Annotated in this window: 106 protein-coding genes and 1 riboswitch (2 of these 107 running past the window's edge); of the genes, 52 read left to right on the forward strand and 54 right to left on the reverse strand. The window is 53.3% G+C overall.

Annotated elements, in window-relative coordinates; genetic code table 11:
- Positions 1–637, forward strand: the 3' portion of a protein-coding gene (gene proC / locus IXC47_RS07205; RefSeq protein WP_195875147.1) for a pyrroline-5-carboxylate reductase. Its footprint begins 188 nt before the window's first position; the window shows 637 of its 825 coding nt (coding positions 189–825); its start codon lies off the left edge, out of view; the stop codon is at positions 635–637.
- Positions 638–738: 101 nt separating this feature from the next.
- On the opposite strand, the gene IXC47_RS07210 is transcribed toward proC, so the two are convergent.
- The 7 genes from IXC47_RS07210 to recG all read right to left on the reverse strand — a co-directional run bounded on the left by IXC47_RS07210 (position 739) and on the right by recG (position 7,974).
- Positions 739–1,161, reverse strand: a complete 423-nt coding sequence (locus tag IXC47_RS07210) for an RcnB family protein (RefSeq protein WP_175626956.1) — start codon at positions 1,159–1,161, stop codon at positions 739–741.
- Between the two features lie 148 nt (positions 1,162–1,309).
- On the reverse strand, positions 1,310–1,810 hold the full coding sequence (locus IXC47_RS07215) for a GNAT family N-acetyltransferase (protein WP_175626957.1): 501 nt from the start codon (positions 1,808–1,810) through the stop codon (positions 1,310–1,312).
- Positions 1,811–1,816: 6 nt separating this feature from the next.
- Positions 1,817–2,455, reverse strand: a complete 639-nt coding sequence (locus tag IXC47_RS07220; protein ID WP_175626958.1) for a DJ-1/PfpI family protein — start codon at positions 2,453–2,455, stop codon at positions 1,817–1,819.
- Between the two features lie 37 nt (positions 2,456–2,492).
- Positions 2,493–3,929, reverse strand: a complete 1,437-nt coding sequence (locus tag IXC47_RS07225) for a DHA2 family efflux MFS transporter permease subunit (protein ID WP_195875148.1) — start codon at positions 3,927–3,929, stop codon at positions 2,493–2,495.
- A 14-nt stretch (positions 3,930–3,943) separates the two neighbouring features.
- On the reverse strand, positions 3,944–4,798 hold the full coding sequence (gene ubiA / locus IXC47_RS07230) for a 4-hydroxybenzoate octaprenyltransferase (protein ID WP_195875149.1): 855 nt from the start codon (positions 4,796–4,798) through the stop codon (positions 3,944–3,946).
- Positions 4,799–4,848: 50 nt separating this feature from the next.
- Complete coding sequence (locus tag IXC47_RS07235; RefSeq protein ID WP_195875150.1) at positions 4,849–5,796, reverse strand: LysR substrate-binding domain-containing protein; 948 nt, start codon at positions 5,794–5,796, stop codon at positions 4,849–4,851.
- A 57-nt stretch (positions 5,797–5,853) separates the two neighbouring features.
- The gene (gene recG, locus IXC47_RS07240) at positions 5,854–7,974 is read right to left on the reverse strand and encodes an ATP-dependent DNA helicase RecG (protein ID WP_195875151.1); all 2,121 of its coding nucleotides are present in this window, start codon (positions 7,972–7,974) and stop codon (positions 5,854–5,856) included.
- Between the two features lie 232 nt (positions 7,975–8,206).
- Here recG and queA point away from each other — a divergent pair, with 232 nt between their 5' ends.
- From queA to secF, 5 genes are all read left to right on the forward strand, one after another.
- The gene (gene queA, locus IXC47_RS07245) at positions 8,207–9,232 is read left to right on the forward strand and encodes a tRNA preQ1(34) S-adenosylmethionine ribosyltransferase-isomerase QueA (RefSeq protein ID WP_195875152.1); all 1,026 of its coding nucleotides are present in this window, start codon (positions 8,207–8,209) and stop codon (positions 9,230–9,232) included.
- Entirely contained in the window at positions 9,226–10,353 is a 1,128-nt protein-coding gene (gene tgt, locus IXC47_RS07250) for a tRNA guanosine(34) transglycosylase Tgt (protein WP_175626964.1), read from the forward strand. The genes queA and tgt overlap by 7 nt, the downstream gene beginning before the upstream one ends.
- A gap of 147 nt (positions 10,354–10,500) precedes the next feature.
- The gene (gene yajC / locus IXC47_RS07255) at positions 10,501–10,779 is read left to right on the forward strand and encodes a preprotein translocase subunit YajC (protein ID WP_230089454.1); all 279 of its coding nucleotides are present in this window, start codon (positions 10,501–10,503) and stop codon (positions 10,777–10,779) included.
- A 79-nt stretch (positions 10,780–10,858) separates the two neighbouring features.
- Positions 10,859–12,718 carry a protein translocase subunit SecD gene (secD, locus tag IXC47_RS07260; RefSeq protein ID WP_195875153.1) on the forward strand — a complete coding sequence of 620 codons (1,860 nt, stop codon included), beginning with the start codon at positions 10,859–10,861 and terminating at the stop codon, positions 12,716–12,718.
- A gap of 110 nt (positions 12,719–12,828) precedes the next feature.
- Complete coding sequence (gene secF, locus IXC47_RS07265; RefSeq protein ID WP_175627113.1) at positions 12,829–13,773, forward strand: protein translocase subunit SecF; 945 nt, start codon at positions 12,829–12,831, stop codon at positions 13,771–13,773.
- Between the two features lie 63 nt (positions 13,774–13,836).
- On the opposite strand, the gene IXC47_RS07270 is transcribed toward secF, so the two are convergent.
- The 5 genes from IXC47_RS07270 to purB form a co-directional block, all read right to left on the reverse strand.
- Positions 13,837–14,286, reverse strand: coding sequence for a MarR family winged helix-turn-helix transcriptional regulator (locus tag IXC47_RS07270; RefSeq protein WP_175626967.1), 450 nt, complete (start codon positions 14,284–14,286; stop codon positions 13,837–13,839).
- An 82-nt stretch (positions 14,287–14,368) separates the two neighbouring features.
- Entirely contained in the window at positions 14,369–14,938 is a 570-nt protein-coding gene (locus IXC47_RS07275; protein ID WP_175626968.1) for a YceI family protein, read from the reverse strand.
- A 48-nt stretch (positions 14,939–14,986) separates the two neighbouring features.
- Positions 14,987–15,562, reverse strand: coding sequence for a YceI family protein (locus tag IXC47_RS07280; RefSeq protein WP_195875154.1), 576 nt, complete (start codon positions 15,560–15,562; stop codon positions 14,987–14,989).
- 26 nt (positions 15,563–15,588) lie between these two features.
- Entirely contained in the window at positions 15,589–16,113 is a 525-nt protein-coding gene (locus IXC47_RS07285) for a cytochrome b (RefSeq protein WP_175626970.1), read from the reverse strand.
- A 102-nt stretch (positions 16,114–16,215) separates the two neighbouring features.
- Positions 16,216–17,583, reverse strand: a complete 1,368-nt coding sequence (gene purB / locus IXC47_RS07290; RefSeq protein ID WP_195875155.1) for an adenylosuccinate lyase — start codon at positions 17,581–17,583, stop codon at positions 16,216–16,218.
- Between the two features lie 199 nt (positions 17,584–17,782).
- Between purB and IXC47_RS07295 the strand changes: the two genes are divergently transcribed.
- Positions 17,783–18,394, forward strand: a complete 612-nt coding sequence (locus IXC47_RS07295) for a glutathione S-transferase N-terminal domain-containing protein (protein ID WP_175626972.1) — start codon at positions 17,783–17,785, stop codon at positions 18,392–18,394.
- A gap of 70 nt (positions 18,395–18,464) precedes the next feature.
- Here the strand turns inward: IXC47_RS07295 and bfr (IXC47_RS07300) are convergent, their stop codons facing one another.
- The 9 genes from bfr (IXC47_RS07300) to IXC47_RS07340 form a co-directional block, all read right to left on the reverse strand.
- Positions 18,465–18,938 carry a bacterioferritin gene (bfr, locus tag IXC47_RS07300; RefSeq protein WP_175626973.1) on the reverse strand — a complete coding sequence of 158 codons (474 nt, stop codon included), beginning with the start codon at positions 18,936–18,938 and terminating at the stop codon, positions 18,465–18,467.
- A 187-nt stretch (positions 18,939–19,125) separates the two neighbouring features.
- Positions 19,126–19,599, reverse strand: coding sequence for a bacterioferritin (gene bfr, locus IXC47_RS07305; RefSeq protein WP_175626974.1), 474 nt, complete (start codon positions 19,597–19,599; stop codon positions 19,126–19,128).
- A gap of 312 nt (positions 19,600–19,911) precedes the next feature.
- Positions 19,912–20,322 carry an ExbD/TolR family protein gene (locus IXC47_RS07310; RefSeq protein WP_175626975.1) on the reverse strand — a complete coding sequence of 137 codons (411 nt, stop codon included), beginning with the start codon at positions 20,320–20,322 and terminating at the stop codon, positions 19,912–19,914.
- Positions 20,322–21,050 (reverse strand): MotA/TolQ/ExbB proton channel family protein, encoded by a 729-nt coding sequence (locus tag IXC47_RS07315; RefSeq protein WP_124575614.1) that lies wholly within the window; start codon positions 21,048–21,050, stop codon positions 20,322–20,324. Before IXC47_RS07315 ends, IXC47_RS07310 begins: the two co-directional genes overlap by 1 nt.
- A gap of 12 nt (positions 21,051–21,062) precedes the next feature.
- Positions 21,063–21,749: an energy transducer TonB gene (locus tag IXC47_RS07320; RefSeq protein WP_175626976.1), complete on the reverse strand. Its 687-nt coding sequence runs from the start codon at positions 21,747–21,749 to the stop codon at positions 21,063–21,065.
- Between the two features lie 11 nt (positions 21,750–21,760).
- Entirely contained in the window at positions 21,761–21,976 is a 216-nt protein-coding gene (locus IXC47_RS07325; protein ID WP_124575612.1) for a (2Fe-2S)-binding protein, read from the reverse strand.
- Positions 21,977–22,067: 91 nt separating this feature from the next.
- Positions 22,068–22,388 (reverse strand): hypothetical protein, encoded by a 321-nt coding sequence (locus IXC47_RS07330; RefSeq protein ID WP_124575611.1) that lies wholly within the window; start codon positions 22,386–22,388, stop codon positions 22,068–22,070.
- An 81-nt stretch (positions 22,389–22,469) separates the two neighbouring features.
- Entirely contained in the window at positions 22,470–22,664 is a 195-nt protein-coding gene (hemP, locus tag IXC47_RS07335) for a hemin uptake protein HemP (protein WP_175626977.1), read from the reverse strand.
- Positions 22,665–22,899: 235 nt separating this feature from the next.
- The gene (locus IXC47_RS07340; protein WP_195875156.1) at positions 22,900–24,528 is read right to left on the reverse strand and encodes an FMN-binding glutamate synthase family protein; all 1,629 of its coding nucleotides are present in this window, start codon (positions 24,526–24,528) and stop codon (positions 22,900–22,902) included.
- A 411-nt stretch (positions 24,529–24,939) separates the two neighbouring features.
- Here IXC47_RS07340 and IXC47_RS07345 point away from each other — a divergent pair, with 411 nt between their 5' ends.
- Genes IXC47_RS07345 through IXC47_RS07360 form a run of 4 tightly spaced genes read left to right on the forward strand, consistent with a single transcriptional unit; the run spans position 24,940 to position 27,208 of the window.
- Positions 24,940–25,845, forward strand: a complete 906-nt coding sequence (locus tag IXC47_RS07345) for a CsgG/HfaB family protein (RefSeq protein WP_326838389.1) — start codon at positions 24,940–24,942, stop codon at positions 25,843–25,845.
- A gap of 5 nt (positions 25,846–25,850) precedes the next feature.
- Positions 25,851–26,162: a hypothetical protein gene (locus tag IXC47_RS07350; protein ID WP_175626980.1), complete on the forward strand. Its 312-nt coding sequence runs from the start codon at positions 25,851–25,853 to the stop codon at positions 26,160–26,162.
- 14 nt (positions 26,163–26,176) lie between these two features.
- Positions 26,177–26,533 carry a DUF4810 domain-containing protein gene (locus IXC47_RS07355; RefSeq protein ID WP_195875158.1) on the forward strand — a complete coding sequence of 119 codons (357 nt, stop codon included), beginning with the start codon at positions 26,177–26,179 and terminating at the stop codon, positions 26,531–26,533.
- 6 nt (positions 26,534–26,539) lie between these two features.
- Positions 26,540–27,208 carry a DUF799 domain-containing protein gene (locus IXC47_RS07360; RefSeq protein WP_175626982.1) on the forward strand — a complete coding sequence of 223 codons (669 nt, stop codon included), beginning with the start codon at positions 26,540–26,542 and terminating at the stop codon, positions 27,206–27,208.
- A gap of 50 nt (positions 27,209–27,258) precedes the next feature.
- Here IXC47_RS07360 and mnmA read toward each other — a convergent pair whose 3' ends face one another.
- Both mnmA and IXC47_RS07370 read right to left on the reverse strand, forming a co-directional pair.
- Positions 27,259–28,377 (reverse strand): tRNA 2-thiouridine(34) synthase MnmA, encoded by a 1,119-nt coding sequence (mnmA, locus tag IXC47_RS07365; RefSeq protein ID WP_175626983.1) that lies wholly within the window; start codon positions 28,375–28,377, stop codon positions 27,259–27,261.
- Positions 28,370–28,858, reverse strand: coding sequence for an NUDIX hydrolase (locus IXC47_RS07370; protein ID WP_175626984.1), 489 nt, complete (start codon positions 28,856–28,858; stop codon positions 28,370–28,372). The genes mnmA and IXC47_RS07370 overlap by 8 nt, the downstream gene beginning before the upstream one ends.
- Before the next feature lie 367 nt (positions 28,859–29,225).
- On the opposite strand from IXC47_RS07370, the gene panD reads away from it, so the two are divergent.
- From panD to pntB, 3 genes are all read left to right on the forward strand, one after another.
- A complete protein-coding gene (gene panD / locus IXC47_RS07375; protein ID WP_012078240.1) occupies positions 29,226–29,585 on the forward strand; it encodes an aspartate 1-decarboxylase in 360 nt (119 codons plus the stop codon).
- Positions 29,586–29,706: 121 nt separating this feature from the next.
- Positions 29,707–31,305 (forward strand): Re/Si-specific NAD(P)(+) transhydrogenase subunit alpha, encoded by a 1,599-nt coding sequence (locus IXC47_RS07380; RefSeq protein WP_175626985.1) that lies wholly within the window; start codon positions 29,707–29,709, stop codon positions 31,303–31,305.
- Positions 31,306–31,315: 10 nt separating this feature from the next.
- Positions 31,316–32,728 (forward strand): Re/Si-specific NAD(P)(+) transhydrogenase subunit beta, encoded by a 1,413-nt coding sequence (gene pntB / locus IXC47_RS07385; RefSeq protein ID WP_175626986.1) that lies wholly within the window; start codon positions 31,316–31,318, stop codon positions 32,726–32,728.
- A gap of 97 nt (positions 32,729–32,825) precedes the next feature.
- On the opposite strand, the gene IXC47_RS07390 is transcribed toward pntB, so the two are convergent.
- The gene (locus IXC47_RS07390; protein ID WP_175626987.1) at positions 32,826–33,731 is read right to left on the reverse strand and encodes a LysR family transcriptional regulator; all 906 of its coding nucleotides are present in this window, start codon (positions 33,729–33,731) and stop codon (positions 32,826–32,828) included.
- 107 nt (positions 33,732–33,838) lie between these two features.
- On the opposite strand from IXC47_RS07390, the gene gcl reads away from it, so the two are divergent.
- The 9 genes from gcl to IXC47_RS07435 all read left to right on the forward strand — a co-directional run bounded on the left by gcl (position 33,839) and on the right by IXC47_RS07435 (position 44,672).
- Complete coding sequence (gcl, locus tag IXC47_RS07395; RefSeq protein ID WP_175626988.1) at positions 33,839–35,587, forward strand: glyoxylate carboligase; 1,749 nt, start codon at positions 33,839–33,841, stop codon at positions 35,585–35,587.
- A 1-nt stretch (position 35,588) separates the two neighbouring features.
- Complete coding sequence (gene hyi, locus IXC47_RS07400; RefSeq protein ID WP_076592433.1) at positions 35,589–36,368, forward strand: hydroxypyruvate isomerase; 780 nt, start codon at positions 35,589–35,591, stop codon at positions 36,366–36,368.
- Positions 36,369–36,465: 97 nt separating this feature from the next.
- Positions 36,466–37,353 (forward strand): 2-hydroxy-3-oxopropionate reductase, encoded by an 888-nt coding sequence (gene glxR / locus IXC47_RS07405; protein ID WP_175626989.1) that lies wholly within the window; start codon positions 36,466–36,468, stop codon positions 37,351–37,353.
- A gap of 88 nt (positions 37,354–37,441) precedes the next feature.
- Complete coding sequence (locus tag IXC47_RS07410; RefSeq protein ID WP_175626990.1) at positions 37,442–38,707, forward strand: glycerate kinase type-2 family protein; 1,266 nt, start codon at positions 37,442–37,444, stop codon at positions 38,705–38,707.
- A gap of 77 nt (positions 38,708–38,784) precedes the next feature.
- Positions 38,785–40,203, forward strand: a complete 1,419-nt coding sequence (gene pyk / locus IXC47_RS07415; protein WP_175626991.1) for a pyruvate kinase — start codon at positions 38,785–38,787, stop codon at positions 40,201–40,203.
- A 185-nt stretch (positions 40,204–40,388) separates the two neighbouring features.
- A riboswitch (TPP riboswitch) is annotated at positions 40,389–40,497 on the forward strand.
- A 118-nt stretch (positions 40,498–40,615) separates the two neighbouring features.
- Positions 40,616–42,529 carry a phosphomethylpyrimidine synthase ThiC gene (gene thiC / locus IXC47_RS07420; protein WP_195875159.1) on the forward strand — a complete coding sequence of 638 codons (1,914 nt, stop codon included), beginning with the start codon at positions 40,616–40,618 and terminating at the stop codon, positions 42,527–42,529.
- Positions 42,529–42,732 carry a sulfur carrier protein ThiS gene (thiS, locus tag IXC47_RS07425; protein ID WP_195875216.1) on the forward strand — a complete coding sequence of 68 codons (204 nt, stop codon included), beginning with the start codon at positions 42,529–42,531 and terminating at the stop codon, positions 42,730–42,732. The genes thiC and thiS overlap by 1 nt, the downstream gene beginning before the upstream one ends.
- A 62-nt stretch (positions 42,733–42,794) precedes the next feature.
- Positions 42,795–43,592: a thiazole synthase gene (locus IXC47_RS07430; protein ID WP_195875160.1), complete on the forward strand. Its 798-nt coding sequence runs from the start codon at positions 42,795–42,797 to the stop codon at positions 43,590–43,592.
- Between the two features lie 102 nt (positions 43,593–43,694).
- Positions 43,695–44,672, forward strand: coding sequence for an NAD(P)H-quinone oxidoreductase (locus IXC47_RS07435; RefSeq protein ID WP_124575586.1), 978 nt, complete (start codon positions 43,695–43,697; stop codon positions 44,670–44,672).
- Between the two features lie 74 nt (positions 44,673–44,746).
- Here the strand turns inward: IXC47_RS07435 and IXC47_RS07440 are convergent, their stop codons facing one another.
- Positions 44,747–45,727 carry a LysR family transcriptional regulator gene (locus tag IXC47_RS07440; protein WP_195875161.1) on the reverse strand — a complete coding sequence of 327 codons (981 nt, stop codon included), beginning with the start codon at positions 45,725–45,727 and terminating at the stop codon, positions 44,747–44,749.
- A gap of 144 nt (positions 45,728–45,871) precedes the next feature.
- Here IXC47_RS07440 and IXC47_RS07445 point away from each other — a divergent pair, with 144 nt between their 5' ends.
- From IXC47_RS07445 to IXC47_RS07485, 9 genes are all read left to right on the forward strand, one after another.
- Positions 45,872–46,207 (forward strand): HAD family hydrolase, encoded by a 336-nt coding sequence (locus tag IXC47_RS07445; RefSeq protein WP_124575584.1) that lies wholly within the window; start codon positions 45,872–45,874, stop codon positions 46,205–46,207.
- 410 nt (positions 46,208–46,617) lie between these two features.
- Positions 46,618–47,784 carry an ADP-forming succinate--CoA ligase subunit beta gene (gene sucC / locus IXC47_RS07450; protein ID WP_124575583.1) on the forward strand — a complete coding sequence of 389 codons (1,167 nt, stop codon included), beginning with the start codon at positions 46,618–46,620 and terminating at the stop codon, positions 47,782–47,784.
- Between the two features lie 2 nt (positions 47,785–47,786).
- Entirely contained in the window at positions 47,787–48,662 is an 876-nt protein-coding gene (sucD, locus tag IXC47_RS07455) for a succinate--CoA ligase subunit alpha (protein WP_012078256.1), read from the forward strand.
- Positions 48,663–48,879: 217 nt separating this feature from the next.
- Positions 48,880–49,647, forward strand: a complete 768-nt coding sequence (locus IXC47_RS07460) for a fumarylacetoacetate hydrolase family protein (protein WP_012078257.1) — start codon at positions 48,880–48,882, stop codon at positions 49,645–49,647.
- 19 nt (positions 49,648–49,666) lie between these two features.
- Entirely contained in the window at positions 49,667–50,677 is a 1,011-nt protein-coding gene (locus IXC47_RS07465; RefSeq protein WP_175626996.1) for a 2-dehydropantoate 2-reductase, read from the forward strand.
- A 671-nt stretch (positions 50,678–51,348) separates the two neighbouring features.
- Positions 51,349–52,377: a Bug family tripartite tricarboxylate transporter substrate binding protein gene (locus IXC47_RS07470; protein ID WP_124575581.1), complete on the forward strand. Its 1,029-nt coding sequence runs from the start codon at positions 51,349–51,351 to the stop codon at positions 52,375–52,377.
- A 105-nt stretch (positions 52,378–52,482) separates the two neighbouring features.
- Entirely contained in the window at positions 52,483–53,004 is a 522-nt protein-coding gene (locus IXC47_RS07475; protein WP_175626997.1) for a tripartite tricarboxylate transporter TctB family protein, read from the forward strand.
- Between the two features lie 72 nt (positions 53,005–53,076).
- On the forward strand, positions 53,077–54,606 hold the full coding sequence (locus IXC47_RS07480; RefSeq protein ID WP_175626998.1) for a tripartite tricarboxylate transporter permease: 1,530 nt from the start codon (positions 53,077–53,079) through the stop codon (positions 54,604–54,606).
- Positions 54,607–54,836: 230 nt separating this feature from the next.
- Positions 54,837–55,670, forward strand: a complete 834-nt coding sequence (locus IXC47_RS07485; RefSeq protein ID WP_175626999.1) for a cytidylate kinase family protein — start codon at positions 54,837–54,839, stop codon at positions 55,668–55,670.
- A 56-nt stretch (positions 55,671–55,726) separates the two neighbouring features.
- Here the strand turns inward: IXC47_RS07485 and IXC47_RS07490 are convergent, their stop codons facing one another.
- Positions 55,727–56,335, reverse strand: coding sequence for a Crp/Fnr family transcriptional regulator (locus IXC47_RS07490; protein WP_012078263.1), 609 nt, complete (start codon positions 56,333–56,335; stop codon positions 55,727–55,729).
- A gap of 286 nt (positions 56,336–56,621) precedes the next feature.
- Between IXC47_RS07490 and oxc the strand changes: the two genes are divergently transcribed.
- The 6 genes from oxc to fdhF all read left to right on the forward strand — a co-directional run bounded on the left by oxc (position 56,622) and on the right by fdhF (position 67,376).
- Positions 56,622–58,334 (forward strand): oxalyl-CoA decarboxylase, encoded by a 1,713-nt coding sequence (gene oxc / locus IXC47_RS07495; protein ID WP_175627000.1) that lies wholly within the window; start codon positions 56,622–56,624, stop codon positions 58,332–58,334.
- Positions 58,335–58,584: 250 nt separating this feature from the next.
- The gene (gene frc / locus IXC47_RS07500; RefSeq protein WP_175627001.1) at positions 58,585–59,844 is read left to right on the forward strand and encodes a formyl-CoA transferase; all 1,260 of its coding nucleotides are present in this window, start codon (positions 58,585–58,587) and stop codon (positions 59,842–59,844) included.
- 691 nt (positions 59,845–60,535) lie between these two features.
- Positions 60,536–60,760: a hypothetical protein gene (locus tag IXC47_RS07505; RefSeq protein WP_195875223.1), complete on the forward strand. Its 225-nt coding sequence runs from the start codon at positions 60,536–60,538 to the stop codon at positions 60,758–60,760.
- 124 nt (positions 60,761–60,884) lie between these two features.
- Positions 60,885–62,135: a formyl-CoA transferase gene (gene frc / locus IXC47_RS07510; RefSeq protein WP_175627002.1), complete on the forward strand. Its 1,251-nt coding sequence runs from the start codon at positions 60,885–60,887 to the stop codon at positions 62,133–62,135.
- A gap of 665 nt (positions 62,136–62,800) precedes the next feature.
- The gene (locus IXC47_RS07515) at positions 62,801–64,504 is read left to right on the forward strand and encodes an NADH-ubiquinone oxidoreductase-F iron-sulfur binding region domain-containing protein (protein WP_195875162.1); all 1,704 of its coding nucleotides are present in this window, start codon (positions 62,801–62,803) and stop codon (positions 64,502–64,504) included.
- Between the two features lie 31 nt (positions 64,505–64,535).
- Positions 64,536–67,376, forward strand: a complete 2,841-nt coding sequence (gene fdhF, locus IXC47_RS07520) for a formate dehydrogenase subunit alpha (protein WP_175627004.1) — start codon at positions 64,536–64,538, stop codon at positions 67,374–67,376.
- A gap of 104 nt (positions 67,377–67,480) precedes the next feature.
- Here the strand turns inward: fdhF and IXC47_RS07525 are convergent, their stop codons facing one another.
- Complete coding sequence (locus tag IXC47_RS07525) at positions 67,481–68,317, reverse strand: DMT family transporter (protein ID WP_195875163.1); 837 nt, start codon at positions 68,315–68,317, stop codon at positions 67,481–67,483.
- A gap of 223 nt (positions 68,318–68,540) precedes the next feature.
- On the opposite strand from IXC47_RS07525, the gene IXC47_RS07530 reads away from it, so the two are divergent.
- Entirely contained in the window at positions 68,541–69,377 is an 837-nt protein-coding gene (locus IXC47_RS07530) for a formate dehydrogenase accessory sulfurtransferase FdhD (RefSeq protein WP_175627006.1), read from the forward strand.
- A 33-nt stretch (positions 69,378–69,410) separates the two neighbouring features.
- Here the strand turns inward: IXC47_RS07530 and IXC47_RS07535 are convergent, their stop codons facing one another.
- Positions 69,411–70,727, reverse strand: coding sequence for a D-amino acid dehydrogenase (locus IXC47_RS07535; RefSeq protein WP_195875217.1), 1,317 nt, complete (start codon positions 70,725–70,727; stop codon positions 69,411–69,413).
- A 317-nt stretch (positions 70,728–71,044) separates the two neighbouring features.
- Here IXC47_RS07535 and IXC47_RS07540 point away from each other — a divergent pair, with 317 nt between their 5' ends.
- Complete coding sequence (locus tag IXC47_RS07540; protein WP_175627007.1) at positions 71,045–71,380, forward strand: HAD family hydrolase; 336 nt, start codon at positions 71,045–71,047, stop codon at positions 71,378–71,380.
- Positions 71,381–71,453: 73 nt separating this feature from the next.
- Here IXC47_RS07540 and IXC47_RS07545 read toward each other — a convergent pair whose 3' ends face one another.
- The 9 genes from IXC47_RS07545 to IXC47_RS07585 all read right to left on the reverse strand — a co-directional run bounded on the left by IXC47_RS07545 (position 71,454) and on the right by IXC47_RS07585 (position 82,522).
- Positions 71,454–71,777, reverse strand: coding sequence for a P-II family nitrogen regulator (locus tag IXC47_RS07545; protein WP_175627008.1), 324 nt, complete (start codon positions 71,775–71,777; stop codon positions 71,454–71,456).
- Between the two features lie 73 nt (positions 71,778–71,850).
- Positions 71,851–74,952, reverse strand: coding sequence for an efflux RND transporter permease subunit (locus IXC47_RS07550; RefSeq protein ID WP_175627009.1), 3,102 nt, complete (start codon positions 74,950–74,952; stop codon positions 71,851–71,853).
- 4 nt (positions 74,953–74,956) lie between these two features.
- On the reverse strand, positions 74,957–76,108 hold the full coding sequence (locus IXC47_RS07555) for an efflux RND transporter periplasmic adaptor subunit (protein WP_195875164.1): 1,152 nt from the start codon (positions 76,106–76,108) through the stop codon (positions 74,957–74,959).
- Positions 76,105–77,349, reverse strand: coding sequence for a TolC family protein (locus IXC47_RS07560; RefSeq protein WP_195875165.1), 1,245 nt, complete (start codon positions 77,347–77,349; stop codon positions 76,105–76,107). The genes IXC47_RS07555 and IXC47_RS07560 overlap by 4 nt, the downstream gene beginning before the upstream one ends.
- Positions 77,350–77,435: 86 nt before the next feature.
- The gene (locus IXC47_RS07565) at positions 77,436–77,987 is read right to left on the reverse strand and encodes a hypothetical protein (protein ID WP_175627012.1); all 552 of its coding nucleotides are present in this window, start codon (positions 77,985–77,987) and stop codon (positions 77,436–77,438) included.
- A 204-nt stretch (positions 77,988–78,191) separates the two neighbouring features.
- A complete protein-coding gene (locus tag IXC47_RS07570) occupies positions 78,192–79,331 on the reverse strand; it encodes a UbiH/UbiF/VisC/COQ6 family ubiquinone biosynthesis hydroxylase (RefSeq protein ID WP_195875166.1) in 1,140 nt (379 codons plus the stop codon).
- A gap of 10 nt (positions 79,332–79,341) precedes the next feature.
- Complete coding sequence (locus IXC47_RS07575) at positions 79,342–80,673, reverse strand: aminopeptidase P N-terminal domain-containing protein (RefSeq protein WP_175627014.1); 1,332 nt, start codon at positions 80,671–80,673, stop codon at positions 79,342–79,344.
- Positions 80,670–81,386, reverse strand: a complete 717-nt coding sequence (gene murU, locus IXC47_RS07580) for an N-acetylmuramate alpha-1-phosphate uridylyltransferase MurU (protein WP_175627015.1) — start codon at positions 81,384–81,386, stop codon at positions 80,670–80,672. Before murU ends, IXC47_RS07575 begins: the two co-directional genes overlap by 4 nt.
- Positions 81,387–81,484: 98 nt before the next feature.
- Positions 81,485–82,522: an aminoglycoside phosphotransferase family protein gene (locus IXC47_RS07585; RefSeq protein WP_195875167.1), complete on the reverse strand. Its 1,038-nt coding sequence runs from the start codon at positions 82,520–82,522 to the stop codon at positions 81,485–81,487.
- Positions 82,523–82,623: 101 nt separating this feature from the next.
- On the opposite strand from IXC47_RS07585, the gene IXC47_RS07590 reads away from it, so the two are divergent.
- The 5 genes from IXC47_RS07590 to gloA all read left to right on the forward strand — a co-directional run bounded on the left by IXC47_RS07590 (position 82,624) and on the right by gloA (position 88,691).
- The gene (locus tag IXC47_RS07590; protein WP_195875168.1) at positions 82,624–84,882 is read left to right on the forward strand and encodes an LPS-assembly protein LptD; all 2,259 of its coding nucleotides are present in this window, start codon (positions 82,624–82,626) and stop codon (positions 84,880–84,882) included.
- Positions 84,883–84,920: 38 nt separating this feature from the next.
- Positions 84,921–86,312 carry a peptidylprolyl isomerase gene (locus IXC47_RS07595; protein WP_230089444.1) on the forward strand — a complete coding sequence of 464 codons (1,392 nt, stop codon included), beginning with the start codon at positions 84,921–84,923 and terminating at the stop codon, positions 86,310–86,312.
- 35 nt (positions 86,313–86,347) lie between these two features.
- A complete protein-coding gene (gene pdxA, locus IXC47_RS07600; protein WP_175627019.1) occupies positions 86,348–87,382 on the forward strand; it encodes a 4-hydroxythreonine-4-phosphate dehydrogenase PdxA in 1,035 nt (344 codons plus the stop codon).
- A 44-nt stretch (positions 87,383–87,426) separates the two neighbouring features.
- Positions 87,427–88,194, forward strand: a complete 768-nt coding sequence (rsmA, locus tag IXC47_RS07605) for a 16S rRNA (adenine(1518)-N(6)/adenine(1519)-N(6))-dimethyltransferase RsmA (protein WP_195875170.1) — start codon at positions 87,427–87,429, stop codon at positions 88,192–88,194.
- An 89-nt stretch (positions 88,195–88,283) separates the two neighbouring features.
- Positions 88,284–88,691, forward strand: a complete 408-nt coding sequence (gene gloA / locus IXC47_RS07610) for a lactoylglutathione lyase (RefSeq protein WP_175627021.1) — start codon at positions 88,284–88,286, stop codon at positions 88,689–88,691.
- A 40-nt stretch (positions 88,692–88,731) separates the two neighbouring features.
- On the opposite strand, the gene IXC47_RS07615 is transcribed toward gloA, so the two are convergent.
- The 14 genes from IXC47_RS07615 to IXC47_RS07680 all read right to left on the reverse strand — a co-directional run bounded on the left by IXC47_RS07615 (position 88,732) and on the right by IXC47_RS07680 (position 105,436).
- On the reverse strand, positions 88,732–89,634 hold the full coding sequence (locus IXC47_RS07615; RefSeq protein ID WP_175627022.1) for a M48 family metallopeptidase: 903 nt from the start codon (positions 89,632–89,634) through the stop codon (positions 88,732–88,734).
- Between the two features lie 14 nt (positions 89,635–89,648).
- Positions 89,649–90,410, reverse strand: a complete 762-nt coding sequence (locus IXC47_RS07620) for a lysophospholipid acyltransferase family protein (RefSeq protein WP_175627023.1) — start codon at positions 90,408–90,410, stop codon at positions 89,649–89,651.
- A 31-nt stretch (positions 90,411–90,441) separates the two neighbouring features.
- Positions 90,442–90,999, reverse strand: coding sequence for a D-glycero-beta-D-manno-heptose 1,7-bisphosphate 7-phosphatase (gene gmhB / locus IXC47_RS07625; RefSeq protein ID WP_195875218.1), 558 nt, complete (start codon positions 90,997–90,999; stop codon positions 90,442–90,444).
- Positions 91,000–91,079: 80 nt separating this feature from the next.
- Positions 91,080–93,182 carry a glycine--tRNA ligase subunit beta gene (glyS, locus tag IXC47_RS07630; protein ID WP_195875171.1) on the reverse strand — a complete coding sequence of 701 codons (2,103 nt, stop codon included), beginning with the start codon at positions 93,180–93,182 and terminating at the stop codon, positions 91,080–91,082.
- A 2-nt stretch (positions 93,183–93,184) separates the two neighbouring features.
- A complete protein-coding gene (gene glyQ, locus IXC47_RS07635; protein WP_175627025.1) occupies positions 93,185–94,102 on the reverse strand; it encodes a glycine--tRNA ligase subunit alpha in 918 nt (305 codons plus the stop codon).
- Between the two features lie 71 nt (positions 94,103–94,173).
- Positions 94,174–95,724 carry an apolipoprotein N-acyltransferase gene (lnt, locus tag IXC47_RS07640; RefSeq protein WP_195875172.1) on the reverse strand — a complete coding sequence of 517 codons (1,551 nt, stop codon included), beginning with the start codon at positions 95,722–95,724 and terminating at the stop codon, positions 94,174–94,176.
- Positions 95,725–95,769: 45 nt separating this feature from the next.
- Positions 95,770–96,660 carry an HlyC/CorC family transporter gene (locus IXC47_RS07645; protein ID WP_175627027.1) on the reverse strand — a complete coding sequence of 297 codons (891 nt, stop codon included), beginning with the start codon at positions 96,658–96,660 and terminating at the stop codon, positions 95,770–95,772.
- Positions 96,661–96,786: 126 nt separating this feature from the next.
- On the reverse strand, positions 96,787–97,245 hold the full coding sequence (ybeY, locus tag IXC47_RS07650) for an rRNA maturation RNase YbeY (RefSeq protein ID WP_175627028.1): 459 nt from the start codon (positions 97,243–97,245) through the stop codon (positions 96,787–96,789).
- Positions 97,229–98,302, reverse strand: a complete 1,074-nt coding sequence (locus IXC47_RS07655) for a PhoH family protein (protein ID WP_195875173.1) — start codon at positions 98,300–98,302, stop codon at positions 97,229–97,231. Before IXC47_RS07655 ends, ybeY begins: the two co-directional genes overlap by 17 nt.
- A gap of 55 nt (positions 98,303–98,357) precedes the next feature.
- Positions 98,358–99,698 carry a tRNA (N6-isopentenyl adenosine(37)-C2)-methylthiotransferase MiaB gene (gene miaB, locus IXC47_RS07660; protein WP_195875174.1) on the reverse strand — a complete coding sequence of 447 codons (1,341 nt, stop codon included), beginning with the start codon at positions 99,696–99,698 and terminating at the stop codon, positions 98,358–98,360.
- Positions 99,699–99,721: 23 nt separating this feature from the next.
- Positions 99,722–100,096 carry a hypothetical protein gene (locus IXC47_RS07665; RefSeq protein ID WP_175627031.1) on the reverse strand — a complete coding sequence of 125 codons (375 nt, stop codon included), beginning with the start codon at positions 100,094–100,096 and terminating at the stop codon, positions 99,722–99,724.
- Positions 100,097–100,316: 220 nt separating this feature from the next.
- Positions 100,317–100,760, reverse strand: a complete 444-nt coding sequence (locus tag IXC47_RS07670) for a universal stress protein (RefSeq protein ID WP_175627032.1) — start codon at positions 100,758–100,760, stop codon at positions 100,317–100,319.
- Between the two features lie 238 nt (positions 100,761–100,998).
- Positions 100,999–104,001: an FAD-binding and (Fe-S)-binding domain-containing protein gene (locus IXC47_RS07675; RefSeq protein WP_195875175.1), complete on the reverse strand. Its 3,003-nt coding sequence runs from the start codon at positions 103,999–104,001 to the stop codon at positions 100,999–101,001.
- A gap of 217 nt (positions 104,002–104,218) precedes the next feature.
- Positions 104,219–105,436, reverse strand: a complete 1,218-nt coding sequence (locus IXC47_RS07680) for a pyridoxal-phosphate-dependent aminotransferase family protein (protein ID WP_195875176.1) — start codon at positions 105,434–105,436, stop codon at positions 104,219–104,221.
- A 296-nt stretch (positions 105,437–105,732) separates the two neighbouring features.
- Here IXC47_RS07680 and IXC47_RS07685 point away from each other — a divergent pair, with 296 nt between their 5' ends.
- Positions 105,733–106,449 (forward strand): GntR family transcriptional regulator, encoded by a 717-nt coding sequence (locus IXC47_RS07685; protein WP_195875177.1) that lies wholly within the window; start codon positions 105,733–105,735, stop codon positions 106,447–106,449.
- Between the two features lie 132 nt (positions 106,450–106,581).
- Here IXC47_RS07685 and IXC47_RS07690 read toward each other — a convergent pair whose 3' ends face one another.
- The 3 genes from IXC47_RS07690 to IXC47_RS07700 form a co-directional block, all read right to left on the reverse strand.
- On the reverse strand, positions 106,582–108,090 hold the full coding sequence (locus IXC47_RS07690) for a tripartite tricarboxylate transporter permease (protein WP_175627036.1): 1,509 nt from the start codon (positions 108,088–108,090) through the stop codon (positions 106,582–106,584).
- A gap of 9 nt (positions 108,091–108,099) precedes the next feature.
- The gene (locus IXC47_RS07695) at positions 108,100–108,621 is read right to left on the reverse strand and encodes a tripartite tricarboxylate transporter TctB family protein (RefSeq protein WP_175627037.1); all 522 of its coding nucleotides are present in this window, start codon (positions 108,619–108,621) and stop codon (positions 108,100–108,102) included.
- Between the two features lie 76 nt (positions 108,622–108,697).
- Positions 108,698–109,702: a Bug family tripartite tricarboxylate transporter substrate binding protein gene (locus tag IXC47_RS07700; RefSeq protein ID WP_175627038.1), complete on the reverse strand. Its 1,005-nt coding sequence runs from the start codon at positions 109,700–109,702 to the stop codon at positions 108,698–108,700.
- Positions 109,703–110,076: 374 nt separating this feature from the next.
- Here IXC47_RS07700 and IXC47_RS07705 point away from each other — a divergent pair, with 374 nt between their 5' ends.
- The 6 genes from IXC47_RS07705 to soxC all read left to right on the forward strand — a co-directional run.
- Positions 110,077–111,219, forward strand: coding sequence for a DSD1 family PLP-dependent enzyme (locus IXC47_RS07705; protein ID WP_195875178.1), 1,143 nt, complete (start codon positions 110,077–110,079; stop codon positions 111,217–111,219).
- A 126-nt stretch (positions 111,220–111,345) separates the two neighbouring features.
- The gene (locus tag IXC47_RS07710) at positions 111,346–111,918 is read left to right on the forward strand and encodes a DUF302 domain-containing protein (RefSeq protein ID WP_175627040.1); all 573 of its coding nucleotides are present in this window, start codon (positions 111,346–111,348) and stop codon (positions 111,916–111,918) included.
- Positions 111,919–111,999: 81 nt separating this feature from the next.
- Entirely contained in the window at positions 112,000–113,004 is a 1,005-nt protein-coding gene (locus tag IXC47_RS07715; protein ID WP_230089445.1) for an MBL fold metallo-hydrolase, read from the forward strand.
- A gap of 39 nt (positions 113,005–113,043) precedes the next feature.
- Entirely contained in the window at positions 113,044–113,475 is a 432-nt protein-coding gene (locus IXC47_RS07720; RefSeq protein WP_175627041.1) for a DsrE family protein, read from the forward strand.
- Between the two features lie 90 nt (positions 113,476–113,565).
- A complete protein-coding gene (locus IXC47_RS07725; RefSeq protein ID WP_124575538.1) occupies positions 113,566–113,913 on the forward strand; it encodes an ArsR/SmtB family transcription factor in 348 nt (115 codons plus the stop codon).
- A gap of 94 nt (positions 113,914–114,007) precedes the next feature.
- On the forward strand, positions 114,008–115,343 hold the 5' portion of the coding sequence (soxC, locus tag IXC47_RS07730) for a sulfite dehydrogenase (RefSeq protein WP_175627042.1). The gene runs 23 nt beyond the window's last position; only the first 1,336 of its 1,359 coding nucleotides appear in the window; the start codon lies at positions 114,008–114,010; the stop codon falls past the right edge of the window.

A 115,343-nucleotide genomic window follows, 5' to 3' on the forward strand; every position in this document is an offset into this window, starting at 1 on the left:
TGGCAGTGATGTCATCGTGCTCGCAGTCAAGCCGCAGCAGATGAAGGGCGTGGTCGCACAACTGGTGCCGCACATTAACGGGCAGTTGGTGTTGTCGATTGCAGCGGGCATACGCGCGGTAGATTTGTCGCGCTGGCTGAAGGGGCACAATGCCATCGTCCGTACCATGCCGAATACCCCGGCATTGATAGGCAAGGGCATCACCGGCATGGTGGCGACCGACGGTGTCAGCACCGAGCAGCGCGCCGCAGCGGATGCCATCATGCGGGCAGTCGGTGAGACCGTATGGCTGGATGATGAAAAACTGATCGATCCGGTGACAGCTGTATCCGGTAGCGGGCCAGCCTATGTGTTTTACTTCATCGAAGCGATGCAACAGGCGGCACAGGAGATGGGATTGACGGCAGAGCAGGGCAACGCGCTCGCGATTTCTACTTTTGTTGGCGCGGCGCACCTGGCAGCACAATCCAGTGATCCGGTTGGTGTATTGCGTGAACGAGTTACTTCCAAAGGTGGTACCACCTATGCTGCATTGACCAGCATGGAAGCCAGCGGCGTCAAACAATCCATCATCACTGCGATGAAAGCAGCTGCCGCACGCGGTCAGGCACTGGGCGAAGAATTCGGTCAGGACTAGGATTTAGCCGCAGTTGATAATTGCTGCGTAGATGTTAAAAAGGCCGGATGTCCAACAGACATCCGGCCTTTTGTTTTTATGCTGCCTTCAGGCTGGTTTGATTAATTGCCGAGGATGATTTGTGCGATCACACCGGTTGCAATGGCGATCAGGACATAGTCGCCTCCGGTTTGCACCCAGTTATAGCCACGTGGCGGCGGCGTCAAATGATGTCCGCGCCAGTCGTTGACAACATATTGGTGGCCACGGTATTCGCGTGGGATGTAACCACCTTTGTAGAAGTTATGGTTAGGCCCGGCGCCACGCCCCGCATGTCGGTTGTCATGCCTGTCATCATGTTTGTTGGCGTGCTTGTTCCCATGCTTGTCACCGTGCTTGTTACCGTGTTTGTCGCCGTACTTATTGCTGTGCGGGTTGCCTTGCGGGCCGCGATCACCACCGCGGTCATAGCCTTGCGCAAATGCTGCGCTGCTGGCCAACAGAGCTACCGTCATAATCGACGAAATAATTATTTTGCTCTTCATCTCTGCTCCTTGTCATGGCGAAAATGCCTCCGCATTGCATACATGTGTAAACATGTTGATACGGAGTTTTCATTAAACAGGAAAAGGACTACTGTGTGCATGCCTTTTTGGTAAGGCCTGTTACCAAATGTTTCTGCATGTCACCCTGCTATGCTGGCGCGGAAAATGCCGGGTGGTAACGCACGATTCCATGCGCAGAATTCGTCTGTAAAGGCAGGGCGAGGAAGTACTCGGCTGGTAGCTCAGGATAAGCCAGGGTATCGCTGTGTCGGAAGCCGAAGCGCTGGTAATAGGCAGCGTCGCCAGCCACCACGCAACCTTGCGCCTGATCTGCGCGTAGCAAGTCCAGCCCGGTTTCGATCAGGCGGGTGCCTATCCCTAGTTTCTGCTTGCCGGGCAATACGGATATTGGTCCCAGGCCATACCATCCGGTGCTACCGTCCGAGATGGTAACCGGAGAAAATGCAATATGGCCGACTACCTGTCCGTCCACTTCGGCAAGCAGCGATAGCGCAAGTGCGTCTGTTGCACGCAGGGCGGCAATGATGAGGTGTTCGGTCTGATCGCTATGCGGATGATCCTGGAACGCGGCGCGCGTTACCGCAGTTATCGCATCTGTATCGTCAGCGCGTTCCGGGCGTATGTGCATCTGCGCTTACTCCTTTGCAGCCAGCGGCACGCGCCTGACTGTGGATTCAGGATATGGGTATTCCATATGACGTGCGGTAGCGCGTGCGACATCTTCACCCCAATATTTTTTTACCACCATGAATGCCATATCGATACCGGCGGATATGCCGGCAGAGGTCAGCACATAGCCTTGCTCAACTACCTGCGATACCGAGTCCACCGTGACATTCGGGAAGAGCTCCTGCATCCAGTCCAGTGAGCGCCAGTGCGTAGTCGCACGCAAGCCGTCCAGCAAGCCGGCATTGCCCAGCACCAGTGCGCCGGTACAAACTGAAGTCAGGGTTTCCACTTGCGCCGCCTGTGCGTTGACGAAGTGTAGCAAGGCCGGATTGTGCATTTCCTTGCGTGTGCCCCAGCCGCCAGGAACCAGCAATATGTCCAGCGGCGGGCAGGTTGCATAAGTGGTGTCCGGCAAGACGCGCATGCCGCCGGTAGTCACAATGGGCTGATCTTGTTCAGCCACCAGTATGACTTCGAATGGCGACGGCTCTTCACGTCGCTTTTCGCTATTGATACGCGTGACGGAAAAGACTTCATACGGACCACAAAAATCCAGTACTTCGACGTCATCAAAAATGACTATGCCTACACGTTTGCGATTCATCATCGACTCCCTCGGTTGTCGGATAGGAACAGACTGCTTAGTTTGCTGCATGAGCTTTGCTGACGCTCTCGCCATCGTTCGGTCGCAAGGTCCAGAACGACAAGGAGGAAAGTATGGTTAATCCGCCTAGAGTAAGGAAGGCATGGTGCAAGGCATTGCCGACTGCGGCGCGATCAGATTGTGGCAAGTCACCCAGATACCACGCTGCGATAATGGAGCCAAACGCGAGACCGAAGCTCATCGACATTTGCTGCATGGAGCTGGCGATAGTGCTGGCCATGCTGGAGTCTTCCGGATTGATATCCGAATAAGCCATCGAATTCATGCTGGAAAACTGCAGCGAATTAAAGAAACCCTGCGCCAGTCCGAGCAGGAGGATCACTGCAATGGGTGTACCAGGCGTGATGATGGAGAACAGCGAGATCGTGATGCCTATCATCACCGTATTCACGATCAGGACTTTGCGATAACCGAAGTGACCGAGTACGCGTACCGAGATCAGTTTCATCAGCATCGCTGCGGCAGCAGTCGGCATCATCAGCAAGCCGGATTGCCAGGCGGGCAGACCCAGCCCGAGCTGGTACAGCAACGGTAGCAGGAAGGGCAGGCCGCCGACGCCTAGGCGTGTGATAAAACCGCCGACCACCGAAACGCGGAAGGTACGGGTTTTAAACAGCGCCAGTTGCAACAGCGGATGCAGGGTGCGCCGTGCATGCAAGACATAGGCACACAACAATGCGATAGCGATCACAAACAAGATAGTGGTCGAGGTCGCATCCAGATAATGTTCACCAAATATTTCCAGTATCCACGACATGAGTGCCACGCCGGAACCGAACAGGATGAGTCCGATGACGTCCAGCGGTCGCGGCGAGTCCGAGCGATAGTCCGGCATATGCTTGTGGATCATCCATTGCGCTGCCAATCCGATTGGTACATTGACGAAGAAGATGGCTTGCCACGGCAGCCAGTGCACGATGAGTCCGCCTACTGTCGGGCCGAGCAGCGGTCCGATCAGGGCTGGGATGATGACGAAGTTCATCGCCGACAATAGTTCTGATTTCGGGAAGGTACGTATCACGGTCAGGCGGCCGACCGGCATCATCATTGCCGCGCTGAAGCCTTGCAGTATGCGTGCCGCCACCAGCATCGGTACGTTCACGGACAGGCCGCACAGGATGGAAGAAAAAGTGAATAAGCCAACCGCAACACTGAAGACGCGACGCGTGCCGAAGCGATCTGCCATCCAGCCACTGATAGGTATGGAAACTGCCAGCGCCAAAATGTAGGAGCTGACGACTGCCTTCAGGCTGAGGGGCGTGACGTTGAGGCTGGCCGCCATCGCAGGCACGGCGGTGTTGATAATTGTGGAGTCGAGTTGCTCCATGAAGAGTGCAATCGCCACCACCCAGGGCAAATACCGTTTGACCGTGGCTGCGTCTGTCGTATTTGCGTTGGGTGGGAGGGCGGACATGGATAGTTACCTGATCAGCGCAACAGATAATCCAGCGCGACACCGCCGAAGATGGCTGCACCCAGCCAGTTGTTATGACGGAAGGCAGCGAAGCAACCGGCGCGTCCGCGATCCCGTATCAAGGTGTAGTGATAAATCGCACAAACCACTGCGACCAGCAAACCGGCGACGAACCAGATGCGCAAACCGAATTGCCAGCCTATGACGCCTATGATGCCCAGGTTCACTGCGTAGCAAAGCATGATGATGGCGACATCATAAGAGCCGAATGTGATGGCCGAGGTTTTCATGCCCAGCTTCAGGTCGTCTTCCCGATCAACCATCGCGTATTCCGTATCGTAGGCAACGGCCCAGAATATATTCGCTACCAATAGCCACCATGCTGCAGCCGGTACCGTGTTCTGGATCGCAGCAAAACTCATGGGGATGCCGAAGCCGAACGCAATGCCGAGGTAAGCCTGCGGAATCGCGAAGAAGCGTTTGAAGTATGGATAGGTCGCGGCGATGATGACGGCGGCGATGGAGAGTTGCTTGGTCAATGTATTCAGCGGCCAGATCAGCGCAAATGAAACCAGAGCCAGTACCAGTGCGACCAACACTGCTTCATAAGGTTTGATCTTGCCGCTGGTGACAGGGCGTTCCACTGTACGTTCTACATATTTGTCGAAATCACGATCCGCGTAATCGTTGATGGCGCAACCGGCAGAACGCATCAGGATGGTACCCAGTGTGAAGATGGCGACTATCGCCCAGTCCGGCTTGCCGTTGGAGGCCAGCCACAAGGCCCACAGCGTAGGCCAGAGCAGCAGCAAAATGCCTATCGGTTTATCAAGGCGGATCAGGCGGAAATACAGTTGAAGACGATTCATCTAGAGGTAAGAACTTAATACAAAAGGAAAAACGACCTGATGCACCAGCATCAGGCTTCAGTCAGCGGTTCATCGGGCAGCATGGTGACGCCGTGCAGATCGCAGGACAGCAATGCTTGTCGTACTGCTTCTATCGCAGCGCCGCGGGTAAAGCTCTTGCGCCAGACGAGGACGACACGACGCGAAGGACCCGGTTGCTTAAATGGGATGTAACGCAACATGCCATCCTTGGCTTGCATGTCGGGGATGGATGCTTGCGGCAAGACCGTGATGCCGATGCCGGAAGCCACCATGTGGCGTATGGTTTCCAGTGATGAACCTTCAAAGGTACGGGCGATGCCATCGCCGGAAGTCGAGAAGCGCGACATTTCCGGACACACTTCCAGTACCTGATCGCGGAAGCAATGACCATTGCCGAGCAGGAGCATGGTTTCTGATTTCAGGTCATCGGTACTGACGCTGTCACGCTGCGCCCATTTGTGATGTTTGGGGACGGCGACGACAAACGGCTCGTCATACACCGGTTGCACCAGCAAGCCCTGATCAGGGAAAGGCAGCGCGACGATGGCGGCATCCAGTTCGCCCTGACGCAGCAACTCCAGCAGTTTGACGGTGAAATTTTCTTGCAGCACCAGCGGCATTTGCGGCACGCGCTCGATGATGGTTTTTACCAGCGGTGGTAACAGGTACGGTGCGATGGTGTAAATAATGCCGAGGCGGAAAGGACCGACCAGCGGATCTTTATTCTGCTTCGCGATTTCCTTGATGGCGGCGGTTTGTTCCAGCACGCGTTCGGCTTGCGCCACGATTTGTGCGCCCAGCGGCGTCATCGAGATTTCGCTGCCACCACGTTCGAACAAGGTAACGCCCAGCTCATCTTCGAGCTTCTTGATGGCGACGGAAAGGGTAGGTTGCGCTACGAAGCATGCTTCTGCCGCATGGCCGAAATGTTTTTCACGGGCGACGGCAACTATGTATTTGAGTTCGGTAAGCGTCATGGTGGGGTCTGGGCCTTCGGGTCTGTACCTGAGTATAGAGCGATTGAGTAGCCTATTCTATACCTTCAGGTAGTCCTCACGTGCACCGAGCCAGCGCGCCAGATGTGCATCGACGGTAGACTGGTCATCCCGCAACAGGGTTTGCGCCAGATCGCGCGCACGATCCACCAGCCATTGATCGGTTTCGAGGTCGGCAAAACGCAGCATCGCCTGGCCTGATTGACGCGCGCCGAGGAATTCGCCCGGGCCACGTATTTCCAGATCCTTGCGCGCAATTTCAAAGCCGTCAGTTGATTCGCGCATGATGCCCAAGCGTTGTTTGGCCACCATGCCGAGCGGCCCCTGATATAGCAGCAGGCACACGCTGGCAGCCGAACCACGGCCGACCCGACCACGCAACTGATGTAATTGCGACAGGCCAAAGCGTTCAGCATGTTCGATCACCATCAATGAAGCATTTGGTACATCGACGCCGACTTCAATTACGGTGGTAGCAACCAGCAAGTGGATTTCGCCGCGGGTGAAGGCGTCCATTACTTCCTGCTTTTCGGCAGGCTTCATGCGGCCGTGCACCAGGCCGACCTGCAAATCAGGCAGCGCTGCAACCAGTGTCTGGTGCGTATCGGTCGCGGTTTGCAATTGCAGCGCTTCCGATTCTTCGATCAGCGGGCAGACCCAGTAAACCTGGCGTCCTTCCAGTGCGGCGGCGTGTACACGCTCTATCACTTCATCACGGCGATTCTGGTCGATCACGCGTGTCACGATAGGCGTACGTCCGGGCGGCAGCTCATCAATCACCGAGACTTCAAGGTCGGCGTAGTAAGTCATGGCCAGTGTGCGCGGAATAGGCGTGGCCGACATCATCAATTGATGCGGTATGGTTTGTTGTGTGGCGTGCGCATTGGTGTCCACGCCTTTGTTGCGCAGTACCAGGCGCTGGCTGACACCGAAGCGATGCTGTTCATCGACGATGACCAGGCCAAGTTTGGCGAACTGCACGTCTTCCTGTATCAGCGCATGCGTGCCTATGATGAGCTGGGCAGTACCGGCCTCTATGCGCTCCTTGGCTTCCAGTTTTTCTTTCTTCTTCAGGCTGCCGGTCAGCCATGCGACATTCACACCCAGCGGTTCCATCCAGCCCGCAATTTTTCGGAAGTGCTGGTCGGCTAGGATTTCAGTCGGAGCCATCAGCACGGCCTGGAAACCACTGTCGATTGCTTGTGCTGCCGCCAGTGCTGCGACCACGGTCTTGCCGCTGCCGACATCACCTTGCAACAGGCGCTGCATGGGGAAGGATTGCTTGAGGTCGGCGCGGATTTCTTCCAGCACGCGTTGTTGCGCGGCGGTCAGTTTAAATGGCAGTTGCTTGAGGAAAGCCTTGGACAGTTTTCCTATGGTTGGCAGTACCGCCGCACCTTTGGCGCGGCGCGCCATTTGTGCCCGTTTCATCGATAGCTGCTGTGCCAGCAATTCATCGAATTTCATCCTGACCCAGGCCGCATGTGAGCGATCCGCCAATGCGCTTTCATCGATATCCGGCGGCGGGTTGTGCAACAGGCGTACTGCTGGTTCGAACGGCATCAGGTCCAGTTCGGTGCGCAGCTTGTCGCTCAATGTATCGCGCCACTCTATGCGCGTCATGGCGTCGACTATGGTTTTACGCAGTATGGTTTGCGACAGGCCTTCACCGGCCGGATAGACCGGCGTCAGCGCAGCGGGTAGTGGCGCACCTTCGACCACCATCTTGTAGCTGGGGTGCACCATCTCCGCACCGAAGAAACCATGTCGCACTTCACCACGGGCGCGCACCCGGTTGCCTTCGGCTATTTGCTTGACCTGGCTGCCGTAGAAGTTCAGGAAGCGCATGACCAACTGACCGGTGTCATCAGAGATGGTTACCACCAGTTGCCGGCGTGGCCGAAACGCGACTTCGCAGGAAGTAACTACGCCTTCTACCTGCACCGGGCGGCCAAAGATGAAGCCAGCCTGGGCGATGCTTTTGATTTCGGTTTCATCTTCATAGCGCATCGGCAGATGCAGGACTTTATCCATGTCCGAGCGCAGGCCGAGCTTGATCAGCTTGTCGTCGATTTTCTCTGCGCGTGTCGGAGCCGCCGACTTGGTCGTTTTGCTAGTCTTTTTGGCAACAGTGGCGGGCTTTTTCTTCAGTACAGGCATATCGGGCCGAAAATGGGCGGCAGGGCGTAAAATAGCAGGTTTTGCGATGACTTCATGTGTCTTGCGTGTGGCAACACATGTAAGGCCGAGACTGCAAGCATTGCAACCATAGCAGTTCTGCCGCGCGATTGCTGCAAACAAATTTGTCTGCGTCACACCTCGGACAGTAAAACCGAAGCCGTCATGCGATATGCATGACATTTTTAACGACGTTTTCAAACATCAAAGTTGTATGTATTCACTTTCCGATTTCGATTTCGATTTGCCGCAAGAGTTAATTGCGCAAACACCATTGGCGCAGCGCAGTGCTTCGCGCCTGCTGCAGGTTCTGCCTGCGCAAATGACGGACCGTAATTTTGCCGACATCGTCGACTTGCTGTCACCTGGCGATTTGCTGGTATTCAATGACACCCGTGTGCTGAAGGCGCGCTTCTTTGGCGTCAAGGAAACCGGCGGCAAGGTTGAAGTGCTGGTTGAGCGCGTGATAGACCAGCGCAATGTGCATGCGCAGATACGCGCGTCCAAGTCACCTGTGGTCGGTATGCGCATACGTCTCGCTGATGCATTCGATGTGATCGTCGGCGAGCGCGCCGGTGAGTTTTACGAATTGCAATTCCCGGATGATGTATTCGAGCTGATCGAGGCGCATGGCCGTCTGCCTTTGCCGCCGTATATCGAACATGCGGCCGACGCCTACGATGAAACGCGCTACCAGACCGTGTATGCGAAGACGCCGGGTGCAGTAGCGGCGCCGACTGCGGGTCTGCATTTCGACCAGGATTTGCTGGATACGCTGACTGCGAAAGGCGTGAAGCTGGCTTACATCACTCTGCACGTCGGTGCCGGTACTTTCCAGCCGGTGCGTAGTGAAAACCTGGCCGAGCACAATATGCATAGCGAGTGGTACACCATCTCGCAGCAAACAGTCGATCTGGTACAAGCCACGCAAGCCGCTGGCGGCAATGTGGTGGCGGTCGGCACGACCAGCATGCGCGCACTGGAATCGGCTTCGCAAAGCGGGGTGCTGCAGGCAGGTAGTGCCGATACGCGTTTATTCATTACGCCGGGCTATACCTTTAAAACGGTCACGCGCCTGATTACCAATTTCCATTTGCCGAAGTCCACCTTGCTGATGCTGGTGTCGGCCTTTGCCGGTTACGACACTATTCGTGCTGCATACCAACACGCCATTTCCCAACGTTATCGTTTCTTCAGCTATGGCGATGCGATGTTTTTGACCAGAATGCCACCATGCTAAATTTCAAATTACTTAAAACCGACGGTAAAGCACGTCGCGGCCAACTGACACTGAACCACGGTGTCATCGAAACGCCTATTTTCATGCCGGTCGGTACTTATGGCTCGGTGAAAGCGATGTCGCCGCTGGAGCTGAACGAGATCAATGCGCAAATCATCCTCGGCAACACCTTCCATCTGTGGCTGCGTCCGGGCAATGACATCATCGCCAAATTCGGTGGGCTGCATGAATTCATGGGCTGGGATAAGCCCATCCTGACGGATTCCGGCGGTTTTCAGGTGTTCTCACTGGGCGAGATGCGCAAGATCACCGAAGAAGGCGTGCATTTTTCATCGCCTATCAACGGCGATAAATTATTCCTGTCGCCGGAAGTGTCCATGCAAATCCAGCGCGTGCTGAATTCCGACATCGTGATGCAGTTCGATGAATGTACACCCTATGAGATCGACGGTCGTCCGGCTACGGCTGAAGAAGCAGCGAAGTCGATGCGCATGTCGCTGCGCTGGGCGAAACGCTCGATGGACGAGTTCAATCGCGAAGAAAACCCGAATGCCCTGTTCGGCATCGTACAGGGCGGGATGTTTGAAATGCTGCGCGATGAGTCGCTGGCCGGGCTGGAAGAGCTGAATTTCCACGGCGTGGCAATCGGCGGCCTGTCGGTCGGTGAGCCCAAGGAAGACATGATGCGGGTGCTGGAGCACGTCGGCCCGCGCCTGCCAGCGAACAAGCCGCATTACCTGATGGGCGTCGGCACACCGGAAGACCTGGTGGCGGGCGTGGCGAATGGTGTGGATATGTTTGATTGCGTGATGCCTACGCGCAATGCCCGTAATGGCTGGTTGTTTACCCGCTTTGGCGATATCAAGATCAAGAACGCGCGTTACAAGGATGACAAGAAACCGCTGGATGAAAGCTGTTCCTGCTATGCCTGCCGCAATTTTTCACGCGCTTACTTGCATCATTTGCATCGTACCGGCGAAATTCTGGGGGCCAGACTGAATACGATACATAACTTGCACTACTATCTGGACCTGATGCGAGAGATGCGGGAAGCGATAGACGAAGGGCGATTCCAGCTCTTTGTGAGCCAATTCCATGCAGATCGCGCACGCGGAAGCTGAACTTTCCATAATGAAAATCAGTCAGCACCGGAAAAGCGATTTTCCAGTGCTAAAATAACCGACCCATATTTATAAACCCTTACTACACTCTGGAGCATACACGTGTTTATTTCCAACGCTTACGCTGCAACTGCCGCCGGCGGCGTCATGGGCAATCTGGCCCAATTCGTTCCTATCATCCTGATGTTCGTTGTGCTGTACTTCCTGATGATACGTCCACAGATGAAACGTCAAAAAGAACACAAGGCCATGATCGAAGCCGTAACACGTGGCGATGAAGTCGTAACAGCAGGCGGCGTCCTGGGCAAGATCACCAAGGTTTCCGATGTCTACTTGTCGCTGGAAGTACAAGACGGTACCGAGATCGTGATTCAAAAAAGCGCAGTCACTACCTTGTTGCCTAAGGGTACGATCAAATCGCTGTAATGGGTTAAACGCCCCACCTCCGCCAGGCGGACGTGGGGTTGATTTTTGTCTGACGTTCCACCCCGAACCCTGAATCAATATGAATCGCTATCCCCTCTGGAAGTACATAATTATCGCTGTCGCACTCCTGTTGGGTGTGTTGTATACGACGCCTAACTTTTTCGGCGAATCGCCAGCGGTGCAAATCAGCAGTGCCAAAGCTACCATCAAGGTAGATAGTTCCCTGATCACTCAGGTTGAGCAGGCGCTGAAAAAAGACGGTATCCAGTACGACGGGATAGTCTATGAAACGATAGGTACCCAGGGTACCGTCCGCGTGCGTTTCCCGAATACCGATATCCAGTTCAAAGCCAAAGGCATACTGGAAAAAGACCTGAATACTGATCCGGAAGATCCGACCTACCTGGTCGCCTTCAATCTGTTGCCGAATACGCCATCGTGGTTGCAAAGCCTGAACGCTGCACCTATGTACCTTGGCCTCGATTTGCGCGGTGGTGTGCACTTCCTGATGCAGGTCGATATCAAGGCAGTGATGAACAAGCGCGTACTCGGCTTGCAAGCCAGCGCCCGCAGCATCTTGCGCGACAAGAACATTCGCCATGCCGGTATCGCACGTAGTGGCGACAATGTGGAAATCTCGTTCCGTGATGCCGATACCCGCAACAAGGCGCGTACCGTGCTGGGCAATGAATTGCGTGAACTGGTGCTGACTGATGCAGGCAGCGGTGAAGACCTGAAACTGGTTGGTAGCCTGAATCCGACCGCATTGAAACAAACAGTAGAAGACGCGGTTCAGCAAAACATCACCACCTTGTCCAAGCGTGTCAATGAACTGGGCGTGACCGAGCCGCTGATCCAGCGTCAGGGTGCTGATCGTATCGTGGTGCAAATGCCTGGTGTGCAAGACGTTTCGCGCGCCAAGGACATCATCGGTAAAACCGCGACCCTGGAAGTCCGCCTGGTGGATGAATCGGTTACCCGCGGTACCGAAGAAACTGCTGCGATACCTTTCGGTTCCGAGCTGTTTAAAGTCGGCAAGAACGCACCTGTCGTTCTGTACAAAGATCCGATCATCACCGGTGAATACATCTCTAGCGCTTCGGCCAGCTTCGATCAAAACCATCAGCCATCGGTCAGTATCGACCTGAATGGTGACGGTGGTCGCCGCATGCGTGAAGCGACACGTACCCGTGTCGGCAAGGCGATGGCGATCGTGCTGTTTGAAAAGAACAAGGGTGAAGTCCTGACCGTTGCGACCATCCGTGATGAACTGGGTGCACGCTTCCAGATCACTGGCATGGGTTCGGCTGAAGCAGCCAGCGACCTCGCTTTGCTGTTGCGCGCCGGTTCGTTGGCAGCACCGATGGAAATCATCGAAGAACGTACCATCGGACCTCAGCTCGGTGCGGAAAACATCAAGAAAGGTTTTGATGCGACGCTGTACGGCTTCATCGCCATCGGCATCTTCATGATCATTTACTACCGCGCATTTGGTTTCTTCAGTGTATTTGCGCTGGCAGTCAACCTGATGCTGCTGATTGCCTTGTTGTCCATGTTGCAGGCGACGCTGACCTTGCCGGGTATCGCCGCTATTGCGCTGACGCTCGGTATGGCGATTGACGCCAACGTGCTGATTAACGAGCGGATACGCGAAGAGTTACGAGCCGGACATTCACCGCAGACGGCGATTGCGATGGGCTTTGAACGTGCGTGGGCAACCATTCTCGATTCCAACGTCACCACCATGATTGCCGGCCTGGCACTGTTGATCTTCGGTTCCGGTGCGGTGCGCGGTTTCGCGGTAGTGCACTGTCTGGGTATCCTGACTTCGATTTTCTCTGCCGTGTTCGTATCGCGTGGCGTGGTCAACCTCTGGTATGGCCGCAAGAAGAAATTGACATCGGTATCCATCGGTCAGGTCTGGAAGCCGGCCGACTGATATTGAAAAATGAAGCGTCAGGTCGACGCTTCAGCTGTAACTACTGAATTGTATTTAGACAGACCGCCTGCTGATATATACACAGCGGCGGTCGCACTGAGAGGGAAGTGATGGAGTTTTTCCGCATCAAAAAAGATATCCCGTTCATGCGCCATGCGTTGATTTTCAACATCATCTCTGCGCTGACGTTTGTCGCTGCCGTATTCTTCCTGCTGCATCGGGGTTTGCATCTGTCGATTGAATTTACCGGTGGTACGGTAATGGAAGTCACCTATTCGCAGCCAGCCGATATTGAAGGCGTGCGCGGCAAGCTGACTGAGCTCGGCTATGTCGATATGCAAGTGCAAAGTTTCGGCACTGCACAAGACGTATTGATCCGTTTGCCGGCGCAAAAGAATGCAGACTCGGCGCAGATCAGCGAACGCGTGATCGGTGCGTTGAAGGCGCAGGACAGTACGGTTGAACTGAAGCGCGTTGAATTCGTCGGTCCGCAAGTGGGCGAGGAGTTGACGCATGATGGTTTGATGGCGCTGGGCATGCTGGTGATCGGTATCGTGATTTACCTGGCGATACGCTTCGAATGGAAGTACGCGGTATCAGCGATCCTCGCCAACTTGCATGACGTGGTGATTATTCTCGGTTTCTTTGCCTTCTTCCAGTGGGAATTCTCACTGACGGTATTGGCGGCGGTGCTGGCGGTACTTGGTTACTCGGTCAATGAATCGGTGGTGGTGTTTGACCGGGTACGTGAAACCTTCCGGGATCGTCGTTTCGGCAAATTGCCAACCGCAGAAGTGCTGAACCATGCGATTACCCAGACTATTTCGCGTACCGTGATTACTCACGGCTCGACCCAGTTGATGGTGTTGTCGATGCTGTTCTTTGGCGGTCCTACCCTGCATTACTTTGCATTGGCACTGACCATCGGTATCTGTTTCGGTATTTACTCTTCGGTATTCGTTGCGGCAGCACTGGCGATGTGGCTGGGCGTGAAGCGCGAAGACTTGCTGAAGCCGGTCAAGGAAAAAGACGAACACGACGGTGCAGTCGTCTAAGCACTGTAGCTACAAAAAGCCGGCATATGCCGGCTTTTTTATTGGCTGTCAGTGACTGTCAATTCAGTACTTTTGTTTGGGTTCGCTGCCTGTCAGGTTGGCGTGCAGCTTGGTCAGCTCGCGATCCAAAGCATCAAAATCCTGCGCCTCATAGTTCACGAAGGATTGTTTGCCAAAAGCGATTTGCTGGCTGAATACGCGATGGAATTCGGCATCACCGGCAGCGGTCAGTTTGACCAGCGTGCTGCGGCGGTCTTCGACCTGGGTGACGCGTGTTACCAGGCCTTTCTCTTCCAGACGGTCGATCACGCCAGTCAGGGTGCCCTTGGTAATCAGTGTTCTTTCTCCCAGTTCCTTGAAGCTCATGCCGCAGGTATTGCCCAGCGTGGCAATGATGTCGAACTGTGATGGTGTCAAGCCGGTACGGCAGCGTATATTGGCGCCCGACTGGCGTTCGAATGCATGAAAGCACTCAGCCAGGAGACGGATGCTGCGGAGATATCGTTCAGCCATAAACCCAGTTACTGTCCATAAAAATAAAAAAGCCGACGGAGTATAACGTCGGCTTTCAGGATTACACAATCGCTACGCTTACTCAGTCTGCTTTGACTGCTTCAACCTGGATCGCCAGTTTGACGTCAGGCGAGAAGCCATAGTTCAAAGCGTAATTCAGGCCGAAATCGCTGCGTTTGAATTCAGCAGATGCATCGGCGCCGCACACTTCGCGTTTCAGCATAGGGTGCTGGATACATTTGAATTTGTTGATGGTCAGGGTCACTGGTTTGGTGACGCCCAGCAGGGTCAATTCACCATCAACCGAAACTGGCTTGTCGCCATCGAACTTGATCGATTTGCTTTTGTAGGTCGCGGTAGGGAATTTCTCTACGTTGAACAAGTCCTTGCCTTTGGCGTGTTCATTCATCTTGGCATGGCCGAAGTCGATCGAGTTTGCATCGATGACGATGTCCAGCGAACCGGTTTTTGCTGCACGGTCGAGCACTACAGTGCCGCTGGTTTTTTCGAACTTGCCGCGCCAGAACGAGATGCCCATGTGGTCAGCTTCGAAGCTAGGGTAGGTGTGGCTAGGATCGATGGTGTAGGTTTGTGCAAATGCGGAGCTCGCGCCAGCGGCCAGCAAACAGATCAGTGCAAGTTTGGATTTCATTCAAATGACTCCTGTGTGGGTTAATTAATTTTTTGTTACCGGAACTGCTTATTGCGCCGCGACGACACGGAATTTAATCGTGACTTCGTCGGCTACCATGCTGGTGTCTTTCCATTCACCTTCACCGATGTTGTAGGTCAGGCGTTTGATTGGTAATACACCTTCAAAGACTTGGTTGCTGCCTTCTTTTTTGACTGTGAGCGGGAAGCTGACGTCAGTGGTTTTGCCCTTGATGGTGAGCTTGCCGGTGACATCCAGTTTGCCTGCTGCACCAGCTTTGATCTGGCTGGAAACGAAAGTCGCTTTCGGGAATTGTGCTGCGTTAAACCATTCTTTTTTCAATACTTCGCGGTTGTATTCAGGGTCGCCCAGATCGAAGCCGTTGACGTCGATCTCGACGTTGGCTTTGGAGGTGTCTGGCTTGGCTGCGTCATAGGTGATCTGTGCGTTGAATTTTTTGAAGGTCGCTTCGACCGGTACATTCAGTTGCTTGAAGGTGATGCTGACTTTGCTTTTGGCCGGATCTGTCTTCAGTGCGGTAGCGGCGAGTGCCGGTAGCGCCAGCGCGATACCGGCAATGGCCAGCCAGCGGGTGGTTTGGCTGGAGAGGGAACGAACGAACATGGGTAATCCTTTCGGTAAAAATATATTTACGGCAGCATGCGTTGCAGCGTGCGGTCGCGGTCTATGAGCTGGTGTTTGATGACAGCCAGTATATGCAGGAAAAAAACGATAAGCAGAACGACATTGCAGGCGTAATGCACTTGCTTGAGCAAGGCCTTCAATTCAGGATCCGGGCCGATGAATACCGGCAGTGGCACGATGCCGAGATAGACCACGGGTACGCCTGCAGCCAGGCTGTAGAAGTAGCCGGACAGCGGTACCGCAAAGATTAATACATACATCAGGCCGTGCGAGACACGTGCAGCTTTCTTTTGCCAGTCAGCCATGCCAGGTGGATGTGCCGGCGCCGGATGGCCCAGCGCCCAGAGCAAACGCAGACAGGCGAGGCCGAACACGGTCACTCCCAGCCATTTATGCCAGGAAAAATATTTGAGTTTGGTAGGAGTCAGGCCGGGAATATCGACCATGGTCAGGCCCAGCCAGAAGGCGGCGATGATCAGGATCGCCATGAGCCAGTGCAGCGCAATTGCAGTCAGGGTGTAGCGGCGCATAGATAGTGTTTTGCTTATTAGTTCAAATTAGAACTAATATAGCAAAATAAATCCCAGCGTGCTGAAGCCTGTTTTAATAGGCTTCAGTGGCTGGGACACTAATTAGATCTCTTTTGCGAGTTTGGTGGCGTAGCCGATGTAGTTGGCAGGGGTCATGGCCAGCAGGTGATCCTTGGCTTCTTGCGGAATTGCCAGGGTGACGATGAATTCCTGCAGCGCTTCCTTCGAAATACCCTTGCCGCGGGTCAAGTCCTTCAATTGCTCGTAAGGATTTTCGATGCCGTAACGGCGCATCACGGTTTGTACCGGTTCTGCCAATACTTCCCAGGTTTCATCCAGGTCTTGTGCAATACGGACCGGATTGACTTCCAGTTTGTTCAGGCCGCGCAGGCAGCTGTCATAGGCCAGCAGTGCGTAGCCAAAGCCGACGCCGATGTTGCGCAGTACGGTGGAGTCGGTCAGGTCACGCTGCCAGCGCGAAACAGGCAGCTTCTCTGCCATGTGTTTCAAGACGGCGTTAGCCATACCCAGATTGCCTTCGGAATTTTCGAAGTCGATTGGATTGACTTTATGCGGCATGGTCGACGAACCGATTTCACCGGCTTTGGTCGATTGCTTGAAGTAACCGAGCGAGATGTAGCCCCAGATGTCGCGGTTCAAATCCAGCAGGATGGTATTGGTACGCGCGATGGCATCGAACAATTCCGCCATGTAGTCATGCGGTTCGATCTGAATGGTGTACGGGTTGAAGGTCAGGCCCAGGCGTTTCTCGATGACTTCTTTCGAGAAGGCTTGCCAGTCATGGTTAGGATAGGCTGACAAGTGCGCATTGAAGTTGCCGACTGCGCCATTCATTTTGCCGAGGATTTCAACTGCAGAGATACGGTCGGTCGCGCGCTTCAGGCGTGCCACCACGTTCGCCATTTCCTTGCCGAGGGTGGTCGGGCTGGCTGGCTGGCCGTGGGTACGCGACATCATAGGCACGGCTGCATTGTCGTGCGCCAGTTGTGTCAGTTTGCTGATCAGGCCTTGCAGTGCCGGCACCAGGACGGAATCACGTGCGGCCTTGAGCATCATGCCGTGCGAAGTATTGTTGATGTCTTCCGAAGTGCAGGCGAAGTGGATGAATTCAGTCGCAGCGACCAGTTCAGGTACGTCTTTGACTTGTTCCTTGAGCCAGTACTCAACCGCTTTGACATCATGGTTGGTGACCGCTTCGATATCCTTGATGCGTTGTGCATCGGCTTCGGTGAAATCGGTCGTCAGTTTGTTCAGCAATGCATTGGCGCTGGCCGAAAACGGCTTGATTTCAGCAAAGCCAGCTGCCGACAAAGCTTGCAGCCATGCAATTTCCACTTTTACCCGGTGATGCATAAAACCTGATTCAGACAGGATAGGACGCAATTCATCGGTTTTGCTGGCGTAACGGCCATCGAGTGGCGACAGGGCGGAAAGCGTGGAAAGAGGCATGATGATGGGCGACTAGCGCTGTGACGTGATTGAAAAAGCTGCCGGAAATACAAAAACGGCATAAATTGAGGAAGCCGACATTCTACCACTTCAGCGCCACATATAGCCTGAAAGCGACATCTGGGTGGGGGCGGAGATGGCGGGTTTTAGCTCGGGGCCGATGTTATAATCGCCTTCCGATTTTAGAAGTAAAGCGTCTATGAAACTGATTGGTTCTCTCGCCAGCCCTTACGTACGTAAAGTACGTGTTGTCATGTTGGAAAAAAAGATCGATTACGATTTCGTTCTTGAAAACGTGTGGGGTGCTGAAACCACGATACAAGAATCCAATCCGCTCGGCAAAGTGCCGTGCCTGGTGATGGAAGATGGCGGCGCGATGTTTGATTCTCGCGTGATCGTCGAATACCTGGATACTCTGACGCCAGTCGGCAAACTGATACCGCCGAATGGCCGTGAACGTGCTGAAGTCAAATGCTGGGAAGCGCTGGCTGATGGTGTGGCGGATGCTGCCATGTTGTTGCGCCTCGAACATACTTTGCGTCCGGCAGAACAACGTAGCCAGGCCTGGATAGATCGTCAGACCCGCAAGGTGCATGACGGCTTGAAAGCGATGTCGGTAGGCTTGAAGGATACTGCTTTCTGCGCTGGCAACCAGTACACGCTGGCCGATGTGGCAGTGGGTTGCGTGCTGGAGTGGCTGACTTTCCGTTTCCCGGAAATCAGCTGGCGCACTGAATATCCTAACCTGGAAAAATTGCTGGAAAAATTGTCGGAGCGTCCTTCATTCAAGGAAACCGTACCGACCAAATAAGCTGGTATTGCATCAAAAAAAGGGACGCCTTGCGTCCCTTTTTGTTTTTGTAAGCAACTGCTTACTTCTACTATTCGGCGCTTAATTGGGCGCGCAAATAGTTTTGCAGACCTATGGTGGTAATTAAGCCGAGTTGCGTTTCCAGCCAGTCGATATGTTCTTCGGTATCTTCCAGGATGTAATGGAACAGTTCGCGCGACAAATAATCGCTGCAGGCTTCCGACGCCGCGATGCCTTCCTTCACCGTCGCTTGCGCCGCCTTCTCCAGCCTTAAATCGCTGTTCAGCATTTCCTCGATGTTTTCGCCTATGCCCAGCTTATGCAGTGCCTGCAGATTAGGTAAGCCATCCAGCATCAGGATGCGGTCTATCAATTTGTCCGCATGCTTCATTTCGCCTATGGATTCTTCGTATTCCTTCTTCGCTATCTTTTCAAAGCCCCAGTGCTGATACATACGCGCATGCAGGAAGTATTGATTGATAGCGGTCAGTTCGTTGGTGAGCTGCGCATTCAGCAGCCGGATGATATTGCTGTCACCTTGCATAGGTATTCCAAAAAAGAATTAAAGGGCAGGGTGTCGACGTCGCGGTATGTTTGGTCGAGCCCGATTCGTAGGGCGTCGATCATAGCGTGAGAAGAGTGGGTTTGGAGTGGTGCAGCAGGGCGGATAAGTCTGGAATAAAAAAGGGCGCTGTGCGCGCCCTTTTTTGTAGTTGATGCCAACAGCAGTATTACTCGTTGATCATCTGTGCTTGCAGGTAGTTCTGGATGCCGACTTTTTCGATCAGGTCGAGTTGTGTTTCCAGCCAGTCTATGTGTTCTTCGGTGTCGTCCAGAATGTACTGGAACAGTTCACGCGATACATAGTCACCGCTGGCTTCACATGCTGCGATGCCTTCTTTGACGGTTTTTTGCGCGAGCTTTTCCAGTTTCAAATCGCAGCCCAGCATTTCCGGTGTGTTTTCACCGATCATCAACTTGTGCAGTGCTTGCAGGTTAGGCAAGCCGTCCAGCATCAGGATGCGGTCTATCAGTTTGTCGGCATGTTTCATTTCGCCGATGGATTCTTCGTATTCTTTCTTGGCAATCTTTTCAAAGCCCCAGTGCTTGTACATGCGTGCATGCAGGAAATACTGGTTGATTGCGGTCAGTTCGTTGGTAAGCTGCGCATTGAGCAGCTTGATGATATTGGCGTCACCTTTCATGGGATCCTCGAAAGTGATGTGGAAAACGGGCTGCTGCGCATCTGGCTATCGTTACTCCAGATGCTCGGTCAGCAAAGAACGCACATGATAGCTCAGTAAGTCCAAAATATGATCAATTTGGCTTCATTTTGCTAACTGGAATCATTCGTGTTTCGATTGCCAAAGTGAGACTGGGCGCGGCTTTGCGCGGGGTTGGGCGGTTCGGCTCGAACGTGGAATCGGGCAAGAAAAAACGCGCTGCAGCGAGTTGCTGAGCGCGTTATTTTCAGGTCTTAAGGGCAGGATTGGGACTGCCCGCAAAACCATTGCTACTTACTTCGGTGCCTCGGTGACGAAGCCCATTTTGGTCAGTCCGCCTGACTGTGCTGCTGCCATGACTTGCGCGACTTTCTCATAAGGTGTGAGGCGGTCTGCACGCAAATGCAATTCTGGTTGTGGTGTTACTTTGGCTGCATCCGCAATGCGTGACAGCATTTGCGATTGATCCAGCACTTCGTTGTTCCAGTAAACCTGGCCAGCAGCATCGATCGATACGTTGATGGTTTCCGGTTTGGTTTCGTTAGGTTGGTTCGCTGCGTGCGGCAGATCGAGCTTCACCGCATGATTCATCACCGGGATGGTCATGATGAAGATGATCAGCAATACCAGCATCACGTCGACTAGCGGCGTGGTGTTGATTTCTGGATTGAAGTCGTCTTCTTCCGACAGGGATCCCATTGCCATCATGCACCTCCGACGGCAACCAGTTTGGCGCCGCTTGCACCTGGTGTATTGGTGTCGTTGGCACGAGCGCCGGTGACGAACAATGCATGCAGGTCGAAGCCGAATTTATTCAATTTGGCGATGACTGTCTTGTTACCGCGAACCAGGGCGTTGTAGCCGAAGGTTGCCGGAATCGCGACTGCCAGACCGAGCGCCGTCATGATCAGCGCTTCACCGACCGGACCAGCAACTTTATCGATACTCGCCTGACCGGAAGTACCAATCGCGACCAGCGCGTGATAGATGCCCCAAACGGTACCAAACAGACCAACGAACGGTGCGGTAGAACCAACCGACGCCAGCACTGCCATGCCGCTTTGCAGCTTGGCCGAAGTTTCATCAATAGCCTGGCGCAGGGACAGGGTGATCCAGTCGCTGACCGACAGTTGATCGTGCAGATGGCCTTTGTGTGCTTCGTGGTGACGCATGGCGATTACGCCAGCATCAGCGATTGCTGCGAATGGATTGGCTTCGCCCAGGGTTGCTACACCTTCTGGCAAGCTGGTTGCATCCCAGAATTCGTGACCAGCTGCGCGTGCAGCGCGGCGGTACTGCATCAATTGCAGTGCTTTGGTGGCGATGACGTACCACGATGCGATCGACATAGCGACCAGCAATATTGCGACGCCCTTGGTGACAAAGTCACCTTGTGCCCACAAACTTTCTAAACCGTACGGACTGACTTCCATGATGATTCCTTCTTATCTATTTAGCGTGAAATTAATTGGTACGATAGCAAAGGCAGGAGCTGGTCTCCCGTCTTCCAAATAAGGCTTGAATAATGCGCGCATCACGGCATCCCGTGCTGCATCGTCCATGCGCAATGAGCCTGAAGATTTTTGTACTTCAACTTTCTCGGCGCGGCCTTTTTCATTGATCAACACACGCAAGGTCACAGTACCTTCGTTACCCATGCGCGCATCGAGCGGCGGGTATACCGGGCGTGGTGGATTGATGTATGAAACACCTGAAATCAGTTTAGGCGTTGCAGGAACCGATGGTGCTGCTGGCGCGGAAGGCGTTGGTGGCGATGGCGGCTCATTCGATGGCGGCGCCGGGGCAACGTTTTCGGTAATGGCTTGTGGTGACGGTGCTTCTGTCACTACCGGACGCGGTGTCGGACGCGTGACTTGTTTCTTCACGACCGGAACGGTTTTTGGTTCGGCTGGCTTCGGGGCTGGAGCAGGCGCAGGTTGTTCAGTAATGAAGTCAGCAAAGATTTCGCGCGGCAAGACTTTAGCGACCTGATGTACCAGGCCACTGCGAAGTGCGTAAAACAAAGCGATGTGGATCGCAATGATAGCGATCAGGGGCCCGAATCGTCTGAGTTGCTGTGATATGTGAGGCGGTAATAGCGGTGCTGACGACTGGGTTGTTGTTACGTTCATAAAGAAATTGCTTATGCGGCCAATGCGTTAGGGTGAAACATTATAGGTTGAGTTGGGCGAACCTCTGCAAGGCATTCGCGCAGCACACGTTTTGCACAGGAGTGGCATTTGCCACAGCAGGTGCCCAAATCCAGCTCATTGCGCAATTGCGACATCGAGGTCGTGCCAGTATCAACCGCCTGGCGTATGTTCCGCTCGGAAATATTTCTGCAAACACAAACAATCATCGATGCCTCGTGTGACTTTCTTTGTAGGTTAAAAATACAAAAAACGACAGTGCTTTTATACATTTAATGCCGGTTTCCCGGCATTTTTACTTCAATTCACACGCGCTCCAGCTACCAGGCGCGTAAACAACTTAAATTTCTCCGGTGGTGGCATAGCTCGTTCAACCACCGTTGCCCATTGTTCCGATAACTGTTGGCAGGTTGCGCGTAACACTGGTGCCAGATCGGGCAGATCGGCCAGTGCTTTCAAGTGTCGCTCTATGACCGAGGCCAGCTTGATGCACGAACTGCTTTCCTGATTATTCGCGGTGTAATGCGACATCAAGTGTAAAACTGCTGAAACTAATAATTCCGGTTGTGCCGGTGCTGCGTTAGGCTCCCGTAGTGCCTGCTCCGCTTTTTCGATTGCCATCAAACTCTCCTTTTGGGTTGGTTTGGCTGGCTGGTGCAAAGTGGCGCACGGGCTGGCTCAGTTGCAAATCGATGCTGCTAGTTATGCCGTCAAAATCAATTTATTCAACTGCGTTAAACGGAGGCGATAAATTCGCCCTTCGTGTGCTATTTCTACTTCGCGCATTTGCCGGAACAGGTCGCGGCTGTTAATGCGTGTTATTGGCTGTTCCATTGCAGCGTTATTACGTAGAGCAGGAACATTTTCCAGTGCTACACGTGGTGCCGAGATCGCCATGATCAACCTTTTCATGTAAATGAGAACAATTCGTGTTTAGATTATTCGACATTTGGCGATGGATTGCAAGTTTTTTCGCTCGGCTTTGCATCGTCGGGAGCTAAATAAATCGGATTTGTGGTGATACGGACAAGGAAAGTTGCCCGAGGGGCATTTCAGCGCCGGAATTGAATGGTTTCTTAACGCTGGAGATATATACGGCAACCCTGTGGGGTGCCGTATATGAGGGGGCTTTTTAATGGATGGGGCTGAAGGATTCAGCTTGCGCGATAGGCCAGTATTTACCAAAGACTTCCGGCAATTCACGCTCAGGATTTGCTTCGCTGAGTAATTGGCCGGACTCTAAATAAGGCAGCAGTGCGGAAGCGAGTTTGACCTGATTCGCCGAGACGCGGCGTACCAGGTGATGTGGTCGCAGTTCGGAAGGATGATGCAAGCCTGCGGCTGCGATCAGTTCAGCGAGCGCTTTTAATGTATTGCGATGGAAATTGGCGACGCGTTCGGCTTTGTCCGGCACAACCAGCGCGCGCTGGCGCAGATTGTCTTGGGTAGCGATGCCGGTAGGGCAGCGATCTGTATGGCAGCTCTGTGATTGTATGCAGCCGAGGGCAAACATAAAGCCACGTGCCGAGTTGCACCAGTCTGCACCGAGTGCCAGTGTGCGCACGATATCAAATGCAGTAACGATTTTGCCGGACGCGCCTATCTTGACCTTGTCGCGTAGCTTGGCACCTACTAGCGTGTTATGCGCGAGCAAGAGCGCTTCCTGCAGCGGTACGCCGACATGATCGGTGAACTCGACAGGTGCTGCGCCAGTGCCGCCTTCGCCGCCGTCTATTACGATGAAGTCAGGTGTGATGCCGGTCGCCAGCATGGCTTTCACGATGCCGAAGAATTCCCATGGATGGCCGACTGCCAGCTTGAAGCCCGTTGGTTTGCCGCTGGAGAGCGTGCGCAGTTGTTCTATGAATTGCAGCAAACCTATAGGTGAGTCAAACGCGGAATGCGACGAAGGGGAGACGCAATCCACGCCCAGTGGCACACCACGTGCAGCGGCGATCTCGGGTGACACTTTCGCACCAGGCAACACGCCGCCATGACCGGGTTTGGCACCCTGCGATAACTTCACTTCTATCATCTTGACCTGAGGCAGTTGCGCATTCAGCGCAAATTTTTCCGGCGAAAAACTACCGTCGTCATTGCGACAGCCGAAGTAACCAGAGCCTATCTCCCACACCAAATCACCACCTGCTTCGTTCGCATTCTCCGGGCGATGGTAGCGGCTGATACTGCCCTCGCCAGTGTCGTGCATGAAGCCGCCTTTTTGCGCGCCTTGATTCAGTGCGCGTATCGCATTCGCTGACAGTGCGCCAAAGCTCATCGCAGAGATATTGAATATGCTGGCCGAATACGGTTGAGCACGATCCTCGCCTATCGTGATGCGGAAGTCGTGCGCCCCGACTTTCGCAGGTGCGATCGAATGGTTGATCCATTCATAGTCGCTTTGGTAGACATCCATCTGTGTGCCAAAAGGGCGCTTGTCGATTGCTTGTTTGGCGCGCTGATACACCAGCGAGCGCTGGTTGCGCGAGAACGGATTGGGTGCGGCGTCGTCTTCCAGGAAATACTGGCGTATCTCCGGACGCACCGATTCAAACATATAGCGGAAGTGCCCGAGAATGGGGTAATTGCGCAGCACCGCGCGCTTGGTTTGCAATACGTCGCCAATGCCGACGACAGTGAGGAAACCAAACAGTGCAACCAGCCACCAGGCGCCATCGAAATGTGGGGTGCAGAAGAGGGAGGCGATGAAGAGCAAGGCGGATGCGACGAGAGCCAGGTAACCGATGGGGAACAAACGCATTTTTTCTCCGAACAAAATGGCAGTGCATGCCGATGAATTGCGAGACAGTGTACACAAGGACCAATGAAATGACTTTGCCGACGTTTTCTAGAGAACTATCTGGATTCATAAGGCATTCACGCTACTTTTTGTCTATCCCATAAAAATGGCATTGTATTTTGGAAACTATCTGGATAGTCTTCGTTAGTAAAAATATGTGGCCTCCGTGCCGCAAACTATAAAAAACGCTAGCTATAGCAAAGGGAAGAGCACGTGTTCTATCTGCGAATTTATTCAATGCACGCCAGCTAAGCGCTGTCGACCGCTTGACGCCGGGCTACCGGTATCCATTTCTACTCCTTCAATTCTGGATTTTTTATGTCAATTAAATGGCTTTTTATAGCGTCGCCGATATTTCTTGGCGCGTGTGCAGTGACATCTACCCCAACTCAGCCAGTTGAGGCACCCGTAAGTCGCGCACAACAGATCGAAGCGCAAAAACAGGTGGCCGCACCTCAAGTGAAGACGCTGAAGCGAAAAATTGCGATCGGTCGCTTTACTAACGAAACCCGCTACGGCAAGACCTTCCAGGTTGATGCCAACCTGGATCCATTGGGCAAACAAGCGTCGGATATGTTGAATAGCCGCCTTATCAGCTCAAACAAATTCCTGACCTTTGAGCGTTCTGATCTCGAAAAAATCAAAAATGAACAAGCGTTGCTGAAAGAAGGAAACTTGATCGGCGTAGATACATTGATTCTTGGTTCTGTTACTGAGTTTGGTCGTAGCACGACCGGGAAATCCGGATTCCTGAGCGCGACAAAAATACAGACTGCACGCGCAAAAATCGAAATTCGTTTGGTTGATGCACGTACCGGTTTTTTGTTCTTTACGGCAACAGGAACGGGTGAGGCGACTAGTGAGTCGGGTGAGATTGCCGGTTTCGGTAGCAAGGCTGATTACGACGGTACGTTGAATGATCGGGCGATCGGCGCCGCGATCTCGGATGTACAGAATGCGTTGATCGCCAAGCTTGAGGAGCGCCCTTGGCGCACTGACATTCTCAAAGTGAATGGCAAGCAGGTCTTTGTTTCTGGTGGCGCCCGTCAAGGTTTGAAGGTTGGTGACACCTTGGCCGTGATGCAGCAGGGTGAAACGGTAAGTAGCAAACAAACCGGCTTTGCCATCACTTTGCCACCGACCAAGGTCGGTACTTTGCGCATTACTGGCTTGTTCGGAGATAACGAAACAAATGAAGGTGCAATCGCTGATCTCGTTTCGGGTAGCGCAGTTCCGGCCAAAGGTTCGACGATATTTGTTGCTGAAAACAAGGATTAATAGAGATGAAAACTTATTTTGTAATGGCGCTCGCCTTGATGCTGAGCGCATGTGCGCTACCCGAAACCTCAGTTAAAACTGGTTCGCCACGTCCTACCCTGATTATTAAAGGTGCACCAGTTGGTTCAGTTCTGGTGGTCGATGGTTTGGTGATGGGGCAGGCGGAACAATTCAATGGCGCACCTAACGAGCTGATAGTCGAAGAGGGCTTGCATCAAGTGGAGATCAAGCAGGGTAATGTCACTTTGCATGCCGAGAAAGCTGTCGTCAGCAATGGTGAATCTCGCACGGTAACGGTTAATGCGGGAGGTCGATAATGCGTCTGCACTCATTGCTGGCTTTATCTGTTTCCTTGCTTTTGACTGCTTGCGCTGCGCCTGCCAAATATAACTGGGGCAATTACGAAGGCTCTTTGTATTCGTATTACAAGGACACGTCCAAATCGGCGGAGCATGCGGCCGAATTGCAGCGCACGATTGCGGATTCTGAGGCGACCGGGAAACCGATTGCGCCGGGACTCTATGCTGAATATGGTTTTCTGATGCTGCAGGAAGGCAAGTCCAAGGATGCGATATCGCAGTTTGAAAAAGAAAAGGCAAAGTGGCCGGAATCGACGTATCTGATGGATAACCTGATTCGCATCGCTTCAAATTCCGCAACTCAACAATCTGCTGCACGTAAGGAGTAACCGGAGATGTCACGAAATATTAAAGCGTTGTTGCTGTGTGTGTTGGTTTTAGGCTTGAGCGGTTGCGCGACGCAAATGAGCAAAAAGAAGGATTACACCGATTTGCGCACGGAAGCGCCTCGTTCGATCCTGGTAGTGCCTGCGATTAATCGCAGTGTGGAGGTGAATGCTCCTGACTACTTCCTGTCCACTATTTCTCGTCCTCTGGCTGAACGTGGCTATTACGTTTTCCCGGTGCATCTGGTTAAGCGCATGATGGAGGACGACGGCCTGAACGACGCGGATATGGTGCATGCAGGTGATCCGCAAAGAATGGGCAAGATGTTTGGTTCTGACGCGGTCATGTACATCACGATCGAGCGTTGGGATGCGCAATACGTGGTCTTCTCAACGACTGTTACGGTCGAAATGAACTATGTACTGAAGAGTACTTCAAGTGGTCAGACCTTGTGGAGCAATACCCAGAAACTGGTCTATCAACCGCAAAACAATAATTCCGGTGGCGGGATAGCCGGCTTGATTGCGCAGGCGGTGGTGGCGGCGGTTGCGAAGGCTGCACCCAACTATGTGCCTTTGGCACAGCAGGCAAATGCGCTTGCGGTAACTACCAAAGGGCAGGGCTTACCAGCAGGGCCATATATCGACTTGTATCAAAAGGATCAGGCTGACTTCTGATTTGTTCGGATATCGAATAGTGATCAGCGAACCGGTCACTATTCGATAGTTTAGGCGGGGATGGAAGAAGTATTGATGATGCCGCCGCCCAGGCAAACATCACCTTGATACAGCACTGCCGATTGTCCGGGTGTGACCGCCCATTGTGGTGTGGCGAAGGCGAGGGAGAAGCCTTCGGCATCGCTGCGCTGTTCGCAGGCGACGTCGGCCTGGCGATAGCGCGTTTTGGCTGATACTGATATCTCGCTAGGTGGAGCACCCGCGATCCAGCTTATCTGGCCGGCGCTCAGCTCGGACGACAGCAGCCATGGATGATCATGGCCTTGCACTATATATAGAGTGTTGGTCGCGACATCTTTGCGCGCCACATACCAGGGCTCACTATTGCCATCAGTATTTTTGTGCGACTTCATGCCGCCCAGGCCTATGCCTTTGCGTTGCCCCAGCGTGTAGAAGCTCAATCCTACGTGTTCGCCAACGGTGACGCCGTCCGGTGTCTTCATCGGCCCTGGCTGATACGACAGGTAGCGATTCAGGAATTCGCGGAACGGGCGTTCGCCGATGAAGCAGATGCCGGTCGAATCCTTTTTGGTGGCGTTCGGCAATTTCAATTGTTCCGCGATCTTGCGTACTTCGGTTTTACGGATTTCGCCGAGCGGGAACAGGGTCTTCGATAGCTGCGCCTGATTCAGACGGTGCAAGAAGTAGCTTTGATCCTTGCTGGCATCGACTGCTTTCAGCAGTTCGACGCGACCGGCATCCGGACCTGATGTCACTTCGCGCACGCGCGCGTAATGGCCGGTGGCGATCATGTCGGCACCGAGCAGCATGGCGTGGTCGAGGAAAGCCTTGAATTTGATTTCGGCGTTGCACAGTACGTCCGGATTCGGAGTACGACCAGCCTGGTATTCGCGCAGGAATTCGGCGAAGACACGGTCTTTGTATTCGGAAGCGAAATTCACTGCTTCGATATCGACGCCGACGACGTCAGCCACGCTGGCAGCATCTATCCAGTCCTGGCGTGTCGAGCAATATTCGGAATCGTCGTCATCTTCCCAGTTCTTCATGAAGAGACCGATGACTTCATACCCTTGTTCTTTTAACAGCCAGGCAGAAACGGACGAGTCGACACCACCGGACATACCGATGACGACACGTTTTTTAGCCATTATTTACTACCTCGTAGATGGATGGGTGCGTGATGAGCAGCGACAGCGGCGCGCGCTTGCCAGCCAGATAGTCATCAACGCGTTGTAATACCGAAGGGCTGCGATGCTTTTCCCGGGTCGCGACCAGTTCGTCGTAGCTCATCCAGACCGCGCGCAGGATGCCGACATCTAGCGCCTGGTCGTGTTTGGCGCCGACTTCGCCGCAAAAGGTAAAGCTTAGATAAGTGACATCATGTCCGGTGCGGGCAGAGACATAGCGCGACATATACATGCCAACCAGGGCGGTAGGGGTGAAATCGTGAGCGGTTTCCTCCAGCGTTTCCCGGACGACGGCTTCTTCCAGCGATTCATGCGGGTCCAGATGACCGGCAGGCTGGTTAAAGCGTACGCCTTCACTGGTCTCTTCTTCTACCAGCAGGAAATGCCCATTACGCTCGGCGACGGCAGCAACAGTGACAGATGGTTTCCAGATATCAGGCATAGGGTCCCTCGGAATAACCCGCTATTTTAGCGCGCACCAAGGAAAGTTGCCCGCAATGTTTCCCCGACTGAAAATATTGTAATAAAATGAGTCAGGTCAAGATTGCTCAACTTTTGTCTTTGCTATGCTGGGCATTTGGCCTTATGCTTATCAGTTCGCTTCCTTGTAAAACCCCTACGGAAGTTGGCAGGTGCTAGCCCGACCCGGGTAAATACCCTGCCGCTGAGCGGAAATTTCGCTGCAGGAACATATGGTTGACTGCCTCACATACCGTGGAAGCGCAGCGCCAGGAACTACACATTAATTGATTTGCCTTCGCCGGGCTTTGGCGTCGAGGCAAAGTTTTAAGTAACGAAACGGAATAAAAATGCAACGTATCATGCTCAGGTCAAAAATCCACCGTGTAACGGTGACTCAGGCTGACCTGCATTACGAGGGTTCGTGCGGTATCGACGAAGACCTGCTGACCGCCGCTGACATCCGTGTTGGCGAAAAAATTGAGCTGTACAACATTAATAACGGCAAACGCTTCTCCACCTACGCCATCAAGGGCGCCAAGGGTAGTGGCGAGATTTCGCTCAACGGTGCTGCCGCACGCTGCGCACAACTGGGCGATTTGCTGATTATTTGCACTTACGGTTCCATGACAGACGAAGAAGTCGAAACGTATGTACCGAAGATTGTCTTCGTTGATGAAAAGAATAAATTCGCCGGTCTGAAGAAATAGCGATTAGTAGTCGTAACAATTTAGAAACCCGGTCGCGCCATACAGGGCAGCTAGAACCGGGTTTTTATCCATTTGTTGATCGCGGCGATACAGAATTTAAACAAACTATGAGAGATGTTATATGTCTTTAGTTATAGGGGTGCCACGGGAGTCATTTCCCGGGGAAAAACGGGTGGCCACTGTGCCAGAAGTCGTCGAAAAGCTAATCAAACTTGGCTTTTCAGTCAGTGTGGAATCTGGTGCAGGTGACGAAGCCAACTTCAGCGACGATACCTACCGCGCAGCTGGTGCACAGATCGTGCAAGGCGCTGCTAACTTGTGGTCCACGTCCGATATCGTCTTTAAGGTACGTGCTCCAAGCGCCGAAGAAGTCGGCCTGATTCGCGAAGGCAGCACTCTGATCGGCTTCATCTGGCCAGCACAGAATCCTGAATTGATGCAGCAGCTTGCCGCCAAACGCGTTACCGTTTTGGCGATGGACTCGCTGCCGCGCACGCTTTCGCGCGCGCAGAAGATGGATGCTTTGACCTCCACCGCCGGTGTCAGTGGCTATCGCGCCGTCATCGAGGCTGCCAATGCTTTTGGTCGTTTCTTCAACGGCCAGATCACGGCTGCAGGTAAGGTTGCTCCGGCTAAAGTGTTTATCGCAGGTGCTGGCGTGGCCGGTCTGGCTGCGATCGGTACGGCTGCCAGCCTGGGCGCCATCGTGCGCGCCAACGATACTCGTGCCGAAGTGGCCGATCAAGTTGTATCGCTGGGCGGCGAATTTGTTAAGGTCGATTATGACGAAGAAGGTTCGGGCGGCGGCGGCTATGCCAAGGTCATGTCCGAAGGTTTCCAGGCTGCGCAGCGTGAGATGTACGCTCAGCAAGCCAAGGAATGCGACATTATCATCACCACCGCACTGATCCCTGGTAAACCAGCTCCGAAACTGATTACCGCTGAAATGGTTCAGTCCATGAAACCTGGCAGCGTGATCGTCGATATGGCGGCTGAGCAGGGCGGTAACTGCGAACTGACCGAACCTGGCAAGGTTGTGGTGAAACATGGTGTGACTATCGTTGGTTACACCGATCTGCCGAGCCGTTTGCCTAAACAGGCGAGTACGCTGTACTCGACCAACTTGCTGCGCCTGACTGAAGAACTGTGCAAGGACGCTGAAGGTAAAAAGACGACTGACGGCATTATCAACGTCAATATGGAAGACGAAGCCATTCGTGGCCTGACCGTCATCAAGGAAGGCAACATCACTTGGCCGCCTCCACCGCCGAAACCAGTAGCTGCTCCAGCTGCCAAGCCAGCGCCGGCAGCTGCGCCTGCGCACGGTCATGGCCCAAGCACCACTGTTTCCTCACCTAAGCGTGTAGTCACAATGTTTGTCTTCGCAACGCTGTTGTTTGCGTTGATAGGCATGGGTGCGCCTACCGCTTTCCTCGGTCACTTGACCGTGTTCGTACTGGGTTGCTTCATTGGTTACATGGTGGTCTGGAATGTTACCCCGGCATTGCACACGCCTCTGATGAGCGTTACCAACTCCATCTCGTCGATCATCGTGATCGGTGCGCTGGTACAGGTTGCTCCTCCGTTGGCTGATGGTATGGCGCGTCCCGAGTTGCTGATTAAGTGCCTCGCCGCTGCTGGTATCGCTTTGACCGCAATCAACATGTTCGGTGGCTTCGCTGTCACCCGTCGCATGCTTGATATGTTCCGTAAGAATTAAGGAGACCCCTATGTCTGCAAATTTGGCTACTGTCTCCTACATCGGAGCAACCATTCTCTTCATCCTCAGTCTGGGCGGCTTGTCGCATCCAGAAACTTCGCGTCGCGGTAACTTGTACGGCATGATCGGTATGGGCATTGCGGTGCTCGCTACCATCTTTGGCCCACGCGTTACTGCAGACGGCTATGCATGGATCATTCTGGCGCTGCTGGTCGGCGGTGTGATTGGTCTGTACGCTGCTAAGAAGGTCAAAATGACCGAAATGCCGGAGCTGGTTGCATTGATGCACAGCTTCGTCGGTCTGGCTGCTGCACTGGTTGGTTTTGCCAGCTACATCGATCCGTCGATCCATCTGGAAGGCGCTGAGAAGGCAATTCATCAAGTTGAAATTTACGTCGGTATCTTCATCGGTGCGGTAACTTTCTCGGGTTCTCTGATTGCGTTTGGCAAACTGAACGGCAAAATCGGTGGTAAGCCATTGATGCTGCCGGCACGTCACTTCATCAACCTGATCGGCTTGCTGCTCGTGATCTGGTTCGGTCGTGAATTCATGAATGCACCAGACGTTGCTAGCGGTATGACACCGTTGATCATCATGACCATCATCGCCTTGCTGTTCGGCGTACACATGGTGATGGCGATCGGTGGTGCTGATATGCCGGTCGTGGTTTCGATGCTCAACAGCTACTCTGGCTGGGCGGCTTCGGCTACCGGTTTCATGCTCGGTAACGATCTGCTGATCGTGACAGGTGCGCTGGTTGGTTCTTCGGGTGCGATTCTGTCGTACATCATGTGCCAGGCGATGAACCGTAACTTCTTCAGTGTTATCGCCGGTGGTTTCGGTGGCGGTGCTCCGAAGGCGGGCGGCGCTGCGAAAGAACAGGTTGGCGAAGCTACTCCTGTTAGCGCACAAGAAACTGCAGAACTGCTGCGCGAAGCAAAAAGCGTGGTCATCGTTCCAGGTTACGGTATGGCAGTGGCGCAAGCTCAGCACACCGTGAACGAAATCACCAAGTTGTTGCGTGCTAAAGGTACCAATGTGCGTTTCGCGATTCACCCGGTTGCCGGTCGTATGCCTGGTCATATGAACGTGCTGCTGGCTGAAGCGAAAGTACCGTACGACATCGTGCTGGAAATGGACGAAATCAACGAAGACTTCCCTGATACCGACGTAGTCATGGTTATTGGTGCGAATGACATCGTCAACCCGGACGCGCAGGACGATCCGGACAGCCCGATCGCTGGTATGCCAGTGTTGGAAGTCTGGAAAGCAGAAACGTCTATCGTCATGAAGCGTTCGATGGCATCCGGTTATGCTGGTGTTGATAATCCATTGTTCTACAAAGAAAACAACCGCATGTTGTTTGGCGATGCGAAGAAGATGCTGGACGACGTCCTGACAACTTTGAAAGCTGCTGCCTGATAGCAAGCTGATGTTGATAAAAAAGCCCGCTGCTGCGGGCTTTTTTTATGGGTTTTTAAAGGACTTGATAATGCTTGCGGCGTAAGTCAGTGTGCGCTTACCTGCTCCAATAACCCGGCTGGCTATACATGGCCTTCAAATGCGAAATGAAAAGACGCACCTTGGCCGGTACATTCCGCTGCTGCGGATAGACCGCCATGATGTCGTACTCAGGGATCGCATAATCGTCGAGGACAGTTTCCAGCATGCCGCTCTCCAGCTGGCTTTGGATCTCCCATACGGAGCGCCAGGCGATACCCAGGCCTTCGGTCATCCAGCGATGCAGCAATTCACCGTCATTGCAATCCAGGCTGCCCTGCGCGCGTACTGAGACGGTTTTGCCGCGGTAGTTGAAGTACCAGCCGCGTTGCTGCCCGCCTTGTAGGTTGAAAGCAAGGCAATTGTGATTGGCAAGGTCGTCCAACGTCTTGGGTTTGCCGTGTTTTTTGAAGTATTCCCGGGTGCCGCAGACTACCCGCTTATTGGCCGCCAGTTTGATAGCAACGAAATTGGGGTCGATATTGCCGCCAATACGTATGCCCATGTCATAACCTTCTTGCACCAGGTCCACCACGCGGTCAGTCAGGTTGAAAGACATTTTGAGGCCGGGATGCTGGTCCAGGAATTCCTGCGCATAGGGTGCGACGTGCTGGCGGCCGAAGGAAGCGGGGGCGGACACGATCAAGTGCCCGGTGACCTTGTTATTGCCGGCGGACAATGCGCTTTCAGCATGTTCCAGTTCACTGAGCATTTTACGGCAGTGTTCGAGGTATACTGAGCCCTCTTCCGTCAGGGCCAGGCGCCGTGTAGAGCGATGCAGCAGGCGGACGCCCAGGCGTTTTTCCAGGGTATCGATGCGACGCCCGACCATCACAGGTGTGACCTGCAGGGCTAAGGCCGCAGCGGCAAAGCTATTATGCTCGACCGCCATCACAAATGCCTCGATCTGTTTGAGCTTGTCCATTCGATACCTGAAGTATTTAATTGGTTAATTAATAGTCCTATTCTAAAAGTAATCCATATGAATTACTATGCAGCGTAGGAAAATTTCATTTCAATGGAGATTATGTAATGGCAAAGATGACAGCAGCCCAGGCAGCAGTTTGGGTAATGCAGAAAGAAGGTATTGATCAGGCCTTCGGCGTTCCAGGCGCAGCGATCAATCCGTTTTACTCCGCCATGCAAAAGCAAGGCACCATCAAACACATTCTGGCGCGTCACGTAGAAGGCGCGACACACATGGCTGAGGGTTACACCCGCGCCAAATCCGGCAATATCGGTGTTGCTCTGGCTACCTCGGGTCCAGGCGGCACAGACATGGTTACCGGTCTGTACTCGGCTATCGCTGACTCGATTCCTATCTTGTGCGTTACCGGCCAGGCTCCACGTGCACGTTTGCACAAAGAAGACTTCCAGGCTGTTGATATCGAATCGATCTCGAAACCAGTAACCAAATGGTCGGTTATGGTTCGTGAACCAGCATTGGTTCCACAAGTATTCCAACAAGCATTCCACATCATGCGCTCCGGCCGTCCAGGTCCTGTGCTGATCGATTTGCCGTTCGACGTACAAGTTGCTGAAATCGAATTCGATCCAGATCTGTACGAGCCATTGCCAGTGTACAAACCACAGGCAACTCGCAAGCAAATCGAAGCTGCAATCACAATGTTGAACGCTGCAGAGCGTCCATTGCTGATTTCCGGCGGCGGCGTTATCAATGCAAACGCAACCCCATTGATGCTCGAATTCGCTGAGCTGGTAAACGTTCCTGTCGTTCCAACCCTGATGGGCTGGGGCACCGTACCTGACGATCACCCGCTGATGGTTGGTATGGTTGGTCTGCAAACATCGCATCGCTACGGTAACGCGACCATGTTGGCTTCGGACTTCGCATTCGGTATCGGTAACCGTTGGGCTAACCGTTTCACCGGTTCGATCGACGTGTTCACCAAAGATCGTAAATTCGTACACATCGACATCGAACCGACACAAATCGGTCGCGTGTTTGGTCCAGACCTCGGTATCACTTCCGACGCTGGCGCAGCACTGAAACTGATGATCGAAGTAGCGAAAGAATTGAAAGCTGCTGGCAAACTGAAAAACCGTGATGCATGGTTGGCTGAGTGCCAAGAACGCAAACGCACCATGTTGCGTAAAACGGATTTCGACGTAACCCCGATCAAACCACAACGTGTTTACCAAGAAATGAATGCAGTGTTCGGCAAAACCGCACGCTACATTTCGAACATCGGTTTGTCGCAAATCGCTGCGGGTCAATTCCTGCACGTGTACAAAGAACGTAACTGGATCAACTGCGGTCAAGCAGGTCCATTGGGCTGGACTATCCCAGCTGCTCTGGGTGTCCGGGCTGCCGATCCAACCAGCGAAATCGTTGCTATCACAGGCGATTACGACTTCCAGTTCCTGATCGAAGAATTGGCTGCAGGCGCGCAATTCAACCTGCCTTACATCCACGTTCTGGTGAACAACTCGTACCTGGGCCTGATCCGTCAAGCACAACGTATGTTCACAATGGACTACTGTGTATCGCTGGCTTTCGACAACATCAACTCGACCGAAAACGCTTCGTACGGTGTTGATCACGTTAAAGTTACCGAAGGTTTGGGCTGCAAAGCAATTCGCGTCTACAACCCTGACGACATCGCTCCTGCACTGAAAAAAGCGCAAGAGTGGATCAAAGAATTCAAAGTACCAGTCGTTGTTGAAATCATCCTCGAACGCGTAACCAACATCGCGATGGGTACCGAAATCAACGCGATCAACGAATTCGAAGAAATCATCGACGTTAAGGGTGCTTAAGATGACGAAACTTGCTGCTAATCTGACGATGCTGTTCAATGAGGTTCCATTCATGGACCGCTTTGAACAAGCTGCAAAGAATGGCTTCAAAGGCGTTGAATTCCTGTTCCCATACGATTTCCCTGCGGCTGATGTCGCAGCGAAATTGAAAGAGAACAACCTGGAAATGGTTTTGCACAATCTGCCAGCCGGTAACTGGGCTGGTGGTGAGCGCGGTATTGCTTGCCACCCTGATCGTGTAGAAGAGTTCAAAGCTGGCGTGGACAAAGCAATTGAATACGTCAAAGTGCTCGGCACCAAACAGGTCAACATCCTGTCCGGTATCGTGCCTGCAGGCGTAACGCATGAACAAGCAGAAGCAACCTTGGTTGCGAACTTGAAATATGCGGCTGCTAAATTGAAAGCTGAAGGTATCCCACTGTTGATCGAAGCGATCAACACATTCGATATCCCAGGTTTCTTCCTGACTGGCACGAAACAGACTCTGGACATCATTGCCAAAGTCGGTTCCGACAACCTGTTCTTCCAATACGACATCTATCACATGCAACGCATGGAAGGTGAGTTGGCCAACACGATGAAGAACAACCTCGCGGTTATTCCTCATCTGCAGCTGGCAGACAATCCAGGTCGTTTTGAACCAGGTACAGGCGAAATCAACTACACCTACCTGTTCAAGTTCCTGGACGAAATTGGTTACAAGGGCTGGATCGGTTGTGAGTACAAGCCTAAAGCTGGTACGGTAGAAGGATTGGGCTGGCGCGCAGCGCACGGCCTATAATGTAGCGTCTCTAAGCATACTGAGCGGTCCGACATCGGGCCGCTTAGTATTTTTACTGAGTACGTAGTTCACACTTAAATATAATCAGGAGTCAGTCATGGCAAAAGTTGGATTTATTGGTTTGGGTATCATGGGCGCACCAATGGCGCTGAACCTGCAAAAGGGTGGTCACCAACTGTTTTTGCATGATCAAAAAGCACCAGCCCAAGAATTGATCGACGGCGGCGCAACAGTTTGCAAATCGGGCGCTGAAGTTGCCAAGAGCGCAGACATCATCATCACCATGGTGCCGGATACCCCGCACGTGGACGCAGTTCTGTTCGCAGAAAACGGCGTTGCAGCTGGTCTGGCTAAAGGCAAAATTGTGGTCGACATGAGCTCGATCTCGCCTATCGCTACCAAAGAATTCGCGAAAAAAGTAAATGCACTGGGTTGCGAATACCTGGATGCACCAGTATCCGGCGGCGAAGTCGGTGCTAAAGCAGCTTCGCTGACCATCATGGTTGGTGGTTCGGAAGCAGCGTTCAACACAGTCAAGCCATTGTTTGAACTGATGGGTAAAAACATCACCCTGGTTGGCGGCAACGGCGACGGTCAAACCACCAAAGTAGCAAACCAAATCATCGTTGCATTGAACATCCAGGCTGTTTCCGAAGCCCTGTTGTTTGCATCGAAAGCAGGCGCAGATCCAGCAAAAGTTCGTCAAGCTCTGATGGGCGGCTTTGCTAACTCGCGTATTCTGGAAGTACACGGTGAACGTATGGTTAAACGTACTTTCAACCCAGGCTTCCGTATCGAACTGCATCAAAAAGATTTGAACCTGGCATTGCAAGGTGCAAAAGCAATGGGCGTATCGTTGCCTAACACTGCAAACACCCAGGAATTGATGAACGCATGCGCAGCAAATGGCATGAGCGGTCTGGATCACTCGGCACTGTGCCGCGCGATCGAAATCATGTCGAACCACGAAATCGCCAAGGCGTAATTCGTTCGACTGATTTAAGTACTGCTGCCGGCATTGCACTCAGGTGCAATGCCGGTTTGATTCAAAATTTTTAAAAGTAGCTTGCCCCATGTCGATAGATCCACGTCAGTTTTTGAATGACCTGTATGCCACCGCAGTTGAGGCCGTGAGCGCACAGAAGTGCATGCCCGCCTATCTGCCCAAGCAATCTGCCAAGGGTCGCACCCTGGTGATCGGTGCCGGTAAAGGTGCTGCAGCTATGGCCAAGGTAGTTGAAGATACGTGGCCAGGCAAAGTAGAAGGCTTGATCGTGACGCGTTATGGTCACGGCGCTGACTGCAAACAAATTGAAGTAGTAGAAGCGGCACATCCGGTACCGGATGAAGCTGGCCGTCAGGCAGCTGGCCGTATGCTGGAACTGGTCAAGGGTTTGACCGAAGATGATCTGGTGCTGTGCCTGATCACTGGCGGTGGTTCCGCCTTGCTGAGCTTGCCGGGTGAAGGCATCACGCTTGAGCAAAAACAAGCATTGAACAAAGCCCTGCTGAAAAGCGGCGCAACGATTTCCGAAATGAACTGCGTGCGTAAGCACCTGTCCGCTATCAAGGGTGGTCGCCTGGCGTTGGCATGTGCCCCGGCACGTGTCGTGACGCTGCTGATCTCCGATGTGCCGGGTGATGATCCTGGTGTGATTGCCAGCGGTCCTACCTTGCCAGATCCGACCACTTGCGCAGAATCGCTCGCGATCCTGAAAAAGTACGGCATTGATATTCCAGAAAACATCCTGAAGCATCTCGAATCCGGCGCTGGTGAAACACCGAAGCCGGGTGACCCGCGTTTCGCGCGCAATGAGCACCATGTAATGGCAACAGCACAGCATGCGCTGGAAGCCGCTGCGGCTAAAGCACGCGCTGCCGGTATCACGCCTTACATCCTGTCCAATGATCTCGAAGGTGAGTCGCGTGACGTTGGTATGGTACATGCAGCATTGGCGAAGCAAGTCGCTAAGTATGGCCAGCCATTTGCGAAACCATGCGTCATCCTGTCCGGTGGCGAAACGACTGTTACCGTCCGCGGCAAAGGTCGTGGCGGTCGCAATGCAGAATTCCTGTTGAGCCTGGCAGTATCCCTGCAAGGTACCGCTGGTATCCATGCATTGGCATGCGACACCGATGGTATCGATGGTTCGGAAGACAACGCTGGCGCCATCTATCAGCCCGATTCATGGACACGCGCCGCTGAGCAAGGCCTGAATGCCAAAGCCATGTTGGAGAACAACGATGGTTATGGTTTCTTCAGCGCACTCGGCGACCTGATCGTCAGTGGTCCGACACGTACCAACGTGAATGACTTCCGCGCCATCCTGATTTTGTAATTTATTTTCCCGCTGTGTCTGTGATCCAGGCATAGCGGTATTCATTTTTCATTTTTCATTTAAGAAGAAGATCTGTCATGAGACGTAATCGCAAAGCAAAAATCGTTGCTACCCTGGGCCCAGCAAGTGGTGATCTGGAAACCATCAGCGCATTGTTTGAAGCTGGTGTGGACATGTTCCGCTTCAACTTCAGCCATGGTTCGCACGAAGATCACCGCGCACGTCACGAAATCGTGCGTAGCCTGGAAACCAAATATGGCCGTCCAGTTGCCATCCTCTGTGATCTGCAAGGTCCGAAGATTCGTCTGGGTACCTTCAACGGCGATTCCGCGGTGTTGACTGAAGGTTCGCAATTCGTGCTCGACCGCGATCAGACGCCAGGTGATGCAACACGCGTTTACCTGCCACATCCTGAGTTGTTTGCAGTTGTCAAAGCTGGTCAAAACCTGTTGTTCGATGACGGCAAAATTCGTGTTTCGATCGAAAGCAACTCGGGTGACCGCATCGTCACACGTGTGACTACAGGCGGCAAGATTTCGAACCGCAAAGGCGTCAACGTACCAGACGCAATTCTGCCTATCCCTGCAATGACACCGAAAGATCTGGTTGATCTGGAATTTGCATTGTCGTTGGGCGTGGACTGGGTAGCTCTGTCGTTCGTGCAACAAGTTTCCGATATCGAAGATGCACGCAAGATCATCGGCGACCGCGCTCTGATCCAATCGAAGATCGAAAAACCAGCAGCAATGCTCGACATCGATGCGATTTGTAAAGCTTCTGACTCCGTCATGGTTGCTCGTGGTGATCTGGGTGTTGAACTGCCGATCTCGCAAGTACCGCGCGCTCAAAAAGAAATCATCCGTGTATCGCGTAAATACGGCCGTCCAACCATCGTTGCAACACACATGTTGGAATCGATGACCGAATCGCCTATGCCTACCCGTGCAGAAGCATCGGACGTTGCCAACGCCATATACGAAGGCGCAGATGCCGTGATGTTGTCCGCAGAATCGGCCAGCGGCAAGAACCCTGTTCGTGCTGTGCAAATGATGGACAGCATCATCAAGGAAGTGGAAAACGATCCGGTCTACCGCACACTGCTGGATGCACAGCAAGTGGCACCACGTCCAACGCCGGAAGATGCAATCTGCAACGCCTTGCGTGACACCACCGCTGCGATCAAAGCTGTCGCTACTGTGACATACACCAAATCCGGTAGCACCAGCATGAGCGCTGCGCGTGTACGTCCGACCACATCGATCCTGAGCATCACTCCAGAACTGAAGACTGCACGTCGTCTGGCATGGGTCTGGGGTATCCACTCGATCGTTGGTGGCCAGGATGTTAAGTCTGTTGATGACATGGTCAGCGAAGCAGTGGCGGCCGCCGTGCATGAAGGTTTTGCCACGAAGGGTGATTACATCGCTATCTCGGCTGGCTTGCCATTCGGTGAATCGGGTACAACCAACTTGTTGCACATCGCAACAGTTAAGTAATACCTGAGTTGTAACAGTTTCTGGAAAACAGCATGCTTGCCGTTTTCCAGAACTGACATGAATGGTTTGTTTTCCGGTAGGCAAGCAAGCCATTCATGTCAGATGTAAAAGTTTGATCCGGGTCAATTGACATAGTCGTTTTATTGCATAGACTCGCGTTGTAGTTTGTTGCACCCGTTGTAGAAGTAAAAAGCTAGGGGTCCTAGGCAGATGCATACCGCATCCCGCCGGGTGAGAAAAACCCTTGAACCTGATCTGGATAATGCCAGCGAAGGGAAGCTAACGAAGACCAGTTGTATCGCATCAAGATTTGAATTGCATCGTCCTCGCTGCAACTCCTTTTTGAATCGTTACCTGTCCTCGAAACCTCCTTAGCTGGCTCCAAGCCACTGTAGTTAGCCAAGGAGCCAAAATGAATGCCAATCCCAAATTTCTGTCCGCCACTGCGACAGTAGACGAAGCAGCGATCCAGCCGCTGCCAAATTCCCGCAAAATTTATATCGAAGGTTCGCGTCCCGACATCCGCGTGCCTATGCGTGAGATTACGCAGTCTGATACGCCAGCCTCGTTCGGTTTTGAAAAGAACCCGCCTATCTATGTGTACGACACCTCGGGTCCCTACACCGATCCTGCGGCGAAGATAGATATCCGTTCCGGCCTGAACACACCGCGCCTGCCGTGGATACTGGAACGCGCCGACACGGAAGAATTGCCAGGCCCGACTTCGGAATACGGCATAGAACGCCTGAACGATCCGAAGCTGGCCGAGCTGCGTTTCAATCTGCATCGCAAACCACGTCGCGCATTGGCAGGTAAAAACGTCTCGCAAATGCACTACGCACGTCAGGGCATCATCACACCGGAAATGGAATTCGTCGCGATCCGTGAAAACATGAATCGTCGCGCCTATCTGGAAGAGTTGAAAAAGTCCGGCCCTAAAGGTGAAAAGCTGGCCGAGTTGATGGGACGTCAGCATCCGGGGCAATCTTACGGTGCTGCGATTCCGCAAGAGATCACTGCCGAATTTGTGCGCAGTGAAATCGCACGTGGTCGTGCCATTATTCCGGCCAACATCAATCACCCGGAAATCGAACCTATGATCATAGGCCGTAACTTCCTGGTCAAAATCAACGCGAACATCGGTAACTCGGCGGTCACTTCTTCCATCGGTGAAGAAGTCGAAAAAATGACCTGGGCGATACGTTGGGGCGGCGATAACGTGATGGATCTGTCGACGGGCAAACACATCCATGAAACACGTGAATGGATTATCCGCAACTCACCTGTACCTATCGGCACCGTGCCGATCTATCAGGCACTGGAAAAAGTAAATGGCAAGGCAGAAGACCTGACCTGGGAAATCTTCCGCGACACGCTGATAGAGCAGGCCGAGCAGGGAGTCGATTACTTCACCATCCATGCTGGTGTCTTGCTGCGCTATGTGCCACTGACCGCGAAGCGCATGACCGGCATCGTGTCGCGTGGTGGCTCCATCATGGCGAAGTGGTGTCTCGCGCATCACAAGGAGTCTTTCCTGTACGAACATTTCGAAGACATTTGCGAAATCATGAAAGCGTATGACGTGTCCTTCAGCCTGGGTGATGGTTTGCGTCCTGGTTCCATTTACGATGCCAACGATGAAGCACAACTCGGTGAACTGAAAACCCTGGGTGAGCTGACGCAGGTAGCATGGAAGCACGACGTGCAAGTCATGATCGAAGGTCCGGGTCATGTGCCTATGCACTTGATCAAGGAAAACATGGATCTGCAACTGGAGCAGTGTCATGAAGCGCCGTTCTACACACTCGGACCTTTGACTACTGATATTGCACCCGGCTATGACCACATCACCTCGGGCATAGGTGCAGCGCAGATCGGCTGGTACGGTACCGCGATGCTGTGCTACGTCACACCGAAGGAACATTTGGGCTTACCGAACAAGGTAGACGTCAAGGACGGCATCATCACTTATAAGATCGCTGCGCATGCCGCTGATTTGGCCAAAGGACATATAGGCGCACAGATACGCGATAACGCATTGTCGAAAGCGCGCTTTGAATTCCGCTGGGAAGATCAATTCAACATCGGACTGGACCCGGACAAGGCACGTGAATTCCATGATGAAACCTTGCCCAAGGATTCCGCCAAGGTCGCGCATTTCTGCTCGATGTGCGGGCCGCATTTCTGTTCGATGAAGATTACGCAGGAAGTGCGTGATTACGCCGCCAAGCAAGGCATCACAGAAATCCAGGCTTTGAAAGCCGGGATGGAAGTGAAGGCCATCGAGTTCGTGAAAAGCGGCGCAGAGATTTATCAAAAACAATGATGATCACGCTACAGCTGAATGGCAATGCACATCAGGTCGAAGACGGTAGTAGCGTCGCCGACCTGGTTGCTTCTTTGTCGTTGACTGGCAAAGCCATCGCCGTCGCAATCAACCGTGAAGTGCTGTCTGACAGCGATTGGCCGCAGCGACGCTTATTGCCGACGGATGCGGTTGATATCGTGCGTGCGATAGGCGGCGGTTGAACCATCTGTAAGCAGCGAGGCAGGCTACTTGCCTCGCTATTCTTCTTAAACAGGAGTGACCCATGAGCAGTATCTATTTCCCTGACGACCAATTGACGATCGCAGGCACCACTTACCGTTCCCGCCTCCTGGTAGGCAGCGGCAAATACAAAGACCTCGAGCAAACACGTGCTGCCAGCGAAGCAAGTGGTGCACAAATCGTCACCGTTGCTATCCGTCGCGTCAACATCGGCCAGGATCCGAATGCGCCTAGCCTGCTTGATGTACTGCCACCATCCGAATACACCTTGCTGCCGAACTCGGCTGGTTGCTACAACGCAGCTGATGCGGTCTACACCTTGCAACTGGGTCGTGAAATCCTCGGCGGTCACAAGTTGTGCAAGCTGGAAGTACTGGGCGATGAAAAGACCCTGTTCCCGAACATGCCGGAAACCCTGAAAGCAGCAGAAACGCTGGTCAAGGATGGTTTTGATGTCATGGTCTATTGCAGCGATGATCCTATCCAGGCGCGCATGCTGGAAGACATCGGTTGCGCCGCCATCATGCCGCTGGCTTCATTGATCGGCTCGGGCATGGGCATCCTCAACCCTTGGAACCTGTCGCTCATCATCGAACAAAGCAAAGTCCCGGTCATCGTCGATGCTGGTGTTGGTACGGCTTCGGATGCAGCGATTGCAATGGAACTGGGTTGCGACGGTGTGCTGATGAACACAGCCATTGCTGGTGCGCAAGATCCGGTGCGTATGGCGCATGCAATGAAACTGGGCATAGAAGCCGGGCGCAATGCTTACCTGGCAGGTCGTATCGCCCGTAAATTCGCCGCATCCCCATCGTCACCTATGGCTGGGCGTGTGGTTTAAGCTGTTGGCAGCGGCAGGGTCATTTATGTGTGGGATTGGCAGATAAAGCGATTATCGAATATCCTTGCTGCCTTCAATGTCTACACAATTAAAGGATTTACCATGCGCGCGATCGAGATTACTCAGCCAGGCCCACCAGATGTCTTGAAGCTGTGCGAGCGTCCCATGCCCGAGCCTAAGGCTGGCGAAGTATTGATCAAAGTGCATGCGGCGGGTATTAACCGTCCTGACGTGCTGCAACGTACGGGTAATTATCCGGTGCCTAAAGGCGCATCGGATTTGCCAGGCCTCGAAGTAGCCGGTGAAATCGTCGGCGGCGACCTGGCTGGTACCGATTTCAAGCTGGGCGATATGATTTGCGCACTGGCGCAGGGCGGTGGCTACGCCGAGTACTGCACCGCACCGGTCGAGCAATGCCTGCCTATTCCTAAAGGCCTGGATGCGGTGGAAGCGGCGTCACTGCCGGAAACATTCTTCACAGTCTGGAGCAATGTATTTGATCGTGTCGGTTTGAGCGGCGATGAAACCTTGTTGGTACAAGGTGGTACGTCCGGCATCGGCGTCACAGCGATCCAGATCGCCAAGGCACTTGGTCATCGCGTGTTTGCAACCGCTGGTAGCGACGACAAGGCTCGTGCTTGCGAGGTGATGGGGGCCGAACGCGGCATCAATTACAAGACTGAAGATTTTGTCGAAGTAGTCAAAGCCGCAACCGGCGGCAAGGGTGTGGACGTTATCCTCGATATGGTTGGTGGTGATTACGTATCGCGTGAAATTCGTTGTCTCGCAGATGATGGCCGTCTCGTTTTCATCGCGCTGTTGGGTGGTAATAAGGCCGAAGTCAGCCTGGGTCAAATCCTTTTGCGTCGTCTGACAATTACCGGTTCAACTTTGCGTCCGCGTCCGGTCGCATTCAAGGCTGCGATTGCGAAACAGTTGCGCGAGCGTGTCTGGCCATTGATCGAAGCAGGCAAGATCAAACCGGTGATCTACCAGACCTTCCCGTTGGAAGAGGCAGCACAAGCGCATGCGCTGATGGAAACCAGCACACACATCGGCAAAATTATCCTGAAGGTATAAGCACCGCTCGATGCAATAAAAAAGCCCGCCAGTCTCTGCAGACTGGCGGGCTTTTTGTTGGGAGAAGAGCAGAATTATTTTTTGCTCTTGCCCAATGCTTTCGCTGGCAAGTCGCTCAACTGCTTGCCCGGTTTCGGGTTGTAACGCACCAGGCGTTCTATCAACTCAGGGCCTTCTTCCAGCAGGAAGTCTTTAAAGGCTTGCGCAACTGGTGGCAGGCGCTTGTTCTTCCGGTGCACGATATACCAATTCAGCATGACCGGGAAGCCTTCGACATCCAGCACAGCCAGGCTGCCTGCCTGCAGTTCCAGGCTGATGGTATGTGCGGATAGAAAGCTCACGCCCATGCCCGCAATCACCGCCTGCTTGATGGTTTCGGTACTACGGATTTCCATTGCGACATTGATGTCGTTGATGCGATCGCCGAAACCGTCTTCCATCGAGTGCCAGGTATCCGAACCTTTTTCGCGCACGACGAAGGGTTCCTGCATCAGCCTGCTCATCGGGATATTTTTTTGCGCTACCAGTGGATGGTCAGGTGCGGCCACGATCACGTAAGGATGCGGTGCAAATGCTTCGTTGATGGTATCCATATCGGTCGGCGGCCGCACCATAATCGCGATGTCGGTCAGATTGCTGGTCATCTGGTTCAGCAAGCCTTCGCGATTGTGTACTGACAGATTCAGCGTCACGCCCTGATGGCTGCGCGCAAATTCCACCAGCAGGCGCGGGAAGAAGTAATCGCCTGCGCTGATAACCGCAACGTTCAGCTTGCCTCCGGTGATGCCCTTGAACTGCGTCATCGCATCTTCCGCTTCCTGGAACTGCTGGATGATGGTGCGACTGTAGTGCAGCAGTTCGGAGCCGCCGGGCGTGAGATAGATTTTCTTCCCTAATTGTTCGAACAGGGCAAGGCCGGCATGCTCCTCCAGCTTCTTGACCTGGGTGGAAACCGCGGGTTGGGTGAGGTGCAATTCTTCTGCAGCCCGCGAAAAGCTTAGGTGGCGGGCAACCGTCTCAAAAACCTTCAGTTGCCGGAGTGTTGCGTTCTTCATGGCAGGAATAGTCGATGTATAAGCTTAAAGGAATCATTATGATTAAATACTTTAACTATGCCTAATCATTTTTTGCCCCTAAGATGCATTTAAGTTTAGAAAACAACGCTAAATGAGTACCAAAATCTAGACAGGAGACTTACTATGTTCACAGCCGCGTTGGATCAATATTCTGCAGATGATGCAGCGGATCTACATCGTAACGCTTATAACGCAGCGTTTTACGAACTCGGCTTGAGCTGGTATTGGGATGCGAACACCGACGATGATCTTGCCGTCGCCGCAGGTGGTCGCAAGCGTCTTCAACATTATCTGGAAACTTGCCAACAGCATCTCCTGAAAGTGTATGAAGCCGATTTCCTGATTGAAGCAATTCAAGCCGCCAAAGCACGCTGCTATGAAACCATGACTGCCTCTGGAACCCGCGTAACACGCTCGGTGAACTGGGCTGAGTTTCAACGGGGCGAAGTAGGCGTTTGAGCACGGTATCCTTGTGGATTGTGTCATGACCTGACGCAATCGCAGTGGATGCAAGGCAATTTGACTGTGTACATCAATCTATCGGTTCGATGTTGCGCCGCGTCAAATTTGCAGCTCACTCCATTTGTTGTAACTGATGCGAATTAATCCTCGCGCGATAGCCGTTTTCTTCATCGATTTTTGCATAAGTATGATCGATTAAGGTGCGGCAAGTATCGAATCTTAACCGTGGTCAAGGATATCGGGATACTCTTCTCGGACAATCCACGTCACCGTTAATTTCGATATAGCAGCAGTTAAAATAGCAGCTTTTTTGCTGGGAGCATCGACGGTTTTTGCGTGGATTCAAGCAAAAGAAAATTTATCGCAGCATAAAGCTGCCAAAAAATTGATTATCAACAAGGACGATCATGAATATCCACGAGTATCAAGGAAAAGAAATACTGCGTAAGTATGGTGTTACGACACCAAAAGGTTTCCCCTGTTTTTCCGTAGATGAAGCTGTTCAGGCTGCAGAAAAACTCGGCGGCAAAGTTTGGGTTGTTAAGGCTCAGATTCACGCAGGTGGCCGTGGCAAAGGCGGCGGTGTCAAGGTCGCAAAATCGCTGGATGAAGTGCGTAAATACGCAAACGACATCCTCGGCATGACGCTGGTAACACACCAAACCGGTCCTGAAGGCCGTCTGGTTAAGCGTTTGCTGATCGAAGAAGGCGCGGACATCAAAAAAGAACTGTACGTCGGCATGGTCGTTGACCGTGGTAGCCAACGCGTTGCACTGATGGCATCCAGCGAAGGCGGCATGGACATCGAACACGTTGCTGAACACACTCCTGAGAAAATTCACAAGGTATTCATCGATCCAGTTACAGGTTTGCTCGATAGCGAGGCTGATGACATCGCCCGCAAAATCGGCGTACCAGAAGGTTCGATCGGCCAGGCACGTGCATTCATGCAAGGCCTGTACAAAGCATTCGACGAAACCGATGCATCGCTGGCAGAGATCAATCCATTGATCGTGACTGGCGACGACCGTATCGTTGCACTCGACGCGAAATTTAACTTCGATTCGAACGCCATGTACCGTCATCCTGAAATCCAGGAAATGCGCGATCTGGACGAAGAAGATCCAGCAGAAATCGAAGCATCGAAATTTGACCTGACCTACATCTCGCTCGACGGCAACATCGGCTGCCTGGTTAACGGCGCTGGTCTGGCTATGGCAACCATGGACGTCATCAAGCTGTACGGCGGTTCGCCAGCTAACTTCCTCGACGTAGGCGGCGGTGCTACGACTGAGAAAGTAACTGAAGCATTCAAGATCATGTTGAAGAACCCGGACATCAAGGCGATCCTGGTTAACATCTTCGGCGGCATCATGAAGTGCGACGTGATTGCGCAAGGCGTGATCGCTGCAGCAAAACAAGTTGATCTGACAGTTCCACTGGTCGTTCGTATGGCTGGTACCAATGAAGAACTGGGCAAGAAGATCCTGGCTGAATCGGGTCTTCCTATCATCACGGCAAACAACATGGCTGAAGCGGCTGAAAAAGTCGTCAACGCAGCACAGGGGAAATAAGCATGTCAATCCTGATCAATAAAGACACTAAAGTTATCACCCAAGGTATCACTGGTAAAACCGGTCAGTTCCATACCAAGATGTGTATCGAATACGCAAACGGTAAAAACTGTTTCGTAGCTGGCGTGAACCCTAAAAAAGCAGGCGAATCGTTCGAAGGCGTGCCTATCTACGGTTCCGTCGCTGAAGCGAAAGCTGAAACAGGTGCAACCGTTTCGGTTATCTATGTTCCGCCTCCGTTCGCTGCTGCTGCAATCGACGAAGCTGTTGATGCTGGCGTTGATCTGGTTATCTGCATTACCGAAGGTATCCCAGTTCGCGACATGATCCGCACCAAGCAACGCATGGAAGGCAAGAAAACCCTGTTGCTCGGACCTAACTGCCCAGGTTTGATTACACCTGATGAAATCAAGATCGGCATCATGCCAGGTCACATCCACAAGAAAGGCCGTATCGGCGTGGTTTCGCGTTCCGGTACTTTGACCTACGAAGCAGCTGGTCAACTGGCTGAATTCGGCCTGGGTCAATCGACCGTGGTTGGTATCGGTGGTGATCCAGTCAGCGGCTTGAAGCACATCGACGTGCTGCGCATGTTCAATGACGATCCTGATACCGACGCAGTCATCATGGTTGGTGAAATCGGTGGCGACGCAGAAGAAACCTGCGCACGCTGGATCAAAGACAACATGAAAAAACCAGTTGTCGGCTTCATCGCTGGTGTTACCGCTCCTGCAGGCAAACGTATGGGCCACGCTGGCGCGATCATCTCCGGCGGCAAAGGTACAGCACAAGAGAAACTGGCTGTGATGGAAGCGTGCGGCATCAAAGTAACGCGCAATCCAGCTGAAATGGGCCGTTTGTTGAAATCGGTTCTGTAATAAGTAGTCCTGACACTCCCCATGCATGGGGAGTGTTATCCCTACAGCAAATACCCAGTGTTTGCTGTAGAGATAGTTAGCAAATGCAAATGAAGTAGATGTCGCAAGTGCGCGTATGCGCACCGGAATGTGATCGCGCCATAGCGCTGGTCTGCCGTCGGTTCTGCTGCTTGCCTTTGCTAACAGTACAAGTTTCGAAATCTTAAGAAAGCAAAAAATGTCAAAACGTTGGGTACGGTTTAGTCACGCAGGTAACACACAGTTCGGTACGCTTGAAGGCGACAACATTCAAGTTCACACCGGCGATATGTACGCTAACCCGGTTAAAACAGACACCGTGTTGAACATCAATGACGTCAAAGTCTTGATGCCAGCACAACCAACCAAAATCATCGCTATGTGGAACAATTTCCACGAACTGGCGAAGAAATTGAACCTGGCAGATCCAGCAGAACCGCTGTACCTGATCAAGGCACCTAATTCCTACCTGAACCCAGGTGAAACCATCCAGAAGCCGCCGACAGACGACAAAGTCGTGTTCGAAGGCGAGCTCGGTATCGTTATCGGCAAAACTGCTAAAGCAGTGTCGGAAGCGGACGCGATGGACTATGTATTTGGTTACACCGTTGCAAACGACGTTACCGTTGCAACTATCCTGAATCGTGATGAATCGTTTGCACAATGGGTGCGCGCTAAAGGTCTGGATACCTTCTGCCCGTTCGGCCCGACGATTGCTACCGATCTGGATCCGACCACATTGGTTGTTAAAACTGTCCTCAACGGCGATGTTCGTCAAAACTATCCAATTAGCGATATGCGTTTCTCCACGCAGCAATTGGTAAGCATGATTTCCGCCGATATGACGCTGTTCCCAGGCGACATCATCCTGTGCGGCACCTCGGTAGGTGTCGGCTCGATGAAGCCAGGTAGCGTCGTGGAAGTTGAGATTGCTGGTATCGGCAAGCTCACAAATGATTTTAAATAATAGTGGCGAGGTAAATAGTATGAAAATTGCAATTATTGGTGCAGGTGCTATCGGCGGTTACGTTGGCGTCAAATTGGCGCTGGCTGGTGAAGACGTAACTTTCATCGTACGTGGTGCGAATCTGGAAGCTATCCGTAAAAACGGCGCTAAATTGATCATGCACGACGGTTCCGAACACGTCGCTGCAAACGTCAAGGCAACCAACAACTACGACGAAGCTGGTCCGCAAGACATCATCGTCCTGGCAATGAAAGCGCATCAACTCGAAGCGATTGCTGACGACCTGCCTAAGCTGATCGGCCCAGAAACTGTCATCGTCACGATGCAAAACGGTATTCCTTTCTGGTACTTCCACAACCACGGCGGCAAACTGGCTGGCACACGCGTAGAAAGCGTAGACCCAACCGGCAAGATTACTTCCAAGATCCCTGCTGATCGCGTTTTGGGTTGTGTTGTATACCCTGCGTCGGAATTGATCGCTCCAGGCGTCATCAAACACATCGAAGGCGACCGTTTCCCTATCGGCGAACTGGACGGCTCGACCAGCGAACGCGCAACCCGTGTTTCGGAATGCTTCACCAACGCTGGCTTCAAATCGCCAGTATTGGACAACATCCGTTCGGAAATCTGGCTGAAATTGTGGGGCAACCTGACATTCAACCCGATCAGCGCGCTGTCGCACTCGACCCTGCAAGACATCTGCCAATACCCGCTGTCGCGTGAACTGGCTGCTGCAATGATGACCGAAGCGCAAACCATCGCGCACAAACTGGGCATCGAATTCCGCGTTACGCTCGAGAAGCGTATCGCTGGTGCAGAAAAAGTCGGCAAACACAAAACATCGATGTTGCAAGACGTTGAAGCCGGTCGTGATCCTGAGATCGACGCATTGGTAGGTTCGGTAGCAGAACTCGGCCGCCTGACAGAAACACCTACGCCACATATCGATACAGTGTACGCACTGGTCAAATTGCTGGCGAAGACCATGAATGAAGAGACTGGCCAAGTCAAACTGCAAAAAGTCGCTTAATTCAGCGTTCTTGGCATCGATAAGATGATGAAGCCCATGAAGATATTCTTATCTTCATGGGCTTTTTTCTTGTCTGTCCGTGCTGATCGCGTGCAATTGACGGTATGACGCGGGTTTGCACCAGGATGGTGACTTATCGATCAAAGATGGAAATTCTTAACCAGCATCAAGGAAAGCTGAGAAGAGTTCTCGCAAACTCAAGAAAATGAAAAGAAATACGTATAAATACGTATATAAATTTTTCACCAACATATGCCCTAAGGATGGCACACTGATGCAAAGCGATAAATTAATGTCGCATTGCAATCAAAATGCAGTGTTTGGATTTGAGTAAAGAGACATCGTTCACTGATAGCCGTAAATAAACAGGCACGTTGAAAGATGGATCGTTGTGACGCAGGTATGGTTAAAGGAGGCCGTATATGTATCCCAGTAACTCGCAAGGGTGGCTCAGGTAACAAACAAGAGGCGCGATCAAAGGAGGTCGCCGTCCCGAAAACTTGACCTAGGTCAAGAAGTTTTTGGAGGAATGGTCACACTATCCTCGGAAAACAAAAGTAACTTTAAGTTACGTAGAAGGCATCGTTGGCCGCACGGTGCTAGTGCTCACAAGGCACCCTGACGCGGCAAGTAGCACCGTAGTTAAAATTATTATTAACAGGAGACAAGCAATGATCAAGGATTTCATTTCGCATTCGAAAAGCGGCATGGCAATGGCAACAGCCGGTGCATTTGCTGCAGTAGCTCTCGCTGCAACTCCAGCATTCGCCGCTTGGGAACCAACCAAGCCAGTCGAATTTGTGGTTCCAGCAGGTACAGGCGGTGGCGCTGACCAAATGGCTCGTCTGATCCAAGGCGTGATCATCAAAAACAAATTGATGAAAGAACCGCTGATCGTCGTCAATAAATCGGGTGGTGCCGGTGCTGAGGGCTTCCTTGGCATTAAAAATGACAAAGGCGATCCACACAAAATCATTATCACCTTGTCGAACCTGTTCACCACGCCTATGGCTACCGGTGTTCCGTTCAACTGGCGTGACATGACTCCAGTTGCGATGTTGGCGCTGGATCAATTCGTTCTGTGGACCAATGCAGAACAGCCATACAAATCCGCAAAAGAGTACATCGATGCGGTAAAAGCAGCCGGCCCTAACAAATTCAAAATGGGCGGCACAGGCTCCAAACAGGAAGATCAGATCATCACTGTTGGCCTGGAAAAAGCAACCGGCACCAAGTTCATCTACATCCCATTCAAAGGCGGTGGTGAAGTTGCAGTGCAGTTGGTTGGTAACCACTTGCAATCAACGGTTAACAATCCTATCGAAGCAGTTTCGCAATGGCGCGCAGGTAAACTGAAAGCGCAATGCGTATTCGATCATGAGCGTATGCCGTACAAAACCAAGGTTACCGAAACTCAATCGTGGAACGACATCCCAACATGTAAAGAAGCCGGTATCCCTACCGACTACACCATGTTGCGCGGCATCTTTATGCCTGCAGGTGTAACTCCTGATCAGCTGGCATTCTACGTTGACCTGTTCAAAAAGGTACGTGAAACAGCTGAATGGAAGGACTACATGGAAAAAGGCGCGTTCAACACGACCTTCAAAACTGGTAACGACTTCAAAGTCTGGCTGGAAGCAGCAGAGAAGCAACACGCTACTCTGATGCAAGAAGCAGGCTTCATGGCGAAGAAGTAATCAACATCGGGATATAGGCAGTAAGCAGCACTACCGGCTCACGGTAGTGCTGGCTTCTGCGCGCCTATCCCAACTACATTGCAAAAATTTTCAGGAGCATTCCTCATGGATCAGAATTCAGAATCCAGCGGTGGCGTTCGCACTGGCGTGGCCACTTATGTTGTCGAGGCAGTTGTAGCTGCTCTGCTGCTGTTGCTGGGTATTACAGTTGTTATTTCCAGTTGGAACCTGGGTGCAGAGTGGACCACCGACGGTCCAGGCTCAGGGTACTTCCCGTTCTATATCGGTCTCGTTATCTGTATATCGGGCGCGGGCACACTTTTTCAATCCCTTTTTGGTAAAGAAAAAAACACAGAAGTATTTGTCGATGGCGAGCAACTGAAGCGCGTACTGCAAGTCCTGATCCCAGCAATCATTTATGTTGGTGCGATCCAGGTCTTTGGTATCTACGTTTCGTCCGCTGTCTACATCGCACTGTTCATGATCTTGCTCGGCAAGTTCTCACCTATCAAAGCGGTTATCGCTGCAGTAGGCGTCAACACAGTCTTCTTCCTGATGTTTGAAGTGTGGTTCAAAGTGCCCCTGTACAAAGGGTCCATAGATCTTTTGAGCTTCCTCGGTTACTAGAGCCTGTGCGTGTCGATCATATCGATGTGCTAGCTAACGAGTTAGATTGGAATTCAAGGAGTTATAAGTAAAATGGAAGAAATCAATTCATTATTTCACGGGTTCGCGGTCATTATGACCCCCATGAATTTCTTGCTGATGGTCATCGGCATTGTATTGGGGGTTTTGATTGGCGTGTTGCCTGGTCTGGGTGGCGCAAACGGCGTAGCGATTCTGCTGCCGCTTACGTTCTCGATGTCTCCGACATCTGCAATTATCATGTTGTCCTGTATCTACTGGGGTGCATTGTTCGGCGGTGCTATTACATCCGTCCTGTTCAATATTCCCGGGGAGCCGTGGTCAGTCGCGACGACCTTCGACGGTTATCCGATGGCACAAAAAGGCAATGCTGGTGAAGCACTGACCGGCGCGTTCACATCATCGTTTATCGGTGCGTTCGTTGCGGTTGTCATGATCACCTTCATGGCGCCACTGGTTGCTAAGTTCGCGTTGCGTTTCGGTCCTCCGGAATTCTTCTCGGTGTACCTGCTGACCTTCTGTAGCTTCGTTGGTATGGGTAAAGGTTCGCCGTTCAAGATCCTGGCTTCGATGGCTCTCGGTTTCGCGTTGGCTTCGGTCGGCATGGATACTGTGACTGGCCAATTGCGTCTGACCTTCGGTTTCGAAGAGTTCATGCGTGGCTTCGACTTCCTGATCGCTGTTATCGGTTTGTTCGGTATTGGTGAGATCCTGTTGTCGATGGAAGAAGGTCTGGCGTTCTCCGGTAAATCTGCGAAGATCGATCCAAAAGTCGTTTTCCAAACATGGAAAAAACTGCCGGCATACTGGGTTACTTCGGTACGCAGCTCGCTGGTTGGTATCTGGATGGGTGTTACACCAGGCGGCGCAACTCCAGCATCGTTCATGGCTTATGGTCTGGCCAAGAAGATGTCGAAAAACGGTTCCAAGTTCGGTACCGGTGAGCTCGAAGGTGTGGTCGCTCCTGAAACCGCAGCGCATGCTGCAGGTACAGCTGCATTGCTGCCTATGCTGGCACTGGGTATCCCAGGTTCGCCAACAGCAGCGGTCTTGCTCGGCGGCTTGCTGATCTGGGGTCTGCAACCTGGTCCATTGCTCTTCGTTGAGCAAAAAGACTTCGTTTGGGGCCTGATCGCCAGTATGTATCTGGGTAACCTGGTTGGTCTGCTGGTTGTGTTGACCACAGTGCCACTGTTTGCTTCGATCCTGCGTATTCCATTCTCGATCATTGCACCAGTGATTATCGTGATCTGTGCGATCGGTGCTTACACCGTTCACAACGCGATGTTCGATATCTGGCTGATGGTTGTGTTTGGTGTGGTTGGTTATCTGTTCAAGAAACTCGACTACCCACTGGCACCGCTGGTTCTGGCATTGGTTCTGGGCGACAAGGCAGAAGATTCGTTCCGTCAAGCGATGTTGACATCGCAAGGCGACGTATCGGTCATGTTCTCCAACCCGCTGGTTGGTAGCATCACTGGCCTGGCATTGATCATGTTGTTCTGGCCACTGATCTCGCGTCTGATCGCAAAAGTTCGTCCACCAAAAGTTGACGAGTTTGCTGATGAGCGTCCAGTAGATTGATAAACCTGCTCATGTTTTTGATCCGATGTCCTGCACAACGGGATGTCGTATGATCAGGCTACAGTACTGATCTGATCTTGAATGCCCCACGCGGTGAATAGCCGCGTGGGGCATCGGTGTTTTTGGGCTCGAATTTTGGTGGTATGGTTACCCGCAGAGCAGGGTAGTCGGACTTAAAGGTAGTGTTGATTGATTTGCCGTGCATGTATTCCATAACCAAGGAGATAGCTATGCCAGTAATCGCAATGACGCAAGAGATGGGTTCCCTCGCCAAAGATGTCGCCATGCATCTTGCTCAGACACAAAACCTGACGGTGATGCGACATGAGGTGATAGAGCATCTGGCCGAGAAATTGGACATGAGCAAGAGCGTGATACGTCGCTTGCGCGAAGGTAAAGCCGGCTTTGTCGATCGCCTGACGGCGGATGACGAGGGCATGGCGATCTATACCGCGGAAGAAGTGTTCGAGCTGGCCAACAAAGGGAATGTAGTGTTGCGCGGTTGGGGTGCGACCTGCCTGTTGCGTTCGGTACCGCATGTGGTGACGGTGCGGATTACGCGCTCAATGAAAAATCGTGTTGAGTGGCTGATGGGGCATCTGGAAACGGATGATGCTGACTTTGCCGAAGCAGAAATTCGTCGTAGCGATGCTGCCCATGCTGCGCGCATGCATCAACAATTCGGCGTTACCTGGGGTGATCCTGTGCTGTATGACCTGGTGTTGAATACGGATCGCTTGTCTATCGATAGTTGCGTTGCGCAGATTTTGAATCTGGCTGGGCGTCCTGAATTCAAGGAAACCAAGGCATCGCAGACAGCGCTGCAAAACATGACGCTGGAAGCGCATGTTCGTGCTGCATTGCGCAGTTCGCCGACAACCAGCGATGTCAGGGTGACGATAGAAGCAGATGCGGGACGTGTGGTGCTAAGTGGCATCGTGCTGCATGCAGATGAACACGTTGCGGCGGAGAAAGTTGCTGCCGGGGTGTCAGGAGTGAAGAGTGTTGATAACCAGTTGCGCTTGATGGCCAACTCTAAACTCTATTCTTCCGGTAAGTATTGATTTTACGGTTTTCTAGTATAGAGTGACTGCAGCTCTGGCCTCATTGCAAGATGAGGTCAGATTTTGCCTTGATGCTTCAGTCGGCTCAGTGTTTCAGGCGAAAGATTCAGGTAAGACGCCAACTCTTTCTTCGGAATACGGTCAAACAGTTCCGGATGCTTGCGTACGAAGCGTTGTACGCGGCCAGGAGCGTCGAGCAAGTGCAAGGTGATGGTGTGAGCCATGATCTCGCTCATCAGGTGCATGACGTCATGCTCGAAGGCTTGCTTGATGTGCTCATGCTTGTCGATGAAAGCGATCCATTGCAGTAAAGGCAACTTCACTACACGCGCTTTTGTCACACAGATAATGCTGTAAGGAGTCGGGGTTTTCAGTCGCCACGCCGCATAACTAGTCTCCATGCTACGTTCATCAGCAAAACGCAAAATCATTTCCTTTGCTTGCTGATTAGTAACTACGCGCTTCAGGATACCGTCAAGAATGAAATATTGCTCCATTTCATGTACGCCCTGATGCAGCAGGAAGTCGCCTTTAGGGCAATCTACGACGAGCAAATGCGGTTCCAGCTCCGCCCATTCGCTCTCAGTCATGTCTTTTAAGACAAGATTTTGCTTGAGCTGAACGCGAATGACATTTCGTTCTGGGTGGTTATCTACGGTCGGCATTTACAAGATATATAGATATAAAAGACAGAAGGGTGGGCGGGGTCGATATCATGCGATGAAAATTGACCGGGGTCAATGATCGAAGCGCAGGCAGATCGATATGATACGCCCACTTGGATGGTCTATGCATAAAAGCGTTGACTGAAGGGTATCTCTAAAAACCAACCGGTCTGGTTTTTAGAGGTGCCTTACAAGTGTAGCAACAGCCGCAGCAAGAGCACGGCAACCACGGTATTGAGCAAGACTGCTCAACCTTTATTGAAATTAACGAAGAGAACATTTCATTATGAAAAACGACATTCAAGAAGTAGCAGAAGGCGTAGAGCTGACAGACGGCTTCCATCTGCTGATGGAAGCGCTGGAAATGAACGGCATCACCAACATCTATGGTCTGCTCGGCATCCCAGTTACCGAAATCGGTCGTATGTGGCAAGCCCGTGGTAACAAGTTCTTCAGCTTCCGTAACGAGCAAAATGCAGGTTACGCAGCTTCGGTAGCCGGCTACTTGACCAAAAAACCAGGCGTTTGCGTGACTGTTTCCGCACCTGGCTTCCTGAACGGTTTGACCGCACTGGCTAACGCGACCACCAACTGCTTCCCAATGATTCTGATTTCCGGTTCTTCGGAACGTGAAATCGTCGACCTGCAACAAGGCGACTACGAAGAAATGGATCAGTTGAACATCGCTCGTCCACATTGCAAAGCTTCGTTCCGTATCAACCGTACTGAAGACATCGGCGTTGCAGTTGTTCGCGCAATCCGTACCGCATTGTCGGGTCGTCCAGGCGGCGTATATCTGGACATCCCAGCACGTCTGTTCAGCACCACCATGAGCGCTGAAGAAGGCCAAAAATCGTTGTTCGTTCCAGTTGATCCAGCTCCAGCACAACTGCCAGCACCATCGGCTGTTTCGCGCGCTGTTGACCTGATCAAAGGCGCTAAAAAGCCATTGATCTTGCTCGGCAAAGGTGCTGCTTACGCTCAATGCGACGCAGACATCAAAGCACTGATCGAAGAAACCGGTATCCCATTCACACCTATGTCGATGGCAAAAGGTCTGGTATCCGATACTCACCCACAATGCGCAGCTGCTGCTCGTTCGATGGTCTTGCAAGAGTCCGACGTTGTTATCCTGATCGGTGCACGTCTGAACTGGTTGCTGGCACACGGCAAAGGCAAAACATGGGGCGGCGCGAAGAAATTCGTACAAATCGATATCCAAGCTAACGAAATCGACAGCAACGTACCTATCGCTGCACCATTGATCGGTGACATCGAGTCTTGCGTCAACGCATTGCGCGCTGGCCTGAAAGGTGCTGCTAAGCCAACAGAATGGATGAGCGCTATTGCTGAACGTGCTAACGGCACCAAAGCTAAACTGGCTACCAAACTGACCACAGCTACTCCAGTCATGAACTACTTCAACTCGCTCGGCGCAATCCGTGACGTGTTGAAAAACTACCCAGACATCACCCTGGTTAACGAAGGTGCAAACACCCTCGACAACGCACGTATGGTCATCGACCAATACCTGCCACGCAAACGTGTAGATACAGGTACATGGGGCGTAATGGGTATCGGTATGGGTTCGGCTGTTGCAGCTGCAGTAGAAACCGGCAAACCAGTCGTTGCAATTTGCGGCGACAGCGCATTCGGTTTCAGCGCAATGGAATACGAAACAATCACACGTTACAACCTGCCAGTAACCGTCATCATCATGAACAACGGCGGTATCTACCGCGGTGACGAAGCGAACCCAGAACACCAAGTATCGTGCATGATTTTCAATCCGAAAACCAAGTACGACCAATTCAGTATCGCTCTGGGCGGTGAAGGTGTTCGTGCTGAAACTCCAGAAGCGTTGGCAAAAGCACTGGAAGCTTCCCTGAAATCGGGCAAGCCAACCATCATCGACGCGATCATCGATCCAGCAGCTGGTGTTGAATCCGGCCGTATCGGTAACCTGAACATCGTCAGCACGATCGGTAAAAAGAAGTAATACTGGGATAGAGCCAAGGCGCAAGTCATGGCTTTGTGTGGCACGGTCAGAGTAGGGCGACCGTGCCATGCACTTGACACTGCTTGTGCCACCGCACTAGACTAGAACGTTAAAGAACTCCAAGTAGTATTGGATTAAAGCCATGTAAATGGCGCGATTCCACTCAGAGCTCTCTGAGTGGTTTTTCACTTCCTGAAGTATTCAAATTTCAGGAATCAAGTTAAACGATTGATAAGGAAATCTACCAATCATGAGTCAAACATTACCATTAGCAGGCGTTAAGATCATCGATTTCACCCACGTACAAGCTGGTCCTGCATGTACACAGCTGTTGGCTTGGTTCGGTGCTGACGTTATCAAAGTAGAGCGTCCAGGTTCGGGCGACGTTACCCGTTCGCAATTGCGCGACATCCCAGGTAAAGACGCTCTGTACTTCACAATGCTGAACAGCAACAAGCGTTCGCTGACACTGGATACCAAAACTCAAGAAGGTAAAGAAGTTTTGGAAAAGCTGATCAAAGAATCCGACGTTATGGTTGAGAACTTTGGTCCTGGCGCTTTGGATCGTATGGGCTTCTCTTGGGCACGCGTTCAAGAATTGAACCCAGGCATGATCATGGCATCGGTTAAAGGCTTCAGCGATGGTCACCACTACGAAGACTTGAAAGTCTACGAAAACGTTGCTCAATGTGCTGGCGGCGCTGCTTCGACCACTGGTTTCTGGGACGGCCCACCAACTGTTTCGGCAGCTGCTTTGGGTGACTCCAACACCGGTATGCACCTGGCAATCGGTATCTTGACAGCTCTGATGGGTCGTCAAAAAACCGGTAAAGGTCAAAAAGTTGCGGTATCGATGCAAGATGCTGTTCTGAACCTGTGCCGCGTTAAACTGCGCGATCAACAACGTCTGGACAAAATCGGTTACCTGGAAGAGTACCCACAATACCCACACGGCAAATTCACTGACGTAGTACCACGCGGCGGTAACGCTGGCGGTGGCGGTCAACCAGGTTGGGTTCTGAAATGTAAAGGTTGGGAAACCGATCCTAACGCATACATCTACTTCACCATCCAAGGTCACGCTTGGGCGCCTATCTGTAAAGCATTGGGTAAAGAAGAGTGGATTGAAGATCCTGCATACAACACTGCAGAAGCTCGTCAAGACAAGATTTTCGACATCTTCGCAACTATCGAAGAATGGCTCAAAGACAAAACCAAATTTGAAGCTGTCGACATTCTGCGTAAGTACGACATCCCATGCGCACCAGTTCTGTCGATGAAAGAATTGGCTGCAGACAAATCGTTGCGCGAAAGCGGTTCGATCGTTGAAGTTGAGCACAAAGACCGTGGTGAAAAATACCTCACCGTTGGTAGCCCAATCAAATTCTCCGATATGAAACCAGAAATCGTTGGTTCGCCAACTCTGGGTGAGCACACCGATGAAGTTCTGGCTCAACTGGGTTACACCAAAGAGCAGATCGCTGCATTGCACGCTGCTAAAGCAGTTTAAGAATTTCTTAAACTCGTTTTAGTCAGTAAGAACGGCGCCCGATTCGGGCGCCGTTTTTTTTCGTCTTTGCTGTCCTTAAGCCATGTTGCGTTGCAAGAATTGCTTGTGAATGATTGTCTATTTGCTCACGACTACCTGGCAAAAATCTCGTCTTGCCGTGCGTTGATAAGTTGACTAAAAAATGCCGGAAATGAGGTGTGGCAACGGATGAAATGGCCGCAAAAAACGGGGTGGGCAGAGAAGCATCGATGGGGCGAATATCATGCTGTGAAAATTGACCGGGGTCAATGATGGAAGCGCGAGCAGGTCGATATGATACGGCCACTTGTATTAGCTATAGCTAATGCGGAGTTGGCAGGGTATCTCTAAAAGCCTATAGCAAAAGACTTTCAAAGATGCCTTACGCAGAAAGGCGGCACGCGTAAGAAATTGCCGGAATCGCCAGAGGGCATGTTGATTCAGAATAAGGCGTGGCTGGTGCCTGAGCCCGCGTACAGAAATGGTCCGGTAAGGAAAACGTGCTGTCAGTTTGGACTGCTTGCTGGTCCGGATGCTATCCTTGCGGATTGCGCTGCAAGCAAAGCGCAGAGTATGGATCGTAGCCCTGCTGGTAGTAACAGCGGGGTAGTCGGAGAGGTTGAAGCGGCTGTTCCGGCCGCTCCCCGATGCATCCATATGCGTAGCGTATGTAATGAATGAATTCCCCGGCAAAGACACTATCTACATCGGTGATGGTGGTGATGTCGTGACGATATCGGCACAAGCGGTTCGTCCACGTAATCCGGGAAAAGGAAGTTGCGTGTTATCAAGTGGTGGCGAGCAAGTCCTCGATCCATCATGCACTGCAGGCGCGTTACAGCGTGCCCCTGAGGCAGTGCAGAAACACGTATATCCGCAGTCATCTCTATCCGGGTAGATCCTGAATGTGTATGCCCCGGCTACGATGACTCTGACGATATATAAATAATTTTTTATTGGCTAGGTACTGCGCGAGTCGGCATGACTTGCTCGCGTTTTATTGCAAAAGATAGGAGTAGTTGATGAGTAAGGCATTAAGCGGCTATCGCATTCTTGATTTCACACACGTGCAATCAGGCCCGACATGTACCCAGTTGCTGGCATGGTTTGGCGCGGATGTTATCAAGGTTGAGCGTGCAGGTGAAGGCGATGCAACACGCGGTCAACTGCGTGACATCCCTGAGGCAGACAGTCTCTACTTCACCATGTTGAACCACAACAAGCGTTCGATCACTCTGGATACCAAAAACCCGAAAGGGAAAGCAGTTCTGGAAACATTGATCAAGGAATGTGACGTACTGGTAGAGAACTTCGCACCAGGCGCGCTGGATCGCATGGGCTTCACCTGGGAACGCATCAATGAACTCAACCCACGCATGATCGTTGCATCGGTTAAAGGTTTTGGTCCTGGCCCATACGAGCACTGCAAAGTGTACGAAAACGTTGCGCAATGCGCAGGCGGTTCGGCCTCCACCACCGGTTTCGATGACGGCCCACCAATGGTAACCGGCGCACAAATCGGCGACAGCGGTACCGGCTTGCATCTGGCGCTGGGTATCCTGGCTGCGCTGTTGCAACGTCACGCAAGTGGCCGTGGTCAAAAAGTTCTGGCTCCTATGCAAGATGCCGTGTTGAACCTGTGCCGCGTCAAGCTGCGCGATCAACAACGTCTGGAACGCACTGGCGTCATGAAAGAGTACCCACAATATCCGGACGTACCATTTGGCGACTCCGTACCACGTGCAGGTAATGCATCGGGTGGCGGTCAACCAGGTTCTATCCTGAAATGTAAAGGTTGGGAAACGGATCCTAACGCCTACATCTACTTCATCGCTCAAGGTGCAGTATGGGCGCCGATCTGCAAAGTGATCGGTAAGGAAGAGTGGCTGACAGATCCAGAGTACGCAACGCCAGCATCGCGCTTGCCACACTTGAAAAACATCTTCGCAACGGTCGAAGAGTGGACCAAGACCATGACCAAGTTCGAAGCTATGGACATCCTCAACAAGTTCGACATCCCTTGCGGCCCGATCTTGTCGATGAAAGAAATTGCTGAAGAGCCATCGCTGCGTGAAACCGGTACCATCGTTGAAGTGGATCATCCAGTACGCGGCAAGTACCTGACAGTCGGTAACCCGATCAAACTGTCGGACAGCCCTACAGATGTGACACGTTCGCCATTGCTGGGTGAGCACACAGAAGAAGTTCTGGGTCAGCTCGGTTACAGTGCGGAAGACATCGCAGCTTTGCGTGCAGAAAAAGTCATTTCGTAATTACACCAGTTAGCGGCCTGTAACCAGGCTCTCGCTGCAAAGAAGCCTCTCCCTAACGGGAGGGGCTTTTTTTATTGGTGTTAGGGAATGGCGCGACTTTCGATGTGTGTGCAGAGAGTTCAGCTGACGTCGCAAGCAAACCCGACAGCTTAATATATGTTTATTTCAGCCGATAAAAGCCTGCTGTGGAGCGCGCGCCTGTTTTTTGCGCTAGCATATAGAAAGTGGCTAAAAAAACGCCCTCCCAAATGAGAATGATTCCTTTTACGGTGGAAATAAAGGAAGAAGCGGGATTTTCCTATCGTTTTTGCTGGCGGCGGTGCCATATGTACTATAAATCATGTGGAAAATTGACCTTGGTCAATGTAGGGGCTAGGGCGCGCCGATAAGATACGCCCGTCCGAAAAGTGCTTGCATATGCTAAAAAAAGCATATATATGGCGTCTGAGGCGCAGAATGCTATGCAAACATAAGCATATGAAGCGCTAAAAAGGGTAATGCCCTGATGTCGGAACGAATTTATAAAAGCAATAAAGTTGGCGAGAGTTGAGCGGTCTGAAGTAGAAAGACGGACTTCGCAGTGCAGGAAAGCGTAGTAAAGCAAGAGCGACACAATGAGATGGCCCTGATAACTGTCGGGGTTTACAAGCTGATTAGGAACAATCATGAACCACAAAGTCATTCCCATTGCAGTGCAAGAAGTAGTCAATACGAAGGAGCGCAAGCGCCAGGCGCCTAAAGGTCGTCGGGTTGATCCTGCTGCACTGGCTGAAGTACGTGAACTGTTGGGCGATGAGTCGCGTCAGGCAGATCTGCTGATTGAACATCTGCACAAAATCCAGGATAAATTCGGTCATCTGGCTTCCAGCCATCTGGCTGCTTTGGCGCAAGAAATGCGTCTGGCACAAACCGAAGTATATGAAGTGGCGAGTTTCTACCACCACTTCGATATCGTTAAAGAAGGTGGCATTGCGCCGCAGGCATTGACCGTACGTGTATGCGACGGCTTGTCATGTGAAATGGCTGGTGCGAAAGATCTGCTGGCTAAATTGCCTAAAATTCTGGGCAAGGAAGTGCGCGTCATTGCAGCACCTTGCGTCGGTCGTTGCGAACAAGCTCCGGTTGCAGTGGTTGGTCAAAATCCTATCATCAATGCAACTTGCGAAGCGGTACAAACAGCAGTTGAGAAGAAAGAAATCGTGCAAGCTGAAGGCACGATTACTGACTTCAATGCATATCAAAGTGAAGGTGGCTACGCGCTGCTGAAAAAATGTGTTTCTGGTGAGCGCGATGTTGAGTCCGTCATCAAAACCATGGAAGATTCCGGCCTGCGTGGTCTGGGTGGTGCAGGTTTCCCATCCGGTCGCAAATGGCGCATCGTACGTGGCGAAAAAGGCCCACGTTTGATGGCAGTCAATATTGATGAAGGCGAACCAGGTACATTCAAGGATCGCGTTTATCTGGAAAAAGATCCGCATCGTTTCCTCGAAGGCATGTTGATCGCCGCATGGGCGGTTGATATCCAGACCATCTATATCTACCTGCGTGACGAATATCACGGTTGCCGCACCATGCTGGAAGCGGAACTGGAGAAACTGAAAGCAAATCCGCCTATCGCCAACATGCCGGAAATTTTCCTGCGTCGCGGTGCTGGCGCCTACATCTGCGGTGAAGAATCCGCGATGATCGAATCGATCGAAGGCAAGCGCGGTATGCCACGCCTGCGTCCACCATATGTGGCGCAAGTCGGTTTGTTTGGCCGTCCAACGCTGGAACACAACTTTGAAACCCTGTACTGGGTACGTGACATCCTGGAAAAAGGCGGTGAGTGGTTCACATCGCACGGCCGTAACGGTCGCAAAGGCTTGCGTTCGTACTCGGTCTCCGGTCGCGTTAAAAATCCTGGCGTCAAACTGGCTCCTGCCGGTATCTCGATTCAAGAGTTGATCGACGAGTACTGCGGCGGCATGCTGGATGGTCAAACCTTCTACGGTTACCTTCCAGGCGGGGCATCGGGCGGTATCTTGCCAGCTTCGATGAACACGATCCCTCTCGATTTCGATACCTTGCAACCATACGGCTGCTTTATCGGTTCCGCTGCGGTCATCGTTTTGTCGGATAAAGATACAGCGGTTCAGGCAGCACGCAACATGATGGACTTCTTCAAGCATGAGTCATGTGGTCAATGCACACCGTGCCGCGTCGGTACTGCGAAGGCTGCAGATTTGATCAAAAAACCGAAGTGGGATGTCGGTCTGCTGGAAGATTTGTCGCAGGTAATGCGCGATTCGTCGATCTGTGGTTTGGGTCAGGCTGCGCCTAACCCTATCGACTGTGTCGTCAAGTACTTCCCGCATGAGTTGGCTTAAGCAGGTAGCCCCGGATTAAGGTGAAAAGATAATGAACGCAATTACCCGAAGCGAATTGGCACAGCTCGAAGTGCCTACAGTTACGTTTGAATTGAATGGTCGTGAAGTTACCGGCCGTGCAACCGACACGATCCTGACCGTCGCCAAGCGCGAAGGCATAGAAATCCCGCACCTCTGCTTTAAAGAAGGTATGGACACTGCAGGTAACTGCCGCGCATGCGTCGTTGAAATCAACGGCGAACGCGTACTAGCACCATCCTGCTGCCGTAACCCGACCAACGGTATGAAAGTAAATACCGAAAGCGAACGTGCAGTGAAATCGCAGAAACTGGTATTGGAACTGTTGCAGTCCGATATGCCGGAAGCTGACTATACGCGCCACAATGAAGTGGACGACTGGGCAGAGAAAATGGGCGTAGGCAAACCACGTTTCACAGCACGTGAAAAAGTTGCCTATGACTACTCGCACCCTGCGATTGCGGTTAACCTCGACGCATGTATCCAATGTACACGTTGCGTACGTGCTTGCCGTGATGAGCAAGAAAACGACGTTATCGGCCTGGCATTCCGTGGTGATCACGCGAAGATCGTATTCGACATGGATGACCCTATGGGTGCATCGACCTGCGTAGCTTGCGGCGAGTGCGTACAAGCATGTCCTACCGGCGCGCTGATGCCAGCTCGTGACGTAGCATTGAACGTCCCTGACAAGCAAGTTGACTCCGTCTGCCCATACTGCGGCGTCGGTTGCCAACTGACTTACAACATCAAAGACAACAAGATCCTCTACGTAGAAGGTCGCGATGGTCCCGCCAACCGTGAACGTCTGTGCGTTAAAGGTCGTTACGGTTTCGATTATGCAAACCATCCACACCGTCTGACCAAACCGTTGATCCGTCGCGCTGATGCACCGAAAACCGGTGACTTCATCATGGATCCGGACCGTGTGATGGAAGTGTTCCGTGAAGCGACATGGGAAGAAGCGCTGGAAGCTGCCGGCGGTACTTTCGCAAAAATCCGCGACACACACGGCAAGAAATCGCTGGCTGGTTTCGGTTCGGCTAAAGGCAGCAACGAAGAAGCTTACCTGTTCCAGAAATTGGTACGTACCGGTTTCGGCAGCAACAACGTCGATCACTGCACACGCTTGTGCCACGCATCGTCGGTTGTCGCTTTGCTCGAGGGTATCGGTTCGGGCGCAGTATCGAACCCTGTGATGGACGTGACCAAAGCAGAAGTTATCATCATCATCGGTGCTAACCCGACCGTGAACCATCCGGTTGCTGCAACCTGGATCAAAAATGCTGTCACCAACGGCAGCAAACTGATCGTTTGCGATCCACGTCGTACCGAAATGTCGCGTATCGCTCACCGCTTCATGCAATTCAAGGCGGATACCGACGTTGCTATGCTGAACGCGATGATGAACGTCATCGTGACTGAAGGTCTGGTCGACAAAGAGTTTATCGAAAGCCGTACCATCGGTTACGAAGAACTGCGTAAAAACGTTGAAGGTTACACACCTGAATTGATGGCGCCTATCTGCGGTATCGATGCAGAAACGCTGCGTTATGTTGCTCGTCTGTACGCAACTTCCAAAGCATCGATCATCCTGTGGGGCATGGGCGTATCGCAACATATCCACGGTACCGACAATGCACGCTGCCTGATCGCTCTGGCATTGATGACTGGTCAAATCGGTCGTCCAGGTACAGGTCTGCACCCATTGCGCGGTCAAAACAACGTGCAAGGTGCTTCCGATGCTGGTCTGATCCCTATGGTGTATCCGGATTACCAAAGCGTGAGCGATCCGAAGATCCGTGCCAACTTCGCTAAAGCATGGAATATGTCGGAAGACTTGCTGGATCCGGAACCAGGTCTGACCGTGGTTGAGATCATGCACGCGATCACCGATGGCAAAATCCGCGGCTTGTATGTCCAGGGCGAAAACCCTGCGATGTCCGATCCGGATGCTAACCATGCACGTGAAGCGTTGGCTACTTTGGATCATCTGGTCGTACAGGATATCTTCCTGACCGAAACCGCTTACCTGGCCGACGTTATCTTGCCAGCAAGCGCATTCCCGGAAAAAACAGGTACCTTCACCAACACTGATCGTACTGTGCAAATGGGCCGTCAGGCATTGAACCCACCGGGTGAAGCCAAGCAGGATCTGTGGATCATCCAGCAAATGGCAAATCGCCTCGGTCTGGATTGGCAGTACAAGCATGTGTCGGAAGTATTCGACGAAATGCGCCACACCATGCCTAGCATCGCTGGTATCACATGGGAACGTCTGGAGCGTGAAGACTCCGTGACCTATCCATGCGAAAAAGAAGGCGATCCAGGTGAGCCAGTTGTGTTCGTTGACAGCTTCCCACGTGAATCCGGTCGTGCACGCTTTGTCCCTGCAGATATCATTCCTGCGGCTGAGCGTCCGGATCCAGAGTACCCGATGGTCCTGATCACAGGTCGCCAACTGGAACACTGGCATACCGGTAGTATGACCCGCCGTGCGACCGTGCTGGATTCGATCGAACCAGATCCTATTGCGCTGATCCACCCACTGGATCTGGCTGCTATGGGCGGCAAGCCAGGCGACATCATCACGCTGCAATCGCGTCGCGGTGAAGTTTCCCTGTACGCACGTGCTGATGATGGTTCGCCACGTGGCGCGGTATTCGTACCGTTCTGCTACTACGAAGCGGCGATTAACCGTCTGACGAATGCTGCGCTGGATCCGTTCGGTAAGATTCCAGAGTTCAAGTACTGCGCAATCCGCATTACCCTGGGTGGTACTGCTCCGGTTCAAACCAGCTACGGTGGCGGTCAGGCTTTGGTTAATCTGACGAATAGTCTGGCAACCAACTAAGACTGATACGCCGACTACGGTAGGCGTAACAAAAAACCGGCACTTGCTCTTGCAGCAAGTGCCGGTTTTTATTTGGCTGCGCGTATTGTGACGATGCAGAAAATTTACAGATGCAGGCTGAGTACGATGGCACCTATGGTAATCAGCAGGCAAGACCCTATGCGTCGTACGCTTAATTTCTCGCCGAGGAATAACCAGCCTATCAAGGCCGCGAACAAGACCGAGGTTTCGCGCAACGCGGAGACCGTACCCATAGGGGCGAGGGTGACGGCCCAGATCACGATGCCGTAGGCCAGCAGGGACATGGTGCCCCCGCCCAGCGCGGTCCAGACTTGCCCGGTCGTCATGGTGACAGGCAGGCGTCGGTGACGATAAAGATAGATCAGCAGCAGCGGTATGCTGTCGAGGACAAACAGCCAGCCGCAATAGGACAAGGCGTCGCCAGCTGCGCGCGCGCCCATGCCATCGGTAATCGTGTAGGCAGCGATAAATGCACCGGTAGTGAATGCGGCGATTGGCCCGGCCAGGTTGCTGCGATTTTTGACATGGGCGAGGCTGATGATGCCGACTGAAATCAATATCACGCCCAGCAAGGTCATCAGGCTCATCTGTTCGCCTACGAAAAGGGCCGCACCCAGTGTCACCAGCAAAGGCGATGAGCCGCGTGCGATCGGATAGGACTGACTGAAGTCACCGATGCGATACGCACGTATCAGGAACAGGTTGTAGCCGGTATGCAGCACCGCCGACATGGCGATATAAGGCCAGCTGGCGGCCAAGGGCAGGGGCAGATAGATAATCAGCGGCAGGGCGCCCAGGCCTGCGCCTATGGTCATGACAGCTAGCGAGGCCAGTGGGTCAGCACTGCTCTTCAATAAGGCATTCCAGGAGGCGTGTAATAGCGCGGCGCATAGCACCAGGACCAATACGAGAGTACTCATGCGATATCGTGATCGGCAGGATAGTTCATGGAGGGAGTCAGAATGACAAGCGCTCATGATACCCGCACTGCGTTCTGCCTGCTGCGGCGAGCCAGCCTGGGTTTATGCATACGCTAACGCTGACTGATGAGATAATGTGCACTATTGATTTTCATCCTATAGCCAGTGATTAGTTGTCATATCTGGTCACCTTGTTTATGCAGTTGCATCACGCTTACTTTTTATGAACGCTCGTCCGCTTTTATCCAATGCCACTCGCAAGCTGACCCATGAGGTGGAAGTCATGGATGAGCGCGGTCGCGCCTCCACGATAGCCATTCCTGCGGAACAGCCGTTGACTATCTATGTCGATAAGCGTGAGCTGGTGACCCTGATGACTTTGGGCGGTGCACCGGAAGCATTGACGCTGGGCTATTTGCGTAACCAACGCTTTATCAAGAACATAGAAGACATCCTGTCCGTGCAGGTTGATTGGGATGTGGATGCGGCCGCAGTGGTTACGCGCAACGGCATAGACAATATCGAAGAGCGTACCGCCACGCATACTGTGACGACGGGTAGTGGTGAAGGCACGGTATTCGGCGGACTGATGGATGAGGTGGATGGCATTTCCCTGCCTGCCGATGCGCGCCTGAAACAAAGCACCTTGTACAAAATTATAGAAACCATACGTGTGCATCGTTCCGTGTACAAGCAAGCCGGCTCGGTTCATAGCTGCGCATTGTTTGCCGCGGATGGTGAGTTAATTCATTTTGTAGAAGATGTCGGGCGCCATAATGCGGTCGATGCGATTGCAGGAAAGATGTGGCTGGACGGTATGTCCGGTGCCGACAAGATTTTCTATACCACCGGGCGTCTGACCTCGGAGATGGTGATGAAGGGCGCGCAAATGGGCATCCCCTTTTTGCTGTCCCGTTCCGGTGCCACCCAGATGGGACATATGGTGGCCGAGCGGCTGCATATGTCCTTGCTCGCGCGTTGCAGCGGCAAACATTTCCTCTTGCTGAGTGGTGCAGACCGTATCGTGTTTGATGACCTGGAAGTGGCGGAAAACGCCTGAATATTGCTATTTTCTAGCTAGTTTTTGCTTTGCTTAAGCAGCACGATTAGACAGCGATGTCTGCACAACAGGATGTCGCATCGGCATGCCTGTAAAAGCAAAATTTACTTCAGGCTGCACGCCTGAAATGATGTCGGCAATCGCCCGTCCGGAACCGCAGCCCATAGTCCATCCAAGCGAACCATGTCCGGTATTCAGGAATAAATTACTGAATTTGGTCTTGCCTATGTATGGCACATTCGACGGCGTCAACGGACGCAAACCTGCCCAGTAAGCCGGGTTTGTATAGTCACAAGCTTCCGGAAAGAGTTCGCGTGTGCGGCGCGTAATTGCATCACAGCGGGTGGCATTCAACTCGCGTGAGTAACCGTTGAATTCACAGGTTCCTGCTACACGCAATTTATCCCCGAGGCGCGACAACACCAGTTTGTAGCCGTCATCTATGAGTGAGACTGTAGGTGCCAATTCTGGGTTGATGATTGGATAGGTCGCCGAGTATCCTTTGCCCGGATAGATCATCAGATTGATACCCAGCGGCTGCAGCATAGGTACCGAGAAACTGCCCATCGCCATTACGAACGCATCCGCATGCAGCGTCATATGGCGTCCTTCCGGATTGATGACTTCTACGCCAGTGATGCGGGCAGTAGCGCCCGTGCCTTCGGTGATCAGGCGTGTCACTGTGGTGTTGAACTGGAAGCGGACACCACGCTCTTGTGCCTTGCGCGCCAGGCCCGTGGTGAATTTATAGATGTCGCCTGATTCATCGGTTTCGGTGAAGTCTGCACCGACTATCTGTTTGCGTATGTGTGCCAGTGCCGGCTCCAGTTGTACTGCTTGCTCGACCGTCAGCGGTTCGCGCGGACAGCCCAGGTCGCGCATGACAGCGGCTGATGCCAGGGATTCGTCGAAGTCTTTTTGTGCGGTATAGAAGTGCAGGATGCCGCGTGTCAGGCAGTCGTAATCGATGTCGATTTCGGCGCGTACCGCCTGCAAAGTTTGTCGGCTGTACTCGGCGATCGCAACGATCTGATGGATGTTATGCACGGTGCGTTGCGGTGTGCATTCGCGCAGGAAATTCATGCCCCATTTCCATTGCAGCCATTCAGCGCGGAAGCGATAGAGCAGGGGCGCGTCCTCTTTTCCCAGTGCCTTGAGTATGGTCAGTGGCGCGCCTTTATTCGCCCACGGCGTCGCGTGCGAGACAGAGATCTGGCAGCCGTTGGCAAAACTGGTTTCCTGGGCGGCTCCGGGTTGACGCTCGATTACGGTGACTTCATGGCCTGCCTTGTTCAGGAACCAGGCAGTAGCGGTCCCTATGATGCCCGAACCCAATACGATGACTTTCATGACGCGATCATTCCCGAGATATTGCTGTTGTATGCCTGCGAGCATGATTGCGACTGAGCGCTGCGGATTGCAGACCAGGCCATATTTGGCCAAGGCGTAACCATATCCTGTCTGGCCGGAATTTGCCTATGACGGCTGTCAAGAAAGCCTGGAAAGCAGGATTTTCACGCTCATAACCATAATCATTAAGTAATGATTGTTATTAAATACTTTAACTATACGTAATCATTTTTAGCGCTTACGATACGTTCGAAGTCTGCGAAAAGGTCGGCAGACTAAGTTCCGCAGTGACATGCAGATACAGAAGGAGAAGCGCAATGATTAGTTCCGCACTCGAACAATGCCCGATTGGTGATGCAGTTAAATGCCATCTTGCTGCTTACAATGCAGCTTTCTATGAGCTCGGCTTGAGCTGGCACTGGGATGATGAAACATTCCATGCACTGCAACGCATGTCGTGCGAACGAGATCGCATCAAGGACTATATGCACTCGCATCAATCACATTTGCTGAAGGTCTACGATGCAGATTTCCTGATCGATGCTATCCAGACTACCAAAGCACGTTGCTTTGAAACCATGACAGATGGCGGTGCGAAAAAAGCGCCAACAGTGAACTGGGCAGAATTCCAGCGCGCCGAAGTAGGTGCCTGATTAGCGTAGGTTGATCACATAGAAAAAAGCCCGCATATGCGGGCTTTTTTGTTTTCATGTCTTCTATTTCGGCTCAGTCTTCTGGTTTCCAGATGTAGTCGAAGTTATCTATCGTATTCATCCACACGATGCCATCGCCAACATGTTTGGTAGACGCTACGCGCTTGATGGTGTCGTACACGGCGAGTGCGTACTCGTCATCAATCACGATGTCGATACGCACTTTGGGCGAATAGTCGAGTAATTCTTCCTTATGACTTTGCGGCTGATGGCGTGCCGGAGAACTGCAACCGTCTACTTGGGTGATGGTCATGCCTGGAAAGCCTGTTACTTGTCCCAATGCTTCGCGCACATCGTCCAGGCGTACCGGACGGATGATGGCTTTGATTTCTTTCATAATCTGACTCCTGTGTTCAGTATGGAATGCCAGGCGTCACCACGATGGGTGACACCTGGCTCACGATTGCGGATCAGGCTTCGCCTTCCTCTTCATCGAACCAGCGATAGAGGGTAGGCAGTACCAGCAAGGTCAGCGCGGTACAGGTAATCAAGCCACCGATTACTACTACGGCCAATGGGCGCTGTACTTCCGAGCCAGGGCCGGTCGCGAACAAGAAGGGCACCAGGCCCAGCATCGCTACCGTGGCGGTCATCATGACCGGACGGAAACGCATGGTCGCACCTTGTACCACGGCGTCTGCAATGCTCAGGCCTTCGGTGCGTAGCTTCCTGATATAGGAAACCATTACCACCCCGTTCAGCACAGCAATACCCCACAACGCGATGAAGCCTACCGATGCCGGTACCGACAGATATTCACCGGTAACGAAGAGGCCGATGATGCCGCCTATCGATGCGAAGGGCAGTACGGTGATGATGAGGGTTGCGTAACGTACCGATTTAAACAGCAGGAACAACAGGAAGAAAATCGCCGCTACAGTCGCCGGTACGATGACTGCAAGGTGACCCAGTGCGCGTTCCATGTTCTGGAACTGACCGCCCCATTCGAGATAGTAGCCAGATGGCAGCTGAATCTTGCTTTGCACGACTTGCTGCAGTTCTGCGACGAAGCCACCCAAATCACGATCCGCCACATTGATTGCCACCACGACACGACGCTTACCGCCTTCGCGGCTGACTTGCGCCGGGCCATCACGGACTTCGATTTTGGCCAGGCTATCCAGCGGTACGCGTGCGCCGTTCGGTGTGGTCAGCATGATTTGCTTGATCGCCTGCACATCGCCACGGAAGCTTTGTGGCAAGCGGACGGCCGCCGAGAAGCGACGTTCGCCTTCGTAGATATCAGTCGCTGTTTTACCAGCGATCGCGACTTCGATCACATCATGCACGTCGGAGACGTTCAGGCCGTAACGTGCAATCGCTTGCCTATCAATATTGATAGACAGGTATTGCTGGCCACTGACGCGATCGACACGAATGTCGCGTGCACCTGTGACGGTTTCCGCTACTTTTGCAATTTGGTGGGCCTTCTCCAGCAGGCGGTCCAGGTCTTCACCGAATACCTTGACCGCAACGTCAGAACGTACACCCGTCACCATTTCATCCACACGATCCGAGATCGGTTGAGCCATGATGATCTGGGCGCTAGGAATCACTTCCAGACGTTTTTTGATTTCGCTAGCAATGGTGTCCTGGGTCCAGCCATCAGGCCAGTCATCCTGTGGTTTCAGGCTGACGATCGGTGTCGATTCATTCTGCGCTTGCGGATCGGCCGGGCTTTCACCGCGACCTACACCCGAAATCGCTGACTTTACGCCAGGCACTTTCATGATGATAGCCATCGCCTGTTTCTCCAGTGCGATGGATTCTTCCAGCGAGATGTTAGGCACGCGATTGATACCTGGTACCAGTGAGCCTTCCTTCATTTCCGGAATGAAGGCGGTACCCAGCAGTGGCAACATACCGACTGCTGCGACGAACGCCAGCACGGAAAGCATGACGGTTTTCTTGGCATTGGCCAATACCCAGTCGAGCATGCGCAGGTAGTGCTTTTTCAGGAAGCCAACCAGACGCGTGTCGTGTTCTGCGCCACCCTTGAGCATGTAAGAGGACAACACTGGTGTCAGTGTCAGCGACAACAGCAGGGAAATGGCCAGCGCGATCGCGATGGTGAATGCAAGCGGCGCAAACATTTTTCCTTCCATGCCTTGCAGCGTCATCAGCGGCAGGAACACCAGGATGATGATGCCGATACCGAACACGACAGGTGTGGCGACTTCGGTGACGGCTTTCAGGATGATGTGGACTTTACGCTTGCCATACTTATTGGGTCGCCCCAAATGTCCGAAGGCATTTTCCACCACCACCACTGAGCCGTCGACCATGAGCCCGATCGCCACCGCCAGGCCGCCTAGTGACATTAGGTTGGCTGATATGCCGAACTGGTTCATGACGAAGAAGGTCAGCAGCGGCGTGAGTATCAGCGTCGCAACCACAATCACCGACGATCGTATATCACCAAGGAAGACCAGCAGGATGACGACCACCAGAGCCACACCTTCCAGCAAGACCTTGGCGACGGTCCACAAGGCTGCATCTACCAGTTCGCTGCGATCGTAGTAGGGCACGATCTGCAAGCCATCCGGCAACATACCGGCCTTGTTGATTTCGGCAACGCGATCCTTGATGCGTGACACTACTTCTTTGGCGTTACCGCCGCGCATCATCATCACGATACCGCCGACTGATTCAGTCACACCATTTTTCACCAGTGCGCCGTAACGCACATCGTGACCCAGGGTGACCTGTGCGACGTCACGGATGTAGACTGGCGTGCCGTTGGATTCACTCAGGACGATGTTGCGGATATCTTCCAGATTCTCGATCAGACCGACGCCGCGGATGAGGTATTGCTCGGCGTAGTGTGGCAAGATACCGCCGCCCGAGTTGGCATTGTTGCGCGCCAAGCCTTCATAGACTTGCTTGAGCGAGATACCGTAGTGACTCATGCGATCTGGATTGACCAGAACCTGGTATTGCTTGACGTAACCACCTTGCGAGTTGATCTCGGCTACTTGCGGGATAGAACGCAACAAAGGTCGTACCATCCAGTCCTGCACGATACGTCTTTCGGTCAATTCCTTTTGTGTCAGTTCACGATCGCCGTCATCCGGTCTATCTAGAGTGTATTGATACACCTCACCCAGACCGGTAGAAACTGGTCCCAGCACCGGTGTGACACCAGTCGGCATGCGTGCACCGATTTCGATCAGGCGTTCCATCACCAGTTGCCGCGCGAAGTACACATCGGTGGCATCTGTAAACACCAATGTGATCAACGAGAGACCTGGTTTGTTAAGGGAGCGCATCTCTTCCATGCCGGGCAAACCGGTCATGGCGATTTCAATGGGCACCGTGACGAAACGTTCGACCTCTTCGGGGGAACGACCGGTTGCATCGGTGGCGATTTGTACCTGTACGTTGGTGACGTCAGGGAAGGCGTCGACTGATAACTTGCGCATTGCATCCAGCCCGACTATCAGGGCGATGGCTGCCAGGACGACAATGATCAGCCGCTGCGCCAGGGCGGAGCGAACTATCTTCTCTAACATGGCATTACTCCTGTGCGATACCGGTACGCTGATTGTTGAGGTGGAACGCGCCATCTACCGCAATGCGATCACCCGTTTTCAGTCCGGACGCCACTACCAGAGTGCCGTTGTTGGACTGTCCGATTTTTATCTTGGTGGCACGGAAGTGGCCAGGCTGGATTTCAACATAGACCAGGTCTTCGTTCTCGAAGCGCACCACAGCAGCAGCCGGAATCACCAGTTGTTCGGTAGGGCGGCTTGCGATCAGCATGGTCGCCAGCATGGCTGGTTTCAGACGGCCATCCTTGTTGTCTATGGCGGTACGTACTTGCACTGTGCGTGTCGCAGGATCGACGATTTGTCCAACGTAAATCAGCTTGCCGGAAATCTTGAGATTGCCCAGTGCGGGGACTTCGATGTCTACGGTTTGTCCGACCGCAACCATGTCAGCTTGTTGCTCCGGAACTTCCGCGATGGCCCAGACATGTGAGAGGTCAGCGACGGTGAAGAGGGCATCAGCTGGTTGTACCACCTGGCCAGGTGAGACTTTCTGTTCCACTACCGAGCCTTGCATGGTGGAGGTGACCGGCGCGAACGAACTGATGTCACCGCTTTCTGCCATGCGTTTGATGGCTGCGGATGACATGCCGAGTACCTTGAGCTGTTCAGCTGCGGCGCGTGCTTCGGCAGCAGCGACTGCTGATTCGTTTTCACGTCGTTGCAGCTCGGCTTTACCGATAACGTCAGCCGCGAACAACTGGCGTGCACGTGTCTGATTGTTTTGTTGCAGTTCAGCTTGCGCGCGCGCTTTCAGGTAAGCGAGTTGCGCGCTACCGAGTTCAGTGCTGTGCAGACGCGCGAGTACGTCGCCTGGCTTAACACTTTGTCCCAGATTGACGGTGATGTCGGTGAGGCGGCCTGTAACCGGCGCACCTATGCGAGCCACGCGTTGACGATCAAAATCTATCAGGCCAGGTACACGCAGTACATCGCTGAAAGGTGCGAGACCGACGGTGCCGATCTTGACGCGTTCACGCAATGCGTCAGGTGCGATCACGACATTCGGATCAACTTTCTTCGCCGGGTCATCGGCTTGAGGTTTGCTTTTGTCACCACAAGCAGCGAGGGTGAGGCAGAGCGCGATCAGTGCAGCGCTGGAAGAGAGACGGGGCATCATGGTTTGTTACCTGTAGAAGAAGTGGCTAAGAGTCGCTCGATTTCAATGGCGGCTACATGCAGATCAAATTGGGCCGCAATGAGGTCATTGCGTGCGGTGCGTAGTGCGCGTTGTGCATCGAGGTAATCGATGATGCCGCGTTCACCGTAACGGTAAGCGGCTTCCGCTATGCGTAAAGCACTTTCGGCCTGGCGTACGATGCCGGACTCCAGTGCTTCCACTTGTGATGCCGCGATCTGCGATTGCTGATAAGCGGAATCGAGTTGTTGGGTCAGTTCAAATTCGCGTGCTTCCAGCAGGTAACGCACGCGCATGGCGCTGGCGCTCGCTTCATTGATAGGGCCGCGATTCTGATCCCACAGCGGTATGCTCATGACTACGCCAAATTGCGTGTCACGTACTTCCGGATCACGGTTTGATACTGCTTTTAAGGCGACCGATGGCAAACGCAGCGAGCGCTGATAGTCAACAGCCGTTGATGCGCGCTGCAGTTCCAGTCGGTACTGCGCCAGTTCCGGATTGTTGCTGAGCATGGTTTGACGCAGAGTGTTAAGCGGAGCCAGGTGCGGCACATTGCCCATGGCACCGGTGATGGCAAAGGTGCTCGGCAAGATGTCGCCTACGTGCTGGCGCAACGAAGACTTGGCCTGGTTGGCGCGTAACAGCGAGCTGTGGCTGTTTTTCTGTGCGTTTAACAGTTCGGTGGAGACCCGGATGGCTTCATAGCGCGGTGCTTCACCGACATCGACCCGGACTTGCGCGCGGTCATATAGCTGCTGGGTTACAGCCAGATCTTCCTGTGCTGCTTCGAATTCGGCCTGGCGGCGCAGGGTCTCGTAGTAGCCAAGTTTGACTTTGGCGACCAGTTCGGCGGAGTACACATCCTGTCCGGCGATGGTGGCGCTGACTGTTTTGCGTGCTACTTCCTGACGCAGGAAGCGCTGGCTAGGCAGATCGAGACGTTGCGTAACGGAGATGGTCTGTCCGTTGCCGGTGGCGGCGCCAGGTACGCGTGCCGAGACGCGGCCGCTGGTGTATTCGACCTCGGGATTCGGAAATGCGCTGGCAGTGGTGACGCCGGCACGCGCAGCTTCGACACCAGCTGCCGCGGCTTGCACGCCTTTGTTGCCCTGCATGGCCAGGGCTAGTAATTGATCCAGTGTATATGGCGGGGCGGCGATCGCAGGCGACCACATGCCGGCCAGCCACACTGACGTAATAAGTAGTGTGATAGGTTTCATGGTTTTAGTTAGAACGAGTACATGCCGCGGACGAAAAGCCGCACGACATGCGGACGGCCACGGGCCGTCCCGGAAAAATGAATTGTTTACGCCGCCAGGGTAGGCGGACGGTCAGCGCGGAAGACGGGCGCCGGGAGAGGTGGGTGCTGAGTTGCGACAAACAATGTGTCGCCCAGTACCAGGCAATCTAAAGACAGCGGCAAGGGGAGATCCGCTTCATACGGATCAGGTACTTGCGCGACAGAGTTTTGGTTATGGCTGGGTGGACGGCAGGACAGATTGTCCGCCGCATCGCCCCAGTCAGGTGCGAGCATTTGCGCTGCAGAGCCGAACTCGCCCTCTACTTCAAATTCCCAACGCGCCATTTCGCTTTCGATGGATGGTTCGTCGATAAAGATGGAGGGAGAAAGTTGGGTGTCTTGCTTCGCGTGTGTCAGTGCTTCGACTTGCTCAGCACTGAGCTTGTGCAGCGCTTGCGCCATTTGCGGCTTGGCGCTGGTGCTGGAATACGCCGGAGTCGCCTGTCCCTCGGTACGACAAGCGACCGAATTTGCCCACACCCATTGGAGTGGCAAAGAGACCAGGAGCAAAAGCACATAAATATGACGCATTTCCAGCATTTTAAGGAGAGATCGCACTTTTTGCAATTCGACTCGCATTTTGGATAGGGGCGCAAGGGGATATGATGGCTAAAACTATGCAAATAGTATGCCCAATCCCAGGCGTGACCCTGCCACGACGTGTAGTAATTGGCAACATCTGTCACTGAGCTTCGTTTTATTGTCATGCATGCTGATTGCAGGATGATGACACCGTCCGGTTCAGGACTTGGTTTCGTAGCTTTATGGGCGACGTCCGAACATCATTTGTTCAGCGAGAAATTTTTTCGCAGGTTGCAGTGCATCGACGACGCCCAGCGAGATGCCGAGCAGGGTTTGCGATACGATGCCGCGCGCATTGTCGGCAAACACCCGTGCCATGAGATCCGTCAGATGGATAGTGGTATTACGATCCGTACGACGTTTTTCTGCAAACTTTTGCAAGGCGTCTGGTATCGCATGCGTACCTAATAGTTGCGCCAATACCGCTGCGTCGCGTAATCCCAGGTTTAATCCCTGACCTGCGACCGGATGCAGAGTCTGCGCTGCATTGCCAATGGCGATCAGGCGTTCCGAGGTATCTGGCTTGGCATTCAGACCCAGGGGGAAGGCATTGCGTTTGCTGCAGGCGGTGAAATTGCCCAAGCGTGTGCCGAAGGCATGACCCAGTTCCTGCAGGAATGTTGTGTCTGGCAAGGCGAGCAAACGCTCAGCAGTCTTCGGTCGTACACACCATACCAATGCATAGCCATCTTCCTGCGGCAGCAGGGCCAGCGGGCCTTCATCGGTGAAACGTTCGTAGGCACGATGTGCGATAGCAGCGTCGACGTGGACATGTGCCACGATAGCCGTTTGCTCATAGTCGCGATGCAAGGTTTTTTTGGTTTGTTCGTTATAGATGCCGCCTTCGGCTTGCACTACCAGTTGCGCGGAGCATGATGATTGGTCCGTGAAGTCGAGTGTCACCATGGTGCTGCTGGTCGAGACGCCGCTGACGGTACGGGGACGCAGCATATTGACATCGGTGTCTGCTACACGCGCATTCAGAGCGGAGACGATGGCGCCATAGCGGGTGACGTGTCCGAGTGCAGGTAACGCGTATGCACTTCTGTCTATGAGCGTGCGGCCAAAATGCGCGCGCCGCGAGACATGGATTTGATGGATGGCGGTGGCGGCGATCGGCCAGGCGCCTATCTTTTCCAGCAACTGCTGGCTGCCATAAGAGAGAGCGATAGAGCGCGGATCTTGTGCGCTTTGTTCTACGCTTTTTGCATCTATCAGTGCAATCCTGTCGGCTTGCTTGCCATGCCGGACCAGCAATGCAGCGAGCGCCAGCCCTACCGGACCGGCACCGCAAATGGCAATGTCGAAATCAGTCTGCATGTAGATCGGATCAGTCTTTCATCAGCGCTTCAATATCGGCCACGGATTTGGGTGCGGCAGCACTCAGGATGTGTGAGCCGCTCGCAGTGACCAGTGCATCGTCTTCTATGCGTATGCCTATGTTCCAGTATTTTTCCGGTACACCTTCTGCAGGACGCACATAAATACCTGGCTCCACGGTCAGCACCATGCCTGGCTGCAGAGTACGCCATGGTTTGTCTGCGCCATTCGGTGCTGCATCGCGGTACTCCCCGACATCATGCACATCCATGCCCAGCCAATGGCCGGTGCGATGCATATAGAACTGGCTATAGGCACGGCTCGCAATCACATCATCGAGTGAGCCGACCTTGTTGCGGTCGAGCAGGCCGGTATCGAGCATGCCTTGCGCCAGCACTTTAACTGCTGCGTCGTGGCCATCCATAAAGCGTTTGCCCGGACGTGTTTCTGCAAACGCAGCATCTTGCGATGCCAGCACAATTTCATATAACTCTTTTTGTGGGCCGGAGAATTTTCCGTTGGCCGGGAAGGTGCGTGTGATGTCGGATGCGTAGCTATCCAGTTCGCAACCAGCATCGATCAGGACCAGATCGCCGTCCTTCAACTCTGCATCGCTGGCGCGGTAGTGCAGTACGCAGGCATTGGCTCCGGTGGCGACGATGGAACCGTAGGCCGGGAATTGCGAGCCGTTGTTGCGGAACTCATGCAGGATTTCCGCTTCCAGGTGGTATTCGCGCAAGCCAGGGCGTGCGATGCGCATTGCGCGTCGATGTGCAGCGGCAGCGATATCGGCTGAGCGCTGCATGATGTCGATTTCATTTGCATCCTTGATCAGGCGCATTTCATCGAGCAGGACATGGATGTCGTATGCAGCGTTAGGTGGCGTGACGCCTGCACGTGCTTGTCCACGGACACTTTGCAGCCAGCCTTGTACTTGTGTATCGAGTTTGTTGTCGCTGCCGAGTGCGTAGAACAGCGCGGGTGCATTTGCCATCAGCTTCGGTAGTTCGGTATCCAGCGCTTCTATCGGATAAGCAGCATCAAAACCGAAGGTGGTGCGCGCGACATCGGGACCGTAGCGGAAGCCATCCCAGATTTCGCGTTCCATATTCTTTTCGCGACAGAACAATATCGTTTGATTTTTGGCGCCAGCGACCAGCACGATGACAGCTTCCGGTTCCGTGAAGCCGGACAAATAGTAGAAGTAACTATCGTGGCGATACGGATAGTCGGCATCGCGATTGCGCATGACTTCCGGTGCAGTTGGAATGATGGCGACACCGCCACCTTTGGCCTGCATTTGTGCAATCAGTGCTGCGCGTCTGTCGCTATAAGGTTTCATTTGTAGTGTCCTGTCAAAGGTGCATTCAGTTCTGCCAGTCGTTCGGCTGTGCCAACATCGGTCCAGTCGCCGCGATACAGTTCTCCACCGATCTGCCCACGCGCCGCATATTCGCGCAGTAGCGTTACCAGCTTGGCCGATTCACCGGATGTGATCGAATCAAACATCGAAGGGCGATACACACCTATGCCGGAGAAGGTCAGCTTTGCTTCTCCTTCGTTGGCCACTGAAAAGCTGTGCAGCGCAAAATCACCTTGTGGATGGTGCGCAGGGTTTTTCACCAGATACAGCCATGCTACATCGCGTTGATCAACCGGGTAGGGGTTGCCCCAGACATCGCTGTCTTCCAGTACGTTTTTTACTTGTTCAAAATTGAAATGGGGGCAGTAGATGTCGGCTGCAAGGGCGACAAAAGGTTCATCACCCAGCAGATGACGTGCCTTGGCTATGCCTCCTGCGGTTTCCAGTGCAGTCTCTTCAGCCGAGTAGCTGATTTTTGCCCCGAATTTTTCGCCGTTGCCTAGAGTTTCTTCTATCAGATTGCCCAGATGTGCGTGATTGATCACGATGTCCGTGATGCCGGCTCGGACCAGGTTCAGGATGTGCCAGACGATGAGCGGACGTCCGCGTACCGTCAGCAATGGCTTGGGGCAAGTGTCTGTAAGTGGGCGCATTCTTTCGCCGCGCCCGGCTGCGAATATCATCGCTTTCATGGTGTTCGCATTTCGCTAATAGGTTCTGGAAGCAGCCTGCATGGCCATGTTTGGCGGCAGGCTGGGAGAGCGTGTTGCTTGAAAATTCAGTGCCTGGCTCAGAAGGTATAGCCGACCTGCGGTGCCTTGTCTTCCAACTCATCCAGCAATTTCACCAGCGGTGCCAGTTCCTTGTAGCGGTAGGCGACCTTGCGGGTGTATTCCATCACCAGCGGCAAGTCTTTCAGGTAAGCGTCCTTGCCGTCGCGGTGATACAGGCGGGCGAAGATGCCGAGTATTTTGAGGTGGCGTTGCAGGCCCATGAATTCAAAATCACGGTAGAAGCCATCGATATCAGGATTGACTGGCAAGCCCGCGTGTTTGGCACGTTCCCAGTAACGGATGGCCCAGTCCAGCACGATTTCTTCATCCCACTGGATATAGGCATCGCGCAGCAAGGAGGCAAGGTCGTAGGTGATAGGGCCGAATACCGCATCCTGGAAATCGAGGATGCCGGGATTGCCTTGTGTCAGCACCATCAGGTTGCGCGAGTGGTAATCCCGGTGCACATAAACCTGGGCTTGTGCCAGGTTATTTGCCAGCAGCAGTTCAAAGACCTGGTTCAGCGTGGCAGTTTGCTTTTCTGTCATGGTCAGACCGAGATGCTTGCCGACATACCATTCCGGGAACAGCATCAATTCGCGCAGCAGGAGGGTGCGGTCATACTCGGGTAAAACGGCTGGTTTACTATGGATTTGCAGGTGTACCAGCGCGTCTATCGCATCGATATACAGCTTATGAGCATTGTCTGGAGTCAATAATTGCAGATAAGTGGTAGAACCTAGGTCACTCAGCAGCAGGAAACCTTGTTCGATATCCTGTGCCAGAATGGCGGGCACCGAAACGCCGGTTTCGCCGAAAATCCCCGCTACCTGGATAAATGGACGCACATCTTCCTGCGGCGGCGGGGCGTCCATCACGATAAAAGTGGCGCCATCTGCCCCGTCTATACGGAAATAGCGGCGAAAACTTGCATCGGAGGAAGCCGGGCGCAGGGAGTCCAGTTTTAGAGCAGGAGCAGGTAAAGAGGCGAGCCATTTGTTCAGTTCCGGCAGACGCAGGTCGTCAGCGGAGGCGGGTGTTGTATATAAAGACATGAAGCAAGCCTAGGTAATCCGGTTGATGGGCGGTGAGTTCCCATATAATAAGGGATTAAATTCGAAAAATCGCCAGCGATGGTACTCAAAACTATATTTTCATGACCTGGCCTTTCCCTTTACGCCGTCCTCAACGTTTGTTCACAACTGTGGCCGCAGTGATAGCAGCGGCTTCTGCGCCGTCCTTGGTTGTCGCCCAGACCAATCCCCAAGCTGCCAAGGCGGAAGATCGCAAGGATGAAACGCGGATCAGCTCGGAGCAAATGACCGGACGCCCGGATCGGGAATTGGTGCTGGAGCGGGATGTCGAAATTATCCGTGGCGAAACCACGGTCAATTCGGATCATGCGACTTACTGGGCGGCTGAAGATGAAGTCGAGTTAAACGGCAATATACGAATGACGCGTTTTGGCGACCGTTATACCGGCGACAAGATGCGACTCAAGATGGATTCGGGTGTCGGCTATGTCACCAATCCGACCTACCATATGCTGGAAAGCAATGGGCAGGGCAAGGCGGAGCGTATTGATTTTGAATCCGAGGATAGGGCGCTGATTACCGATGGTACTTACAGTACTTGCGAAGGTCCAAATCCTGACTGGTATCTGAAAGCCAGTACTCTGAAGCTGGATACCGGGCGCGAAGTCGGTAATGCTGAAGCACCGATTATTTACTTTAAGGGTGTGCCCATCATAGGCGCACTGTCGATGTCCTTCCCTTTGTCTGCTGCGCGTAAATCAGGTTTCCTCGCGCCTACGCAGGGTACGACCAGTACAGGTGGTTTCGAAGTTTCAGTGCCTTACTATTTCAATATCGCACCGAATCGCGATCTGACATTGACGCCCCGGTATATCGCTCGTCGCGGCATGATGCTGGGCGCAGATGCACGCTATATGGACAGCACGTACGCCGGTGAAACCAAAGCGGAGTTCCTGCCTAACGATACGCAAACCAAGACCAATCGCTGGTCTATTGCATCGGTACATGCGCAAAAGTTCAGTCCAGAAACGACGATGAACTGGAACATCAATGCGGCGTCGGATGACAATTACCCCAGTGATTTTTCACGGAATTTGTCTATCAGTACCCAGCGTTTGTTGTTGCGTGACCTGAACTTTACTTACGCTAGTACATTCTGGAGTGCTACTGCGCGTGCATCGAATTATCAGGTCTTGCAAGATCCGGCCGCACCGATTACCCGGCCTTACGACCGGTTGCCGCAATTTACTTTGACTGCAGCTCGTCAGGACGTGAATGGTTTCGACTGGAACGCGAATCTGGAGGCGACCCGCTTCTGGCATCCGACTATGGTGCGTGGTGAGCGCTATGTCGTCAATCCTAGTATTTCGTATCCTATAGTCCGTCCCAGCTACTTTATTACGCCCAAGGTTTCGCTGAATGCGGCGACCTATAGTGTGCAGGATCCGGGTAACAATAATGCTAGTGCCACATATAACCGTGCCTTGCCTACTTTCTCGCTGGACAGTGGACTGGTGTTTGAGCGTGATGCGAACTTCTTTGGCTCAGCCATGACGCAAACACTGGAACCACGTTTGTTCTACGTCAAAACGCCTTACCGTGATCAAAGCCAGTTCCCTATCTTTGACAGCGCAGTAGCTGATTTGAGCTTTGCGCAAATTTTCAGCGAAAACCGCTTTATCGGGAATGACCGGATCAGCGATTCGAACCAGTTGACCGCTGCGATGGTCTCACGTTACATCGAGGAAAGCGGGACGGAACGTTTGCGTGTTGCGCTGGCTCAAAGGGTTTATTTTTCTGAGCAACTTGTCACACTGGGAACGCCAACGACGGGTAAAAGCAAGCCGGACTGGCTGGCATCCGGCACGCTGCAGATTTCGAATGCGCTGCGGACCGAAGGTAATGTGCAATACAGCGCGAATCAGAATTCGGTTATCCGTGGCAATGCCGGTTTGAGCTGGCGGCCTGAACCGAAGAAGGTGTTGAACCTGACTTATCGCGTCGACGTACCGAATGCCTTGCGTCAGATTGACGTATCGGGACAATGGCCGATAGCAGATCGTTGGTATGGCGTGGGCCGTCTGAATTATTCCTTGCCTAACGACTATGCCAATCGTCCTGGTTTCGCTCCGTTGACAGCGCCACCTGCGCGTGGTTTGTCCGAAGGTTTGATGGGTCTTGAATACAAAGCTGATTGCTGGATTTTCCGTGTTGTCGCACAGCGTATTCCGACGGCTACTGGCAGGTCGACATCGACCCTCTTTTTCCAGCTTGAGTTGAGTGGTTTGACCAGGTTGGGTTCCGATCCAATGCAAGCGTTGCGTACCAGCATTCCTGGCTATCAGGAATTGGGAACTACTCCCAACCGTAGCAGCTATTAAGCGAAATACTAAGTTAAATCATGAGTCATATCCGTCCTATGTTTACTATTCAAAAATCGTTGCAACATGCGAAGCATGCGCTGACTTTGTTGGGTTTGACTTGCGGCGTGATGGCCCATGTGCAGGCACAAGGCCAGGCTCCAGCAGTGCAGCCGCGGCTGGCTGACGCCATCATCGTGGTAGTGAATAACGAAGTCATCACACGTTACGATTTCCTTGAGCGTTACAAGATGATCGAAGCAAGGCTGCAAAGTCAGGGCGGTAACTTGCCTCCGCGCGAACAATTGCAACGCCAATTGCTGGAGCGCATGATCGTCGAACGCGCGCAATTGCAGCAGGCCAAAGAAACCGGCATCAAGATAGATGACACCATGCTGGACCGTGCGATGAGCCGTATCGCCGAGCAAAATAAATTGAGCATGCCTGAGTTCCGCAAGCGCCTGGAAGAAGATGGCTTGGTGTATTCGAAATTTCGCAATGAAATTCGTGATGAGATGGCGATCCAGCGTCTGCGCGAACGTGAAGTTGATAACCGCGTTCAGGTATCGGATGTAGAAATCGATGCCTACATGGCTGCACATAATGCGCCAGCTGCCACAGCACCACAGGAATTGCATATCGCGCAAATCCTGATCCGCGTGCCTGAGAATGCAACGCAGCAGCAATTGGCAGACAGCAAGCGTCGTGCCGATGAAGTCGTGGCGCAACTGAATGCCGGTGCTGACTTCACCAAACTTGCTACCGTCTACTCCGATGGTACCGATGGTTTGACCGGTGGTGAGTTGGGCTGGCGTAGTGCAGATCGTTTGCCGCAGTTATTCGTTGATGCAACGGCTAACTTGCAGGATGGGCAGATTGCGCCTATCGTAAAAAGCGGTAATGGTTTTCATATCCTGAAGTTGCTGGGTCGTCGCACACAAAGCGTATTGCGTGCGCAAGATGGTGGTGCAGCTGGTGCTGCGGCGCCTGCGGTAGCGGCAGTAAAGCAAACGCACGCCAGCCATATCCTGATCAAAGTGAATCAGGTTGTGTCCGCTGCCGAAGCGCGCCGCAAACTGCTGGAACTGAAGCAACGCCTGGATAACAAGGCTGCAACCTTCGAAGAATTGGCTAAACTGTATTCGAATGATTTTTCCGCAGCTAAGGGCGGTGACCTGGGCTGGATTTATCCGGGTGATACCGTGCCTGAATTCGAGCGCGCGATGGATGCCTTGCCTATCGGTCAGGTCAGTGAACCGATCGAATCACCGTTTGGTTATCATTTGATTTTGGTGACGGAGCGCAAGAGCGACGACGTATCGCAAGAACGTCAACGCATGATTGCACGTCAGGCCATACGTGAGCAAAAGGTTGAAGAAGCAACACAAGACTGGTTGCGTCAGGTGCGTGATCGTGCCTATGTTGAATATCGTCTGGATGATCAACAATAATGTCAATTTCGCTGTTTCCATGCCGTGGGTAGCTTGTGAGTAAGCGACCAACTATCGCCATTACAAGTGGCGAGCCTGCCGGGATAGGCCCTGAGATTTCGATCCGGGCTGCATGGGAATTGCGTGCCGATGTAAAAAGCATACTCATAGGCGACGCTGCCTTCCTGGCGATGACGGCTGCTGCCATCAATCCTGCGATCCGCTTGTCTGCGCTCTCGCTGCAGGCAGTACGCAACAGCGGCATACCGGATTTTCCGCGTGACCAGATCGCCGTGATTGATTGTCCACTTGCTGCGCATGTGGTGCCGGGCAAGCTGGATGCGCAGAATGGTCGTTACGTCTTGCAAACGCTGGACATTGCAATAGACGGTGCGCAACAGGGATGGTTTGATGCCATCGTCACCGCGCCGCTGCAAAAGAGCACTATCAATGATGCAGGTGTGCCATTCACTGGTCATACCGAATATCTGGCCGAGAAAACAGCGACACCACAAGTGGTCATGATGCTGGCCACGAATGCCACACCGCAGCCTTTGCGCGTAGCGCTGGCAACCACACATCTGGCTTTAAAGGATGTCGCCACAGCGATTACCACCGACAGCCTGACGGGTATCCTTGATATCCTGCACGCCGACCTGCAAAACAAATTTGGTATCGCGCAGCCACGGATACTGGTGACCGGATTGAATCCGCATGCCGGTGAAGGTGGCTACCTCGGACGTGAAGAAATCGAAGTAATTACCCCGGTATTGCAGGCTGCTCAGGCACGCGGTTTTGATGTGCGCGGCCCATACCCGGCCGATACTTTGTTCCAGCAAAAGTACCTGGAAGATGCTGATTGCGTACTCGCGATGTATCACGATCAGGGTTTGCCTGTGTTGAAATATGCCAGCTTCGGCCTGGGTGTGAACATCACTTTGGGTTTGCCGCTGATACGTACGTCGGTAGATCACGGTACTGCACTGGATCTGGCCGCTGCCGGACTGGGGCATGCTGACCATGGCAGTATGCTGGAAGCCATGCGCATAGCTGCGCAGATGGCGGCTGCCACGCGTAGCTCGCCCTTATAGAAGAAATAACCGGCCACTCCGTTTTGGCCAGAAGCGTTTAATTCATGAAACATATTCCCCGCAAGCGCTTTGGTCAGAACTTCCTGACCGATGACACCGTGCTGTACAACATCATCCGCGTAATCGATCCGCAGCCCAAGGATACGATGGTGGAAATCGGTCCCGGACTGGCCGCGATGACACGCTTGCTGCTGGAAGGCGTGGAGCAGATGCATGTGGTCGAACTGGATCGTGATCTGGTTGAACGCTTAAAGAAAAATTTCGATTCAAAACGCCTGATCATTCATTCTGCTGATGCCTTGCAGTTTGATTTTTCCTGCATTCCGGTACCTGCGGGTAGCAAGTTGCGCGTGGTCGGCAATCTGCCGTACAACATTTCCAGTCCCTTGCTATTCCATCTGGCTGAAATGGCACCGCATGTGCAGGACCAGCACTTCATGCTGCAAAAAGAAGTGGTCGAACGCATGGTGGCCGAACCGGGCAGCAAAACTTATGGCCGCTTGTCGGTCATGCTGCAATGGCGTTACCACATGGAACTGATGTTTGTGGTGCCACCGACTGCATTTGATCCACCACCACGCGTCGACTCTGCGATCGTGCGCATGATTCCGTTACCTAACCCTTTGCCTTGTGATCAGGCCAAACTGGAGCAGGTCGTTCTGAAGGCTTTTTCGCAACGCCGCAAAGTCATACGCAATTGCTTGTCCGGGATGTTTACTGAAAGTGATTTGCTGGAAGCCAGTGTCGATCCACAGGCCCGTCCGGAAATCATACCGCTGGAGCAATACGTCGCACTGGCGAATCGGCTGTAACAACGCCTGCAAACTGCGTTGTCGTCGGCAAGAAATGCCAGATCGGCATAAAATCGACACTTCAACTTTTACATTCCAAGAGGAACTACATGCGCATTCTGCACACTATGTTGCGCGTCGGCGACCTGCAACGTTCTATCGATTTTTACACCAAACTGCTCGGCATGAAATTGCTGCGTCAGGTGGAAAACACAGAATACAAATATACGCTGGCTTATCTCGGCTACGGCAGCAATCCAGAGCACGCAGAGCTGGAGCTGACCTATAACCACGGCCAGCATGAATACGAGATGGGTACGGCTTACGGTCATATCGCGATTGCCGTGCCTGATGCGTATAAAGCCTGCGCGGATGTCAAAGCAGGTGGCGGTAACGTGACACGCGAAGCGGGTCCGGTGAAGGGCGGTACTACCGTGATTGCGTTTGTAGCAGATCCGGACGGCTATAAAGTCGAACTGATAGAACGCAAGGAATGGGAAAGCACAGACAAGTTCTGATGCTGATATGGCTCAAGCAGGCAAGCGCTTGAGCCAACTATCAAAAGATAGGCAACGTCTCGGGAGCGTGGTCGCGCAAGGCTTTTTTCGCCGCGACAAATTCAGGGAATACCGATTGCACCGTCGCCCAGAAGCGCGGGCTGTGATTCATTTCACGCAGGTGCGACAACTCATGCGCAATCACGTAATCGATCAGTGGCAACGCGAAATGTATCAAGCGCCAGTTCAGGCGTATCTTTCCATCTGCAGTACACGATCCCCATTGCGTCATCGCCGATGACAGCGCAAAGGATTGATAGCTGACGTTCAGTTTTTCTGCGTAGACCGGCAGGCGTTCGGCAAAAATGCGTTTGGCTTCCAGTTGCAGCCAGCCTTGTACCCGGTCTTTTAATTGGCGTTCAGCCGCATCGCCCGGCAGGCATACAGTCAGCTCTTTGGTATCGGCGTTATAGACGATACCTGCGGCCTGGGTGCCGAGTATGCGCAAGGTTATATCGTGCCCGAGGTAGGGCAGGGTCGCGCCGTCGCGCCATTCCATTTGCGGTTGCAAACGACGTGCCGAATGTTCGCGCCGTTCGTTTAGCTTGGTAAAAATCCAGCGCTGCTTTTCGCAAATCGCATTTTCAATCTCGGTCAGCGTCACCCACTTAGGTGCCGTAATACGCAAGCCATCATCGTCGATCATGAAGCCGATAGAGCGCCGCTTGGAACGCACCAGCGTGTAATCCAGGATGTGCTCGCCGACATGTACGCGGCGCTTGCCATGAGGTACCGGAGCGTTTGCATCGCCATTCGACAGCGGCAGGCTGGGCAGCAGCGATCCAGGCGTGCGCTCAGGTGCAGGATGATCTACTTTCGGTTGCGATGAAAAATCGGACGAAAAAAAATCAAGTTGCAGCGCAAGCTGTTGTGGATCCGGCGATGATTGACGTAGCAGCTTCAAGGATAGTCGGGCCGTTATTGGGTAGATTCAGTTTTGGATGTTGCAGGGTAGTCTGCAGGTGAAATCACCCGCATTTCAGATTCTATCCAATTTTCGACTTGCTGCATTAAATCGACAGCAGTTAATCCTTCCGGCGACATAGGCTTGCCGATGGAAACGGTCACATGGCCAGGTTTCTTGATGAAGGAGTTCTTGGCCCAGCAATGGCCTGGATTAAGTGCGATAGGCACGACCACGGTATTGGTTTCGACTGCCAGACGCGCGCCCCCACCTTTGTAGCGACCGCGTTCGCCGACCGGAATGCGTGTGCCCTCCGGAAACATGATGATCCATTGACCGTCGGCCAGGCGTTTGCGGCCTTGCACTACTACCTGGGCGAATGCATCCTTGCCGTTATTGCGGTCAATAGGAATCATGCGCAGCAAGCCAAGTGCCCAGCCGAAGAAAGGCACGTAGAGCAATTCCTTTTTGAAGACGAAGACCAGCGGACGTGGCATCTTGCACAGCAGGAAAATTGTTTCCCATGCGGATTGGTGTTTGGACAGCAGGATCACAGGCTGGTCCGGCAGGTTTTCCATGCCTTTGATTTCATAGCGGATACCGCACAGTACTTTAGCCAGCCAGATGATGAACACATTCCAGCGCGAAGTAATGTAATAGCGCTGGTTATACGACAGCGGCGCAGCCAGGAAGCAGACTGGGGCCCAGATCAGCGTTGCTACCAGCATGATCAGTGCAAACAACAGGGAACGCAAAAACAAAATAGCGCGTGACATTAAGTCTCCAGATTTTTATAACGGCAATAGTTTAAACGGCGTAAGTAAGCGCAGGCGCTTTCAGCAAATGATCGACCACTGCGGCAAGGTTAGGATAGTTGGTGGTGCCGGGCGGCAAGCCGCCTTTTTCACGGGTCTTTTCACCTTTGCCGGTCAGCACCAGATACGGTGCGCACCCCACCACAAAGCCGGCCTGCAAGTCGCGCAAGGAGTCGCCGATGAGCGGCAAGCCTTTCAGGCTGACGTCGTAACGTTTGGCGATGGTGTGCAGCATGCCAGGTTTGGGTTTGCGACAATCGCAGTGGTCATCCTGAGCATGCGGGCAAAAGAACACTGCATCGATTTCAGCACCGACCGATTGTGCGGCGGCATGCATCTTTTGATGGATTGCATTCAGCGCCATGATGTTGAACATGCCGCGTGCGATGCCGGATTGATTGGTCGCCACCACTACGCGATAGTCAGCCTGATTCAGGCGCGCGATCGCTTCCAGTGAACCGGGTATGGGTATCCATTCATCCGGTGTTTTGATAAAGGTGTCCGAGTCCTGATTGATGACGCCATCACGATCGAGGATAACCAGTTTCATCGGATCACCTTTCAATGTAGCTGGCATGCCGCACCTCCAATACGATGCAGCACTTCAGCGGAGCGGGCATGTAGTTTCAATCAGGCAGCCAGTTTGGAAATATCTGCAACCTGGTTCATCGCCTGATGCAGGGTTGCGAGCAAGCCCTGGCGATTATTGCGCAGGGCGACATCTTCTGCATTTACCATCACGCCATCGAAGAAGGCATCGACCGGATTTCTCAGGGCAGCCAGTGCCTGCAGCGAGGCAGTATAGTCACCGCGCGCAAATGCAGCCTCTGCTTGCGGTTTGACCGTAGTCAGCGTCTGGTTGAGCGCCACTTCGGCTGGCTCTTTCAGCAAAGCTGTATCGACTTGCGCAGCAACCGTACCTTCTACCTTCTTCAAGATATTGCCTACGCGTTTATTCGCTGCGGCCAGGCTGGCAGCTTCCGGCAATGCAGCAAACGCGCGTACCGCTGCGAGGCGGTCAGCGACATCGGCCAGGCGTTGCGGTTGCAGTGCCAGTACTGCATCAATTTCCTGTGCGCTGTAACCTTGTTCGCGTAAGGCATTCGCGAGGCGATCAAAAATGAAAGTCAGCAGGGCACCGCGATGTTCTGCACTTAAGCCATTGAATGGTTTTTCGGCGGCGGCGATCAGGTCATTGATACCGATGTCCAGCTTGCTTTCGATCAGCATACGGATGATGCCGAGTGCATGACGGCGCAAGGCAAACGGATCCTTATCACCGGTAGGTACCTGTCCTATGCTGAACAGGCCGACCAGGGTTTCCAGTTTGTCTGCCAGTGCGACCACGATGCCGACCGGATTGCGCGGCAATTCATCACCGGCGAAGCGTGGTTTGTAATGATCTTCTATCGCGTCAGCAACGGTTGCAGGCAGGCCGTCATGCTGCGCGTAGTAGCGGCCCATGATGCCTTGCAGTTCGGGGAACTCACCGACCATATCGGTCAGCAAATCGGCCTTGGCCAATTGCGCGGCGGTGTCTGCCTGTTGGGCATCGACACCGAGCTTGCCAGCGATTGCCTGCGCGATGGCACGCACGCGGGCGATACGTTCGCCTTGGGTACCCAGCTTGTTGTGATAAACGACTTTATCCAGGCCAGCGACACGTGACGCCAGTGTCTTCTTGCGATCCTGGTCGAAGAAAAATTTTGCATCGGCCAGGCGTGGACGTACCACGCGTTCGTTACCACCGATGACGGTGCTGGCATCGGCCGGACGGATGTTGGAAACGATCAGGAATTTATTACTCAGATTGCCTTTGCTATCGAGCAGCGGGAAGTACTTCTGGTTTGCCTTCATGGTCAGGATCAGGCATTCCTGCGGTACTTCGAGGAAGGCTTCTTCAAACTGACCGATCAGTACATTCGGACGTTCCACCAGACCGGTGACTTCATCCAGCAAGGCTTCATCTTCAATCGGAGTCAGATTGCTGCCTGCTTCGGCTGCAGCGACTGCGAGCTGACGCACGATTTCTGCGCGACGTTCGGCGAAGCTGGCGATGACCGCACCTTCGGTGGCGATTTGCGCCGCATAGCTATCGGCATTACGGATATAGACCGGGTCTATGCCTGCTTCGAAGCGGTGACCATGCGTGGTGCAGCCCGCGCGCAGACCGAGTGCTGAGATCGGCAGGACATCTGCGCCATACATCGCAACCAGGCCATGTGCAGGGCGCACGAAGTTCACGGTTTCCCAGCCATCGGCCAATTGGTAAGCCATGACTTTCGGGATAGGCAGTTTGCCCAGGGTTTCTTCCAATGCTTTTTGCAAGCCATCACTCAGCATGACGCCGGTGATGGTGCTGTTGAAATACAGCACGTCGGCTTTGCCATCGGATTCGCGTTTCAGGCCTGCGACTGCGGATTCATCCGCGCCGAGTGCTGCCAGTTTTTTCAGCAGGGCAGGTGTGGCTTTGCCGTCTGCGCCGAGGCCGACTGCAGCTGGCATCAGTTTTTGCATGACGGCTTTGTCGTCGGCTTGTTCCAGCACCTTGGTCAGGTGCACGCCGAGACGACGTGGCGAAGCAAACGCGGTCAATACGCTATCAGCAGACAGCAAGCCTTGTGCTTGTAACGAGGCTTGCAGGGTTTCTGCAAACGCTGCACCGATTTTCTTCAGTGCCTTAGGTGGCAGTTCTTCGACAAAGAGTTCGAGGAGTAAATTTTGGGTGCTCATACTTATGCCGCTTCCTTCTCAATCTGGGCCAGCACTTCGGCGGCATGTTCTGGTTTTGCCATAGGGAAGCCGAGGCGTGCGCGGCTGTCCAGGTAGCTGCGTGCAACGCTGCGTGCGAGGTTGCGGATGCGGCCGATATAGGCAGCACGTTCCGTCACCGAAATGGCACCGCGTGCATCCAGCAGGTTGAAGGTATGCGCTGCTTTCAGGACTTGCTCATACGCTGGCAACGCCAGTTTGTTATCGATCAGGTTGAGCGCTTGCTTTTCATGCGCACCGAAAGCGGTGAACAGGAAGTCGGCATCGCTGTGTTCGAAGTTGTAGGTCGATTGCTCGATTTCATTTTGCTTGTAGACATCGCCGTAAGACAGCTTGTCAGTCCAGCGCAAGTCGTACACATTGTCGACACCTTGCAGATACATGGCGAGACGTTCCAGGCCGTAGGTGATTTCACCTGTAATCGGTTTGCAGTTGATGCCACCGACTTGCTGGAAGTAAGTGAATTGTGTGACTTCCATGCCGTTCAGCCAGACTTCCCAGCCTAGGCCCCAGGCACCCAGCGTCGGGTTTTCCCAGTCGTCTTCGACAAAGCGGATATCGTTGCTTTTCAGGTCAAAGCCGAGTGCTTCGAGCGAACCCAGATAGAGTTCGAGGATGTTGTCCGGTGCCGGTTTCAATACAACCTGGTATTGGTAGTAGTGCTGCAGGCGGTTCGGGTTTTCCCCGTAACGGCCGTCTTTCGGGCGGCGCGAAGGCTGCACATAGGCAGCGCGCCATGGTTCCGGTCCGATTGCACGCAGGAAAGTCGCGGTGTGTGAAGTACCGGCGCCGACTTCCATATCGTATGGTTGTAGCAGTGCGCAGCCTTGGGCGTCCCAGTACTTCTGGAGCGTCAGAATAATTTGTTGAAATGTGAGCATTTTGTTTGAATTTTTGCATCACCCGGGGCGGGCGAGGGCAGTGTTGCCAAAACCCTAGATTTTACCGGGTTTTAGCGGCTACTAGGGGTTCTGCGCGCAAGATACCAGGCGGCCAACAGCAAGGCCAGCGCCAGCAGGACGATGAAAGCGTTGCCGACTGCGACATAGGGGGTAATGCCACGGTAGCCCTGAACCGAGGCAGTCAGTACATTGCGCTCGTACGGTTTGAGCTGCGCCAGTACTTTGCCGTCGGGGGCAATGATGGCAGTAACACCGGTATTGGTGGAGCGCAGCATGGGGCGGCCGGTCTCCAGTGCCCGCATTTGCGATATTTGCAAGTGTTGCGGCAGGGCGATGGAATCGCCAAACCACGCGATGTTCGAGACATTCAGCAGCAAGCTTGCGACCGGATTACCGGCAGCATTGCTGGCGCGCAATTGACCGGCGATCTCTTCACCAAACAAATCTTCATAGCAAATATTCGGCAGCACCCATTGGTCCTTGACGGAAAACGGTGCTTGCAAGGCATCACCACGGCTGAAATCGCCGAGCGGGATATTCATCATGTCGACAAACCAACGGAAACCGAACGGAATAAATTCGCCGAATGGCACCAGATGATGTTTGTCGTAGCGATACAGCTTGGGTGTGGCGCGATTTGCCGGTGTAGGCGCGATGCCGATGACGCTATTGGCGTATTGCTGCGGGCCGTCGCTGATGGGTATGCCTATCGCCAGGTGGCTGTTCGAAGCGGTGGCGAATTCGGCCAGGCGTGGCAGGTAATCGACCGGCAACTGATGCGCCAGTAAAGGCAGCGCGGTTTCCGGCGTAGCAATCAGGTCGGCCGGGGCGGCGCGGATTAAATCTTCGTACAGCGTTAGCGTGGCATTGAGTTGTTCGGCGTCGAACTTGATCTCTTGCGGTACATTGCCTTGCAGCAGGCGCACCGAGATAGGTTGGCCGTTTGGTGTAGCCCAGCTCAACGATTTCAGTCCCAGGCCGAGTGCCAGGATAGCGAGCAAGAGGACGCCCGCGCTTTTTTTGCCCGGCAGCAGTACCAGGCATGCTGCCAGTACGGCCACCAGCCAGCCCAGTCCATACACGCCTATCAACGGTGCATAGCCAGTCAGCGGACTAGCCGTGTGCGCATAGCCGGAAATCGCCCACGGAAAGCCGGTAAACACCCAGCCGCGCAGCCATTCAGAAAACATCCACAAGGCTGGCAGTACCAGCAGTAGCGTAATCCACGCAGGGACTGTGCGATCACGCCGGAAGCAGGTTGCCAGACCGGTTGCCAGGGCCGGGAATGCACCGAGCAAGAGTGCCAGCAAGGCCACGGCCAGTGCCGCCAGCGGTGCTGGCATGCCGCCATATTGATGCATGCTGATGTACAGCCAGTAGACGCAGACTACAGACCAGCCGAAGCCATACAGCCAGCCCAGCAGTACGCCCGCTTTGACGGAAGCGGCTTGCTGCAACAGGTGAAACAGCAGCGCCAGTGCCAGGATTTGTATTGGCCAATAGCCGTAAGGCGCGAAGGCGAACACATTGCAAGCACCTGCAAACAATGCGGCGATGGCGGCCTGGGTCGGGCTGAAGCGGAAGGAAGTCAATTGCGGCACACGCGTTGGCGCTGCAGCAGGATGCGGATGCGAGGTGGTACCAGATTAGCTATCAAGAGCATCCTCGCTAGGAGCAGGTGGTAATTTTTCCACCAGCACGACATGGATATGACGTGCATCGGCACGCAGGATTTCAAAGCGCAAGCCATCGATGTCCACCACTTCACCCTTATGCGGCATGCGTGCCAGATGGTCGGCGATGTAGCCGCCTATGGTGTCGACATCGGGATTGGCCAGGAAGGTACCGAGTTCTTCATTGAACTGTGCGATTTCGGTCAATGCCTTGACGCGCCAGCGCGGGCCATGTTCGCCTGCCTTGATAGGCAATATATTGTCTTCGTCATCGTCGAAATCGTATTCATCTTCGATATCGCCGACGATTTGTTCGAGTACGTCTTCAATCGTGATCAGGCCGGCGACACCGCCGTATTCGTCGACCACGATCGCCATGTGATTGTGCTTGGCGCGGAAATCACTCAACAAAACATTCAGGCGCTTGGATTCAGGGATGAACACTGCGGTGCGCAGCATACGGCGTATATCAAAGGCTTCGTCCGCGTAGTAGCGCAACAAATCCTTGGCCATCAGGATGCCGACCACCTTGTCGCGTTCGCCGTCCACTGCCGGGAAGCGCGAGTGGGCGGTGCTCAGCACCATGGGCAGCCATTCTTCTATTGGTTTGGTGATATCAACTACATCCATCTGCGCGCGCGGCACCATGATGTCGCGGGCCGACAATTCCGACACTTGAAACACGCCTTCTATCATTGCGAGGGCATCTGCATCGATCAGGTTGCGCTCATGCGCATCGTGCAAGATGGTCAGTAACTCGGAGCGACTTTCGGGTTCGGGGGCGATCAGTGCGGTCAGGCGTTCAATCAGCGATCGATGCGGTTTGGCATCGCCGGATTTGCCGCTAGTGGGAATGTCTTGCATATGGCGAAAAGCCGTTGCGGGGGTAGTTGCGATAGATATTAGGATACAACAAATGCCGCGCACCACCAAAAATGGAGCGGAAAGCGCGTGAAAGCAAGTGCTTGCCTACGCGCAAGAGCAATGAAATCAAAGGTTGATGTAGGGATTGCGGTAACCCAGCTCAGCCAGGATCTCGATTTCCAGCGCTTCCATTTCTTCTGCTTCTTCGTCCGATTCGTGGTCGTAACCTTGTGCATGCAGCACGCCGTGCACCACCAGATGCGCCGCATGTTCTTCCAGGCTTTTTTCCTGCTCCGCCGCTTCCAGTTGCAATACGTCGGTACAGAGAATGATGTCAGCCTGCGTGGTTTCAGCGTCTTCGTCTTCGGTATAGGCGAAGGTCAGGACATTGGTGGCGTAATCCTTGCCGCGGTAATTGCGGTTCAAGACCTTGCCTTCTTCGGCATCGACGAAGCGCAGCGTGATCTGCGCCGGTGCCAGCAAGGCAGCCTTGACCCAGCTGCGTAATTTGGGACGGGTGATGGTGTCTTGCAGGCGTTTGTCCGGGTATTGCACGGACAGGGAAAGCTTATTTTTTTGCAGCATGTTTGGTCGCGGTTTTGGTGGCTACGGTTTTCTTGGCAACGGGTTTGGTCAGCTGGTTTGCTTCATCATAGGCGTCGACTATGCGGGCTACCAGTGGATGGCGCACCACGTCGGCGCTGGAGAAGCGGGTGAAGGCGAGGCCGCGTACATCTTTCAGTACGTCTACGGCTTCTACCAAACCGCTTTTTTGATTGTGTTGCAAATCGATTTGCGTGATGTCGCCGGTAACGACGGCCTTGCTGCCGAAACCTATACGCGTCAGGAACATCTTCATTTGTTCCGGCGTAGTGTTTTGCGCTTCATCCAGGATCACGAATGCGTGGTTCAGGGTGCGGCCACGCATATAGGCAAGTGGTGCAATTTCGATTGCCTGCTTCTCGAACATTTTTTGCGTGCGGTCGAAGCCGAGCAAGTCGTACAGCGCGTCGTACAGCGGACGCAGATACGGGTCGATCTTTTGCGACAGGTCGCCCGGCAGGAAGCCGAGTCGTTCGCCTGCTTCCACTGCAGGGCGGGTCAGCACGATGCGTTTGACTGCATCACGTTCCAGCGCATCGACGGCGCAGGCGACTGCGAGATAGGTTTTACCGGTACCGGCCGGACCGACACCGAAGGTGATGTCGTGTTCCATGATGGCTTTGATGTACTGGATCTGATGCGGCGTACGGCCGCGCAAATCATGACGGCGTGTTTTCAAGACAGGTGCGTCGGTGACTGATTCGACGACTTTCTTCTTCGACGGTTTGCTTTTTGCAAGCGGCAATACCAGTTCCGGCTCTGCCAGTGCCGCACGTTGTTCTACCAATGCCAGTTGTACTTCTTCCAGCGGCACGATTTTATCGGCCACTTCATAAAACTGTTCCAGGATTTCCAGCGCACGCGCACCGTTGCTGCCACTGACGATGAATTTCTCGCCACGGCGGAAGATGGTGACATCGAGTGCAGCGGAAATTTGCCGCAGGTTTTCATCCATAGGGCCGCACAGATGCGCGAGGCGCTTGTTATCCAGCGGTTCGGGGACGAAATACAGAGGTTGGACGGCAGTTTTTGTTTTCAATTTTGGATGGCTAGCTTATTTAGGGGCTTGCACGATAAATGTGTAGGCAGCGGATTTACTGCTTCACGATGATTTCGCCACGCAATGTATAGGCGAAGGACTGCACGATATTGACATCAACCATCTGGCCGATCAGGCGTGCACCATGTTCACCCGCGGCAAAGTTGACGACCCGGTTATTTTCGGTACGACCTTGCAGTTCGTTGTCGTCTTTCTTCGACGGGCCTTCCACCAGGATGCGCTGTACGGTACCGACCATTTCACCGCTGTAGCGACGTGTATTCTGATCAATCACTGCTTGCAGGCGTTGCAGGCGCTGGAGTTTGACTTCGTGTGGTGTGTCATCTTCCAGGTTGGCCGCAGGCGTGCCCGGACGCGGGCTGAAGATGAAACTGAAGCTATTGTCGTAACCGATGTCGGTGATCAGTTTCATCATTGCTTCAAAGTCGGCATCGGTTTCGCCGGGGAAGCCAACGATGAAGTCAGACGAGATAGAAATGTTCGGACGCACTTCACGCAAGCGACGCAATATGGATTTGTATTCGAGCGACGTGTAGCCACGTTTCATGGCCGCCAGTATGCGGTCCGAGCCATGTTGCGCCGGCAGATAGAGGTGGTTCACCAGCTTGGGTACTTTGGCGTAGGTATCGATCAGGCGTTGCGTGAATTCTTTCGGATGGCTGGTAACGTAGCGTATCCGTTCTATGCCTTCCAGCTCGGCGATGTATTCGATCAGCAGTGCGAAGTCGGCGATCTCGCCATCCGCCATTTCGCCGCGATAGGCGTTGACGTTTTGTCCGAGCAGGGTGATTTCTTTCACGCCTTGTGCTTCGAGTCCGGCGACTTCAGCCAGCACATCGTCGAAGCGGCGCGAGACTTCTTCACCGCGGGTATAAGGCACGACGCAGTAGCTGCAATATTTGCTGCAACCTTCCATGATGGAAACGAAAGCCGTTGCGCCTTCCACCTTGGCGGGTGGCATGTGATCAAACTTTTCGATTTCCGGGAAGCTGATATCGACTTGCGAGCGGCCGGTGGAACGGCGCTGTTTCAGCATCTCCGGCAGGCGATGCAGGGTTTGCGGGCCGAACACCAGATCGACATACGGCGCACGTTTGACGATGACATCGCCTTCCTGTGACGCGACGCAACCACCGACGCCGATCACGAGGTCGGGTTTGTTGACCTTCAGCTCACGCAGACGGCCGAGATCAGAGAATACTTTCTCTTGCGCTTTTTCCCGTACTGAACAGGTATTGAGCAGGATCACATCGGCATCTTCCGGTGTGTCGGTTTTGATCAAACCTTCGGAGGCATTGAGGACGTCGACCATTTTGTCCGAGTCGTACTCGTTCATCTGGCAACCGAAAGTCTTGATGTATATCTTCTTCTGCATGGTGTGGCTTATCTAACGTTTACTTATTTGGTCGTGCTTACTGGTGCTGGCAATGGTTGGACTGGTGTCGGCTTGACTGGCAGCAGCGGCAATGTTTTCTTCGCTTCGTCAGCGGTGAGTATCCAGATGCGATCGATGTCGCCGGTATCGCTTTCCGTGTAATTCACTGCGAAATCAGTGCCGCGCAAGGCGGATGGCATCTCTATCATATTGTCCTGGTTCCAGATGCGGGCACCGGCTGACAAGGTACGTGTCTTTTCATCGATGATGATGGCTGGATAGTTCGCAGGTGTCATCACGCCACGTTTCACGGTATCCGGAAACGGGCGGTCAAATGCCTGTGCCTTTAGTGTCACAAGGGCAAGGGCGCAGCTGAGCAGGAAAGTTTGTATCCGCATGGCTAATTCCGTTCAGGGCTAGATGACGACGATCAGGGTGAAAAAGGTGAGATGCGATCTGGCTGGCAGAGGTGGATACGCTTGCATCCTGTGCTGTACAAGCACGTTTTCTGCGCATTTTTTCGAAGCGCAATGATACCACGGGGACAAAAGCAGCCGGGTCGCTGGTCGCGACCGGAAACAGCAGGGGCGACGAGTGTCGCCCCGGAGGGGCGGTGCTTTAGCGTAGAACCAATACCGGCAGGCTGGTATGGGCGAGCACTTTTTGCGTTTCGCTACCGATAAAGAGTTTGTTCAGACCTTTGCGACCATGCGAGGCCATGAAGATGGCATCACATTTTTGCTCTTCTGCAACGCGTACGATTTCTTCATATGGACTGAGGCCGACAGCAACTACGGTTTTGCAAGTAACGCCTTTGTTGCGGGTGGCGGCTTCGACTTTGTCCAGGTGCTTTTGCGCCAGTTCCTTGACCTTGTCGTCATACATCACCGGATCGGTCGGGAATACCCCGGCACCTTCCATCAGGCCCATATATACATAAGGTTCGGCGACCGAGAGCACCAGCAATTCGCTGCCCATCTTTTGCGCAAACTCGATGGCGGCATCGACTGCTTTATCCGAAAGTGGCGAGCCGTCGGTAGGGATGAGGATTTTTTTGAACATGATGTACTCCTTCGCTGGGTAGGGGACGCTGCTTGTTCTGATTCTAGGATGACAGTGAAGCGCTTGCTTGATCCATGTCAAAAGCCCTGAATTAAGTAATCCGGAGGCGGTATATCGCGTGTGCTTGTATTTGTCGGAGTTGCAAGAGACGGATTGGTTCCGGGCTCTTGTCAGCCTGATATGAAAAAAGGCCTGCCCGGAAACCGGACAGGCCTTTTGTTGACGGCTGTATAGAGGTTTACTGCGCGCTCAGGGAGTCTGCCAGCACGCGGGCGACGTGTATGGCATTTTCCTGTGTCCCGTCGGCAATTTGGTGGCGGCAGCTGGTGCCGTCGGCGACGAATAAGGTGTTTTCCTCTGCTGCGCGGATCGCCGGAAATAGCTTGAGCTCCCCCATGGCTTGCGAAGCTTCGTAATGCTCGGCTTCATAGCCGAAGCTGCCCGCCATACCGCAACAGGATGATTCGATCAGCGCGACATCCAGCTGCGGTATCCATTGCAATACGGTTTGTACTGGACGCACCGCATTGAAAGCTTTCTGATGACAGTGACCATGCACCATGGCCTTGCTGACGGCCAGCGGTTTCAGGTCCAGTTGCAGGCGTCCTGCCGCTTTTTCATTGACGAGGAATTCTTCAAACAGCCACGCCATGCTCGCCAGTTTCTTCGCTTCTTCGCCATAGCCATAGCTGAGGAATTCATCGCGCAGCGATAGCAGGCAGGATGGTTCCAGGCCGACGACGGCGACGCCGCGATTGATATACGGCATCAGTGCATCGAGGGTGCGTCGTGCTTCCTGCTTCGCTTCATCGACCAGGCCTGCGGACAGATACGTACGGCCGCAGCACAGTGGACGTTCACCTTCTTTCACATTGAAATGCACGGTGTAGCCTGCCGCTTCCAATACTGCTTGTGCCGCGCGTGCATTTTCCGGTTCCATGTAATTGTTGAAGGTATCGACAAACAGCAGCACTTCCTTGTTACTACTTGCGTTCTTTTTAGGGGTGCCTAGTTGCGACAGGAAGGAAGTACGGAAGCGCGGGAAGGCGCGCTGTGGTGCCAGCCCCAGGCCCTTCTTCAACCAGCCGGAGATGAACGGCAGTTTGTCGCCGAACGCCAGCAAGCCGCCGATGCGGCTGACATAAGGCGCGTAGCGCGGCATGAAGGCCACCATTTTTTCCCGCAGCGTGCTGCCATGACGGCTGGCCCATGCCGCGCGTGCTTCTATCTTGATCTTGGCCATGTCGACGCCGGTCGGGCAATCGCGTTTGCAGCCTTTGCACGAAACGCACAGGTCGAGCACTTCTTTCACCTCGGCACTGGCCAGTCCGTCGTCACCCAGCTGTCCCGAGATCGCGAGACGCAAGGTATTGGCACGACCACGTGTGACGTGGCGTTCATCCTTGGTGATGCGATAGCTGGGGCACATGGTGTCTGCATCGAATTTACGGCAGTGACCATTGTTGTTGCACATCTCCACCGCCTTGGCCAAACCGCCGGTGCGGTCATCGCCAGTGCCAGGTGCGGTTTCGACACCAGTGGCAGGATCGCGTGTGACGTCCCAGGCGGACCAATCCATTTGTGTCTTGAGCGGCAATTCGCGATAGCCGGGCGCAAAGCGGAAATTACTTTTCTCATCCATCTTCGGCGGCCGTACGATCTTGTCCGGATTGAAGCGATTTTCCGGATCGAACAAGTCCTTGATTTCGCTGAAAGCCTGGTTGATCTTAGGCCCATATTGCCAGGACACCCATTCACCGCGGCACAAGCCGTCGCCATGCTCGCCGGAATAGGCACCTTTGTATTCGCGCACCAGGGCGGAGGCTTCTTCCGCGATCTGGCGCATATCGGCCGCACCGTTGCGACGCATGTCGAGGATAGGGCGCACGTGCAAGGTGCCGACGCTGGCATGTGCATACCACGTGCCTTCGGTATGGTATTTGTGGAAGACTTCGGTCAGGCGACTCGTGTATTCAGCCAGATGCACCAGCGGCACTGCGCAATCTTCGATGAAGGAAACCGGCTTGCCGTCACCCTTCATGCTCATCATGATGTTGAGTCCGGCCTTGCGTACATCCCACAATGATTTTTGTTCACCGGCATCGACCATATCCACCACCGAACCCGGCAGGCTGAGATCACTCATCAGGTCGGACAGGGCCGACAGGCGCTCTACTAACGCCGCCTTGTCATCACCTGAAAATTCCACCAGCAGGATGGCTTCCGGCGTACCGACCAGTGCTTTTTCTATCACCGGACGGAAGGCTGAATTATTCAGCGACAGCTTGATCATGGTGCTGTCGACCAGCTCGACTGCAGTCGGCAGCAGCTTGACGATGTGCTGCGCCGAATCCATCGCCTGATAAAAGGTCGGGAAATTGATAACGCCGAGTACCTTGTGCTTAGGCAGCGGCACCAGCTTGAGTTTCAGTTGGCGACTATATGCCAGCGTGCCTTCGGAGCCGACCAGGATGTGTGCCAGGTTGGCGCTGCCATCATCAGTATAAGCGCGTGGATTCTGGCAATCGAACAAGTCGATGTTGTAGCCACCGACGCGACGCAGTACTTTAGGTACGCGTTCTACGATTTCACTTTGTTCGCGCAGGGCGATGCCGCGCAGGCCCTGCGTAATTTCCTGCAGGCGTGCGTTGCTGGCCATCTTTTCCAGTGTTTCGAAACGGCCTTGCGTGCCATCGGCGAGTACCGCATCGATGGCCAGTACGTTGTGCACCATATTGCCGTATTCAATCGAGCGCGAGCCGCAGGAGTTATTGCCGGCCATGCCGCCTATCGTGCACTGTGCGGCGGTGGAGACATCGACCGGGAACCACAAGTTATGCGGTTTGAGCCATGCATTCAAATGATCGAGCACGATGCCGGGCTCGACGGTGACGGTGCGTGCTATCGGATCAAAGTCGATGACATTGTTCAGCCATTTGCTGTTATCGATGACCAGCGCTTCGCCTACGGTCTGGCCGCACTGGCTGGTGCCGCCGCCACGCGCGAGGATAGGTGTTTTTTCTGAACGTGCGATGTCGAGGGCAAGCAGCAGGTCATCCTGATCGCGCGGCACCACCACGCCTATCGGCATGATTTGATAGATGGAGGCGTCGGTCGCGTAACGCCCGCGATCCGCCTTGCTGAACAATACGTCGCCTCGCAATTCCTTGCGCAAACGGCTGGCCAGCGGATTAGGACTACTGCCGCTTACAGGAACGAAGTGGATAGGCTTGACGAGCATGTTCGGGTTGTCCTTTTCTGGAGCAGATAAGTATTCTGGTGGTGCTGCACTTTGTTGCTGTGCTTACATCTGTAAAACCTGCCAGCGGAGAGTTCGGTGGCGAAAGGAGGTGATACAGATCTACCCGAGCGGGTAAATCTGTATCCGTATTGCAGCCTGCTAACGATGTGCTGTTGTGCAAGCATGAAAGTCAGTCGTGGTTTTGAACCGTTTTAAATCACGCTGCGATTTTCAGCGGCGGAATTTTCTGTTCAGCCAGGTACTCCATTGCCGCGACTACACCGCTGCCTGCGAGTTTGACGCCTGCGATCTTCAGACCCATTTCACAGCCAGCCAGTGTCGCCATCAAGCTCAGATCATTTGCCTCACCCAGATGGCCGATGCGGAACATGCGTCCTTTCATCTTGCCGAGGCCGGTACCCAGCGACATATTGAAGCGCTCGTAGATGGTTTTGCGGATCGCATCAGCGTCGAAGCCTTCCGGTGTCATCACGCCGGTCAGGATAGGCGAGTACACGGTCGGGTCTGCGCATTGCACTTCCAGGCCCCAGGTGTTGACTGCCAGGCGGCACGCTGCAGACAGACGATCGTGGCGCGCAAAGACATTGTCCAGGCCTTCTTCCAGAATCATGTCGAGTGCTTCGTTCAGGCCGTACAGCAGGTTGGTGTTTGGTGTGTATGGCCAGTAGCCGGTTTTGTTCATCTCGATGATTTCAGTCCAGCCCCAGAATGCGCGTGGCAGTTTGGCGGTTTTGCTGGCTTCAATAGCTTTTTTCGAGACGGCATTGAAGCTGATGCCAGGTGGCAGCATCAAACCTTTTTGCGAGCCGGAGACAGTAACGTCGACGCCCCATTCATCGTGGCGATAGTCAGCGGCAGCGAGGCCGGAGATGGTGTCTACCAGCAGCAGTGCAGGGTGCTTGGCGGCATCGATAGCTTTGCGTACTGCAGCGATATTCGAAGTCACGCCGGTCGAGGTTTCGTTATGCACGACGCAGACTGCCTTGATGGTGTGGCTGGTATCGGCACGCAGGCGTGCTTCGATTGCATCTGCCTGTACGCCGCGACGCCAGCCTTCGATACCTGGCAGGCCGATGAATTCAGGTTTGAGGCCGAGGGCCTCTGCCATTTTTTTCCACAACGTAGCGAAGTGACCGGTTTCATACATCAGTACGGTGTCGCCAGGGCTGAGGGTATTGGTCAGTGCTGCTTCCCATGCGCCGGTACCGGAAGCAGGGTAGATCACGACAGGCTGGGTGGTTTTGAAAATCTTTTGAATGCCGGACAGAACTTGCAATCCCAGCGCGCCGAATTCAGGGCCGCGGTGGTCGATGGTAGGCAGGCTCATCGCACGCAGAATGCGGTCTGGCACAGGACTAGGACCTGGAATTTGCAAGAAATGGCGGCCCGCTGGGTGGAAGTCTAACTTCAACATTTCATTCTCCTAAGGAAACTACGCGTCAATTGAATATTGCATACAAAATACTTTAGCAGAGGGTTTTTGATTAGTAAAGCCTTTTGCAGCTAAACGTGACGAATTTGCTGAAGGTGAGATTTATGTTGCCGGAATGGCTATGCGGAATCACTTTGCCGGTGGCGCGCCAGCCTTTTATGGCATTGGCTTTAGCTAGAGTTTCCGGATATATCGTTTTTATTGCCTGGCTATATGGCGCGCTGCGTCACCAGAGACACAATTAGATTAAAATAGAGTTAAATTAATTTGGACTTCGTATGCAAAATACATTGATGGATGGTGATGCAAAGATGAGTAGCCCTGACTTGCCAAGAATGGAACGTCAGCGTTTGCACGATGCAGTGGTCGAGCATTTGCAGCGGCTGATCATTGAAGGCGTGCTGACGCCAGGCATGAAGCTGAACGAGCGTGAAGTATGCGAACGCCTTGGTATCTCGCGCACGCCTTTGCGTGAAGCGATGAAGGTGCTTGCGTCTGAAGGCTTGATAGATATCGTGCCGAATCGCGGTGCTTTCGTCTCTAAGATGAATGACACCGAGATCTGGGAAGCGTTTGAAATGATGAGTGGCCTGGAAGCCTTGTCGGGTGAGCTGGCCGCGGAGCGTATCTCGCCCGCCGAGATCGCGGACATCAAAATCTTGCACCAGGCCATGCTGGTATGTCGCTCGCAAAATGATTTGCCGGGTTATTACAGCCGTAACCAGACCATCCATAACAAGATCAATGAAGCAGCGCGCAATTCGATGCTGCGCCAGATCTATTTGTCGGTGAATCGTCGCTTGCTGGCCCTGCGCTTTAAATCCAACTTTAAAGAAGAGAAGTGGGACCGCGCGATCCATGAGCATGATGAAATGATACAGGCGCTGGAAGCACGCGACGGCAAACGTCTGGCTGGTATCTTGCGCCAGCATTTGCTCGACAAGCGTGATTCTGTCATGGCTGACCTGCGTGCAGCGAATGGCAAGGCAGCGTAATTAAGAGGTTCATTAGCGTATGCAAAGATATCAGCGCTGTATTTAACTGATAGCTACAAAAGAAAAAAGCCTGGAGAGTAATCTCCAGGCTTTTTGTTTTGGATGGGATGATACCCATCCACTGCACATCTATCAGGCTGGCTTTTGGCTGGCCTGACGGAAGTTGCTGATCAAACTGCTGATGATAGGCCAGACCAGTGCAATCACAGCCAGCGTCATCACCGTGCCGACCAGGCCGCTGCCCCAGAACACGCCGAGCGCGCCTTTGGAACCCACCATGGTTTGACGGAATGCATCTTCTGCACGATCGCCGAGTACCAGCGCCAGCACCAGCGGTGCCAATGGGTACTGCAGCTTCTTGAAGATGTAGCCGATCACACCGAACACCACCATCAGCCAGATATCGAACTCTGCGCCGTGCACGGTATAAGCACCGATTGCACAGATCACCATGATGGATGGTGCAATGATGGAGAACGGAATGCGCAGGATGGCTGCGAATACCGGCACTGTGCTCAGCACGACCAGCAGGCCAACGATGTTACCGAGGTACATACTGGCGATCAGGCTCCAGACAAAGTCCTTCTGTTCAACGAATAGCATAGGACCTGGTTGCAAGCCCCAGATCATCAGGCCGCCGAGCAGAACTGCGGCGGTCGCGGAGCCAGGGATGCCGAGTGCCAGCATAGGCAGGAGTGCGCTGGTACCCGCTGCATGCGCTGCAGTTTCCGGTGCCAGTACGCCTTCCATATTGCCCTTGCCGAAGGATGCCGAATCACGCGACAGCTTCTTCGCCATACCGTAGCCCATGAAGGATGCGGCAACCGCGCCGCCTGGCGTAATACCCAGCCAGCAACCGATGACCGACGAGCGCAAGAGGGTCATCCAGTAGCGAGGCATCTGTGCCCAGGTCTTGAACACGATCTTCAGGTCGATGGCTGCTTTCTTGCCCTTGAAGGCCAGGCCTTCTTCCATCGTGATCAGGATTTCGCTGACGCCAAATAAACCAATCACAGCGACCAGGAAGTCGAAGCCACGCAGCAGGTCAGGAATGTCGTAAGTCATGCGCAACTGGCCGGAGACCGTATCCATGCCGACTGCCGCCAGCATGAAGCCGACGCACATCGAAATGATGATCTTCGCTTTTGGTTCCTTGCCCATGCCGATGAAACTGCAGAAGGTCAGGAAGTAGACCGCGAAGAATTCCGGTGGACCGAAACGCAAGGCGAACTTCGCAACCACTGGTGCGAGGAAGGTGATGACGATCACACCGAACAATGCACCTATGCAGGAACCGGTGAACGCAGATGTCAACGCTTGTCCGGCCTTGCCCTGTTGCGCCAGTGGGTAACCGTCGAAGGTAGTGGCCACTGACCACGCCTCCCCCGGTATATTGAACAGGATGGAGGTGATGGCGCCGCCGAATAATGCGCCCCAATAAATACAGGAGAGCAGGATGATCGCGGAGGTCGGGTTCATCGAGAAGGTCAGCGGCAGCAGGATGGCGACGCCATTCGGACCGCCCAGGCCAGGGAGTACGCCGACCACGATACCAAGCAGGATGCCGATGAACATCAGCGCAATATTGTGCCAGCTGAGGACGTGGCCGAAGCCCGTCATGAGTGCGTTAAGTTCTTCCATGTTTTTTCCTCAGAAGCCTAGCCAGTTTTCAATCGGACCCTTGGGCAGTGGCACCTTGAACTGGATTTCGAAAACAAAAAAGAACACCAGCATCATGATGATGGAGACACTGGCGGCTTTCCACCAAGGGAACTTGCCGAGGAAGAGCATGAAGGCTGCGATGAAGATGACAGACGCAACATAAATGCCGAGATAGGCAATTGCGAAAACAAACACAATCAATGGCAACAAGATGACTGCGACCAGGCGCGCCTGTGCAATTTCAAGGAAGGCAGTCTGGTCGTTGTCGCGTATGGCGTGAACCAGTACGACGATGCTGGCCAGCAGGATGACGACGCCCAGTCGTAGTGGGAAGTAACCAGCATCGGGGCCGTAGGAGCTCCAGCCTGCGCCCAATTGATAGTTACTCCAGATGGTAATCAGGGATACAACGCCGAGGGTAATGGCAACCAGGATTTCGGCGTTACGGATGGTAATCACAGCGCGAGAGTGCTCCCTCTCTTCGTCTGCGGAAGTTTCTGATGGATTCATATTCGTTAGTCCGTGATGTGGCCCAATGACGGCAACAGGGTGCTGTTGGTCATTGAGCCAGGGTGATGACGGTGAATTACTTGGTGAGGAGGAAGCCTGCGTCCTTCATGATTTCGCGATGCAGCTGCTCATCCTTTTGCAGGAATGCATTCAGCTTGTCGCCAGTCACGAATTCAGGTTTCAGCGCATTCTTTTCCAGATACGCTTTCCACTCAGGTGTGGCGATGACTTTCTGGAACAGGTCTACGTAGAACTGGGTTTGTTCCGGTTTGACGCCGCCTGGCATCATGAAAATGCGCAGCATTTCATAGCTGACATTCAGACCTTGTTCCTTGCAGGTAGGGATGTCGGACCAGGCCATAGTCGTGGTGACTTTGGCGGTATAGCCTATGCGCTTGTCGGAGAACACGCAGAGTGCAGTGTGTTCACCGGCACGCCATTGAGACACGGATTCGGATGGGTTGTTTGTGTCGGAATTGATGTGATTGCCGGACAGCTGCGTGGCTGCTTCACCGCCGCCTTTATATGGGATGTAGAGGAATTTCGCGCCGGTTTGCTTTTCGATCATCATGGTAATCATGTGATCTTCGCGCTTGGAGCTGGTACCGCCCATCTTGAAGGTTTCTGGTTTTTTCTTCACATCATCGATGTAAGCCATCGGTGTCTTGTAGCCAGCCTGGCTATTGGTCCAGAGTACGAATGCATCTTGCGCAATCATCGCGATCGGTGTCAGGTCGCGCCAGTTGAATGGCAGATTGGTAGCGAGTGGGGTGGTGTAGATGGAGGATGAAGCAACGATGATTTTGTTGGGATCGCCTTTCGCGGCTTTCAGATCCAGCAAGCCTTCTGCACCGCTGGCTCCTGCCTTGTTTTGCACGATGATGGGTTGCTTCATCAGATTGTGCTTGGTGATGATGCCCTGGATAGAGCGTGCCATCTGGTCGGATGCGCCACCGGCGCTAAACGGAACCACCAGTTCCACTGGCTTGGTCGGTTCCCATGCGGAAGCGCTGAGTGCACAGCACATGGTGGTGACGAAGAAACCGACTTTCATCGGCTGGCGTAAGAAGTTTTTCTGCATGATGTTGTCTCCTGTAATTGGGTTGAAGCCCTTATTTGACGATCTACTGCATCAGTAGCGCACAACGATGCCCGCATCTGAATTCGTTTTCAGCCGTAATGCCTTGCGTCTGACGCGCTTTTCTCATTTCGGCCCTACTGCATGTCCTGAAAACACAGGATCGCAAATTTGCGATCTATGCATTTAGAATATTGAATACAATATACATTTGAGAAAAAATGTCAATTACTGGATGCGAGATGAGCAAATTTTTTTAGAAAAATTGCGTTCAGGCGTCTGGAATGGCATTTTGAGTACCAGCTTGCGCTGCGCTGGTCAGAAATATTGCTATTAAGTAATTGTTTTGTATTCATTTATCTAGCCAGGAGCATCTAATGAAAGACGTATCAGCCTTAAAGCCGCCACCCTTTGCCCGTATCGGGGATTCGATTTCCCTGGTCAGTACGCCCGCACTGGTACTTGATCTGGATGCTTTTGATGCGAATACCCAGCGCATGGCTGAACTGGCGCGCCGCCACGGCGTGGCGCTGCGACCGCATGCGAAGGCGCATAAATCGACCGCAATCGCCTTGCGCCAGCTGGAGCTGGGAGCAGTCGGCGTGTGCTGCCAAAAGATGAGCGAGGCTTATCCGTTTGTGGCGAAAGGCGTGCTGAGCATCCATATCAGCAATGAATTCGTCGGTGCTGACAAGGTAGCGATGGCAGTGGAGCTGGCCAACTATGTCCGGCTCAGCGTATGTGTAGATCATCCGGCGCAGGTAGATGCGTTGGGGCGGGCAGCGACACAGGCCGGTGTGGTGATCACCGTTTTACCGGAAGTGGATATTGGTCAGGGACGTTGCGGTGTAAAAGGCAATGATGCACTGGCGGCGCTGGTTGACCGGATCGCGCTCTATGCGGGTCTGCGCTTTGGCGGATTGCAGGCGTATCACGGTGGCATACAACATCTGTCTACATGGGAGCAGCGCAAGGAAGCCGCTGCAAACGCTGCCCATGCGACCGCGCAGTATGTACAATTCCTGGCCGCGCGCGGTATCCAGTGCGAGGTCATCACCGGCGGTGGTACCGGTACTGCGGAATTTGATGTGAGCAGCGGTGTGTACACTGAAATCCAGCCCGGCTCATACGTATTCATGGACGGCGATTACGGTTCCAAGGATTGGCTGGGTGGCTGGAAACCGGCGCATAGCTTATACATCGCGAGTACTGTCATGAGTACGGCCAAACCCGGGCTGGCGGTATGTGATGTAGGACTCAAGGGCGTCGCGGTGGATTCTGGTTTGCCAGTGCTGCGACCTGGCGATCATGGCGGCCATTTGCAATACAAGGCAGCGAATGACGAACATGGCATCCTGCAAATTGCCGCCGGTGATACACAGGATTATCTCGGCAGCAGGGTCTATCTCATACCCGGACATTGTGATCCGACCGCCAACTTGTATCAGCAATACGTAGGCTATCGGCGTGATGTGGTTGAATGCATATGGGAGATAGACGCGCGCGGACTTAGTCAGTAAGACTGTTGTATTTCCTGATAGGGTCTGGCGGCAGGGCGCGGTATAGTACGGCTGCTGAACCGAAATGCGAAATTCGCATAGCCGATTTGCAGCGGGTCAGCGCCTACCTTTAGTCATATAGTTGTAATGAAAATAAATTACTGGATCAAGCTCCTGCCGCTCTGCGCCATCCTCGCCAGCCTGACTGCGTGCGGCACCCTGCGCGCCATCAACAACACGGAAGATGGCGCAGGTGCGGAAGCGATGAACGTCTGGAGCCGCTGGGTGGATGCGGACGGTGATATCGCCGCCGCCACGACCTGGGAACGCAAGGTCAAGGATGGCGTGACGATAGCCGAAGTGGAGCAGGCGTTTACCAGTGTTGCTGCGGAAGACAATATCAAATCCGTCGGCGAATTCCATTTGTCCAAAGAGCTGTCGCTGCGTAGCGGCAAGCCAGAGAAATTCCTCAAGGTATATTCCTACTGTAGTCCCATGATAGCGCGCCAAATGGTCGACTTCAGTCCGCATATGGCGGCCTATATGCCGTGCCGCCTGACCGTGGTCGAGAAGGATGACGGTTTGTGGATCTATGCGCTGAATATGGATATGTTGATCAAAATGGGGCGCAAGTTGCCGCCCGAACTACGCAAATCTGTCATGCAAGTGCGCGACACCATGTGGAAAATGATGGAGCGCGGGGCGTTGGGCGAATTCTGAACAACGCTATGCGAACCGGATTTGCTTTGGTAGTATTTGCGTATATAACTATATAATTAAGTTTGATTGCCAGGCAGTACCATGCTGACCAGACAACACCGAGGAGACGATATGTTGGCTTACCACAGGATGTGCGGCTTGCTGTTGCTTGCGTTGGCGCTATTCGGTGTGCGTACAGCGGTTGCGGCAGATGACATCACGCTGCGGCCTATCAAGATTTCCCCACATGTGTACTACTTCCAGGGTACGGCTGGCATGGCCAGTGTCGCCAACAAAGGCTTCATGTCGAACGCTGGCTTTGTCGTTACCAAGGATGGTGTTGTTGTATTTGATGCACTGGCGACGCCGGTGCTGGGCAATGCGATGCTCAAGGCCATCAAGCGCATTACGCCGCTGCCGGTCAAGCGTGTCATTATCAGTCACTACCATGCAGATCATTTCTATGGCTTGCAGGCATTCAAGGCGCAAGGCGCCGAAGTATGGGCGCATGAAAACGGTCGTGCTGCGCTCAATTCCGACCTGACGCAGGAGCGACTAAAGCAACGCCGTACCGACCTCGCACCATGGGTCAATGAAAAAACACAATTGATACCGGCTGATCGCTGGCTGGATTTCAAGGATGGCAAGGTCATGCCGTTTGAAATGGGTGGCATGCATTTCCGCATCATCGATTCCAGCGGAGCGCATTCGGCCGAAGACATCATGTTGTATGTGGAGGAAGACAAAGTCCTGTTTGCCGGCGACCTGTTCTTTACCGGACGCATACCTTTTGTCGGCGAAGCGAATAGCAAGGTGTGGCTGGAAGCACTGGACCGCATGCTGGAAATGAAGCCTGCGCTGGTGGTGCCTGGTCATGGCAAAATGTCTACGCAACCCATGCAGGACATGCAGTTGACGCGTGATTACCTGATCTTCCTGCGTCAGAAAATGGGTGAGGCGGTCGCCGATATGGTGCCGTTTGAAGAAGCCTATGCAAAAGTAGACTGGGCCAGGTTTGCGAAGTATCCTGCATTTGAACAGGCGAATCGTTTAAATGCGTATGGCACCTACATATTGATGGAAAAAGAAAGCCTGGAAAAGCGTTAGTCTGCTACCGGCCTAAGCAGTATATAAAAGGAGATGATGATGAAACTGATACGTACAACATTCCTGCTGCTGTTCTGCGCAGTGCTCGGTACGGCGGTTGCCAATGCGGCTGACCGTGAAGAGAAAGTGGTGTATCACATCACCGATAGTGCAATTGCGACCCAGGCATTGAATAACATCCGTAATCACCTGAACGCCAGCCCGAAAGCCAAGATTGTGGTGGTCGCGCATGGTGCAGGCATAGACTTCCTGCTGGAAGGCGCGAAGAATAAAAACGGTAATCCGTATGACATCGCCGTGCAGGAATTGACGGATCGCGATCATGTGGAATTCCGCATTTGTAATAACACGCTGGAAACGCGCAAGATAGACAAGAAACAAGTCATACCGGAAGCCAAGATCGTTCCGTCAGGCGTGGCAGAAGTAGCGCGCCTGCAGATACAAGAAGGCTACGCTTACATCAAACCGTAGTACCTGATCCTGTTTATGGATTAGGGTGTACAGATAAATTAACCAAATTAGTGGACGTGTGTTGTGGATAAAAATTTCAACAAAGAAGACATGAGTGAGCTCTTCGAAGAAGTAGCGAATTACTTTTCTTTGCTGTGTGAACCCACGCGCCTGAAAATCCTCTACGCGGTCTGTAACGGTGAGCGCTCGGTAGGTGATATCGTCAATGAAGTCGAGTCGACACAGGCGAATGTTTCGCGCCAGATCAACATGCTGTACCGCGCAAAAATCCTTGCGCGTCGCAAGGAAGGCACGCAGGTTTACTACCGTGTCGATGATGAAAAGACAGTAGATTTGTGCAAAGCAGTATGCGGACGTGTAGCGGCGCAAATAGGCATGCCATCGCCGGTAGTGCAACTGCCAGTCGTGGCGCCTAAGCGACGCGTCGCCAGCAGATAAAAATAAAAAATAAAAAAACGGTGCATATTATCCGTATATGCGCATATAGTTATATAGGCACATAATTAAACAAAATTGCCGTAGGAGACAACGGATGACTAAGGATGCAATTAAGGCAGGCCGCTTGCTGCGCGCGCCTGAAAATTTCCTGGACCCGGTAGTGGCCCAGGAAATTACAGCAAATGGCTTGAGTGAAGAGCGCAGGGGCTTCCTGCGTAAAAGTTTTCTCGCAGCGAGTGCGGCCATGGCAAGCGGTGTCACGTTTGCACAGGGCGGCGTGAGCGGTGATGGCGACCCGAATATATTGAATCTCCCCGAACATTCCACCACGCTCGGCCAGGCCGTCGCGACTAATGGTTACGGGGTTCCTTCCAAATATGAAACCAATCTCCTGCGTCGCGAGTCGCCGGGATTGACACGCGTATCTGCGGCATCGGTTTCATTCGCGCCGCTGCAAGGCCTGTTTGGCATCATCACGCCGAGTGGTCTGCATTTCGAGCGGCATCATCAGGGATGGCACGACATCGATCCGAGCAAGCATCGCTTCATGATCAATGGCCTGGTCAAGAATCCCAAGGTCTACACGATGGATGACTTGATGCGCCTGCCTTCGGTATCGCGCATGCACTTCATCGAGTGCGGTGCGAATACAGCGATGGAGTGGGGCAATGTCGCGGTGCCTACCGTGCAATACTCGCATGGCATGTTGAGCTGCTGCGAATTCACAGGCGTACCGCTCTCGGTGCTGCTGGAAGATTGCGGCTACGACAAAAAGAACGGCAAATTCATCCTCGCCGAAGGTGCGGATGGATCAAGCATGACACGTACTATCAGCATGGATAGAGCACTCGACGATGTCATCGTCGCATGGGGCATGAACGGCGAAATGCTGCGTCCGGAAAACGGTTATCCGCTGCGCCTGGTAGTCCCTGGCGTGCAGGGCGTGTCCTGGGTCAAGTGGTTGCGTCGCATCGAAGTCGGTGACAAGGAATACGGCACCAAGGATGAGGCGATCCACTACATCGACTCCATGCCGGACGGCATGTACCGTCAGTACACCTCGATACAGGAATGCAAATCGGTGATCACCACACCGTCGGCAGGCCAAATGCTGCTGGATAAAGGCTTCTACAACATTACCGGTCTTGCATGGTCGGGGCGCGGCAAGATCAAGCGCGTCGACGTCTCCGTCGATGGCGGACGCAACTGGCGCACCGCGAGACTGGAAGGCCCGGTCAATACCAAGTGCCTGACACGTTTTAATATCAACTGGGTTTGGGATGGCTCACCAGTCGTATTGCAATCACGTGCGATAGATGAAACCGGTTATGTACAACCGAAGATCAACGAACTGCGTGCCGTGCGCGGTACGCGCTCCATCTATCACAACAACGCAATCCAATCGTGGAAAGTCTCGGAATCAGGAGAGG

Source organism: Herminiimonas contaminans (genome assembly GCF_015645465.1).
Taxonomy (GTDB): domain Bacteria; phylum Pseudomonadota; class Gammaproteobacteria; order Burkholderiales; family Burkholderiaceae_D; genus Oxalicibacterium; species Oxalicibacterium contaminans.

Excerpts from the sequence above, each read along its gene's own strand:
- IXC47_RS07410 (WP_175626990.1), top strand. The coding sequence starts at position 37,442 with ATGTCGATAGATCCACGTCAGTTTTTGAATGACCTGTATGCCACCGCA.
- IXC47_RS07540 (WP_175627007.1), top strand. The coding sequence starts at position 71,045 with ATGATTAGTTCCGCACTCGAACAATGCCCGATTGGTGATGCAGTTAAA.
- IXC47_RS07570 (WP_195875166.1), bottom strand. The coding sequence starts at position 79,331 with ATGCAGACTGATTTCGACATTGCCATTTGCGGTGCCGGTCCGGTAGGG.
- tgt (WP_175626964.1), top strand. The coding sequence starts at position 9,226 with ATGCTAAATTTCAAATTACTTAAAACCGACGGTAAAGCACGTCGCGGC.
- hyi (WP_076592433.1), top strand. The coding sequence starts at position 35,589 with ATGACGAAACTTGCTGCTAATCTGACGATGCTGTTCAATGAGGTTCCA.
- pntB (WP_175626986.1), top strand. The coding sequence starts at position 31,316 with ATGTCTGCAAATTTGGCTACTGTCTCCTACATCGGAGCAACCATTCTC.
- IXC47_RS07235 (WP_195875150.1), bottom strand. The coding sequence starts at position 5,796 with ATGACGCTTACCGAACTCAAATACATAGTTGCCGTCGCCCGTGAAAAA.
- IXC47_RS07545 (WP_175627008.1), bottom strand. The coding sequence starts at position 71,777 with ATGAAAGAAATCAAAGCCATCATCCGTCCGGTACGCCTGGACGATGTG.
- IXC47_RS07680 (WP_195875176.1), bottom strand. The coding sequence starts at position 105,436 with ATGTTGAAGTTAGACTTCCACCCAGCGGGCCGCCATTTCTTGCAAATT.
- gloA (WP_175627021.1), top strand. The coding sequence starts at position 88,284 with ATGCGCATTCTGCACACTATGTTGCGCGTCGGCGACCTGCAACGTTCT.
- IXC47_RS07665 (WP_175627031.1), bottom strand. The coding sequence starts at position 100,096 with ATGCGGATACAAACTTTCCTGCTCAGCTGCGCCCTTGCCCTTGTGACA.
- IXC47_RS07530 (WP_175627006.1), top strand. The coding sequence starts at position 68,541 with ATGAACGCTCGTCCGCTTTTATCCAATGCCACTCGCAAGCTGACCCAT.
- IXC47_RS07525 (WP_195875163.1), bottom strand. The coding sequence starts at position 68,317 with ATGAGTACTCTCGTATTGGTCCTGGTGCTATGCGCCGCGCTATTACAC.
- thiC (WP_195875159.1), top strand. The coding sequence starts at position 40,616 with ATGAATGCCAATCCCAAATTTCTGTCCGCCACTGCGACAGTAGACGAA.
- IXC47_RS07620 (WP_175627023.1), bottom strand. The coding sequence starts at position 90,410 with ATGTCACGCGCTATTTTGTTTTTGCGTTCCCTGTTGTTTGCACTGATC.
- secF (WP_175627113.1), top strand. The coding sequence starts at position 12,829 with ATGGAGTTTTTCCGCATCAAAAAAGATATCCCGTTCATGCGCCATGCG.
- hemP (WP_175626977.1), bottom strand. The coding sequence starts at position 22,664 with ATGGCGATCTCGGCACCACGTGTAGCACTGGAAAATGTTCCTGCTCTA.
- queA (WP_195875152.1), top strand. The coding sequence starts at position 8,207 with ATGTATTCACTTTCCGATTTCGATTTCGATTTGCCGCAAGAGTTAATT.
- IXC47_RS07475 (WP_175626997.1), top strand. The coding sequence starts at position 52,483 with ATGGATCAGAATTCAGAATCCAGCGGTGGCGTTCGCACTGGCGTGGCC.
- miaB (WP_195875174.1), bottom strand. The coding sequence starts at position 99,698 with ATGCAGAAGAAGATATACATCAAGACTTTCGGTTGCCAGATGAACGAG.
- panD (WP_012078240.1), top strand. The coding sequence starts at position 29,226 with ATGCAACGTATCATGCTCAGGTCAAAAATCCACCGTGTAACGGTGACT.
- bfr (WP_175626973.1), bottom strand. The coding sequence starts at position 18,938 with ATGCAAGGTGACAGCAATATCATCCGGCTGCTGAATGCGCAGCTCACC.
- IXC47_RS07430 (WP_195875160.1), top strand. The coding sequence starts at position 42,795 with ATGAGCAGTATCTATTTCCCTGACGACCAATTGACGATCGCAGGCACC.
- IXC47_RS07490 (WP_012078263.1), bottom strand. The coding sequence starts at position 56,335 with ATGCCGACCGTAGATAACCACCCAGAACGAAATGTCATTCGCGTTCAG.
- IXC47_RS07320 (WP_175626976.1), bottom strand. The coding sequence starts at position 21,749 with ATGAACGTAACAACAACCCAGTCGTCAGCACCGCTATTACCGCCTCAC.
- yajC (WP_230089454.1), top strand. The coding sequence starts at position 10,501 with ATGGGCAATCTGGCCCAATTCGTTCCTATCATCCTGATGTTCGTTGTG.
- IXC47_RS07675 (WP_195875175.1), bottom strand. The coding sequence starts at position 104,001 with ATGCTCGTCAAGCCTATCCACTTCGTTCCTGTAAGCGGCAGTAGTCCT.
- oxc (WP_175627000.1), top strand. The coding sequence starts at position 56,622 with ATGAAAAACGACATTCAAGAAGTAGCAGAAGGCGTAGAGCTGACAGAC.
- IXC47_RS07225 (WP_195875148.1), bottom strand. The coding sequence starts at position 3,929 with ATGTCCGCCCTCCCACCCAACGCAAATACGACAGACGCAGCCACGGTC.
- IXC47_RS07670 (WP_175627032.1), bottom strand. The coding sequence starts at position 100,760 with ATGTTCAAAAAAATCCTCATCCCTACCGACGGCTCGCCACTTTCGGAT.
- IXC47_RS07280 (WP_195875154.1), bottom strand. The coding sequence starts at position 15,562 with ATGTTCGTTCGTTCCCTCTCCAGCCAAACCACCCGCTGGCTGGCCATT.
- IXC47_RS07445 (WP_124575584.1), top strand. The coding sequence starts at position 45,872 with ATGTTCACAGCCGCGTTGGATCAATATTCTGCAGATGATGCAGCGGAT.
- IXC47_RS07310 (WP_175626975.1), bottom strand. The coding sequence starts at position 20,322 with ATGGCAATGGGATCCCTGTCGGAAGAAGACGACTTCAATCCAGAAATC.
- IXC47_RS07690 (WP_175627036.1), bottom strand. The coding sequence starts at position 108,090 with ATGGAAGAACTTAACGCACTCATGACGGGCTTCGGCCACGTCCTCAGC.
- gcl (WP_175626988.1), top strand. The coding sequence starts at position 33,839 with ATGGCAAAGATGACAGCAGCCCAGGCAGCAGTTTGGGTAATGCAGAAA.
- frc (WP_175627001.1), top strand. The coding sequence starts at position 58,585 with ATGAGTCAAACATTACCATTAGCAGGCGTTAAGATCATCGATTTCACC.
- IXC47_RS07315 (WP_124575614.1), bottom strand. The coding sequence starts at position 21,050 with ATGGAAGTCAGTCCGTACGGTTTAGAAAGTTTGTGGGCACAAGGTGAC.
- IXC47_RS07460 (WP_012078257.1), top strand. The coding sequence starts at position 48,880 with ATGTCAAAACGTTGGGTACGGTTTAGTCACGCAGGTAACACACAGTTC.
- fdhF (WP_175627004.1), top strand. The coding sequence starts at position 64,536 with ATGAACGCAATTACCCGAAGCGAATTGGCACAGCTCGAAGTGCCTACA.
- IXC47_RS07295 (WP_175626972.1), top strand. The coding sequence starts at position 17,783 with ATGAAACTGATTGGTTCTCTCGCCAGCCCTTACGTACGTAAAGTACGT.
- recG (WP_195875151.1), bottom strand. The coding sequence starts at position 7,974 with ATGCCTGTACTGAAGAAAAAGCCCGCCACTGTTGCCAAAAAGACTAGC.
- murU (WP_175627015.1), bottom strand. The coding sequence starts at position 81,386 with ATGAAAGCGATGATATTCGCAGCCGGGCGCGGCGAAAGAATGCGCCCA.
- ubiA (WP_195875149.1), bottom strand. The coding sequence starts at position 4,798 with ATGAATCGTCTTCAACTGTATTTCCGCCTGATCCGCCTTGATAAACCG.
- IXC47_RS07485 (WP_175626999.1), top strand. The coding sequence starts at position 54,837 with ATGCCAGTAATCGCAATGACGCAAGAGATGGGTTCCCTCGCCAAAGAT.
- ybeY (WP_175627028.1), bottom strand. The coding sequence starts at position 97,245 with ATGCTGCAAAAAAATAAGCTTTCCCTGTCCGTGCAATACCCGGACAAA.
- sucC (WP_124575583.1), top strand. The coding sequence starts at position 46,618 with ATGAATATCCACGAGTATCAAGGAAAAGAAATACTGCGTAAGTATGGT.
- IXC47_RS07685 (WP_195875177.1), top strand. The coding sequence starts at position 105,733 with ATGCAAAATACATTGATGGATGGTGATGCAAAGATGAGTAGCCCTGAC.
- IXC47_RS07505 (WP_195875223.1), top strand. The coding sequence starts at position 60,536 with ATGAATGAATTCCCCGGCAAAGACACTATCTACATCGGTGATGGTGGT.
- IXC47_RS07550 (WP_175627009.1), bottom strand. The coding sequence starts at position 74,952 with ATGTTAGAGAAGATAGTTCGCTCCGCCCTGGCGCAGCGGCTGATCATT.
- bfr (WP_175626974.1), bottom strand. The coding sequence starts at position 19,599 with ATGAAAGGTGACGCCAATATCATCAAGCTGCTCAATGCGCAGCTTACC.
- IXC47_RS07330 (WP_124575611.1), bottom strand. The coding sequence starts at position 22,388 with ATGGCAATCGAAAAAGCGGAGCAGGCACTACGGGAGCCTAACGCAGCA.
- IXC47_RS07435 (WP_124575586.1), top strand. The coding sequence starts at position 43,695 with ATGCGCGCGATCGAGATTACTCAGCCAGGCCCACCAGATGTCTTGAAG.
- IXC47_RS07695 (WP_175627037.1), bottom strand. The coding sequence starts at position 108,621 with ATGAATCCATCAGAAACTTCCGCAGACGAAGAGAGGGAGCACTCTCGC.
- sucD (WP_012078256.1), top strand. The coding sequence starts at position 47,787 with ATGTCAATCCTGATCAATAAAGACACTAAAGTTATCACCCAAGGTATC.
- IXC47_RS07480 (WP_175626998.1), top strand. The coding sequence starts at position 53,077 with ATGGAAGAAATCAATTCATTATTTCACGGGTTCGCGGTCATTATGACC.
- IXC47_RS07535 (WP_195875217.1), bottom strand. The coding sequence starts at position 70,727 with ATGAAAGTCATCGTATTGGGTTCGGGCATCATAGGGACCGCTACTGCC.
- IXC47_RS07470 (WP_124575581.1), top strand. The coding sequence starts at position 51,349 with ATGATCAAGGATTTCATTTCGCATTCGAAAAGCGGCATGGCAATGGCA.
- IXC47_RS07575 (WP_175627014.1), bottom strand. The coding sequence starts at position 80,673 with ATGAAACCTTATAGCGACAGACGCGCAGCACTGATTGCACAAATGCAG.
- glxR (WP_175626989.1), top strand. The coding sequence starts at position 36,466 with ATGGCAAAAGTTGGATTTATTGGTTTGGGTATCATGGGCGCACCAATG.
- IXC47_RS07590 (WP_195875168.1), top strand. The coding sequence starts at position 82,624 with ATGACCTGGCCTTTCCCTTTACGCCGTCCTCAACGTTTGTTCACAACT.
- rsmA (WP_195875170.1), top strand. The coding sequence starts at position 87,427 with ATGAAACATATTCCCCGCAAGCGCTTTGGTCAGAACTTCCTGACCGAT.
- IXC47_RS07560 (WP_195875165.1), bottom strand. The coding sequence starts at position 77,349 with ATGAAACCTATCACACTACTTATTACGTCAGTGTGGCTGGCCGGCATG.
- IXC47_RS07380 (WP_175626985.1), top strand. The coding sequence starts at position 29,707 with ATGTCTTTAGTTATAGGGGTGCCACGGGAGTCATTTCCCGGGGAAAAA.
- IXC47_RS07515 (WP_195875162.1), top strand. The coding sequence starts at position 62,801 with ATGAACCACAAAGTCATTCCCATTGCAGTGCAAGAAGTAGTCAATACG.
- mnmA (WP_175626983.1), bottom strand. The coding sequence starts at position 28,377 with ATGGCTAAAAAACGTGTCGTCATCGGTATGTCCGGTGGTGTCGACTCG.
- IXC47_RS07215 (WP_175626957.1), bottom strand. The coding sequence starts at position 1,810 with ATGCACATACGCCCGGAACGCGCTGACGATACAGATGCGATAACTGCG.
- IXC47_RS07645 (WP_175627027.1), bottom strand. The coding sequence starts at position 96,660 with ATGCAAGACATTCCCACTAGCGGCAAATCCGGCGATGCCAAACCGCAT.
- IXC47_RS07720 (WP_175627041.1), top strand. The coding sequence starts at position 113,044 with ATGAAACTGATACGTACAACATTCCTGCTGCTGTTCTGCGCAGTGCTC.
- IXC47_RS07465 (WP_175626996.1), top strand. The coding sequence starts at position 49,667 with ATGAAAATTGCAATTATTGGTGCAGGTGCTATCGGCGGTTACGTTGGC.
- IXC47_RS07270 (WP_175626967.1), bottom strand. The coding sequence starts at position 14,286 with ATGGCTGAACGATATCTCCGCAGCATCCGTCTCCTGGCTGAGTGCTTT.
- IXC47_RS07350 (WP_175626980.1), top strand. The coding sequence starts at position 25,851 with ATGAAAACTTATTTTGTAATGGCGCTCGCCTTGATGCTGAGCGCATGT.
- IXC47_RS07555 (WP_195875164.1), bottom strand. The coding sequence starts at position 76,108 with ATGATGCCCCGTCTCTCTTCCAGCGCTGCACTGATCGCGCTCTGCCTC.
- IXC47_RS07210 (WP_175626956.1), bottom strand. The coding sequence starts at position 1,161 with ATGAAGAGCAAAATAATTATTTCGTCGATTATGACGGTAGCTCTGTTG.
- glyQ (WP_175627025.1), bottom strand. The coding sequence starts at position 94,102 with ATGCTCACATTTCAACAAATTATTCTGACGCTCCAGAAGTACTGGGAC.
- IXC47_RS07340 (WP_195875156.1), bottom strand. The coding sequence starts at position 24,528 with ATGCGTTTGTTCCCCATCGGTTACCTGGCTCTCGTCGCATCCGCCTTG.
- IXC47_RS07725 (WP_124575538.1), top strand. The coding sequence starts at position 113,566 with ATGAGTGAGCTCTTCGAAGAAGTAGCGAATTACTTTTCTTTGCTGTGT.
- IXC47_RS07220 (WP_175626958.1), bottom strand. The coding sequence starts at position 2,455 with ATGAATCGCAAACGTGTAGGCATAGTCATTTTTGATGACGTCGAAGTA.
- IXC47_RS07700 (WP_175627038.1), bottom strand. The coding sequence starts at position 109,702 with ATGCAGAAAAACTTCTTACGCCAGCCGATGAAAGTCGGTTTCTTCGTC.
- IXC47_RS07710 (WP_175627040.1), top strand. The coding sequence starts at position 111,346 with ATGAAAATAAATTACTGGATCAAGCTCCTGCCGCTCTGCGCCATCCTC.
- pyk (WP_175626991.1), top strand. The coding sequence starts at position 38,785 with ATGAGACGTAATCGCAAAGCAAAAATCGTTGCTACCCTGGGCCCAGCA.
- IXC47_RS07390 (WP_175626987.1), bottom strand. The coding sequence starts at position 33,731 with ATGGACAAGCTCAAACAGATCGAGGCATTTGTGATGGCGGTCGAGCAT.
- glyS (WP_195875171.1), bottom strand. The coding sequence starts at position 93,182 with ATGAGCACCCAAAATTTACTCCTCGAACTCTTTGTCGAAGAACTGCCA.
- IXC47_RS07285 (WP_175626970.1), bottom strand. The coding sequence starts at position 16,113 with ATGCGCCGCTACACCCTGACTGCAATTGCGCTGCACTGGCTCATGGCG.
- IXC47_RS07360 (WP_175626982.1), top strand. The coding sequence starts at position 26,540 with ATGTCACGAAATATTAAAGCGTTGTTGCTGTGTGTGTTGGTTTTAGGC.
- frc (WP_175627002.1), top strand. The coding sequence starts at position 60,885 with ATGAGTAAGGCATTAAGCGGCTATCGCATTCTTGATTTCACACACGTG.
- IXC47_RS07275 (WP_175626968.1), bottom strand. The coding sequence starts at position 14,938 with ATGAAATCCAAACTTGCACTGATCTGTTTGCTGGCCGCTGGCGCGAGC.
- gmhB (WP_195875218.1), bottom strand. The coding sequence starts at position 90,999 with ATGAAACTGGTTATCCTCGATCGTGATGGCGTCATCAATCAGGACTCG.
- secD (WP_195875153.1), top strand. The coding sequence starts at position 10,859 with ATGAATCGCTATCCCCTCTGGAAGTACATAATTATCGCTGTCGCACTC.
- IXC47_RS07325 (WP_124575612.1), bottom strand. The coding sequence starts at position 21,976 with ATGATTGTTTGTGTTTGCAGAAATATTTCCGAGCGGAACATACGCCAG.
- IXC47_RS07705 (WP_195875178.1), top strand. The coding sequence starts at position 110,077 with ATGAAAGACGTATCAGCCTTAAAGCCGCCACCCTTTGCCCGTATCGGG.
- thiS (WP_195875216.1), top strand. The coding sequence starts at position 42,529 with ATGATCACGCTACAGCTGAATGGCAATGCACATCAGGTCGAAGACGGT.
- IXC47_RS07585 (WP_195875167.1), bottom strand. The coding sequence starts at position 82,522 with ATGTCTTTATATACAACACCCGCCTCCGCTGACGACCTGCGTCTGCCG.
- IXC47_RS07370 (WP_175626984.1), bottom strand. The coding sequence starts at position 28,858 with ATGCCTGATATCTGGAAACCATCTGTCACTGTTGCTGCCGTCGCCGAG.
- IXC47_RS07440 (WP_195875161.1), bottom strand. The coding sequence starts at position 45,727 with ATGAAGAACGCAACACTCCGGCAACTGAAGGTTTTTGAGACGGTTGCC.
- IXC47_RS07595 (WP_230089444.1), top strand. The coding sequence starts at position 84,921 with ATGTTTACTATTCAAAAATCGTTGCAACATGCGAAGCATGCGCTGACT.
- purB (WP_195875155.1), bottom strand. The coding sequence starts at position 17,583 with ATGCCTCTTTCCACGCTTTCCGCCCTGTCGCCACTCGATGGCCGTTAC.
- IXC47_RS07715 (WP_230089445.1), top strand. The coding sequence starts at position 112,000 with ATGCTGACCAGACAACACCGAGGAGACGATATGTTGGCTTACCACAGG.